Raw genomic sequence first — 111,693 nt, forward strand, 5'->3', positions numbered from 1 at the left:
GTTTTGCCAGCTGGAGGAGCTGTATTCGGCTGTGTATGATCCGACCGGGTCAACGGGGATGCTGATCCGGAGGCCGGTGGCGGAGGTGTTTGGGGCGTTTGTGGATCCGGCGGTTACGACTAAATTTTGGTTTACGAAGAGTACGGGGAGGCTGGAAGCGGGTAAGGAGGTGGTGTGGACATGGGGAGATGTATGGGGTGAGTTCGGTTGTGCGGGTGAGGGAGCTGGTGACCGACTCGGTGATCGCGATCGACTGGGGTGCGGAGGGTGGTGAGCGGACGCAGGTGCGGTGGAATTTCACGCCGATGGGTGAGCGGGGGTGTTTGTGAGTATTGTCGTGGGTGGGTTTAGGGGCGACGAGGTTGCGGTGAGGAGGGGGATTGCGGATTCGGTGGGTGGGTTTTGCTTGGTGTTGGCGGGGTTGAAGGCGTGGCTGGAGTTTGGGGTGGAGCTGAATCTGGTGCGGGACCGGTTCCCCGAGGGAAAGTGATAATTGTCGTATCTTCCTTGTCTTAATTTTTTTATATGCGGATGAGCCCTGCCGTTGTTTTGATGACTTTCTTTTGTTTGTATCGGGCGCCGGATGGGCCCAGTGACAGTATTGTATTAAAGGATATTGTTTGGGACCGGGGCTCACCGGCGGGCATGACGGAGTTGTTGATTCCGTCGAATGGGTCTTTGATGCCGGGGTTTATTTATCGCGCCAATGGGGCGGGGAAGCATCCGACGCTGGTGTTGCTGCATGGGTTTCCGGGGAATGAGCGGAATCTGGATCTGGCGCAGGTGGTGAGGGCGCATGGGTGGAATGTCATTTATTTCGACTATCGGGGTTCGTGGGGGAGCCAGGGTAAGTTTAGCTTCTTACACTGTGTGGAGGACGTCGTTAATGTCGTCGCGTTTTGTAAGCAATATCGGGACTCGCTGCGGATCGATACTTCGAATATTGTCCTGTTCGGGCATAGTATGGGGGGCTGGGTTTGTCTGAAGGCGCTGCAGCGGTTGCCGGGGGTGAAGAAGGGGTTTGCGCTTTCTACCTGGGATATTTATAAGGATCATGCGGAGTTGGGCAAGGGTCCGGGCTATTTTGTGCTGAACAGTCCGCCGAGTCATGCTGCTGGCGGATGTCAATGCCAATGCTAGTGCGATCCGGCTGGACCGGGATGGGGTGAGGCTGGCGGGGAAGCGGGTGGTGATGCTGGACGAGCATCATGCGAATGCGGCGCTGGCGGAGGCGTTGAAGTCGGCGAATAAGGCTGGGTTCGAATATTCGGTGTGGCCGACGGATCATCCTTTTACTAACCGGAGGGTGGCGTTGATGAAGAAGGTGTTGGAGTTTCTTGATAAGTAGGGTTAGCGGGGTGGTCCGCGAAATGGCGTATTTTAGGGGCTGACAGTTATGTTATGATAAAGGCCAATCGATCCGAATGGACCGGAATCTGCCGTGGTATGGTAAATATGGGTTTGAAGTATACCGGGAGCTGGATTTTGGGTACCGGCTTTTTTGTATGCGGCGTTTGTTGTGAGGGGTTTAGGGTTCCTTGAAGATGAGTCCTGGGTTGTTGGCGATAAAGTTGATTCCCTGCTGGAAATCCGCCCTGACGTTCTTGCATAGGTGTTCGGCCCATGCGGGTTCGTCTTCGTCCCGGATATAGGCGAAGAGGGCGAGGGCGTAGCCCCATTCCATCTGGGTGAGGTAGCCGGACTCGGACCAGCCGAAGCGTTTGTTGTCGGCGAACCACTGGAAGGCGGCGTTGGCGTTGAAGATGCCGAGGCCGAAGAAGATGGTGGTGAGGTCGGTGATCTGTTCGTTGTTCTCCTCCATTCTGCCGTCGCCGAGCAGTTTGATGTGTGCGATCTCGTGGGCGAGTACGGCGACCATGTTCTCGGGCTCGTCGAGCCATTTGCGGCCGAGTGAGATCTCGAATTTGTCGTTCTCGCCTTTGCCCCAGTACAGGCCGCCGGGGTTGCCTTCCGTGATATGTCTGAGGTTTTCGTCGTAGAAGTCGAGTTTGATGTTTTCGAGCGGGGTCTCCATTTGGCGGGCGACGATGGCGAGTGTTTCGAAGGCGCACCGTTCGCTGCCGTCGTATTTTACGGGGAAGTGTCTGCTTTCGGGTGTGAGGATCTTTCTTTTTAGTGTCTCATCTTTTCCGAAGATGTCGAGGAGGAGGAGGATGGCGTTCTCGAGCCAGACCCTTGTGTCTTCCCCGACGGGGCAGGCGTCGGGGTCGAAGGCCTTGCCGAGGTATTCTTCCTCTTCCTGTGCGGCGATACCGGAGATGTCTACGTCCAGGTTGCGTCTTGTGATTTCTTCTCTGACGACTTCCTGTGCCTCGGGGGTAAGGCCGGTCAGGTCCCGCAGGATGGTGATCATTTCCTTGTCGGACATTCTTTGGTAGTATTCGCGGACGAATTGTTTGTCTATTCCTGAGCTCATGGGTTATTGTTTTGTGTAGCGGGGCGCGACGGTTCCCGATCTGAAGGGGGTCGATTCTGCGAGTTTTAGTCTTTCCTGGAGGCTGAACCCTTGCAGCAGGCGTCTCCCTCTCCTACCAGCAGCCGCTGGACGACGAAGCTGGAATTCGTCGATGAGTCCGAGCTCCATGAGTTGGGAAGGGAGGTCTACGCCGCGGAGAAGTGCGGCGAAGTAGTCGAGGACCTCTTTTTCGCCGGCGAGTTTTGTGTGGTGGCAGCAGCCGTTGAGGGTGGTGTTGATTCCGAAGATGAGTTTCCGCATTCTTTTGTCGTTAATTGGGTGGCCCTGACCAAATTTACCGATTGCGGGCAAATCCGCAACAAGCCGACTTTGAAACATCTGGAGGAGAGGTTTGCCACAAATTTAGTCCAACGGGAGGAGCACAGGAAGAGAATAACTTTGGCGATCGACTGGACTTTTTACGAGCAATGCCTCAGTTATGAGGAGTTTCGAGATCAATTGAGGAGCGAAAATGTCCGAATGATCGATACCCGGGATGACTCACGGAAGGTGCAGCGGATCTGGTATGTCGACTTGTTGAATAAGGTTGTCTGGGACGCAGAAAGCCTTGGGCAGAAGTATGGGGCGAATGGAATACAGGAACGATGCATAACTGATGAGGAGTACAGGCAGCGGCAGAAAGAGGAGCAGGCCCTGACCTACCGGCAGCGGCAGAGGCATTATTAGGCTTATACTATTTGGATCCGCGAACCACCCGGCTTGCGATCTGCCCAAAAAGCAAAAGAAAGAAATGAAGAAATAATGCGTTGACCAATTTTTGAACATGCACGTGCATACGAACAAAGCCGCAACTAACCATCGCGGTTTCTGAAGCATCTCTGCATTCCGCGCTGGGCCTGCGTTCTCGTCCTTTAGTAAACCCGATTGTTTATTTAATCGTTAAGAAAAATTTGCTTTTGGGTGACAATGGTTCGTAAATTGGTAGTCCTATTAGAAATTATTTCCTGGTAAAGGCCCAAGAGTAGTAGTGCAAAACCTTATCACTATGCCGCGCAAAAACTAGTTGTGGGGTACGAATCCCCTATTGAGCGTACAAAACTTTACGACGTACCCGCAATTGAACTAGCAAAATCCATTATCGAGAAAGACCCTACTGCACATATCCATATTCCAATGTTGGCTGACAAAGCAGGAATTAATGAATTTAAATTGAAAGTAGGCTTTAGAGAGCTTTTCCAGTGTCAGCCCATATCAGTATCGACTGCAATTGTGCCTAAAAAAGCTAAAGGACTATTGGAGGACACCGACGATACAATTGACCAAATTGCGTCCAGGGCTGGATTTGAGACTTACAGCGGATTCAGTACGGCTTTTAAGAAAGCTTTTCAAATCTCACCAACAGAATACCGAAATAAGCACAACCAGACAAACAGTGCGGCCTAAATTATGGCCATATTATTGCCAGGTAGGCAAACCTTGCTTCATCTTGACAATATTTGCTTTTATCTCCTTGTCACCTGAATCGAGAGCAAATGCCTTTTGCTCATATTGAATTGCACTCTCCTTATCCCCCAGCTTGTAAACGATATTTGCATATGTGTCCAGATACCCCCATCCTCGGGATGGGCATCACAAATAATTTTCATCCATCTAGCGCATTTTTTAAGCGTAGTTCTGTCATCCGTGTGAACAAAGATCGTATTGTATATCGTATTGTTCGTATACAATGCACCATTGCCCGCCGTATCCAGGCCGAACTCCTCGATCAGCCTTACGTTATATTGCACAACATCCTGCCATTGTGCGTTAGCCTTACACCACGCAATTTGTTGTTTGAGAACCGTACGGTCAGCATATGCACGCCCATATTTGTCCTGCACTACCTGGTTTATCCGGGCCCACTCCTGCCTTTTAACCTTTACTGTGCCTGTTTGTTTCCATCTTTCTACAGCAGGCATTATATTTTCTCTGACGATCATGTGCTCGACAACGTCCCGGGAAAAACCGGCGTATGTCACCGAATCTGCTTCAAAGCTATTCTTAATGAAAATGGCAAAAGCCGGGCTATTTGAAGTTCGGACGTTCGATCCAATGAACCCTATGTTGGCTTCTTTATAAAGCTCATCTTTGTCCAACTTCAAAAGATATTTTTCTATATAAACATTTGCAACTTCGTATGCCTTTTGTCTTTCACCAATATCTTTCAGGGATTTCACCAACTCCGGCATCAAAGACAAATCTAATTTGCCTTCGTCGAATGTCCCAAGCAGGGTGTATATCTGATGCTCCGCGTCCCTGGCCCTATTCAGAGTTGCAAGGAACATGTCTTCCTGTTGAAAACCTACAGCACGATGTACTAGTTTTCCCTCGGGGTTAAAGAAAAGATAGGTAGGATATACTTCGACCTGGTATTTACTTGTAATAGCATTGGCCTCTGAATACCAACCTGTTGTATATTCGTCGTCCGATTTTGTGGTATCTAATTGTACCTTGATAGCAACGAAGTCATTGCGCATATGGTCACCCACCGCCTGTAGCGGATATACTTCCTTTTCCATTTTCTTACATGGAGCACACCAGGAAGTAAAGCAGTCGACCATCAGGAATTTCCCTTCTTTTTTGCCAACCGTTTTGCGTCCTCCAGTGATCTGACATTCCGATCAAACGTCACGCCCTGGGCCTTAATACATTGTAAACTCACAAAAAACAGCGTGAGAAAAACTAATCTCTGTCCCATAGTTAAGATTGTGTTGAGCCTGCGAAAACTTTTAATTACAACACTAAATCCAACTGCTTTAACCATGCAGGCAAAAACATATATTTACCCGCTAACAATAATCACTTGATTCTTAACACAATATAAAAATTAACGTTCCCTGACTCTGCAGGTTCCATTCAGTCCCATCTGCTAACTTTCCTGATCGATCCAAGAACGTGCGGAGACATCATGCTATAAAACCTTATCAACTACAGCGTAGGCTGACTCTTTGCTGCCTGGGCGTTGTATTTTTTTAATGGGCTACGGACAAACCCGGACCATAACAGGCAGGATAAAATGCAGCGAACAGGAAAAATATGTCTCTCTTGTCGCCGTCACACTTTTGAATTCAGATTCTTCTCTGGTTCTCTTTACAAGAACCGACAACCTGGGAAAGTTTAGGCTATCAGGCGAGGTCCCTGCCGGGCATTTTCTCCTTTTTTTGTCACACCCCTCATATTCAATTCTTTATCAATCTATTGCTATCAACTCAGACTCGCCGACCGATCTTGGAGAGTTACTTCTAAAACCAAGGATTGACAGCCTTCCCCCTGTAATCGTTAGCGGACCTTCAGGCAGGCCCCGGGTTAAACGGGACACGATAGAATTCAATACAGAAAATGTACACGTGCGCGCTAATGCAGTTGTCGACGAACTCCTGGGCAGACTCCCAGGCCTGCATGTCGATTTAAATGGAAACATCACTTACAACGGCCAAAGAATAGAAAAACTACTCGTTGACGGTGAAGATCTTTTTGGATCGGATCCATCGATAGTCACCCGCAACTTCGACGCGGACAGGATTGCCCGGGTCCAAATACTTGATCGCAAAAGTGATCGAACCACATTCACCGGCGTCGATGACGGAAGCAGAACAAAAACACTCAATTTAGTTCTAAAAGAAAACTCAAGAGATACCTATTTCGGAAATGCAGATGCAGGAAGAAATCTGCAGGGCATTTATGATGCCAACGATCTGATTGCATCCCTGCACAATAAGGAACAATTCACGGCGCTGGCAATGGCCACCAATACCGGGACGGTTGGATTCAGCAGTGACGTTGCGGGCACATCAGCCCGTGCCGGTATATTAAGCTGGAAGGGGGATGACCTGGGTACATCAGCCGGAAAAGGGATACCGCATTTTATTGCTACGGGCCTTCATTACGCAAATACCTGGGATAGAAGTGAGGGCCACATCAATGGTAACTATCAGTATGGACACCTATATACGAACCCAAATGCAACAAACATAATCACGCAGATTTTGCCAGACACATTGTATGTTCAAAATCAATCGAACCGGTCGTTCAACGCCCAAAACCAACACTATTTTGACCTTCTTTATGATTTTGACCCGGACACGCTCTCGTCCTTCAAGCTATCGGCCAACGGCAACACAGTTACCGGAAATAATATCTTCAATTCAAGTACAAATAGTAGTTTCAATAACAAAACCGTCAACGGCAATTTACGCAGCATCAATTCCTCCGTTAATCACGATAACTATTCCGGCACTGTATACTGGAGGTTACGAAGCAAAGTGAACCCGTCCCGCGTTTTCTCGATAATTTCAAGTCTCAGGAAAACAGAAAACCTCACCGATGCCAAACTGTACACATTAGACTACTATTACACTCCTACCGGTTCTATCCTGAGACAGGACACTGTTGACCAACAAAAACACCTATCGAATAATCAAACCGACGCTTCCGGCATAGTCAATTTTACTACACCCATATTTAAGAATGTCGTTGCCGCAATGAGCTATATACTCACTTATGAAAAAGCAGGAAATTCCCAAATAACCTTTGCCAAGAGCAACGGAAAATATATCATTCCCGTCGATAGCCTCAATAGTCGCTTTAAAGAGGAGACCTACGATCACCAATTGACCACTAATATTCAGGGAAAGACGAGGCGCCTCGAATACATCGCGGGGGCGGATCTGTTATCTCACTCCTATCACCGAGGAGGACCTTCTGGCCGGAACATCTCCGCATTACCATTATCTTTCATTTTCTCCGCATATGACAGCAAGGTTTAATCTGGATCCAAATACACAATTTAATCTGGAGTATAATTCCAATCCGGAATTGCCATCACCTGAAGATCTACGACCAACAAAGAACAATGCCGATCCAATCCATATTACCCTTGGCAACGCCGATCTTCGACCCGGATTCAGTCAGGCATTGACCCTAAACTATTCAAAACAAAAAAATGGATCGCTAATGCGTCTCTCCATTTGGGATTAAGCACTAACAGCATCAGCACCATGTCCTTCACTGATTCCCTTGGTCGCCAGGTGAGTCAACCACAAAATGTGAACGGAGGAAAGAACGCCTCCATAAACCTGTCTTTAAGCCGCAAGATATTAGGATATGATATTTCGTTAGGATCGGGCCTGGGGTACACACAATCAAGCAATTACGTTAATACATTTCTAAGCAGCAACAATAATTATCTGATGAGCGCCGGCCTCGGAATCAGCAGGTATATAGCCGAAAGTTATGCGTTCAGTCTTTTCTCCCAGTGTACGTATACGAGCCTTGTCAGTTCAGTCAACCGGCACGAACCTATTCATTACTGGACTCAAAACCAGGTTGCAACGTTGAGTATTTTCGCAATAAGGAAAATGGTGTTAAGCACGAATATCAATTATTCCTGGCAGGAAAAGGCAGGGGTGTCAGGAGGCAGCACCTCTGTTGCCTTACTTAATTCGTCGATCAGCAGAATGTACCTAAACAACCGGTTAACAGTCCGACTTTCTGCCTTGAATATCCTGAATCAGGCAAACGGAATTACCCAAAATATCTCTGGTAATGTTAACACTCAAAATTCGACAAATATTCTTGGAAGATACTGGCTACTCTCCCTGGCCTACCGCTTTGCGAAGGCATCTCATTAATAAATACCTAATGTTCAAGTAGTTATTTTGCAAAAAAATGCGTTACGGCTATCAAGACAACTCACCATCATGCCCAGGTATATAATAATATTAGCAGCCCTGAGTCTTTCAGAACTTCTGTCCGCCCAAAAACCCGCAATAACTCCTGCAACTTATGGCAAATGGGCAGAAATAGTGGGGTGCTCGATTTCCAACAATGGAAAATTCTTTTCGTATATCATAAACAACAGCCGTCCCGGGAAGCTACAATAATTCTTAAGTCTTTGGAAGGCCCACAATGGGAAAAGCAGCTGCGAGGAGTGGATTGTTCACTTTCCCAGGACAACAAAACCTATATCTTTTCCTCTGGCGACACCATTGGAATAGGAATCCTCGGGACTGATAAAATAGAATATTTGACGGGTATCGAAAATTACAGTGTTCGTAAATACGGGGCGGCGAAGGACTGGCTTGTTTACCGAAAAAACGCCTCGACCACGGATTTGTTCATTAAAGACCTTCAAACAGGAAAAGGACAATGCCATCCGCTGGTTAAAGACTATTGGTTCAGCAAGAATGGGGAGCGTTTGTTTTTGTACAAACAGCAGCCGTCGGACAGCACCACCAAACAGACCGTCGAATGCGTTGATTTAAGGAGCGGCAACAGCAGGAAAATCTGGCAGGGTCAGATGCTGAGGCGACCTCCTGCCGGACACAGAAGGAAACCTCGCAATTTTCGCTGGAAAGACAGGATCTTCAATTACCCCTCGATCATCGCCTACCGGTATGACCAAAATACAATTCAGTCTGTACAAATCAAATCGCCCGACACCCAAAACAGCAAATTCAATCTTTCCGGTGTAGAATCCATCAGTGACGATGGCGCCATCGTCTATTTTCGTTGGCAGCCAATAGGTGACACCACAAAACCGGATGGAGTTCCGGTAGATATATGGTCATATAAAGATGCCAAGCTCCAATCCCAACAATTACAGGAATCCAAAGAAACGCTCAATTACCTCGCCGCGATAAATCTTAGGGAAAGCATTACAATACCGATCGAAGATCGACTCCACAGGATCCAGTCATCTCAATCATCCAATTCGAAATACGCTATTATTCAGACCGTTGCCAACGAAAGTGCCGAAGGGGAATGGAATTGGAATGACAATGGGAAAACAACATTAAGTCTTCTGTCCCTCAAAGACGGATCCTGTCAAACTATAGATCCCCGGTTGACCAACTTAAAGATCGCTCCGCCGATCTGTCGTTTCTCGCCCGGCAATCGCTATATAGTCTATTACGACCCGTTGGATAAAAATTATTTCAGCTACAATATAGGTACGCGAAAATTATGCAACCTGACAAAAGCGATAACAACCACCTGGACAACCTATGAAAACAATGACATTCCTGCGGCAGCGTACCTGCCAATAGGGATCGCAGGCTTTCTTCGAGACGATAGTGCGGTTTTGCTATACGATCAACATGATATCTATTCCATTTCACTCGACGGGTCTCATACAGTTCAAAACCTGACAAATGGTTATGGCAAAAAACAAAATCTGGTTTTTAGGGTTTCCTTTGGCCACGGGAGTATAATGGATCCCAGCAAGCAAGTAATCCTCAGCTCGTTCAATATAAACAATAAAGATGACGGATTTTTCAAATTGCAGCCGGGAAGCCATAAAGACCCGAAGCAATTGAGTATGCAGCCTTTCATCCTCACAGGGACAGAAACCGGGGTTTATCAGGAGCCTATACGGGCCAGAGATACATCACTTTATTTGGTCCGTCGGATGAGTGCCTCAGAGCCAGCCAACTGGTTGCTGACTTCGGATTTCACGCATTACACGGCTCTGACAAACGTGCATCCGGAAAAAGCATATAACTGGCTATCAACGGAGCTGATAACCTTTAGGACTCTTGCAGGAGTGCAGTCCCAGGGCATCCTGTACAAACCGGAAAATTTTGACCCCACCAAAAAATATCCCCTGCTCATCACTTATTATGAAAGAGCCTCCCAGTCACTCCATGCTTTTATTTACCCCGAACCAACTGCAGGGCCGCTCGAAATCCCGTTTTACGTAAGCAACGGTTATCTGGTATTTGTTCCGGATATTCATTTTCAGATAGGTTCGCCAGGTAAAAGCTCCTACAATACAGTCGTCGCAGCCGCCAGCCTGCTGTGCAAACGTCCCTACATCAACAAATCCAAAATGGGCATTCAGGGCCATAGTTTCGGTGGCTTCCAAACTAACTACATTGTAACTCATAGCCATATATTTGCCGCCGCCATGTCCAGTTCGGGAATGTCGGATTTTGTCAGTATATATGGAAGTATTGTCAGGGGAGGCCACAGCAGACAGCTTCAATATGAATTATATAGAGACCGAATGGGTGCAACACTCTGGGATATACCGCAAAAATATATCGAAAACAGTCCGGTCATGAGGGCTGATAAGGTGACAACTCCCATCCTCCTGATGGCGAATAAAGAAGACGGAGACGTACCCTATACTCAAGGTGTAGAGTTCTTTACCGCATTGAGGCGTCTGGGAAAAAAGCGTGGATGCTTCAATATGACGGCTCCGGCCATTTTGCAAACGGCAGGAGCGCTGACGATCTCAGTTGTCGTGCATTTCAATTCTTCAACTACTACTTAAAAGATTCTCTTCCACCCGTCTGGATGACATCCGGGGTCCCGGCCAGGCTAAAAGGCATAAGAAGCGGTCTGGACCTGGACTCTACTGGTCAAACGCCATAATGTGTCTTACCGATCCAGGATACATATCCTTTTTTAATACAAATTCATCCTTTTTGGAAACGCGTGCTATCTTACCTTAGATAAATAATCGACGCGACTCTACATAAACATTGATTAAACCTTATTTTATGCATGATCCCCTTCTTCCAGTCGGGAAGTATCGATCATTTGTTGATACCTGCAAATCCCGCATAGCTATCCACCGAATTCCTTAATCGTTTACGCTCCTAAGGACAGTTCCGGTCCCAGTCAGCTCCCTAAGCGCTCAAATTTCCTTAGATAAACCTGCCATGAATACATCTCAGCCATTCATTCAATATACTAAAAAGGACAGTCATGCCAGAAAATATGTCCTTTTTGCGCTTGCACTGAGCGCGCTGCAATTTATAGTTTTTAAATTCATGTATCCTTATGCTGATTTCTTTTCAGATTCATATAGCTACCTATTTGCAGCCTCTGCAAACCTCGACATCAGCATTTGGCCGATTGGCTATTCGAAGTTCCTGCAACTGATACACTGGATTACACCTTCCGATACATTCCTCGTATCCGTCCAGTATTTCTTAATGCAGTTTGCCGCAATCTATTTTTTTCTGACGATCATATACAACTATTCCCTGAGCAAGCTGAACCAAAGAATACTCTTCGCCTTCCTCTTTCTAAATCCTCTCTCTTTATACCTATGCAACACTGTCAACAGCGATGCAATTTTCGGTTCCCTAAGCCTGCTTTGGTTCACGCAACTAATATGGATCCTTAGAATACCGTCTTTAACAAACCTTTTCCTGCATTCCGTTTTGCTTTTTCTTTGCTTTACTATAAGAAACAACGCTTATTATTATCCAATAGCCTCCCTGTGTGCAATTTTACTATCCCACCAGAGTATGAAATTAAAGGTCCTCAGTTTTCTACTACCGTTCGTGTTGATAGTTCCCTTCATATTGTATTCGAGAGCCGCCTCATACAAAATGACGGGCATACGACAATTCTCATTCTTCACCGGCTGGCAGCTTGCCAATAATGCAATGTATATTTACGACCAGATCAATGTCGACAGCAATAGTTTGCCTACGGCTGAAGCAAGGCACCTCAACCGCTATATGATAAGGTTCCTAAAACGATTCAATCAGGACGGGTATCGGGACTATCTCGAAGCATTCCAGGGGAAACTTCTTTATCAGATATGCAGAATCACCGTTAAAGGCGTACTTTTCAATAAACTATCCTTCAACGGGGAGATCAATACCGTTAAGAATTGGGGCCGGGCGTCAGCTGATTTCGAGCCCTTCGGGAAATACCTCATCGTCCATCATCCAGTCGCATACGCGAGGTATTTCATGCTCCCGAATACGCGTCATTACTTCGTACCTCCGCTTCTTCACCTGGAGCAATACAATTATTATGGAGTAGATTCTATCGAACCCATTGCCAAAGACTGGTTTCACTACCCGTCGCTCAAAGTGCACTGTGTATCCCGCGGCCTTCAGGGTTTCCTTATTGCCTATGTGGCCTTTTTCCTGCTGTTCAACGTTTATATCGTTTGGCAATTAATACGACACCTGGCCCGTGCGGGTTTCAGATCGTTCCTGCACCACTTGCCCAAGAGCATATCTGGTAGCGCTATTATTTCTTTTATGCAATTTTATCTTTAGTGTTTTTGCTACTGTCAACATCTTACGCTATCAGTATATCCCTATGTTTATCCTGTTGACATTTGGATTGCTGTTTGACTCATTGGCATTGCCAAGGACTTTCACCGAAAAAACTCACCGGCAGCTAAAAAACAGGCCATAATTCTATGAAAATAGCTGACAATATGCAAACTACAAACATTGCCACACTCGACCCGCCAGTGCGTGCGGTCAATGACCATGCCGGTTCTGCGAATTGCCGGGATCTTTTGGAATCCAGATCCATCTCATTCACTCCAGCGAGCCCGTATTTGCAAAATAGGTAATATCGAGGAAAAACCATCATGGGTGTTATACGTATCCGTAATTAAGACCGAACTTATTCAACTTCTGCAAGATATCGTCCCGGCATTGTCTTCGGCTGGTGTTGCCTTTAAAATCCCCGAAAGCAAAGACGTCGCCAAGCGAATTTTAGATGGCGGTACGGGCAATGAAAAAGTCGGCAAGATCATATGCATATACCCGAAAGAAGACGAACTCGCCCGAATTGCAAAGTTATTGATACCGCTCACTATTGACACAAAGGGCCCCTCAGTTCCGAATGCCAGGCTCTTAGGCGGAAGCGTTTATGCAGCCTACGATCCGCTGCAATCGCCTCTACCGAACAGGATCGACTGGCCCTTTGATGATATCAGCCCTGAAACTCCACCCAGGGAAAACTGCTCCTAAATTACAGGTATCGACCGATTTCAATAATTAAACCGGATATCAAGGGAAGAGTAATACAGGCAAATTACTTCAAAAACCTCCTAAACATTAAAATGTGCATCATAAAAGAAGGGGTGAAAAATATGTGGTCTGACGATTTTGGGCGCGATATCGTCGACCGGTTAAAATGGCAATACGAGTTGTATCAGGATCTTGACGGCTACCTGCCCACGCCAAAAATATTCGACATATACGAGGAGGAGGGCAATACCTATTTGGCTATGGAGTATATAAAAGGGGTGTCTCTAAGTGAAAAGCTCCAAAAAATATACAATGACTCAAGCTGGTTCACTCTTCAGCGTGAAACAAAACTGGAACTAATCGATCTCGCGGTAAAGATCCTGGACCTGACGGAGAAACTGCATAACAAAGAATATGTACATAGGGACATAACACCGGCAAATTTCATCATCGACAGGAAAGGCGATGTCTTTTTGATAGACATGGAACTAACCTATTCCCTGACTTCCGCAAAACCAAGCCCGCCCTTTGGGCAGGGGACACCGGGATACATGTCTCCGGAGCAAATGAACAGGAGTGTCCCAACCTTTAAGGAAGATATCTATGCACTTGGCGCCCTTCTAATTTCAATTCTCATGGGTTTGTCCCCGTCCAAGATCGATTCCTATGCTGGTAAAAATCGCTCCAGGTATTTAACCTATTTCACCGATAATGAGAACCTGGCAGACCTTATCAGCAAATGCTTATCCGGGATACCCCAAAACAGACCTACATTGAAAGAGCTGGCCAACACTGTTCGGGAATACCGGCAAAAGATCCAGGACGCCGATGCCCTGCCGATCCACGATCGGCATCTGCCTGCCAGCGCCTTCCAGAATTTTGAATTAATCCAATCAGGCCTGGAATCACTGGCGTCATATCTTGCCATCTCGCAAGATGGTATTTGGATCTCACGTAAGGATTCGGCTGAAATGGAGAGTGTGCTCCTGGATGAGAGAATACCTTTGCCTGGTTTCAGAAAAGGCATATCCGGCGTTATGTTCCTTTTGGCCTGGGCCAGGCGTGCGGGCTACTCAATCGAAAAACTGGCGTCATTATACGACACCAATTTCAGATACCTAAGGGAAAACTTTACTCTTAGTACGCCTGATATAGTCCCGGGATTATTCGACGGGCGTGCAGGAATGGCGATCGCGATCAACGAGGGAATTCAAGGTCACCTTCTAGATGCCGCCGGCGTTGGGCATCTCAGCGATTATTTCCTGAATCCTGACCTTACAGACCTAACCATCGCAAATGGTATCTCCGGACAGGGTTTATCCTTACTGAACTGCCGGTTTAATCTCGAACAGGCCTTTTTGGACTCCCAGCTTTCCCGGATCGTTTCGACTCTACTGGCCCGTCAGCAAAAAGACGGATCCTGGAATATACCACGAGAAACAGGAAGAAAAAATGACTATTACGTCGGCGTCTCACACGGAGTTGCAGGTATTCTTTGCTTTCTTATCGCGTACTCGGAATATAAGAATGACGAACAGGTATCCAAATCGATCAGGCAGGGCTTAGGCTGGCTGATCAAACACGCGAAGAAAACTAACCGGCATTTCGAATGGCCTATTAGCACAAAGGGCAATAATATCGAAAACACGAGTGCTGCGGTTGGTACACCGGGTGTCGCACTAACTTTTATACGCGCATATCGTCTGTTGAGAGATCCCTTATATAGGTCCATTGCGGAAAACGCACTGCTTGGTCTGCCGGCACAGCCTATATCGGCTGACTACTCGCAACTCCATGGTCTTGCGGGCCTGGGGGCGTATATGTCGAAGCCACCAGAGCTTTCGAATCCGAAGAATGGGAAAAGAGGGTACAATGGATCACGGGAGTGTTCACCCATACCCCCTTGCTAACAAATAAGAATTCTCCTTTTTATTGGTCAATGAACAACTTTCTTGAATTCGAAGTGGATCTATTGAGCGGAATATCCGGAGTACTATATTTTCTAATTCAGGCATCATCACACGAAATAACCATACCCCATGCATTAGTTATGTACAGGTAACAAACCGAATTGAAATAATTTTCTCTTTCTGCAGGTAGAGAAAACAGGAGAAGCCGAAAACCTGAGACAGAGTAGGCTATACATTAAACCTAAGTTTTTATCACTTTTTGATTTACAAAAGTGAACATGTCATGAAAAAATCAAATATCATCATCGCCTCTTCGGCTTTGGTTCTTGCATTTGCCGCAGCTTTCACAACTCGCGGAGCCAAACACCTCAAAGCCTTTACGAAGGTTGGAGCCTGTCATTTTATCCAGATCGTTACCGCGACCGCGGTTAAGGTAGGAACTCCTAAAACCATCAAATTTAACAACGTAACGGCCTTCACTGGTAAGACAACGGCTGGTGTTCCAACATGTGGAACCAGAAAATTGTGGACTATTGCCGACTAACAGCGTGATAAAACAAATATGGGTTAACTCCTTCCGAGTTAACCCATATTAAATACTTACAACCGTGGGGTGTAGTTCCAAACTGAAACTGCTAGTACCCGGGGTTTTGAACTAAATTAACGGCCGTTTGGATGTCTGATAACGGCAGCGGATATAACTGCTGGTGCGTCCCCCACGGATTCCCTTTCTGAAGTGAAACTTTACTCATGACGGAGTCTATGGCGCCAGTTCGTTTTAGGTCCAGCCACCTTTGACCTTCAGCAAACAATTCAACCTGTCTTTCGTGCGCCACGGCACTGATAACCTGGGTTTGGTTTAATGCAGGATCCAGGTCCGACAAGCCCGCCCGCTCACGAATAGCATTTATGTCGGCAATAGCAAGGTCCAATTTATTCTGCCTTGCCCGTGCCTCCGCCCGATTCAGATATTGCTCACCAATCCTAAGCACCATCGAATACTCCTTCAGCGAGCTAGACGTCGACGAGTTGTCTTTATATTTATTGGGAAAGCTCCATGTGGAAGTACCATCTGTATAGCTACCTATCCAATTTACCATTCTCTGATCACCTGAATCAAATGCGTTTAGGAGTTGGGGACTAATCGAACAACAATTTTCCAGAGCCGACGTGGTTCCTGGCCGTTTTATCAAAATAAACCCATCCCCATCAGGTGTCGACACAGACGATGTATTAGGCATTAGCTGCCAGATAGCTTCCTTGCTGTTCTTTAAGAATACAGACGAAAGATCTACAAGGGAGAAAAGGGACGTATTATTTATTACCGTTGACGCTTCCAATTCGGCACTGTCATATTTTGACGACAGCAGGTATACGCGCGATAACAAAGCAGATGCTGCCCACGTAGTAGGCCTAACCCGATCTTCCGTTTCTGTGGTATCCGTCGCATCCAGATATTTTTGGCTCAGGCTAGTTTTTGATGCCCGCAAGTCTGAAACAATTTGTTGCAGTACTTGCGCACGCGGCGTTCTCGCAAGCAACGTGTTAGTCTTATAATCGGTTGACGTGATTAACGGAACATCGCCATACAAACTTGTTAGGTTAAAATACCAATATGCACGACCAAAATATCCTTCCCCAAGTAGTAAATTCCTGACAACAGGAGAGATTAACTTTGCATTCCTGGTATTTTCAATGATCGCGTTCTCCTGATATATATAGTTAAAGGCTGTTCCCCATATGAGTCCATTTCCGTCGGCTTGTGCTTTAAGCGCATTTCGGTAAAGATCAATATAGGTTAGTCCCGACGAAAAATTAGTAAACTCGTCTGCCGACAAGCCGGTAGACGCATTTAAGGTGTAAGGAACACTAAGCATTTGCGCATATATGGATAGCTGCGCCGCAATCGCCGTGTTATCATTATTAAACACACTGGCAGTCGTTACCTGATTACTAGGTACGTCGACTTCAACCAACTTCTTACATCCAATCACTATTGACAATGGCACTGTAAGTAACAAAAGGATAATATATTTTAATCTCATATTTTATACGTTTTTATGTTTCACACTTCCTATAAACCCAATTGAATGCCTGCCGTCACCATCCTCAATGGAGGCAATGAGAGACCATTCACTTCCGGATCAAGTCCTTTATATCCCGTTATAGTAAGCAGATTTTGACACTGGATGTATACTTTCGCATTTTGAAGATTTACTTTATGCTGCCATTGCGCAGGCAAAGTATACGAAAATGTCAGGTTCTTAAGGCGAATAAATGAGGCGTCACCAATTATGTAGTCGCTGGACCTGGCGTTGTTAAATGCATCCGATGCCGAACCGGCACCTGGTATACTTTTCAAATTTTGCCTGCTGTCCATTAGTTTGCCAATGATCGAGCACAAAATCTGGCTGATTCGAATTAACGGTGCCTGGAGCCTGAAAGATCGTCACGAAATCATACGAAGTCTGTTTGACAAATTGAAAAAGAAAATCTAAATGAAAATTATTGAGCGTAAATGAATTGGAAATCCCTCCAAAATACTTCTGAGTCACTTCCTTAAGGAACTGCTGATCATTGATATCAAGTTGACCGTCCTTATTGACGTCCTCGAAACTGTAAATTCCCTTTATTGGCATCGACGCCGGTGTAGTGATATAAGAACGGTACAAACAATGATTTTCCTATAACAAATAAATTTTTATATGAAGACGTTGACAGTCCGGGAAAAGACACCAGTTTATTCCTCGGGAGCACTGATATTAGCAGACGTGCTCCAGGAAAAATTCTTTGTCCTTATATTTATTGTGTTTAGCACAAATTCCAACCCTGAATTTTGCACGGTGGCTGGTAGGTTCGCCTCAATAGAAGTAAACCCATCAATATGAGGTAGTGTATAGTTTAGGAGTTGATTATTGCTTCTGTTTCTGTAGTAGTTGGCACTCACTATAATACGATCCTTAACAAATCCCAGTTCAATACCTCCCTCCAGCTTTTTAACCAAGCTCCCAGCCAAAATAGGGATTCGCAATTTGCGTCGGATAGAAACCGATAACCCCCTGATAGGGAGAGGCCGTATATGGGAAATAGGTGCTTAAATACTTGTAATCTGAAATTTGGTCGTTACCCGATGATCCATAGCTCGCCCTTAATTTGCCGAAACTCAAAAGAGGGATATTGTCTTGTATAAACTTTTCCTTTGAGAATATCCATGCCGCTCCGATTGCACCAAAATTCCCAAATTGTTTGCCGGGTCCGAATCGGCTGCTGCCATCTCTACGGGCTGTCACATTAATGATATACTTATCCAACCAATTATAATTCAGACGGCCGAAGAGCGCATTGTATCGGTATACAGAGCTGGAACTTCCAAATACAACTACTAATGAAGCGGCGCTTACGTTGGGGATTAAGGCATCGGAGGTAAACCCTGTGGCGTACTGACCAAGGCTATTTTGGACATTCTTCTGGATAGTTGAACCAACGAGGAAGTCCAATTTTCCTTGTCCAATCTTATGAACGTAGTTAATCTGAGGCTCTACGATCCATGTATTCAGGTTACTGGTGGCAAATGTATTAATTCTATTGTAGGGTGACGGTGGTCCATATATCGCAGTAGAAGGTTCCTGATTCGTCTGATCCATTCGAATATGCGTATACCCAAAGCTGCTCTTTATTGTCAGCCCGGAAAAAGCTTATACTCCAGGTTTAAATTCCCCAACAGATTTTCAGCTTTTGCATTTGCCGTTTGAAGGTTTATACTAATGGGGTTCACCTAGCGTCCCCTGCTGCCAGTTGATGTTTCCGTTCGCGTCATACAAAGACGGAGCATCCGGAGCCAGGGTTATATATTGCGTATAGTCTACCTGCGGCAATAAATTGTTATCATTAACATATTGAGCGCTAAATAAAGCACGAAATTTCTGGTTTACAGAAACGTGGTTAATGTTGACGTGCGCCGAAGCCTTCTGATCAGAGAAAGTCCCGGGAAAAACAGTTGTCTGGCGTATGTATCCTCCGCCCAGCACGAATTGCGTGTTGGCTGTACCACCTGACAGCGATGCCTGGGCATTGGTAAAGCGGGCCGTACCTCCGATCATCGCCTTTTGCCAATCTGTATAGCGTGTAGAATCCCAGAGTCCATTGATGTCATAGTCGCTTGACCCAGGGGACAATATTGGCCGCCGGATTTTCGACTGAGTCGTTGTAGAAGGCCTCGTGCCTCATGGCCAAATACTGTTTGGTATTGAGCATTTTAAGCTTTCTCGCGACATTACCAATTCCACTATAAACATTTACGTCTATTCTACTTTGTCCGGCCTTACCTTTTCTGGTTGTGATGAGAATGACCCCATTGGCTCCGCGCGAACCGTAGATAGCGGTAGCATCCGCGTCTTTCAGAACCTCGATGCTCTCAATATCCGACGGATTAAGGCTGTTGAATGGACTTAGCCCCTGATTCCCTCCGTTACTCGGGTTTCCGAGCGCTCCGCCCCCAATATCCTGGCTGGTGAGGCTCGTCGATGAAAAAGGCACTCCATCGACGATATACAAAGGGTTATTCCCATTTTGAATGCTGTTCTGGCCCCGTAACAAGATCGTATATGCCGATCCGGGCATGCCTGAGGCCTGCGCAATATAAAGGCTCCGGAACACGGCCCTCAAGCGCCATGATGGGATCCGATACAGGTTGTTTCTGAATATCCTCTCCCTTTACCTTTGTTACAGATCCGGTATTTAGCCTGTCAGTGGTTGTATAGTACCCCTTCACTACCGTCTCGTCAAGTATGCTATGCATTTGTTTGAGATCCGCCACGACCCTTCCTTCATGGTTATCGACCAGGAGAACCGCCGTTCTCGTTTCATATCCTACAAACGATATTTCAACTTCGTATTCACCATTTGGCACATCACGGATTACAAATTCCCCATTCTCGTTCGTCATTCCTGATTTCTTCAGTTTTTTTATTGTGACTGACGCTCCTGCCAGTGGTGTTCCGTTTTCCGACTTGACGAGACCGGTTACAGACGGGGATTTCCGACCTCATGACCACCTGATCCATCCAATGCCGATTTGGCTCCACGCTTTATAAAAATGGTACGATCATGTATCGAGTATTCGAGAGACTGCCCTTTCAACGAAGCCTCGAAGGATTTCCTCAACGGAAGCTTCTGTCATTTCAACTGTCACCGGATGGGTTCCTTTTAATACGGCGACATCATAGAAAAAGACATACGGGGTCTTTTTCTCGATCACGGAAAATAACTTCTCAAGCGAACCATTGCGAAATGAAATGCTCAGCTTTTGGGCGTCGGCGGATTTTGCGCCGACTTGAAAGCAGGTAATCAATACTAATAGAGCTGTTAGTTTCACACCAAGTAACAGGGTTTTTATATTCTGTGGCAATGATAACATCAGTCGGTTTGCGAATGGCATGGCTTCGCCAAACGCTCCCCGTTCGACGGGAGCATTGTAAAAAAATTTCATACATTTGTTTTGTGTGGGTTATTGTCTTTGTTAGTCTCTGAAGCGGCTTGCAGAGTTAGCCCGCCAAGTTGTAAAGAAGGACGGTTGCCGCCGTCTTTCTTTTTGGGCATGACTCGAATACAATTTGACTAGTCATCGTATATCGGGGATAGAGGTCCCGTCTGTTGCATATAATCGGTTTTTTTGTGGTTCCCGCGCCCAATGGGACCAGCGGTTAGCAAAATAGCCTCAACCTAATAAAATATTAAAAAAATAAATCTGTTAAGTTAATAGAGTAAGGCTTACCCTCGCCAGACATCGCCTGGACCAGATAACTATAAGGTTTAATGGAAGAAATATCCTTCAATATGGCAGCAGAAAGGATATTGGAATGGATGTTCTAATTGGAATTACGTAGGCAGAGTATTCTCAACTACCACTTTCAGGTAATTTATTTTGTCACATGGCAGACATTTCTTGAAAAATCACAATAAAATCAAGCAAAAAGACGAATAAAGTCATATAAATCACCAGGGGTGTTATGATTTCATTACCCTTTTCGGTGTTCTAACACATATTGAACATATATAACAGGTATGGCCAGCCTACACCGCAGTTGAAATGCAGCAGCGACAAGGCATCCAGCGATTTTAGAGCATCATATATACCGTCCGATAAATGTTAACTCCTACTCAAATCTAATACATTTCCACCGTACCTACAATTCAGTCCGCGCATCTACATTTATCCCGCCGTACAGAGATCCAGCACCCGCACACCGGCATTTCCATTTATTAAACCTTAAAGTTTTTCCGCCGCTTTTCTTCCAAAAAGCTGGCAACGACTATGCACCGCCTATTCCGTGGAGCCCTGCTCCTCACCGCCCCTGCTGTCCCTCGGGACCGCTACCACCTCCCTCTCCCCTCACCCCAAACCCATCCCGACACCCACCAACACCCGGCTGGCAGCCTACTACTGGTTCCTGGTGCCGGGGGACGTTTTCAATGACTACGCCAGCCTCGCCGACGAAATCAACGAATGGTGGTGGTTTTACGACGGCGTCCTCATCAACACCAGCCCCATGGGAGGTACCCTTATCGCCCGCGGCTATATCAACGGAAATATCCCCCACACCGGATTTCCGCTGGTAAACCTCTACGCACATTTTACCTACTGATCTAATAGCCATTATTTTGGGTGAGGTTTGGATTGGCCAGTAGCTCGGAGGCGGGTATGGGATACAACGCGTCAGTTGCCTTCCATCCCGCCTTTCCACCCAAGACCCCATCCGCCATCCCGGTACGCTTCAGGTCCATCCAACGGTGACCCCACTCGGAGAAAAACTCCACCCGCCGCTCATGCATCACGGCATCGATGATCCCGATGTTTGGGTCCACCGGCCCAAGCCCCGCCCGTTGCCTCACCAAATTCAGGTCCGCCGCCGCGCCAGCCGCGTCCCCCACCCTCGCCCGGGCCTCCGCACGAATCAAATACATCTCCGCCATCCTCATCACCGTCTCATACTCCGGATTCGCATTCGTCCACACCGTCTGCCGGTACTTCCACGGATATATATATGTCTTCCCCCTCAACACCAGCCTCTTTGTCCAGGCCGCAACCCGGGTGTCCCCCGGCTCAAAACTCCTAAACAGACTGTCCTGTATTGCATACACCGGCGCCGTCGAATCCCTCTTCGGCTGAAACAGGGCACCCTCCGCGGTGGCCAGCCGAACCGCCGCCCCATCCGGCTGCGGCTGCGAATGCTGTCGATCCCGAGATCGGTTCCGTGAATACTCACGCGCTGCGCCGCGCAGGGGGCGTTCAGGCATAAGAGTACGGTGCAGTATAGCAGGTTGCGTCTGCCCGGTCGGGGCAGGAAACTAAGAGCCTTAAACCACATATATTTCGGTTTTGTGATTACAGAAAAGGGATAAGGCGGATAAAGTCCCCTCTGCGGCCTTAGCTATTGGTCTATTTGATGCCCGAGATAATCAGGCTGTCTTTGTTGATCCTTACGTGTGCATAGTTTTTAAGAACGTTGCTAAATTTTTCCTGGTTGATCATTATTCCGTCGCCGGTGTTGATCGTTATAGTGAGTCTTCCCACGTTGCCCAGGTTGCCGGTCTGATAGATGGTCAGTCCATAATAAGATGCAAAGGACTGCGCAACCCGATGGAGGCTCGCGCCTTTGAAGGGGAATACCATTGGCCTATGCGCCCATCCCCATAGTGCCGTGTCGATGGACGGGCGTTCATTGACGGGTGATCCGTTTCGTATGGTAACGTTTTGATCCGGCGCCATGTCGAGTGATCCGGCAGTTCCTTTGACCCTGATGCTGCCTTCCGCGAGATGGACCTTTGGCTCCGTGGCATTGGTGGCGTCGATCTCAAAGCTGGTTCCGATATCGCTGATGAGTGTTCGCTCGGGTAGTTGGACCGTGAATGGCTGGTCGGGGTTGTGGGTGACGTCAAATCTGGCCTTGCCCTTCTTAAGCTGGTTGCTGTCCCTGAGCCCTGACCAGGCGAGCTTCCGAGGCGGGGGATAATTGGATGCGGGTGTTGTCGGGGAATAAGATATTCAGCGGTTTATGATGGACGCCTACGGACAGTGTCTGCGCAAGCCCCGGCCGGCCCGAGGGGCTGCCTATGACCCGGAGTGAATCGTCGGTGGTCTTTAACAGTGCGGCTCCGCCCGACAGTGGTATGGATGTTCGGTTTGCTACGGTGTCGAGGGCTATCTGACGCCCGTCTAAAATTTGCAGTATACTAAGATCTTCAGCTATTTGCGCTGGGGTGAGGGTTTTTTTGGCGAATTCGTTGGAGGGGGCTGCCGGTTTTTCAACTAGCCGGAATATGGTGTAGGCCGCGCCCGCAAGCACGAGCAGGAGCACCGGCCCAATGAGCCAACGATAGTTGTGTGGACCCTTTTTCGGCGGATTGGCTTCGCGCATATGCTTCTTCACCGCTCTCCAGGCAGCCATTTTCGGCACGTCGCCCTGAGCCTGCTTGTCCTCGTCCAGCCAGGGCTGGTCGACTAGCAGGTCGGCCAGGTTCCGGTGATCCTCCGAAAGGGAATATAATTTTCTGACAATGGCCATTTGCTCGTCGCTCAGTTTCTCTCCTTTTGCGTAGCGGGCAATCAGGCCCATGATCTCCTTGTTGGTTTCAGCCATTATACATTAGTTTGTAGCGGTAAGCTCTTTTTCAGGTCATCCAGGCCCCGGCTCATATGGTTGTATACCGTCCTTTCGCTGAGCTGCTGCTCGTCCGCGATCTGTCTGGCGGTCTTGCCGTTGAGATAGTGTTCGCGGATGGCCATCTTACGCTGGCGGGGAAGCTTGTCCACGGCGGCTATGATCCGCCTGATCAAAACAGACCTGTCTTCTTCCGACTGTGCGTCGACGGCGAAAGCCGCGGTCAGCTGGATATACCGGCGCTCTGCCCGCCGTCTCAGTTGGGTCATTTTCGCGGCTGCGACGAAATAGAGGAAGAAAACCAGTTGGTCTTCGTCTTCAAAGAAGCTGCGGTAGTCCCAGGCTTCCTTAAAGGCAAAGGCAAGTATGTTCGTGGCTGATTTTTCTCCCCGCAATGGCGCATAATGTGCTGATAAAGCCGCGAGTGGTGTCGTTTGTACAGCTGGTAGAATGCGCGGGAGAATCCGTCTTTAAAAGCCGGAAATTGCTTACTAATAAGGCCTTCCATTCTTTATCTAATTTTAACTTTAAAAATTAGAATAAGGTTCACATGGTTCACCTATTATACCTAAACGCGGTCAGAAAATCTCTAACCATAGATTTAGTGTAAAATCGTGGTTTTTTGTTCTAAAATAATTACGGGGATTTTGGCTGAAGCTGGACTTCAGGGATGCAATCCTTGACTATTCTGTATTTTTTTGTACTACCACTGGAAGTTTGGAAAAATTTCATGAGAGGGGGCTGCTTGCATCATTGCTGCATTAATGAAAGATGGAGTTTTTCCAGTTAACCAGTGCAGTTTGGAATTGGTGAATGGAGAAGGGGTCACTGCATGGAAACGCGGGTTCTTTAATTTATCGGATGTGGATGCGCGGATGGCGATGTGGCAGATTGCCCGCTGGTATGACCTCAGGGTCCCGTCGGCAACTTTGACTTTAAAGGGATAGTCAGGAATGAAGACGGGATCTCTCTTGCAGGAGTTAAAACAAAGAAAGGAAAGACAGGGACTGTTAAAGTGGATTTGAATATGCAGCGTAGTTGGGGGCAAGTAACTAGTAATTCAGTGATTGTGAATACACGACAATAGCTGCGCATGCGGCCATGAAGCCTTTGATAATGATGGTTTAAAGGTGATATCTGCGAAAAGTTATCAAAGAGTTGTAAAAAAATATGAGTTTTTAATAGTAGAAAACGGGGGCTTGGAGAGTGTAAAATAAACTGTGTCAAGAGTTAAATTCTTAACTTTAAACACAGCAAAATGAAAAAGAAAGTACCACCGGCCTCAGAGCCATTTGATTATGAGTTAGCCAAACAAAAAGTCAAGGAGCAATTCCGCACTGGTAAATCCTTGTATGGCAAAGACGGTGCCTTTGCCCCAGCTTCTGCAAGATATGCTCAATTCTATCCTCGGAGGGTGAGATGGAAAGCCACCTGGACGAAGAAGAGCGGGACGGCGGGAACCGCAAAAATGGCAAGAGCAAAAAACAACTAAAAACGTCCTCCGGTAACATTGAAGTCAGTACGCCAAGAGATCGGCTGAGCAGTTTTGAGCCGGAGATCGTCAAGAAGCGGGAGACCATTATGGCTCACACGCTCGAGGACAAGATCATCGGTCTTTATAGCCTGGGTACAAGCTTAAGGGATATTAGCGCTCATATCAAGGAGACCTACGATACGGACATTTCAGCTGCCACATTAAGTGCCATTACCGATAAGGTGATCCCTCTGGTCAAGGAATGGCAGCAGCGGCCTTTAGAGGAGCTATATTGTATCGTATGGCTGGATGCCATGTATTATAAGGTCAAAGAAGATGGCCGCGTGCAGACCCGCTGTGTGTACAATATCCTTGGCATTAACAAAGAGGGACAAAAGGATGTGCTGGGCATGTACGTCTCTCAGAGCGAGGGAGCCAATTTTTGGTTGGGTGTGATCAATGACCTGAAGCAAAGAGGTGTCGGCGATATATTGATCGCCTGCATTGACGGCTTGAAGGGATTTGAGGAGGCCATCCGGACGATCTTTCCCGAAACTGAAGTACAGACCTGCATAGTTCACCAGATCCGCAACAGCCTGAAGTATGTGGCCAGCAAAGATCAAAAGGTATTTATGGCTGAGCTAAAACCGGTTTACCGGGCAGACAACGAGGCGCAGGCCCTGGATGAGTTAGCTAAGCTCAGGGAAAGCTGGGGGAAGAAATATCCGATGGTAATCAACTCCTGGGAAACAAACTGGCCCAAATTATCGACCTATTTTAAGTACCCTGCTGGCATCCGTAAACTGATCTACACGACCAATACGATTGAGGGCTACCACCGGCAGATCAGGAAGGTGACCAAGAATAAAGGCGCCTTTACCAGCGATATGGCCCTGTTGAAACTGATCTACCTGGCCACCGACCGCATCGCCAAAAAATGGACCATGCCTTTACAGGGGTGGGCTGTCTCCGCCTCGCAGCTGAAGATTATATTTGGCAACAGAATGATAACGGACTTATGATATCCTTCCGTAAAAAAGAGGCGGCGCCTTGCTCTTTAAATGGAGCCGTCGCCGCCTCAATTAAACTAGATCGAAATTATATCCTGATTTAGTTCATTCTACAGACCCGCCATAGTTCATTATGCAGATCTTTGCCAACAAAAATAATATTATTGCTTTCCGCTGATGCCCTTAATATTTTAACGATAACTTAAACCCCAATGGAAGAATACAAAAATTTCTTGAACCTCGATGTTGTCTGGAAGGACGAATATATGCTTGAATTGGAAATTACTGTGTCAAACAATGGTTACAGCGGTGTCTCTCGAGGCTATGATACCGGGGAACATCTACAAATTCTAGCCGAAAAATTGCAAGGGTTTCCTAAAGATGATCAGTCTATATTTTATGAGATTGGACAATCATTAGGGCAAGGTATTCTTTCAATTTCTTTTTGCCCAATCACCCCTTCTGGACTTGTTGGAGTCAAGGTTCATTTAGAAAAGGAAGGGCCAATCAATTGTCAAAATTCAAAAGTATTTACTGAATTGTTGGTAGAGCCCAATTCTATTGATACATTTCAAAAATATTTGGGTACTTTAGCCGCTAACCAGCAGGGGATCGCTAAATTGATTGCGAGATGAATTCATACTTTAAAAAACAAACTTCCGCTGACACAGTTCATTTTACAGACCCCTTGATTGCGAGATGAATTCATACTTTAAAAAACAAACTTCCGCTGACACAGTTCATTTTACAGACCCGGGGCTTGACGTAGAATATAGTGAACTACGTCCTCAAGTTCCATCGATTGCTTTAAACCTTGTGTCTTTTATTCCAACCAAACTTTTCCTTTACCAGGTCCTTTTTTCAAGCTGAGCAAGAACTGTGTCACGCAAATTCAATTTAACACTATTCACGTCAGTCCTATATAATTAAAAACACTCGTATTATGTTTAAGAAATACTGGTTTGCTCTGATCTCAATTATAATTGGCGCAGCGTTCTCCGTGTGAAGGCTTCCCCCAAAACTGTAGCGATGTAATTTGAAAATTAATCGCTAAAATTGGGAAGCAAAATGAAAAAGACAAAGTTTACGGAGAGCCAGATAATTGGCATTTTAAAGGAACAAGAATCGGGCAAGTCGGTGGCTGATATCTGCCGGAGCCATGGGATCAGCCAGGGCAGCTTTTATGGATGGAAGACCAAGTATTCGGGCCTGGAGATCAACCAGGTTAAGCGGATGAAGGAGCTTGAGTCCGAACTGGCTCAATACAAGAAGATCGTTGCCGAGCAGACATTGCATATTACGGTACTCAAAGATGTGATCGAAAAAAGCTCTAGGGCCTGCTGAAAAGCGAGAACTGATCACTTATGTCCACGAGGAACACAAGATCAGCATTCGGCAGGCCTGTAAGCTCTTTGGCACGCACTGTTCAATGTATTATTATAAGGCACATTTCCGTGATGACGAACCGATCCGGCAAGCGCTGTCGACGATGGCTATCCAGCACAACCGTTGGGGCTTTTGGATGATGTTCGAGCGCCTGCGGTTGCTGGAGTATAAAGACAATCACAAACGTGTCTATCGGATCTATACCCATATGAAGCTGAACTTGCGTCGGAAGCACAAAAAACGGCTGCCGGCGAGGATTTTAGAGCCACTCGCCCAACCGATCCGGCCTAACCTCCATTGGTCAATGGATTTTATGCACGACGGATTGATTGGCGGAAGGCCATTCCGGTCCTTCAACGTGATCGACGAATTTAACCGGGAGGCCTTGAACATTACTCTGGATACCAGTCTGCCGGGTCCCCGGATCATCCGTGAGCTGGACAACGTGATCGAATGGAGAGGTAAACCCAAATGGATCAGGTGTGATAACGGCCCGGAATATGTATCGCAGGCATTACATGATTGGGCGAATGCCAACGGTATCGGGCTGATCTTTATACAGAAGGGAAAGCCGCATCAAAATGGCTACGTAGAAAGGTTCAACCGAACTTACCGGGAAGAAGTACTTGATAACTATGCTTTTGATACTCTGGCCCAGGCAAGACTAATAACGCAAGCCTGGATCTGGATATATAACAACGAACGACCTCATAGCTCTCTCGGATATAAAACACCCAGGGGGTTCCTGTTGAAATATGGTAAATGCCCAAACGCACAAGACCCGGACGTCGCATTTCCCACATTCCAACAGGACGAAGAAAATACATGGGAATCTATGTTTAAAACCGCTACATACTAAGGGAAGCTTTCACGTGCTCGCGGAATTCTCACAGGAACATAGTTTTATCTTCTTCATGATCTTAATTAACGTATTAATGTCAGTACCGGGTATCCATGATCCATTTCTACAACGCAAAGTGGGACAGTTCGCTGACGCAGGACTTCACCATCGTGGGCAATAGTATCGTATTTGAGTGGTACAGGGCGCTCGGCAGCGATAACCAATACGCGGACGGGAAATGTTTCACCGACGTCGCGACGGTAAAAGCCTATATCGCCAAATTCGAAGACCTGAAAAACCATTCCAGGGACTTTCACCTGCCCTGAAAAATGGCTGCACGCCGCAGCGATTCTGCGCTATCATAAAATGAACCATGTAATAATGTTTAATATTTTCCCGCATTTAGCGATCCTTCGTTAAACGATATTACATTTACTTCCCCCTACTGGGCTTCCGCAGCTGCTCTACACATTTTCGCTTACCACGATTCTGCCAATACCTCCTCCACTCTAAGGAAACGGTACCGGTCCGCCGCTCTATGGCGAGTCTTTATTATTATTAAACCTTAAAATTTTTCAGCAGCTTTTTGATTCACAAAAGCGGCAACCATCATGAACCTTCCTATGCGTCTTCTGCTGTCCGCAGCAAGTGGTCACCCTCATCACTACAGCCTTCACGGCCTTCCCCAAAAAAACACTCCCCAAAGAAGCCCCGCGCGCGAAAGAAGAAGCCAAACAAATCATGCTCTACTGGTACACCTACCCTTACGACTTCTACAACGACTATAAGAACATCGCCGACGAAGAATACGAGCTCTGGGCCATGTACGGCTTCCCCGTCAATCAAACGATCGGAGGAGGGACACTTCTTATGAGGGGGTATATCAACAATGCCAATCCCCATAATCAACTGCCGTATGTTTTTCTGTATGGGCATTTTCCATTCATGGTCGATGGACCGGGAAGGCCGACTGAACAGAACGGCAAACCGGATGAACAGGTGGGAAAGCCGGTTGAGCAGGCCGGGAGACAGCCCCAATAATCGCATGCGTTAATAATTAATAGCAAGAAATCCTACCCCCAAACCCAGGCGCTTCATCGCTGACCGATGCAGGCGCCTGGGTTCTAGTATCCCGTATTCTGCGTAAGATTGGGATTCTTGGTCGAGCTCGCCGGCAGGAATCGGATATAGCACCGCTTTCGGCGCCCAGAGGCCTGGCTTTTCGGCGCCGAGGACGGCGTCGGCCTGGCCGCTGCGCTTGAGATCGAGCCAGCGCTGGCCCCATTCGGTGGAGAGCTCGACCTGACGCTCGCGCCAGATGGCGGGGAGGAGGTCGGTGGCTTCGGTAGCCGTCGTGGGCGGAAGGCCTGCGCGGGAACGGATGAGGTTCAGATCGGATGCGGCGTCGGAGTAATTGCCCAGTGAACACGCGCCTCGGCGCGGATCAGGTAGACTTCGCCGAGACGCAGGACCATGTTGTATTCGATACGGGCGCTGTCGAACAGAGCGCGTTTGTACTTGTACGAATAGGTCTTCCCGTTGAGGGCCCTGCGGGTCCATCTCAGCCGCCGCTGGTCGCCTGACTCGTAAGTGTTCAGCAGGAAATCCGTGAGGTAATAAAAAGGAGGAGCGTAGACTGAAGAGGGGATAAAATTCAGCCCTTCGGCGGTCGCCATGGTCTCGTGTACGGGCTGCAGCTGCCAGATGGCTTCGCGGCTGCCGGAAAGGAAAACGCTGTCCAGACTGGGTTCCAACAGGTACTGGGGATTGCCGATGACGGCGCTCGCCGCGCTGTCGGCCTGTGACCAGGCACCCTGATACAAATAGACCCGCGCCAGCAGCGCCGTGGCAGCCGCCCTGTTCGGCCTGGTGCGGTCGTGGGCATAGGCGGCCGTGGTGATATAGCTGTCGGTCAGCAGGTGCTGGGCGTCGGCCAGATCGGACATAATCTGCGCATATACGATAGCGGGGTCGCTACGCGCCAGCAGGGCGGTGGTGGAATAGTCGCTGGTCGTCACCAGGGGCACGGCCCCGTACAGATTCACCAGGTAAAAATAGGCCAGCGCTCTCACGAACTCGGCCTCACCCTTCAGTCCGGCACGGGTAGTCGAAGAGAGATGTGTCGCGCCGTCGAGACTGGCCAGGATCGTGTTGGCCGTATGGATAAAGGTATAGGCCTGAGTATACAGAACGGTGTTCTGCAGATTGTCGGCGGTTAAGGAATTGGTCCGGAAAGGATCTTCGAAAATATTCGGGAAGCTGTTCACAAGCTCGTCCGCGCTGAGGCCGCAGTAGATGGTCAGCCCGCCGTTGAAAAGACCGCGGGTATTGTCCATCATCTGGATATACATACCCGAAAGGGTACTCAGCGCATTGGAGTCGCTCGCAAATACAGTCGCCGTGCTCACCTGATCCTGCGGCGGCGGCACGTCCAGCAACTTGTGGCATCCGGTGGAGGTAATTACACAGGCCGAAAAAACAAGAAACTTATAAAGATGGTCCAGCGCGACATAGTCGTAAGTTTAGAGTGTTATATGAAAGCCCAGCGTGATCATTCTCATAGGTGGCAATACCGAAGGGTCCTGCGTTTCCGGATCGGTCACCGGAAACTTTGTCCAGGTCAGGAGGTTCTGTCCCTGCAGATACAACTGCGCGTTGCTCATCCCGGCCCGCGACACCCATTTGTCCGGCAATCGCCAGCGCAGCGCCAGGCTCTTCAGCCGCAGAAAGGACGCGTCGGTCAGCAGAGCGTCGGAATAAGGATAGTAGCCGGCCTGTTGCGAGGCGGCTGAGCTCTGGTCTGCGGACAGCCGCTGCAGCACTGCCTTGTCACCGGGCGCCCGCCAATGGTCCTGCCATTCGACGGGCCCATTGTTGAGCATGGAAAGACCCAGCTGCCCCGGCGGGGGCTTCAGCTGGTAGAGCATCACCAGCGGATTAATGCCTTTGCCTACGCGGTATTCGAAGAAGATGTTCAGCTGCCAGCGCCGCCACTGAAAGCTCTGGTCGAGACCGCCGTAGTAGTGCAGGTCGGGATTCCCGCCGGGCTTGCGGTCGCCGGGGTCCAGCACGCCATTCTTGTTATAGTCCGTGAATCCAAAGAGGCCCGTCGACCGGTCGACGCCGGTATAGTGATAGCCCGTGATCTCGGACAGCGATTTGCCCTCGTACAGACTCCCCGCATAGGTCGAGCTCGCGAGGTTGGGAAATTTCTTCAGCTGATTGCGTGGCACCGTCAGCACCAAAGTCGACACCCAGCGAAACTCCTTCCCTGGCCCATCGATATTGTGCGTCGTCAGAGTGAACTCCAGCCCATTGTTGACGACATCAGCCGGGAAATTGCTGAACACGCCTGGCAGCCCTGCCTGCGAAGGCAGCGAAGTATAGACCAGCTCGGTTGTTGGTCCAGTCCCGGTAGGCCAGGGCCGTGAGCCCGATCTTGTTATTGAGAAAATACAGATCCAGTTGGACGTCGCTGCTATAATTGACTTCCACGCCAGCCGGTCGTTGGCAAAGGTCTGTGGTATCACGCCCTGCCGGCCCTGATAGCCGCGGGTGGAATTTGTATTGGAGTATGCCTGCGCGAACTGGTTGTCGCCGATCTGGTCGTTACCCGTGGTCCCGATACTGGCCCTTAGCTTGCCAAAGCTCAGCCAGCCCAGTTTGCGCATAAAAAGACTCGTCGGTAAAAACCCAACCGGCTCCGACCTCCCAGAAATTGCCAAATTGTCTCCCCGGCCCAAATCTGCTGCTGCCGTCCCTCCTGCCGGAAACATTCACCAGATAGCGGTCGCGCCAGCTGTAGTTGAGCCTCCCGAAGGCCGCCTCGTAGCGGTAGACGATGGCGTTCTCGTCCGTAGTCGTGGTGATGGGACCCGTGCCGCTGGCCAGCTGCATATCGGTGGTGAAGCCGTTCTGGAAGATATCGGAGTGGGTGGAACGCTGTTGCTGCCAGTTGAGACCGAACAGGGCTTCCAGCCGGTGGCCGCCTTTTTTCAATACGTAGTCCGCATAGCCTTCCGCGAGCTCGCTGTGCCGGTGTATTGCCCGTATAGTATTTGTGTCCCACGGGCTGGATCGCCGGGTCCTGCCCTGCCAGCGGCAGACGGCTGTTCTCGTCCGAAGAGACGCGGTTATATCCCAGATTGGCCTTCAGGTTAAGACCGGGCAACAATTTATAGCTGACCTGCAGACGGCTGAACTGATTCGTCGAGACTGGCCTCGTACCGGTTTCGAATACAGCGCGTCGACATTCGTATAGGCCAGTCCGTTGTACGCCCATTGGTATTGACCTGCCGCATTCCGGGAGGGGGAGTATCCGGTGTCGAGTATTGGAACACGGAAAAGTCCTGTGTCGGCAGTTCCGTATTCACCCAGCTGTAAATGGCGGAGAGGTCGACGTGGAACTTCCGGTCGGTGGTCTGGTGTGTCAGGTGACCATACAGGGATTTCCAGTCCTGCCCCTGTACCTCTTCCGAATGCGGCGCCCTCGCCGTGATAGTTGCCGGAGACGAGGAAGACGGTATTTGAATCCCCTCCAGAGATTTCCGCGCGAGCGTCTTTTACAAGCCCGGTATGTCCCATGACCATTTTCTTATAGTTGGTGTAGCGCGTGCTGTCCCAGAGGAAGAGGTCGGGCGCCGTGGTTGAATCGACGGTCATCCCGTCGTTGGTGATGGCCTCTTCCCTGAGAGCCCGGTATTGCATCGTGTTCAGCGGCCTGCTCGTCTTCACCGCGTGCGAACCTCCGCCCGAGACGTCGAAACACCATTTGGTGCGACCGGCCAGCCCCTGTTTGAGGGTAATGAGGATCACTCCGTTGGCGCCGCGGCTGCCGTAAATCGCGGTGGCGGAGGCGCCTCTCAGCACTTCGATGCCGGCGACGGAGGACAGCGGAATGCTGTTGAGCGAGGCCGCGCCCATCAGTCCCTGCGCCGATCCGCTGCCAATGGTACTCAATGAACCGTTGTTGCCGGCAATGGGCATCCCGTCGATGATGATCAGCGGCTCGGTACCCTGTGCGATGCTGTGGAGGCCGCGGATGAGAAAGCCGTAGGCCGAACCCGGCACGCCGTTGTACTGCTTCACCTCGAGACCCGGGATCCGGCCTTCCAGCGCCCCGGGGATATTGCCGATGGGCTGTCCGCCGAGGTCTTTTAGTTTGAATGTGCCCGGAGGGTTCATACTTAGCCGCGTCGTAGTCTTGCCATAAGGCAGTACCACGATATTGTCCAGTGTATTGGTCGTGGGTTGCAGAACAATGGTATGCTGGTCGGTATTGTTCAGGGTTAGGGTCGGGAGAATAGCCTGTGTAAGAGAACGTAGCCCTGGTCGCGCGGGCTTTCGCCTTTATCCGAAATTTGCCTTCCTCATTCGTCGTGGCCACCGCCGGGCTGTCGACCAGAATAGAGGCGCCCACCAGCGGCTGTCCATCGGCGCTGATCACCTGACCCTGAAACGGGATAAAGATCGGGACGTTAGCGGGTACTTTGCGGTAGATGGAAATGGTCTTGTTCTCGATGAGATAGCCCAGCTGAAGTCCGGCAAAGATGGTATGCAGGGTCTCCTGTATATCGGCATTCTTCAGGTCGACGTCGACGGTCGGGGCGTCCTCGAAATTGAGGGAGGTGTAGGCGAAATCATATCCGAGTTGTTTTTTGATCTGGCTGAACACGTAGGGGAATGAGAGGTCTTTCCCTTTCAGGGTCAGGCGTTGGAGTGTTTTGGGCGCTGACACAGACCGGCAGCGCTAATAACAGAAGGGTCACAGTCTTGAAGGACATGTATACAGTTTTGGTTGGAAGCCGAGGTTTAAAGAAGATGCAAGGACAGGAAAGTGCCGGCTCTCACACTGCAGTGATGACCGGCACATGAGTCTGGTCTAAAACGGGAAGGCAAGGTTTAATGGCTGACATTTGATCAGCGGGCGGCCACAGCTGCCGATACCTGGATCGTGTCGCCTTTCCTTTGCAGGAAGGCGTACCCGCGTTCGATGCGGTCGATCTGTCCCAGTATGGCCTCCAGCGACTCTTTCTGCCGGAACCCACCGGTGATGGGCGCTCCCACCACGTTGTCCGGATTATATATTTTTACCTGGTGCCAGCGGGCGATCCGCCGGACTACCGTATTCAGGTCTGCGTTCTCAAAATTAAATTCGGGGTCGGGATTAGCCCACGAGAGGACTTTTGAGGAATCTTCTATGCGCCGGATCTGCAGTCTTCCGTTCGTTATCAGCGCCTGCTGCGATGGCTTCAGCAATTTGGTCTCTGTTCCCTGGATGACGTTCACCGCACCGCTGAACAAGGAGACGGTATTGATTGTCTCGTCATCATAGCCGGAGATATTGAATCCGGTGCCCAGCACTTCGACCCGGATCTTTTGGGTACGAACGGTAAACGGCTTGCCAGCGTCTTTCGAAGCCTCGAAGTATGCCTCTCCGGCGAGTTCCAGCTGCCGCTGTCCTTCGTGGAAGGAGGTGGAAAGGCTGGACCCATAGGACAGCATAGCGCTGCTGCCATCCGGGAAGACCAGGTGGAACGGGCGGGTGCGCCCCGTCGTTATGCGGCTGTCGATCGCCGTCTCCTTTACTCCCGGTCTCAGGGTATATACGAGCCGATCGCTGTCGGTCTTGGTAAGGATAAATTCCGCGGTCTCTGCGATCTTTCCGTTGGGTGTGTTGTCCAGGGGTATCGTTCTTCCATCGGCCAGTGTCAGCAGGACCTGGTGGTTGCCTTTTAGTTGGCCCGCTGACGCGGCGAGTTCCGGTACGGCTAGGTCGCTGCCCGCCGACCGACGGTGTAAATAGCATTTAAAAGCCTGCCCAGCCTGCCACCAGCAGAACGCCTGCAGCGACTATGGGAACCCATTGCTTTACCCGGCGCAGGTGTCCGGGCGTGCGCAGCGGCTCGTTCTGAATATCGAGGGCTATCCGGTCGCGGATAAAATCCCACATCCTGTCAGTAGGAACGTTCTCGAGGCGCTGAAGGTTTTCCCGGAGCCAGTCCAGGTCGCGAAATTTTTCCGGCAGGTCGCCATGGTCCTGTGAGCGGGCCTGCCAGTCCCTGAGCTCGGCCATTTCCTGTCTGCTAAGACGCCGGCCGCGAGCATATTTGATGATCAGCTCTTCGATCTGGATGGGTTGCTTAGGCATAAGATCAGGGTTTGTGGGGGCGTGCATAGGATAAGAAATGCCGTCCTCTGTTATTAGTAATAGTAAAACCGCTATTTTTTCCACCTCGTCTGTAGAATATTTTCGAAATTTTTTTGGGTCTATTGCCAAGCCGACATCAGGAGAATGAGAACCAGGTGGTTGCGGGGGAAGACGGTGGTAAAGTAGTCATAGGCGCGGGAGAGATGTTTGTAGACGTTCTTCTCGCTGGTGCCGAGTTTTTTCGCGATCGAACGTACGTCCATCCGCTGGGTAAAGCTGAGGAGGAACACTTCTTTTTGTCGCGGCGGCAGGTTGCCGATATGCTGAAAGATCAGGGAGAGTATTTTATCCTTGGCGATTTCGACTTCGTCAAACTGTGTGGCCCATTCGTACTGGTAAATGGCCCATGCTGCTTCGGATTCGACCTGTTTCTTGAGGCTGACGAGGTGGGCGATCGCCATGCGGCGGGACACCAGGTAGAGGAAGTTGACGAGGTGGTTGGCGTCTTTTATCCGGTCGCGGTTGTCCCAGAGGAGGACGAAGACGTCGTCGATGATCTCTTCGGCCACGGCGTTGTTGTGTATCAGATTCAGGACATAATTATAGGCCGGCCGGTGGTAGAAGTCGTAGAAGTATTTGAAAGCGCGTCCGTTGCCTTTTTTGAACAGGTCGAACTGCTCATGGATTTCAGCAGGGACTTGGTTATGGTTTTTGTGCGGCATGGTATACAGTGGTTAATTCTTTTCACATACCGTTGCGTGGTGGAAAACTCTCTCCACTATTATTAAATACGTACAATGAAAAGGTTTTTGTCAGCGGCGATCACGCTTTTTCTTTTTCTTAGTGTTCATGCGCAGTCTACCGTCCGGCATGTGGTCCTTATTACGATCGAGTGGTATGCGTCCGGAATTTTATGAAGATCCATCGTGGCCGGCTCCTAATCTCCAGTATATGATGAAGGAAGGTGCATACGCGGTGCATGTGCGGCCTGTTTTCCCTACTGTGACGCTGCCTAATCATACGGCCATGATAACCGGCGCTCTTCCGGCGCGCAGCGGGTATATCTCAATAGTCCGTTCATCCCGCTGAGCACGGCGCCGTCATGGAACTTTAACGCCGATATCATCAAATTACCCACTTTGTTCGACGCCGTTCACGCAACTGGCAGAGTTACAGCGGCTGTGGACTGGCCCGTTACCGTTGGAGCGGCGTCGATCGACTTCAATTTTCCGGATTACTGGGGCTTTGATGCCAGGACCGACAATATTGCGCTGATGCGGAGCGCGGTTCGTCCTTCCGGCCTCTGGGATGAACTGGAAGCCAATGTATTGGGGAAGGTGTTCAGCGAGGAGATCAATAGCGACGACCTGTTGCGCACGGACGAGAATGCCGGGCGCATTGCGGCCTATATTATCATGAAGTACAAGCCGGCTTTTACGACCTTTCATATCACGGAGACGGATCATGCGCAGCATGACCATGGGCGGGAGGGTTATGAGGTGAGGACGGCGGTTGCGGCGGCGGACCGGGCGGTGGGATCGGTGCTGGAGGCTGTGCGCCGGGCGGGTATTAAAGACAGTACGGCGATATTGATCTGTGGCGATCACGGATTTACAGACATCCATGCGGCGCTGGAGCCGAATGTCTGGCTGGCACAGGCCGGGTTGTTTCAGAAGGGGCAGCACTGGCGCTCCCGATTCATGTCAGCCAGCGGGGCGGCCTTGTTCTATCTGGAGGACAAGAAGGATTTGAAGACGCTTGGGGAGGTGTTGAAGGTGATGCGTTCGGTGCCCGAGAAGTACCGGCATTTGTTCCGGATACTTGAGCGTCCGGAGCTGGACAGGCTGGGTGTGGATTCATCGGCGGCTCTGGCGCTGGCTCCGGCGCTTGGTGTGGCGGTCGGCAATGCTTCGGAGGGGAGGTGCTGAGGGCGGCGCATGGCGGGACGCACGGATTCATGAACGACGAGCCGCAGATGTTCACGGGCTTTATAGCCTATGGGGCGGGAATATATAAGGGCGCTGTTATTCCGGAGATGGGAACGCAGGACGTGGCGCCACTGGTGGCCAGGCTATTAGGCCTCGAGTTTCCCTGTCCCGACGGCATCCTCTATCCGGGCTTAATAAAAAAGTAACCGAAATACAAAAGATCCCGCTGGCAAATTCGCGGGATTTTTTATAACTTGTAGTGGCCATTCGACTATTCCTTTTTTCCTTATTCTTATTTTAGCATCTTCTTTAAATCCTACGCTATCTCCTATGAGAAGGTGGAGGTGTTTGCGTTTATACGGAACTGTTATTTTTTTCCGCTGAGGTTGTGATATTCGCCGGGTGAGAGGGAAGCCCGTACGATTTTATAAAGATTGTAGTTTTTTCGACTATAAAACATTAGTTTTAGTCCGTAGAAATTAAATGAAACGAAAAATATGTTGCGTATAATCACGGAAATTGAATTTATTTGCAGCGCGAAGGGCTGAGGCCCATCCTGCATGAAAAATTCCGTGTACCAACCATCGATTGCTCGTCACCTTCCCGCCTATCATGAAGGCCTTTAAACTTATATCCTTTTAGATTCCCGGACGGGGTGGAATGTTCCGCCGAAGTTCCTGGGAGAACGTGGTGCGTCATTGTGAAATGAAATAAGAATCCGTATACATCAATTTACAGTTTTAGGCATGCAGGCAAGTACAAGAGCTGATAACGCGGTCTTAGATAATGAAGAGGCCATCATGGTTTCCTTCCGCGAAGGAGACAAGGAGGCATTCCGATGGGTATATGACCGGATGGCCCGGCCGCTGACCTTCTTTGTGGAGAATATCATCCATTCGCTGGTCGATTCGGAAGACATTGTCGCCAATGCCTTCTACAAGTTGTTTCATGCGCGTGCGGGCATGAAGTCTTACGAGCACGTGAAGCGGTGGCTCTATGTCATCGTGCGCAATGAGGCGATCGACCACCTGCGCCTGAAGAACAAACAACGCGAAAGCAAACACGATCTCGCCTACCTGGAGACCGGCATCGACGAGCAGCTGGAGACGGAGCGTGTCAAGGCCGTCCTTTTCCAGAGCATCCTGCAGGAGATCGAGAAGTTGCCCCGTCAGCGCAAGACTATATTGCGGCTGTATTTCTTCGAGCAGAAGACGACGCACGAGATCGCGGAAATGATGCAATTGAACAGTCAAACCGTCCTAAACCATAAGGCTAAGGCCCTGGAAACCTTAAGAAAGAGTGGACTCAAACTGAAATGGCTCCTTGCTGGTGCGCCCGGCTTCCTGCTGGCCACCGCCTTTCACCTATTGAAATAAAGGCCGGACTGTGTGTTCGGTTGAAGACTGAACATTGCGTTCGGTTACACACGAGGCCTTTGGCCGAAGTGTACAGACATTATTGTTTGGGACAAAAAATTTACCTTTTGTTTAAATTTTTTGTCCCACATATTATTTAACGAATTCTTAATCCGGCTGGATTGGTTAAAATGTTAGCCGTCACGTGGCCCGGAGAGGAGAAGTGTAAATATTTTATGGAGCATTCTTTTGATATAGATCGGATTGTAATCAAGTACGTGAGGGAAGAGGATCTCTCTCCGGAGGAGACCGCATTTTTACAGCAGTGGCTGGAGGCGGACCCTAGCCGTGAGGCGATGATCAATGATATCAGGAACCAGACGGACTGGATGAAAGATAGTCTCAAACAGATGCAACAGACTTCTCATTCCCGGATATGGGACCAGTTGAGTAGCAGGCTGGAAGAAGAAGGAAGCTGGAGGAGTGAGGGTGCGGTGGCCGAGGCGCCGGTAGTGCCTCTCGGTGCGGGTACCCGCTGGTGGCGCAGGATTGCGGCGGCGGTGGCGGTTGCGGCGATTGCGGGAGGTGGGTATTGGGTGGTGAAGCACGGTTCACGTGGGGCGGTGGTTCCCGAAGTTCAGCCGCAGGTGGCTTCTGCGCCGGCTGATGCGCAGCCTGGTGGGAACAGGGCGACGCTGACGCTGTCGAATGGTCAGCAGATCAATCTGGACAACAGTGGGAATGGAGTCGTTGCGAGCCAGGGCAATATGAACGTCACGAAATTAGGCGACGGCCAGCTGGCTTATAAGAAAGCGTCGGAGACTCTGACGGCCGCTGCCCTGTTCAATACGCTAAGCACGCCGCGGGCGGGTCAGTTTACGCTGACGCTTCCCGACGGATCGCGGGTTTGGCTGAATAATGCTTCTTCGATCCGCTATCCCGTTGCTTTCAGCGGCGGTTCGCGCGAAGTCGAGCTGACCGGCGAAGCTTATTTCGAGGTCGCGAAAGACGCGGCGCATCCTTTCAAAGTGGCTGTGAAGAAGGGCGAGCGGATTAGTACTATCGAAGTACTCGGTACTTCCTTCAATATTATGGCGTATGAAGACGAAGGCGCGGAACGTACGACGCTGGTTGAAGGCAGCGTACGATTCGTAAACGGCAGTGCCAGCACCCTCCTAAAACCTGAAGAGCAGTCTGTCCTTGACGAAAAAGGCAGCCTCAAAACCCTTGACCATGTAAATGTTGCGGAGATCACCGCGTGGAAGAACGGTTTCTTCCATTTTGATCATGCCTCACTCCAGACGACGATGCGTCAGCTTGCCCGCTGGTATGATGTCGATGTTCGGTATGAAGAGAAGATCGAAGACCAGCAATTCAACGGAATGGGTAAGATCCAGCGGAACCTGCCGCTGTCGGTGGTGCTGAAGGGATTGGAGAATGAACATATTCATTTTCAGTTGAACGGAAGAGAATTGGTGGTGAAGCCGTAGGATTAAGCATTCTTTTTTCGATGCCCGCCAGCAGCATTCCTTTAACATCCACTCCGGTCTCGCCGAGACCTTTTAGTTCCGCGAATTTGTCCAGTGGGATATGGTCGTATTTGACACCAAAGTTGGCGAAAACCTACCCTTCCTACAATTCGGCGATCTCATAGTTCTGGTAAAGGTGTTTGAGCCATTTCGACTGGATACGAAACTGACTTCGCCTCTTCGTTTTCGAACGGACTCCGTCACCCTCCTGCTTAATGGCCGGGTCATAGTAGATACGGCCCTTCGCCATCAGTTGCAGGAACAGCTCGAAATCCGCTCCCGTACCCAGTATCAGCTGGCTGCCATATCTGTATTTTGTGCCTCCGGACTTTGAGCACACTGAAGGCACATAACAGGCCCGGTTATGTTTTTTGGCCCAGTGGCCGAGGAGACTGGCAAAGCTCCAGCTGGCCGCTACTTCTCCATCTCTGTTGAACAGTGCGACCATTCCGTAGGGATCGAGGATCTTCCCGGTCGGCACGTCGAAGCCGATAAGCCTCATCTCGAGTGAGGTCGTCCTGTGCACTTCTCCGTGCCGGTGTATGCCCCCGAAATTGATCCGATTCTCCCGTCCGCGCTTGTCAGGGTAGCCATATTTCTGAAGAAATACACCCACTCCTTCGTCCCTGTACTGGCCTCCGGTTGGTTCGGGGGTCATCAGCGTTATAACGGCGCTGCCGGGCTTTGACAACTGTTTTACGCTGTACTGCTTGACTTCCCAGCCCATATAGTCGGGATCCGAATTGCCGTTGGGCAGTATACCCAGCTCTGCCTCCAGGGTATAGCCACCTCCATTGGGTGATTCGTAGGGGATGACCTCACCCTGGCATTCATCCGCTGCGAGTTGATCCAACCAAGGCGGTGGATCCTGCGGAGTTCCGCGAACAGCGACTGTCTGTTGTCTCCCCTACCCGCAAGGGTTACGATATAGAAGAATCCACGGCCGTCCGGCGTGCACTGGCTGGGCGGCGTATTCGTCTGCAATCTCCGAGTCCGCCGCGGCGACATAGCCCAATACCTTTTTGTCACTGGTTATGGAGAGAAAAGCAGGCGCCCTTCCAGCCTCGATGCCATCAATGCCGAGGGCGGGTTTTTACATCCTTTTAGAAAGCCCGACCATCGTACTTCCGGGTACTGAGGATAAAGGATCAGCTTTGAGTCGGGGGCGGTGTAGAGCTGGCCGTCTTCGCCGACCCAGCTAAAACTCATATCGGCGCGGAAAATGGTCACCTTCCGGTGGTCATCTTCCATCGACTTTACCTCGGAAACAGGGAAAATATTCAGCAGGTCCAGGCTGCCGCCCAGATAGACCTGATTTTTGGAATTGTCGTTTGGGGATAGCTTCTTGACAAATACCTCACGGCAACCATTGGCCGAGAAAACAGATTTTAACTCCTCAAAATTCATTTATTGGCGAGAATCTCTTTTACTACCTTCTTCGCGACGGCGTGCATTAGCGGGACGGTCACCGAATTCCCGAACTGCTTGTAGGCCTGGGTATCGCTGACGGGGATCACGAAGTCGTCCGGGAAGCCCTGTAGCCTCGCGCATTCTCTCGGCGTCAACCTCCTTGGGTTCTTCCCTTTTTGCGGGATCAGGATCTCGGAGCCGTCTTTATAGTATCTCGCGGAGATGGTCCGGGTAATGCCGTCCAGATCCACCAGCCCAAATCCAAAGCCGTTGCCTTTTTCTTTGTGTTTGGCCGCATAGTTCTGAAGGTATTCCCACAGCTTGTCCGTGAGGGTATATTTCGCGTCGACCTTTGGTTCGAGGATGTCTTTTATTTTATTGGAGGGTTCCGGTAATTTGGGAAACTCAAAGCCTTCTTTTCCGTCGAAGACCTTCAGGTCAAATCCGACGATGATGATACGCTCTCTGTGCTGAGGGACAAAATGTTTCCCGTCGAGTACTTTGAAGTGAACGGAATAGCCCAGTTCCTTCAGCGTATTGGAGATCACCCGAAACGTATTGCCCTTGTCGTGAGACACCAGGTTCTTTACGTTCTCGAGCATGAAGGCTTTTGGTCTCTTGTGTTTGATGATCCTGGCTACGTCGAAGAACAATGTACCCTGGGTCTCGTCGAGAAAGCCGTGCGCCCTTCCAAGCGCATTCTTCTTCGATACTCCGGCGATCGAAAACGGCTGACAAGGAAATCCGGCGAGCAGGACCTCGTGATCCGGAATATCGGACTCTTTGAACTGGGTGATATCGCCGAACGGCACCTTGCCGAAATTGGCGTGATAGGTCTTCTTGGCGTAGTTGTTCCATTCGCTGGTGAAGACGCATTTTCCGCCCAGATGCTGGTAAGCAAGGCGGATGCCGCCGATGCCGGCGAACAGGTCGATGAACTTGAACTTCGGCTGGTCGGGAAAGGGGAATGGCACGTCCCATTTTTCGGGTAGATAGTCCTCGAATCCCCTGGTTTTGCCGAGGCTTTTCTTTTCGATGATCTCGTTGAGGTATTCCTCCGCGCCGGGTTTGAAGAACTGCGAAACGCCGTTCTTATGGTTCTGCAGGTAGTGGGTCAGGTAGGCGGGACGGTTATCCGTCTTGTTGTCCACCTCGATCCCCAGCGTGGTTTTTATATCGGAATATTTCTTACTCATTGGTCACCAATTAAATACGTAGAGCGTTGGACTCCCGTACGATCGTAAAATTTGATAATTTGCTCCGTATGACGATTTTTTAATTTCCACATTAATTTCCAGGGCTGTGCATAACGGGGGTGGCGCAAAAATACTAAATTTCCTGGGTAATGGTGCTAATTTTTTGAACTCGCCGCAGCTCGCCTACCAACCAATCGGCGGTTTTTTCCAGCTCGCTCTTTTTTAGGTGGCACTCGAAGATTTCGATGACGCGCCAGCCCATTGATTTCAGTTTGGCTGTATTTATTTGGTCCAGTTCTTTGTTGCGGTTTATTTTATTCAGCCACCATTCAGTCCTGGATTTTGGCACGACGAAGTATTTGCAGCCGTCGTGACCGTGCCAGAAGCAGCCGTGAACAAATATTACGGTTTTATATTTGGCGAGGACGATGTCCGGTTTGCCGGGGAGGTCGGCGCGGTGGAGCCTGAAGCGGAAGCCGTTGGCAAAAAGGATCTTGCGGATGATCAGCTCCGGCTTGGTATCCTTTGACCTGATCCGGCTCATGTTGTAGCTGCGGACTTCTGCGGAATGTACGTCTGACATTGTGGTTAGTAGCCGGTGGTTGCGTGAACCGCGGACACCTGGACTCCGGGGACGTGAGTTGATCCCCGGCGGGTGTTGCGTGAACCGTGTGAACCGGTACCTGTAAAATTACGGCAAACTGCGCCCCGGCGGGCATCCAGAGAAAAAATACATCTTGGAATACGCCTTACACCAGGATCAGCCCATTCTTTACCGCATAGAGCACCAGCCCGACGCGGCTCGTGACCTGTAATTTTTTGAAGAGGGCGTCGCGGTAGCCGTCGACCGTGCGTTCGCTTACGAACATCTCTTTGGCGATCTCGTAGTAGGTCTTTTCGCTGCAGGCCAGTTTGAGGAAGGTTTGTTCCCGGTCGGTCAGGCGGTCGGCAGGGACTTCGGCGCCGGAGGACAGCAGGAGCTTGCGGGAGACGAGGTCGTTGTAGTAGTAGCCCGGGCTCATGACGTCGTCGAACGCCCGGCGGAGCTCGGAAGGCTCGGCGTCTTTGAGGAGGTAGCCGCGCGCGCCGGCTTTTATCATCCGGATGATGGCGATGTCGGAATCCATCGTGCTCAGGGCGAGGACCTTTACGGAGGGATGGTTATTCTTCAGCCAGGTGGCCAGCGCGAATCCGTCCATCTCGGGCATGGCGATGTCGAGAAGGAGGATGTCGGGCAGCATGTCCGGATTCAGCTGGCGGATAAAATCGTTGCCGTTGGCGGCGTCGAGGACGACGGTATAGCCGGGAAAAAGATTGATCAGCGAGCAAAGGCCGCGCCTAAACATGGTGTGGTCGTCGACGATGGCTATTTTTCTTATGTCATTCATACGGGATACTGATAATTATGGTTGTTCCTTTATCGGGTTTGCTTTCAATGCGACTGTCACCTCCGGCCAGCCAGGCCCTTCGCTGTATGTTGAGGAGCCCCAGACCGTCCTGGTCTTTCGGAGCACCGTCGCTGTCGAAGCCCCTGCCGTCATCGGCCACCGTCACCTGCAGCGCCCCGTCCAGATACAGCAGGGTGACGCGCAGACAGGAGGCCTGTGCGTGTTTCAGACAATTCTGGATGCATTCCTGGATGATACGGAAGAGGATCAGCTTCTTCCTGCCTTCCAGCGACCGCTCCTGGCCTTCGACACAAAGGGCGGTGGTCAGGATGCCGGTGTGGTTGATCCTGTCCAGCTCGTCCTTTACGATATGATAGAGACTCACCAGCTGGATACGTTCGGGGCTTAGTCCTTTGGCGATATCGCGCAGATCGGTCATGGCCTTGCCGATATTTTCCTTTATGACGCCGAGCATTTCCTTGTTCAGGTCGTTGCTTTCGTTCATGATATTGATCTGCACCTTGGCCAGGCTGAGGACCTGCCCGACATTGTCGTGCAGCTCGCTGCTGATCACGCTGAACGTCTGTTCCTGTATTTCCAGTTGGGCCTGCAGGATGGCCTTGTCGTAAGCTGTTTTCATGATCTCTTTTTCTTTCTGGTTCAACTGGCTTTTTTTCTGGAATATGGTCAGCAGGGATATGATGGCAATGCCAAATAACAGGATAATAGTGGTCCCCAGTAGTATCGTCAGTCTGGCCTCTTCACCGGCAATGGCGGGCATAGCAGTCCTTTAATATATATAGAATACAGCAGCAGGTTCAGCACTTGTACGATATAGCTGAGTTCGATATAGAGGGTCCTGTTGAGTTTCATCAGCGTAAACGCGAATCCCATGAAGAAGGAGGCTCCGGAATAGAACAATAGGTTGCCGACCACGATCCAGAAATGCGAATGCCGAAGGAAGGGCAGCTGCTCCTCGGTACGATAGAGCCCTATCAGGTAGTACAGTGAGAACAGGGTGAGAAAAACTCCCATCATCACAAAGTCTATGGGATCGAAACCGAAAAAATTTGCCGGGTATCGGATGAAATACGCCGTAAAGAACCCAAAATACAGCAGATATGCGCTCCAGATGTATTTGCGCAGCGGATCGCCTTCAAACAGCAGGTAATAGTACAGACAAAGCAGACCGCAGTCGATGGCCTGGTTGATATGGTAAAGGAAATAGGTATGGGTCATGTCGGAGACGAACTCCGTCAGGAGAATCGAAATATACAGCGGCGCGAACAAATGCAGGCTCCTGCCGAGATGTCTCCAGCGTATCAGGACGATCGCCAGTCCCGACAGGAGCAGTGCATAGTAGATATATTTCATTTAATGCGTTGCCTCCCTTCACCGTCCACATTAAAATAGGTGTCGAGGGTTCCTGCGTCCGTGGTTAGCGTGAACTGGTTCTCGGGTGTAGACTCCTGCCCCGCGCCTTCCTCTGCCGCACCTGGAGGAGGGGAGGGAGGCCGTGTGTCTTCTCCGTCGATGACTTGTACGACATTAGACCCGACGGGGATCTTCGGGAAATGGCAGCCGAGGATATTGTTGTATTTGTCAAGTCCGAGGAAACAGGCGGTCGGCCGGCCGAAGGAAGCGGTGGGGTCGTGCGGAGGTTTTTGGGTCTCCGGGTCTTCCAGACCGAAGAATACGCCATACTGGGCAAAATCGTCCTGCATCGAGATATTGATAAGCCGGGTGATTGCGGCCTTGTCGATATAGTATTGCAGGAATACCTCTTCCGGGTTGATCCGGATCTCGGGAGGTGCGCCGTTCTTTTCGAGGTAATCGGCGACCTTTTTCATTTTAGCATACCATGCGAAAACTTTTCCGCGGATGTCCTGAATCGAGGTCGCTATTGGCACGCCATCAAGAATGAGGCGGCCATTAACATCAAAAGTTCTGTCCATACTTAAATAGGAATTTAGAGTGAAGAATGTCAATTACAGTATCAAAAGTACGGACGGGATGGCAGGACGGATACCGTGAAAAACACCCTAATATACTACAATACCGGGGGTTTTAATCGATCAGCAGGAATGCCGATCTTTCTGCCGGGTTTCAAACCGTCAACCTTTGCCTGAATGTCAGCGTATCTGGAAGTTACCTCGGCTATTTTCATGCGGGATCCGGATTTATTGCGTTCAGGATACGATCCGGCGGAAGTTACAGTTCCTACCATTATGGCTGGATAAAGTTATCGGTCAGCGATTACGCGCTAAGCGTCTATGAGGTCGCCATCAACCTCAACGTCAATCAGCCGATAGCAATGGGCCAGATACAATAAGGCCTTTGTGCCTGTATAAAACCGTTTTTTCACCCTTGTTCTCACGGGTTCCATCCCCTATATTAGCCCATCACTAACCATCTAAATTGTTCGTTCATGAAATCGACCATCTTTGCGTGTAGTCTCCTGTTAATGGCTTTTGTTTATGGCGCCTGGAGGAATGGCGGCGCTTCTGCCCCGACCCGGGCCGAAAAGGACCTCCGGCTCGAGATCATCGAGAATGTTTTTGGGGGGCATGGGGGATCCGGCGCCCGCGCGGCGGGTTCGAATTATGGCAACGGCCAGGTCGTTCCCCGGTCGGAATACCAGCCCTGTCTCGACTCTTTTGTCGCCGTGATGAACCTCTACGGCATCCAGGCCGGTGCGCCGCAGCCGATCAAAAATTTCCCTTCTATGACCTATCCGATCACCACCGCCGAGAGCCTTCAGGGCAGCGGGCTTATCGCCTGGATGCAGGACGTGGTCGCGAAGTATGACCCGGACGGGAAGGGAGCGAATCTGGATTTTCAGCTGCGGTTTGGCGTTTGTACCGCTACCTTTGTCAAGGACATGGCGCAGGACGCCTCGCTGACGGGACGGATCACGACCTTTATCGTGCCGGCTTACCGTCTTACGGACGCCGCGAAAAAGGCCAAGGCCAAAGCTGCGGCGGCTATGCCCAACACAGATCCCGGATCGGGCGGCTATGAGCTCGGAGGACTGGAGCCTTAGGGCTTACGCGGTTTTTGCGGCTTCTGTGGGTTCCGCGGCCCTGACCAATAGCCGCAGCCACTACAACATGAGAATACACTGGTACACATATTTCCAGTGTCTTCAGCCTCCTGTGCGCGATCTTTTGCCGCAGGGGGCTGAGGCTATATTCGCTGGGGATCATGATCCCCATCCTGGTGCTGGACCTCTTCACGGAGCTGATCGGCACCAACTGGCGGATCTTTCACTGGAAGAACAATTACCTTATTTACAATCTCTACCTGGTACTGTCCACGCCGCTGTTCCTCTACCTGTTCTCGATCCTGCTCGCTTTTACCCGCCGGCAGAAGCAATACTATTTCGGCGCCGCCATACTTCTGGAGGTTCTCGTCCTCTATAATTTCTTCTTTGACCAGGGGCCGCAGGAGTTCAACACCTATTCCAACCTGCTGATCCAGGGGCCAATATCATGCTTTCCTGCCTGGCCATCGCAAGGCTGGCTATCGGCGGCAGGGATGAAGAGGCCTTTATCCTGCAGGACCCCAGGTTTTGTCTCAATGCCATGATCCTACTTTTCAGCCTGGTCACTCTTATCCTGCTGGGACTGCAGAAATATATTGTCGTACATGATATAGAAATACGTCATAAAGTGTTATATTTTGCTATCATGCCAATTGCCAACGCCGTGTTATATACGGGGTACAGTTGCGCATTTCTTCTATGCCGGATGCAAACCAGCAAATAACGTCCACCATTATAGCGGGTACCCTGATCCTGCTGTTCTTCGGCGTGCTCTTTTTGGCAATGATAGTGTATTACAACTACCGCCGCCGCCAGACCGCCCAGGAGAAGAAGGCAATGAAGGCCCAGTTCGACCAGCAGCATGATGCAAGCCCGTCTCGAAGTACAGGAGCAGGCCTTTACGCATATCAGCGAAGAGATACACGACAATGTCGGCCAGTTGCTCAGCCTCGCCAAAATGCAGCTTAGCAGTGTCGAAGACTCTGCCCTTGTCGACCGAGGAAACGCTCAGCTCTGCCCGCGAGAATGTCGCCCGCGCGATCCGGGAGCTCCGCAATCTTTCCCGCAGTCTTCACACCGGTCATATCAGCGCGCTGGGCATCCGCCAGGCGGCGGAAGAAGAGGGCCAGCGCATCACGCGCGCCGGTCTGTTGCTGGTGTCGGTGACCTCCGAGGGCTCCGAGCGGGACATCACGGAGGACAAACAGCTGATCCTGTTCCGCATTATCCAGGAATGTCTGCAGAATTGCGTCAAGCACGCGGGCGCCACCTCGGTCAATATCGGATTTACCTGGTATCCCGACCAGCTGCGGGTAAGAGTTCGGGATGATGGAAAGGGGTTTGATCCTGAAGTGACGCTGAGGGGGGCCGCCAGGGGATTGGGACTACAGAATATCCGCAATCGCGCGAGGCTGACGGGAGGATCCGGGATTATTTCGAGTAAGCCCGGGGAGGGGACGACGGTCACGGTGATGATGCCGTATGAATAGGTTCAGTTACCCTCATGGGGGGATACCGATATGGGAATAGACCTCCAACCATCGTACGGTGCTTCTTTTATGGAATCAGGTATGTCGTGGGGAACTTGTGTTCTAATTTTTCCGTCTGCACAGCAAGACCAGCAGACCGCAAAGGATCGATACGACGGATAAAGTAATTTTCATCTCACGCAAGTATACGAATTACCACCGACCAGCCGGCCATGATCACGGTGAAAAAACTTAGGACCATACTATAGATCAGGGAATAGCGGAAGCCCTTTTGGAGTTCGGTCGCTCCCGCGCAGGCTGCGATCGTCATCGCGCCCCAGGTGACAAGGTCGAGAAAGAGAAACCAGGCGGCGACTACTATGGGGAAAGCCTTTATGACGGAAGTTATGCCGACGAGGAGATTGCCGATGGAGGCATCGCGGCTCTGAGTGGCGGGAACGGGATCGGAAGGAAAGAACAGCCAACCCATTGCGGACATCCACAGTCCGAACGACAGGAAGGATAAGACGACAAAAGCGAAGAAGATGACTTGCCGCATAGACTCTAAATATAATAAAACAGCGCGGACCGCGCAATTCATCCCGCAAGAATTAACGCTTCATTCAGCATTGACCTTCGCCGCCACGGCGACCGCCCTTTCTTTGCAAAAAAATTAAATTAACCATTATGAAAAAGACACTGTTACTAGCAATCGGGATCACACTCGCTACTCTCTCTCAGGCACAAGTTAGTTTTGGCGTCAAGGGCGGCCTCAACCTCTCCGGCGTACAAGGCAAGGACGCGCCCGGCACGAGCGCCATGGTCGGCTTCCATGCCGGCGTTCAGGCTGGGATACCGCTGAAGGCGAAGCTGCCCAATGGCGACCTCAGCCTGCAGCCGGAGCTATTCTTCAGCACCGAAGGCGCAAAGATGAAAGTGGAAGGTCAGGGAGACGGCGACCAGATCATCGAGACTACCGCCAAAGCGCACCTCAACTATATCGACCTGCCGGTACTGCTGCAGTATCAGCACCCCAGCGGATTCTTTGTACAGTCGGGGCCGCAGCTTGGTTATCTGCTCTCGGCAAAGCTCAGGGCTGCGGGCGAATCGACCGATATCAAAGACGAGTTCAAAAAGACCAATCTCTCGTGGGTGATCGGAGTGGGATATGCCATCGCGGAAGGGAAGATCGGGTTTAACCTCCGCTATAATTTTGGGTTTAGCAAGCTCGGCAAAGCCGTCGACGGCGAGCCCGCGGGTAAGGCCTATGGACGGACTCTGCAAGCAGGGGCTTTTTATAGATTGTAATTCCGTCTGATCAAGCAGCCTGTAAGGATGGAATGGGGCGGCCTTGTGGTCGCCCTTATTTTTCCTGCCCAGCGCGCTTCTACCTATGCATAGGCGCGCCGCTCCTCCGGCGTTTTTGGCTGGGCGGGGGCGAGGTAGCGACCGACTTCCCTTTCTTCGCCCACAGGCCTCTCATGATCCTCCACCAGGCCTATTTTAGCGGCTGAAGGACGATCAGCCGCCTGGCATAGTCCATTTCGGTGGACACGCTGTCGCCGAGCAACAAGAGGTAGTGAAGCGCCGTTGTATTGTTGGAGTCGATGGTCAGCATGCGGCGATAGCAGTCTCCGGATTCGTGGGTACGATCACTCATGTAGTACGCGTAGCCGGACCAGGCCAACAGCGTCATATTCGTGGAGTCGGCTTCCACAGCGGGTTTGAGATAGTCGATGGCTTCGGAGAATTCCTGTTCCTGAAAATATTTCATTACGGTCTCCTTGTCGGCGAAGCGAGTCTTAGCGAAACTGCTGACTACTGAAAAAAGAAGTATGGAGGTAGATAAGATGTGTTTCATATGATCCGGAGGAGATGCGGAAACAAAAAAAACCACAGATTCTTTTATACATTAACGAATTTGTTTGTATATACATTTTTATTCCACTATTTTTGCGTATGCATTTATGCATATTTACTAACTATTAAATTCAAACAAAATGGCAAAAGCAAAGAAAGCTGCTAAGAAAGCAGCTCCCAAAAGGCCGCCAAGAAAGCCGCCCCCAAGAAAGCAGCAAAAAAGCAGTAAAGAAAGCCGCTAAGAAAGCAGCTCCGAAGAAAGCCGCAAAGAAAGCAGCTCCCAAGAAGAAAGCCGCTAAGAAGGCTGCTCCTGCTAAGAAGAGCCCGTCAATGCCGTAGTCAATACCACTACAATAAAAAAGGCCTCCATACAATGGAGGCTTTTTTGTTTTATAGAATTTATAGGTGATTGGATCAGCGAACGAGTACAACGGTTCCGCGCCGTGAGAATACGCCGCCCGCGGGGCATTCCATCTCCACAAAGTATACATAAGAGCCGACAGGGGCCGGCTGCCCGTGAATCGTACCATCCCAGCAGGAGATCGCGTCCGCCGGATAGAAATTGCTCCGCTCCCAGACCTTTACCCCCCAGCGGTCAAAGATCACGATATGTCTCACCAGGCCGATACCCAATATGACAAAACGGTCGTTCGCACCATCCCCGTTCGGCGAAAACGCGTCCGGGATTCTTACCCTCGCCTCCTCACAGATGATCTTCGCCACTACGGTGTCCCTCGCCGAGCACCCGACGTCATTGGTCACTTTCAAAATATAGTCTTCCGGCTTCTTCGGCGAGGCGACGGGTTGCGCGCAGCCGGTACAACTGAGATAGTCCGTAGGGCTCCATGCCCATTGCGCGATATCCGCGCTCCCGGTTGCTGCCAGGGTCACCGGATCACCCGCCAGCACCTCCACGTCGGGACCGGCATTCACGGTTGGCACGGGGCGAACGGTCACCGGTATTCTCACCGTATCAGCAAAACAGGCGTGAAAGTCCGTACCTATAACCAAAAAGACAGTCGACTCCATCGGCTTAGCCAAAATCACACCCGAACCACCCGTACCTTCGATATCCCCGATCCAGCGGTAGACGTCGGCGCCCTTCTCGACCAACCGGAGCTCGTCACCCTGACAGATGCTCGCCGTATCCGGAGTCACCATCACCGACTGCGGCGCGGTCACCTTCACCAGGACCGCAGCCGTACTCTGACAACCTACGTCGTCAGTCGTCAGCACCTGATAGGTCGTATTCACCGTTGGCGAAGCCACCGGCGCCGGGACGTCCGCCCGGTCGAGCCCCGTAGCAGGACTCCAGAGATAGGTGTTGCCGCCCGACGCGGTCAGCGTCGTGGAGCTATTCAGACAGACATAGGGCGAATCCGGCGAAATGACCAGCCGGGGCAGGTCGTGTACCTTCATGTCGACCGTCGTGGCCGACGCCGCCTGGCATCCGAGGCTATCGGTGACGACCAGCCTGACCGTATACTCGCCGCTGAAAGCATAAATATGCGACGCGACAGAATCCGGAGAGACACCTCTTCCCACACTCCCGTCGCCAAAGTCCAGGTATAGGTTTTTATATCGCTGCCTGTGCCCTGATAAACCGACGGCTGACCCAGACATACCAGTGGCCGGACGGCGCTGAGACCGGCGGAAGGCAGCCGCACAAAAACGCTGTCGACATACTGTGAAGTGAGGCCATTATACCCTTTAACAAACAACGTCACGATGTATTTACCCGGCTGCTGATAGACGTGCCCCGGCGTATTGACATTCCCCGCAGTCCAGCCGTCGCCGAAGTCCCAGCTCACGCTCATATAGTTGAGGGACGTATTGACGAATTGCGCCAGTACCGGCGGACAACCCAATGTCCCCACATAGGAGGCCACGGTCGAGAAATGGCTGTTGAAATTGCGGACGTTGATGGTCAGCTTCGTGGTCGACGCGCAGGTCGCGGGATTCGACGCGTCCCTCGCCGTCAGCGTCACCACATACACCCCCGGCACGGTATAGGTATGGGCCGGGTAGTAGTCCGAAGAACTGGCGCCGTCGCCGAAATCCCAGCTCCAGATGGTGTTCGACGATCCGAAGTAATTCGAATTGTTATAGAAATAGACGGTAGAATTGAGATTCACGTCCGTGCCCGAAGCCGAGAACGCCGCTTTCGGTCCGTTCGCCACCACATAGCTCTGTCCAGTCGCGCTGCTGGTGGAGGTACATCCCGCCGCATCCTTTACCGTCAGCTGAACCATATACCCTCCGGGATCACTGTAGGTATGCGAAACGGTACCGCCGAGCTGGTTAGAGCTCTGCCCGTCCCCAAAGGACCATGTCTCCGAGACGATGGAATTGTTAATGCCGGGAGAAGTCATGTCCTGCAGCACTACCGGCGACGTATAGCACTGGTGGTCGGTGACGATATTGAATGCCGCCGTCGCCGAGCCCCGGATAGTCAGCGGTATAGTATTGCTCGCGTCGGTGCAGCCGAAGCCAAAGGATTTAACCGCGACCTGCAGTCCGCTCTTTCCCGGCGTAAAGCCCGACAGAGTCCAGTGAAAAAGGCCGCCCGACCAGTTCGCATAGCTGACGGTGCCCGTAAAAGGAGTCCCGTCCGAATAGAGGAACTGCGGCGTATAGTCGTCGTAGTATCCGCTGTTGACCTCGATCGGATTGCGCTCCGCGGCCATATATACGTCCAGCGTCCCGCCCGAACAGGCGATGGTGCTGCCAGCCGACAGCACGGGCTGCTGTTTCTTCAGCACCCGCACGACGTCCGAATTGGAGGTGCTGCACTGGCTGTTGCTGGCGACTATCTGCGGATAGTAGGTACCGGTGGAAGGATAGGTGTGTTGAATGGTAGTGGTGGTGGCACCTGTCGTTGCGGTGGCTCCGTCGCCGAAATTCCAGACGACCTTGTCGGCCGAGCCCGGCGTATAGCTGAAGGTCACGAGGGCCCTGTCGCCGTCGCAGGTATTGGCATAAGAGCCATAGACGCCAGGAGAGGCGATCACGGTGATATAGGCGGTCTTTGTCGCGGAGGCCGTACAGCCGCCCGCATTCCTTGCCGACAGCGTCACGTCATAGGTGCCTGGCTGCCGGTATACCCAATAGTTGGACGAGCTGCTGCCACCGTCCCCGAATGTCCACTGTACGGAGTTAACGCCAGCGCCGTTGGAATAGCTGGGCGTAAAATTGACGGTCGAACTAACACAAACCGTCGTAGGAGCGGCGGTGAAGTCCACTGTGAACGGATTGCTGATCGTGACGACGCTGTAGGAGACGCTGCCGCTGCAGCCCGTGTTGTCGGTGTAATAGAGTACCGGCACGAAGCTGCCTGGCGCCGTATAGATATGCGTGGGCACGGCATCGGTAGACGTCGTTCCATCGCCAAAATCCCAGTGCCAGGACTGCAGCACGGACTGGTACTGGATGGCGTAGGTCTTGGTCAGCGGCGCTCCGCAGCTGGTGTTCGGATTCGGGTTGGGTTCATAGATGAATGCCAGGGACTTCGTCTGATAGGGGGAAGCATATGAACTTGCGGTGCAGCCGTTGGCGTCGGTTACGGTAAGCCGGAGATAGTATACGCTGTTATAGGAAAAGTCTTGGGTCAGCGTCGGCACGGTGGTGAAGATATCGGTTCCGGTGTAGTTCCAGGCCCATTTGACGGCCCCCGGCGTATGGTCGGTAAGTACTTCGGTATAGTGGTCGCAGGCCAGACTGGTTGCGATGTCTATCGGCGTCACCGCGGGCGCGGGGTTGACCGTGATGGTGTGCGAGGCCGACTGCGGGCAGGTTCCGAACCGGTTGGTCAGCGTCACCGTATGCGTCCCCGGAGAACTGAACGTATAGTACATGGGGCTATAGTTGCTGCCGAATCCGCCGTCTACTGTCCAGATCCTGCTGTCGGCAACAGGCGAGCTGCGGTCGTTGAAGGTGAACGAGGTATTCTGACAGACTGCCGTGGAAGGGAAATCGAAATCCGTGGAATAGTTGGCGACGTTCATATAGTTGACCTGTGCGCTGGTGGCCGAACAGCCATTGGCTGCGGTCGTCATCAACGTCACTGTATAATTGCCTTTTTGCGCATACGAATGGGCGGGATTGGGCAGGGTCGAGCTGTTCCCGTCTCCAAAGTCCCAGCTATAGGTCAGCGGCGCCGGTCCGGGGCTGCTGCTATAGAACTGTACGGGATCCGTGGCCAGACAGAGCACGCGTTTGTCCGACGAAAATGACGAGGTGGCCGGTGTTAGAACTTTTACTACAACGGGCAGTACAACGGTATCTGTACAACCGTGGACGTTGGTCACCGTGAGGCTGGCCATGCCGTTGAAGCTGGAGAGATAACTATGCTGTGCCGCGGGCTGTCCGCCCCTCGAAGTCCCTCCGTCCCCGAAGTCCCATAGCCAGCCGCTGATGGCCGGTCCCTGTGCGGTCCCTGTAAATGTGATCGGCTGCGGTCCGCAGACCTGGCCGGGAGAAAACGAAAAGGATGGGGTGGAGTGTTCGTAAACGGCAACGGCATGAGTGGCAGTCTGTACACTGGCTCCGTCCCGGACCGTAAGGGTCACGGTGTAGGCGCCCACCGCGGTATAAACGGCCGACGCATCGCGGACTGTGGATGTATTTCCGTTGCCCAGGTCCCATTGGTACGTTGCCGTGGACGAAAGACCTGTACTGGTATTTGCGAAGGTTACGACGAGGGGAGAACAACCGCCGGAGGTGCTGGCTGTGAAGTCCACTCTCAGCTGTGCGGAAACTGGCGGGCAAAAAAGACAGATAGGATCAGGTATATGGCTGAGGGGCGGGACATTGGTAGCGTGAAAATAGTAAAGGTTCGGGACAACCGCAAGATTGGCCTTTAATTTGAGGCCCAGATAAGTATGACCAGCAAACAGAGCGCCGGTATCCTTTTATATCGCCGTAAGTCTGATCTTCTCGAAGTGTTTTTGGTTCATCCGGGCGGCCCGTTCTGGAAGAACAAGGACGCGGGCAGCTGGACCATCCCCAAGGGCGAATTTACCAACGACGAGCCCGCGCTGGATGCCGCAGTCCGCGAGTTCCGCGAAGAGACAGGTTTCCTGCTGAAGGGACCGTTCCAGCCCCTCAGCCCCATTCGCCAGAAGGGTGGCAAACGGGTCTATGCCTGGGCCTCCCGGGGTGACATAGACGCCGCTGCCATCGTCAGCAACACGGTGGAAATAGAATGGCCCCGCAAGTCGGGTAAACATCAATCAATTCCGGAAGTGGATAAGGCGGCCTGGTTTACGATCGGCCAGGCCCGGGAGTATATCAATCCCGCTCAGATAGCTTTTTTGGAAGAATTGGAAGAGACGGTTAAAGACTAAGCCTGGGGCATAGCGTGTACGGCTTCGCAGAGTTTGCCATAGTCCTTCCTGTTGGCATGTTCCACCACTACATTTAACATACCTTTCAGCATTCTGAATGCGTGGGGCTTGGTAATGAAACACAGGGCGCCGAGTTCCTGTGCTGTCCTTTTATCCTTTGCATTCGAGGAGGTTGAATACATGATCACGGGGATATGCTTAAGTGCCGATGCTTTCAGACGGGACAGCAATTGCCAGCCATTCAATATGGGCATATTGATATCCAGGAATATCAGGTCGGGCTCTTCCTTGTTCTGCTGCAGCAGGGCAAGGCCTTCTTCACCGTCTGTTGCCTGGTCACAAATGATCGCAGGCTCAACCATCGACAAGGCTTCGGAAAACAATTCCCTGTCGTCGCTGTCATCGTCGATCAATAAAAAACGCTTCACCATAATTCTGTTTAGTGATTAAATAGTTTTTCGGTCCTGAGTTCGTGGAAGCCGAATGGTGAAGGTTGCGCCCTTGTCCTTTTCGCCGGTGGCCGTTATGCTGCCGTGATGACGTTCAACAATCTTCCTGCACAGCGCGAGTCCAAGGCCCGTCCCTTCATACTTGTCCCTGGCGTGCAGCCGGGCAAAGGTATTGAAGATCCGGTCGGTGTGTTCCTGGTCAAATCCGATACCGTTATCCCTAATGACCAGTTCAACTACTTCCCCATCCTGTTCCACAGTAGGCCCATGCAAAAGGTTTGCCACTACTGTGATGACTGGCGGGGTGTCCGATCTCGCAAATTTTAACGAATTATTGATCAAATTATAGAACAATTGATAAATCAGCAACGGCGCGCCTTCCAGCTGTGGGAGTGCGCCGTGGACGATGCTTGCTTTCTTTTCGGCGATGGGTAGTTCGAGGTCTGTGGTGACGTATTCGATGATCTGACTAAGGTCGATCGATTCGATCGTTTGTTCGCTGCCGTTGATGGTGGAATATTCCAGTACGCCTTCGATCATCATCACCATGCGCTGGGTGGCCTGTTCGATCTTGGTCAGGAACTGTCTGGCCTGCGGGGGAAGCATCGTTCCGTATTCTTCCTGCAGGCGGTTGCTGAAGGTCCTGATCTTTCTCACGGGCTCTTTCAGGTCGTGGCTGGCGACGTGGGCGAACTGCTGGAGGTCTTCGTTGGACTGGAGCAGGGCGGTGTTGAGTTCTCTCAGCACCATTGTTTGTCTTCTCACTTCCTGTTCGAGCAGGCTGGCGTGCTGGCTGCGGCTGCGGGCGATCCGGATATTGGCGTCTACGCGCGCCAGCAGCTCGCGGGCGGTGAAGGGTTTGACCAGATAGTCGTCGGCGCCGGCGTCCAGCCCTTCGACTTTTGCCTCCTCCCCTGCCCTTGCCGAGAGGATGATCACCGGTGTGTAGCGTAGTTTCGGGTGGCTGCGTATCTTCTCCAGCAGGCCGAAGCCGTCGAGCCTCGGCATCATCACGTCGGTCAGGACCAGATCGGGCCTGTACTGGAGTGCTTTATTATAGGCGTCTTCGCCGTCCATTGCCGTTATGACGACGAACTGCCTTGACAAGAGGCGCTGTACATACTCGCGCATGTCGGCGTTGTCGTCGGCTAGCAGGACCGAGGCTCCTTCCGACACGTTGTTTATTTCGAGTTCGTCGGCGATGAGGTGGTTGGAGGGATGGGGGTGGTGGTTGACGGGGGAAGGGCCGTCGTCGCCGTCGGGGAGCCATTTCATCGCTTCTGTCACGAAGGACTCGGCGTATTTGAGGCCGACGATCGAGGGTTCGACGATCTTGTCGGCGGGGAGGTGTTTTCGTCCAATGGGGATGGAGATGGTGAACGTCGATCCTCGTCCCAGCTGGCTGGTAACCGATATCGTTCCGTGGTGCATGCGCACCAGCTCTTTCACCATGGCCAGGCCGATGCCGGTGCCTTCCTGGCTGCGGCCTTCGACGTTCTCGACGCGGTGGAACCGTTCGAAGATCCGGCTCAGCTGGTCTTCGGGTATGCCTACCCCTGTGTCCGAGACGCGGACCATCAGTTGGTCGCCGGACTGTTCGAGGTGTACACGGATCGAGCCATCCTGCGTATACTTGAGTGCGTTGGAGACAAGGTTCAGTATGATCTGCTCCCACTGGTCGACGTCGACGTAGACTTCGCCGCTGATCGGACCGCTGGACAGCTGCAACTGCATGCGGGCCTTTTCGATGGCGCTGCGGAACGAGCTGGCCGAGCTTCGCGGGTATAGGCAACGATATCTACCCTGCTATATTTTGCATCCATCCGGCCTGCCTCGATCTTCGAAAAGTCGAGCAGTGTGTTTACCAGTTTTTGCATGCGGAGGACGTTGCGGTAGGCGACGCCCATCCGGTAGCGGTTGACCTCTTTTGCTTCGGGGTCGTTGAGCAGATCCTGTATGGGTCCTAGCAGGAGGGTCAGCGGGGTACGGAATTCGTGGCTGATATTGGAGAAGAAGGTCGTTTTGGCGCGGTCGATCTCCATCAGCGCTTCTGACTTTTCGCGTTCGGCCTCGAGTGCGTGGAGGTCGGCGAGGCTACCCGCGATCTGGTCTGCCACCAGCGTGAAGAAGCCGATATATTTTTCGTCGGGAAGACGATAGGGGTTGATGCCGACTATCAGGTATCCGTATGGTTCGCGGGTTGCCGGGTGGAAGATGGGGAGGATCGCGCCGGTATGCGGAGGATGCTCCCATGCGCCTTTTGTCAGATTCGCCAGGCGGCCGTCCAGGCTTTCTATTATCTGGGGCTTCCGTTGTGTCACGGCCAGCTGACAGTCGGGGAACAGTTCGGCCTCTTCGCCCACCATCCTGAACTGGACAAATGGAATGTCCTGGGGGTTGTCCCTGAGTACCCTCATCGTGCGGTTGAGGACGTCCTGTTTGGACCTCGCGTCGGTCAGGCGGCTGCCGAGCTGCATGAGGGTGCGCATCTGGCGTTCGCCCTGTATGCGTTCGGTGTCGTCGCTGTTGAAGCAGATCATCCCGGCTGTCCCGCCTTCGTCGTCGGTGATGGGAGTATAAGAAAAAGTATAGTAGGTTTCTTCGGGGTAGCCGTTGCGTTCCATGATCAGCAGCTGTGACTCGACGTAGGTGCCTTCGTCCTTCTCCATCACGGTCCGGAGCATGGGGCTGATCTCCTGCCAAATATCTTTCCATACTACGCTGGCCGGTTTGCCCAGCGCCCAGGGTGCTTGCCGCCGATGATGGCGAGGTAGGGGTCATTGTATAGTTTGATCAGCTCTTTCCCCCAGCCGATCCATATCGGCTGGCGCGAGGTGAGCATAATACGAATACAGGTGCGCAGGCTCTGGGGCCAATTGGCCACCGGGCCAAGTGGGGTTGCGGACCAGTCAAATTCGCGGATGCGTTGTCCCATTTCGCCTCCGCCCGACAGGAATTCTGGAGTATACATTTACCCGCTAAAAATAGGATAAAAACGCAGTAAAGTGGTGGCATGGGTATTGCATAGGTGACGGATTTATTAAAAAAGACGGCCTTTCGGCTGTCGTGGGTCCGGACGCGGCGTGCGCGTCCGGACATGGGGAATCGGGGTAGGGGTTATCGAATATTATTGTTTGTGTTTGTCCTTCGGATAGTTCATCAGGATCATCTCGGTCCTTCTGTTCTGGGCCATGCCTTCGGGTGTGTCGTTGCTGGCGATGGGGCGTTTGCTACCATATCCGATATAGTCCATTCTGTCGGCGTCTATGCCCTGCAGGTGGAGGTAGTGGAATACGGCCCTGGCCCTGCGGTCGGAGAGTTTCTGGTTGCGCTCGTCCGTACCCTCGCTGTCGGTATAGCCTTCGATCCTTAGTCGCAGGGTAGTATCGGTCTGGAGGATAGCTACGACCCTGTTGAGTTCGTTCAGTGAGATCTTCTCTATGGTCGCCTTGGCCCGCACGAAGAATACTCTGTCGGCTGCGTGGTTGACGGTACTGATATATTCCGGTTTGATCGGCGGGCAGCCAAAGTTGGACGCAACGCCTTTGACCAGCGGACATTTGTCGTCGTCGTCGTTGACGCTGTCGCCGTCGGTGTCGGGTGCGGGGCAGCCCCGGAAATTGGGCGAGCCTTTTACGCCGGGGCATTTATCTTTCTTGTTGGGTACGCCGTCGCCGTCGCTGTCGGGGCAGCCGATGAGTGCGATCGGACCCGCGCTGTCGGGGCATTCGTCTTTTTCGTCGACGACGCCGTCGCCGTCGCGGTCGTGGGTAAGATTCTTATCCCGGTAGACGGTGTCTGCGAGTGTCGGGGTCTTTTTCTTATTCTGCTGGAAGATCGGGATCGTCAGACCCATATGTGCGTCGGCGGACGTGATACGCTGTTTGATCAGGCTGGAAAGTACCGAGCCGCTGCCCACGAAGAGCGGACCAAATCTGAATCCCGCACCCCAGTTGAGCTGTCCGTTGGCCGAATATGACACGGGCGAGTAGATGCTCACCCATTTCTTTTCCAGGCGCGGTGTCACCGTGAAGGTGGTCACGTAGTTGGGGTTGGTCGGGCTGTTGGTGGCGACCATATTCAGCAGGACGTCGGCGTTGATATAAAGACGTTTGTAGACCTCGTAGTCGCCGTTGACGTGGAGGGCTGTTGGTAGCTTGACGGTCGAGTTCGCCGCGGCGCTTTTTGCTACGACGAGGCCGGAGGTCTTTAGTCTGTTGAAATAGTCGTCGTAGGTCTCACCGTTCTGTTTTTGAAACTCGGCGGTATTGCGGCCGTCGGCGGTGATGGTATATTGCTGGCTGTTGGGCGAGTTCTTATAGGTGACCTGGCCGATATCGGTAACGGACATGCCGAGCCGAAGTTTCGTTTCGCCGGTCTGGGGGTTCTTTGTTTCGTATACGAATCCGAGGTCGAGGCCGAGGCCATGGCCGGGCATGTGTTTGAGATAGTCGCTGACGTTGCTGCCGGCGCCCAGGTTGTCGAAGTTAGAGGAGTACTGGGCTGTTACGTCACCGTTGAGTTTTGCGATCTGGTGTGCGGGGTCGATATTCATCAGCAGGGGGCCGGAATAGACGGACCCGTAGCCGAGGCCGGCAATGTACTTACCTGTTACTCCTATCTTGAGTTCGCTGCGGCTGTTCTTCATCAGCACTCTGCCGTAGGAGACGCCTGCTTCTGCAAAGGCGTGTACTTTTGTCTGGAGGCTGGGGTTGATGATGTCGAGATTATAGTAATTGGCGTCTGCGTCGCCGAGAAGATGAAAGAGGGAGTTGCCCAGATTCGATACGTTGCCGAGTACGCGCATCCGGGTGATGAGGCCGAGGGCGTCTTTGGAGGTAAGGTTGATCGTGGCGGAGGGGCCGAGGATATCCGTATTGAGGTACAGGTATTTTACGGCGGTGTTGTTGGCTTTATAGTAGCCGTTGCTGTCGGAGAGGTGGTTGAATTTGAAGCTGAACAGCTTGCTGCGTTCGAGCTCGTAGGCGTTATTGCCGGCGAGTCCGCTGATAGCGAAGAGGTTGACGTTCACCTTGTATTTACCGTCGGCTAGTGTGCCGGGGTTGAGGATCAAGCCGTTTACGCCTGAGTAGTTGTCATAACCATATCCGATGAAAGATTGGGATGAAGCAGTCAGGTATAGGCAAGTCAGTAATAAGAATAAAGTAGACCTTTTATTCATAACGACTGTCATTGGTTTTTAACAGGAAACAGGATGCTGGGAACACGGAGTTCTCCGTTGCTAAAACGGGGATATGGCGGGAATATTGTACTGGTGCGTATTGGGAAAAATACGAGGTATTTTTCCCTGGGGGAGTGGGGTGTGGTTCACGCCGTGGCGGCGGGTGGTTGTGTGTCGGCGGTGGTTATGCGGCTTTGCGCGGTTTGCCGAGGGTGTCGAGGTCTACGTTGTGGTTGACCTCAATTTTTTCGACGTTGATCTTTTCGCCTGCTCCGCCGGTTAGGATAGTGAAGGGGAAAACATATCCTTCGGGCGTGGTCTTGTAGTCGCTGAAATCGACGGATATACTTCCGCCTTTTCGGCTTTCGCGGAGGATATAATAAGTCTTGATATCGATGGAATAGACAACGGACTGGCCCATGGGGCATGATAATTTAATCCGGTAGCAGGGAGCGCCATTGATGGTATCCTTCCCGTCGAGGTCTACCTTGCAGCCCTTGGCGTCATAGTCGGCGAGGGGACCTGCAGGGTCTATCTCGGGCTGGAGTGCTCTCAGCTGGTCGGAGGGGAGCGATTTAAACCCACCCCCTTGTGCCTCGGAGATCCAACCGCGGTTGGGTGTGACGATAGTTATGGTGGATGCCGAGCCCGAGGAGATCTCCTGGCGGTAGAGGCGGTCGTAGACCTTCCAGAGTTTGGTATCCATAGCAGCGCCGTTTGACATGGTGGCAATGCCTTCGATGAACACCGAATTGATGGATTGCAGTTTCGCTTTGCCTCCGAGGGCCTCGATATGTTTTGCGACGATCTCCTTTGCGGTCTGTGCGTGGGCGGTAAAGAATAAGGTAAGGGCCAGGGCAGTGGAGGATGTCAGTCTGATACGGAATGGATTCATGATGGCTAGTGTTTCTCTGTGACGGGCGAACCGGATTCTCATCGGGTTCATGCCCGGGTTGTAAGTTATTTAAATTTAACGTTATTTCGTGGTTTAAACAAGGTTTAATTCGATATTATGGAAATCATTGGAAAGCTCGTAAATATCACCGATGAAAAGATTATGCCAGCGCGGATCATTATTGACAAAGACCGTATCCAGGCAATAGTTCCCCTTTCGGAGGAAGAGGCGTCGGCCTTTCCTCTACCCTATATACTACCCGGTTTCGTGGACGCCCATGTCCATATCGAGAGCAGCCTGCTGATCCCCTCGGAATTTGCGCGGCTGGCGGTGGTTCATGGCACCGTGGCGACGGTCAGCGACCCGCACGAGATCGCCAATGTCTGCGGCCTGCCCGGGGTGGAATTCATGATCCGCAACGGCCAGTCGGTGCCTTTTTACTTCAATTTTGGAGCGCCCAGCTGTGTGCCTGCTACGCGATTCGAGACCGCTGGTGCTTCTTTGGACGCCGCCGCTGTCGAACAACTTCTCCAATCGGTCGAAATCAAATATCTCAGTGAGATGATGGATTTTCCAGGGGTTCTTGCAAAAGCGCCTGAGGTCATGGCCAAGATCGCCGCGGCGCAGCGTCTCGGCAAGCCCGTCGACGGACACGCTCCCGGTCTTCGGGGCGACCAGGCGCGCGATTATATCGCCGCCGGGATCAGCACCGACCACGAGTGTTTTACCGCCGAAGAGGCGTTGGACAAGCTGCGCTATGGAATGAAGATCCTCATCCGCGAAGGCAGCGCCGCCCGTAATTTCGACGCCCTCATCCCCCTGCTGAACGACCATCCCGACCAGATGATGTTCTGCAGCGACGACAAACATCCCGACAGCCTTGTGGCGGGACATATCAACCAGCTTTGCGCCCGCGCCGTGGCTAAAGGTATAAACGTCTTTAAAGTGCTAAAGGCTGCCTGTATCAATCCCGTCCTTCACTACGGGCTGGACCATGGGCAACTGCGGGTCGGCGATCCTGCCGACGTCGTGCTTGTCGAAGACCTCGAGCATTTCCAGGTGAAGCAGACCTGGATAAAAGGGCAGCTGGTGGCCGACAACGGCCGCTCGCATATCGTCACCGTGCATATGGCCGGCGCCGATCCCATCAACAGTTTCCGGGCAAGGCCCCGTGTCATCGCGGACTTCTCCTACCCTCTCGACAAATGGGGCGAGCAGGAGAACGTCGAGCAGGTCTACGTCATCGAAGCTCTCGACGGCCAGCTCATCACCAACAAGCTCGTCGTCCCCGTGGCGGATACCCTGCCCAGCAACGGGCAGTTGAACGCCAATCCCGATAAGGATGTTTTGAAGATCGTCGTTGTCAACCGGTACCAGCATGCTCCGGTCGCGAAGTCATTTATCCGAAATTTTGGCCTTCGGCGCGGGGCGCTCGCCTCTTCGGTTGCCCATGACAGTCATAATATCGTGGCCGTCGGCGTGGACGACGAGAGCATCTGCCGCGCGATCAATCTGGTCATCGAACACAAGGGCGGGCTGAGTCTGGTCGATCCTGAGCGCGGCCCCGGCACACATGCAGAACTGATCCTTCCGCTGCCGGTCGCGGGTCTGATGAGTCTCAACGACGGCTACCAGGTGGCGGAGCACTATACGGCGTTGGACCACAAGGCGAAAGCGATGGGATCGAAGTTGGGCGCCCCCTTCATGACGCTTTCCTTTATGGCGTTATTGGTCATCCCGCATTTGAAGCTCGGGGATCTGGGATTATTCGACGGCGATAAGTTCGCGCTGCTTTAGACCTTTTGCTCCGGCTATTTTATCTCCAGACTATTTTTCAGTTGGGAAAGATAGCCTGCTTCTGTCGTCACGCTTCCGGAGCTGGGGTCCTTCACCGCGCAGCCCATCCTTATATAGTCTTTTATGTCGGCGACCTGCCAGAGCGCGGCTCCCGACATGGCGGGATAGTCCTTTTTGAATGCCGCGAGCCGGGTCTGTATCTCGGCGGGGGTCTGGCTGCCGTGCGAACTGCCGCAGGTGCCAAAAGCGCCGCGGCAGCTGAAGATCGGATCGATCGGTATGTTGCCGGGAAGTTTTCCTACCCATTGTCCGGGCGCGTTGCGGGAACCACCGTCATAGCACTGGAGGTAAACGGCGTCGATCAGGCCGGGATTGGAGCTGGTCATGATGGCCTTCCAGTAGTCTGCTTTTGTATAGGGGCAGAGGGTCATATGCAGACCCATTCCGCCGAGTAGTCGTCCGAGGCCCACGATCGAGGAATCGTTATAGACCGACTCGTCGTCGATACATACCGCGTCGACGCCCAAGTCATTCTTAAATACTTTGGCGATGGCATATAATGTGCTGTTTTGACCGGTACCCGTGGTTACGCCGGGGTAGGGTTTGGCGGGGCTCATGACCCAGTCCTGGATAAAATCGTAGGTGTTGGGGGTCTGGTTGAACCAGCGACCTTCCAGGAGAATCTCGATTCGCCTGACGCCGCCTTTTTCAGCGACGCGATCCTTTCGAGCCACTGTCTGTTACCCGAATATTTCCCTTCGTGGATGATGGGGTGTTGGCCGTCATCGCCGGAAACTACGTCGCCGTTGGAGCGGATATAAAAACTGGATAGTATGATCGTGCCGAATCCCGAGGACTTTAGCTTATCGTATGTAGAGTCGTCACCGGGGTACATGCCGCGGCCGAAAAGGGTGAGATTTGGGGTCTTTCGCTCCTGTTGGGCTTGCGACGGGTTGCCTGCGAGAATAAAGCCAACTGCTAAAATAAATGCAAATAAAGCCTTCATAAGGCGTAAATTAAGGAATAACTCACCATGAAAAAAACGATTCCCGCCTTTGTCAATATCATCGGATTGCTCGTCACCGTAGCGGTCAGCTATCTATCGGTCACCGGGTTTTTCAACCACAATACGATGTCGCTGCAGTCGGCGCGCCATCCGTCGTTGTTCACGCCTGCCCCATGGGCTTTCTCCATCTGGGGGCTGATCTACCTGGCGCTTGCGGGTTTTGTGGTCTTTCAGGCACGGGGTAACGACGAGGCTCTTCAGCTGCGCTCGCGTGTCGGGGGCTGGTTCCTCCTCTCCTGCCTCGCGAACAGCTGCTGGGTGATCGCGTGGATGTATGACCTGGCGGGGATCTCGGTGTTGTTGATGGTGGTTCTGCTCCTTTCTTTGTTCATGATCGTGGTGCGGACGGATATGGAGCTGACTGATCCGCCGCTGCGGACTATTGCCTTTGTCTGGTGGCCTTTTTGCCTTTATTCCGGATGGATTACGGTGGCGTTGCTGGCGAATGTTTCGGCGGTTATAGGTTCGCCGGTTACCGGGGGTGGTTCCGGTATTGCCATCGTCATGGCTCTGGTGGCTGGGGTTGCTTATTTGACCATGACCTGGCGCCGCAATATGCGCGAATATGCGCTGGTGGGCGCCTTTGCGCTGGTCGCGGTTGGGGTTGCCGACTGGCATCGTGCGCCGGTAGTGAGTTGGGTGACGTTTGTTGTGGCGGGGATATTGTTTATAAGTAGTGGCTGGCACGCGTGGAAGAACAGGGCGTACTCGCCGTTCAGGAGACGGGACTGATTGGACGGGAGGGAGGTATGCTGAGGACGAGTGGCCGGGAGGGTGTGGCGGCCGGGGGGTCGCGGCGGCCGGGGGTGGTGGAGAAGCCGCGGGTGGCGGAGAAGCCGCGGGTGGCGGATCGCCCTGAAAATAAACAAATTATAAAAATATCGAATATCTCTTTGATTTAAGGGGATGCTGTTGTAACTTCATAGGAGTGCTTATTAAACCACAGTCCTAACGAAACTTACCAAAACTATGCAGCGTTCAAATGCTAAAAACCCGCCTGGGCAGCTATACCGTGAATGCCCAACTCGTCGAGAAGCTCACCGACTTTTTTAACCACACGGTGCCAGGAATGCTCTCCTCCGACATGACCGTGATGCGCGCTTCCGACAACACCTCCCTTACGCTGAGGTATCCCGACCACGCCGTCAGGTATCTGAATGCGAGCGAGTATCGTGACAAACCGTTCAACGGTGAGATTGAGGGTATCGAGCTGGAGTTGAAACACGTGATGAAATTTTCCGATTCCAGTGGGTGGAACGAAGAGGGAGAATCGTATGTCGACGGCGACGGTATGGTACTCAAAGCCATCGTGGTCGACCTTTCGTTTGATAAGGACAGGGATAACAACTATCTATATATGGCGCTGCAGGACGACGGCGCGGACAGAGAGCTGATGGCGATCCAGAACCGGCTGCTGGCGATGCTGGAACAGTATCGCAACAATCATCGTCTTATCTATCGGAGCGAATGGTTTCCACCGATAGTGTTTTTGGGCGCCGGTCTGTTCGGCAGCCTCACCTTCCTCATTCACGAGCAGCCACTGCGCGCGCTGTTTGCCATCCTGTTCGGATTTTGTGCGTACCTGTTCATCTTCCTGCATATAAAAGGTTATAGCGAGTTCGAGTCCAGCTGGCAGCGGCGGTGGAACGCCTTTCTGGGATGGCTCGGCTTCGGAATCGCAGGCGCGGTGTTATCTATCCTTTTCTTTTTTTGACGGGTGCTGCCGCCGGTGGTGCGGTGATTTTCGTTAGAATCGCCTTGCCCATATAGGGGATGGATTTGTCCCATGTCGTCGCGGGTGTCTCTGCGGCGCCCTTGCCTTCTCCCACAAGGACCACGCGGAAGACGCGTTTCTTTAGCTGGCCGGGGAAACTGCCCTTTGTATCTCCGATGGTCAGCAGTTTTTCTTTATCCTTCCAGCTGAAGGGGATCGTGGCGAACTGCCCCTTTTCGTAGTCATAGTTGTCGTTCTCGTCCTCATAGAGAGTGAACTGTCCGTCTGCTCCCGGATAGATGCGTAGCTCGACGGTATCTGCCGGCTTCTCTGTCGCGTATTCCATCCGCGGGCCCATCGGGACGATCGAACCTGCCCGGACATAGAGCGGCATGATGTCGATCGGTGCCTCGGCCTGGAGGGTTTGGCCTCCGGGGAGTTGTTTTCCGGTCCAGAAATCGTACCAGGTGGTCGTGGGCCCGGGGGTTCCGGTGGCGCCGGCGGTTCCGGCTGACCCGGCCCCGGCGGCCTTTGGCAGATAGACCTGACGGGTAGTTGCACCCGGCCCGGTCACCGGATTGACCAGAAAGGCGGGACCAAACATATACTGGTCCTGTATGCTATATACCGCAGGGTCCTCGCGGAAATCAAATGCCAGCGAGCGCATCATCGTATAGTGCTCCTGTGTTACCTTGCCGGCAAGTGAGTAGATGTATGGAAGGAGGCGGTAGCGCAGATTGTCGTAGTTCAGCAGTGTCTTACGGGTAGGCTCATCCCAGTTGGAAGAATACAGTGCGCGCTCGCCCTTGCCATGTATGCGAAAGATCGGACAGAACGTTCCGAACTGAAACCAGCGGGTGAACAGCTGCCTGAAATCCGGCTGCGACCAGTCCGGCGCCTGCCAGTGATAGTGATATCCTCCGATATCCGAGGTCCAGTAGGGAATGCCCGAGGCGCAGGCATTGATGCCCTGCGGCACCTGGTCGCGGAAGTCGTGCCAGCTGCAGGATATATCGGATGACCAGAGGGTTGCCCCGTTGCGCTGTTGTCCCGCAAAAGCCTGTCGCGCCAGGAAGAAGGCGCGTTTGCCGGGAATGTCCTTACGCCATCCCTTATAGATGCCGTCGGTGTGCATGAGGGAATAGGTATTGAAATAGTCAATGCCCTTGCCGGTATAGAAGGTCGCCAGCCTGCGCTGGTCCAGCAGGGCGCCGTTGTCGGGCTCGCACTGGTCGATCCACCACGCGTCCCAGCCATAGCGGGCTACGAGACTGTCCCTCGCCTGCTGCCAGTATAGGTCGCTAGCCCTCGGGTTGTGTGCGTCATAGTAAGTATCGAAGGTATGCGTGACGACGTTGTCCCACGTGATGCTCGTCAGTCCGTCCATCGCCTTCAGCGCGTCGAAGTTGGCCGTCCCTTTGCCAAAAACGGGCCATATGGATATCATCGCGTGCAGATTCTCCTTGTGCAGCTCGTCGACCATCGCCTTTGGATCGGGATAGGCCGTCGGGTTCATTACGTGTGAGCCTATGGGTAAGGGATCCCAGTAGTACCAGTCCTGGACGATGACGTCGACGGGGATGTGGGCGTCGCGGTATTTGCTGCCGGCGGCGAGGACTTCAGCCTGAGTCTTGTAGCGGTCCTGGGACTGAAACAGGCCGTACGCCCACTTGCCGAACATCGGCGCGCGTCCCGTTGCGTCGCGGTAGAGGGAGACGATCCTGTCGAAGGATGGGCCGTAGAAGAAATAATAGTCGATGAGCTTCCCGTCTTCCGACGTGTAGCGGTATTTTGTGTTACCCGCCATTCCTCCGTAGAATTTTGATGGGCTGTAGTTGTCCCACATCAGGCCGTATCCTTTTGTGGAGAGCAGGACCGGTATTGCGCCGGTCATGTATTTGATCAGCATGTCCTGGTCGCGGCCTTTATAGTTGATGGAGAGTGAATCCAGGGGATGACATCCCAGGCCGAACAGCCCTTCGTCCGATGGTGACTTAAAAACTGTTTCCAGACCATAGGTTGCTATGCCTGCTATTTGCCCGCGCTGCATCGATTTGCCGTTGGCGCCGTCTTCTTCGAGGATCGGTTTGCCGCTGAGGTCGGTGTAGCTGATGGCGTTGGTAGCTTTGTCGGCGATGATGCGCAGTTTTTTGGTGGTGATCACGATGTTGTTGTTCAGCTCCGCGACCGTGAACTCCGTCGACGGGGCCCAGTTGTTATTGGTGACTACCACCGAAGAGCGCCTGGGTAGTTGGGGGAGCATGGTATAGCGGACTTCGACGACGTCCGGCTGCCAGACGCGGATGGTCATCGAGCCGATGTCGAGGACGAAGTTTACGCCGTCTGCGTCTTTTGTGTATGATTTTATAGTGGAGTGGGATGTGGCCGCGACGGCTAGCAGGACAAGAGTCAGGACTATTGAACGCATGGTCATAGTTTGATTGAGGGTACCGAAGATAGCCAAAAAATAAATCGGTTGCAAAATCCGGTGGGGTTGGCGGGTTCCGGTGGGGTTGGCGTCGGGTAGAAAAAAATATTTTGATAAAATGCGTAACCATATGGTTACTTTTCCTAGTTTTGTAACCGAACGGTTACCAATTATGAGAAGAGACGTATTCCAGTGCCATTGCCGATCCCACCCGCCGAGAGATCATTCATCTCATCGCGCGGAAGCCCTTGCCGCTGAATTCCATCGCGGAAAATTTCGAGGTGAGCCGCCCCGCCATCTCCAGGCACATCAAGATACTGACCGAGTGCGGCATTGTGACGATCCATACCCGCGGCCGCGAGCGGTACTGTGAGGCCAGGCTGCAGAAGTTGTCAGAGGTTTCGCAGTGGGTCGACCATTTCCGCGTCTACTGGAATCAGAAGCTGGACGCCCTCGGTGAGTTTTTGGAGAGGAGGAGGCTGCGGCGCCGCCTAAAAGGGGTGGCTCTGGTGCGGGGAAGAGCGGCCCGGGATCAGGTTCGGCGAAGAGCGCCCCGGGACCTGGGGCGGCGAAGGCGTCCTCAAAAAAGAAAAAAAATAACAAATATGGAAAAAGCCCAGGTTATCGTCGAACGCACGTACGATGCGTCACCGGCACGCGTCTGGCGTGCTATCACAGATCCCGCGCAGATGAAACAAGCGGTATCTTCCGGTTACGGATTTTCGGCCCGAAAAAGGTTTCGAAACCAGTTTTGAACAGCGAGAAGAGAACAAGGTCTTCCAGCATGTCTGGAAGGTGACGGATGTCGTGCCCGGCGAAAGGATCAGCTATGAGTGGCACCTGACGGGTTTCCCGGCAACTCGCGGGTCACCTTCGAACTATCGCCCGATGGTGAGGGAACGCGCCTCAGGGTCAGCCATGTGGGGCTGGAGACCTTCCGCGGCGATATCCACCCCGACCTGGACCCGAAGAAAATCGAAGAAGGCTGGGGCTATTTTATGAACGAGAGCCTAATGAATTTCCTCGAGAAGGGTCCGGTCCAGGTGATCATGGAGCGCACCTATAACGCTTCGCCGGAAACGGTCTGGCGCGCCATCACCAATGCGGAGCAGATGAAGCAGTGGTATATGCCGCTTAGTGATTTCCGGCCCGAGGTGGGGTTCGGGACCGAATTTGACATCACCGCGAAAGGGTATGACTGGCGGCATATCTGGAAGGTCACCGAGGTCATTCCCAACAAAAAGATCAGCTATGAATGGCGTTATGGCGGTTTCCCCGGCAATTCCCTCGTCACTTTCGAGCTGACGCCGCAGGGCAGGGGACGCGCCTTACATTGCGGCATGTAGGCATCGAGACGTTTGAAGGCTATAAGAACCCCGGGCTCAGGCCGGAGAATTTCGAGAAGGGCTGGGGCAGCCTGCTTGGTACGATGCTGACGGAATTTTTGGAGAAGGAGCACGCGGCGGTCGGATAGTTTCCGATCTTTGCGTATGCGACTCTCTGAAGCTATTGAAATTTTTGACCGGCCCGTATTGCGTGACGTTGTGGGAGACGCCCCAGTCCGTTGGGCCGACCTCGGTTGCGGGTCGGGGTTATTCACCGAAGCGCTCGCCCGATTTTTGCCTGCGGGCAGTACCATCTATGGTCTCGATTTGCGCCCAATGCTGCAGTCGGATCTGGTGTGTGGCGTCCATCTGGTGCCGGTAAAAACCGATTTTATTACTATTCCTTTATCTGTCACGGGGCTTGACGGCATTCTCATGGCCAATTCCCTGCATTATGTCGAGGACAAGGCTGCGTTTTTGTCGACGCTGACCAGGCCGATGCATCCGGGTCATCCGGAAAGCGCGCCGCTGCGTCCAGGTATGCCGCTGCTGGTCGTAGAGTACGATACCGACACGCCGGTGCCTACCTGGGTGCCCTGGCCCGTTAGTCTGGCAAAGCTCCGCCCCTGATGGCGGCCGCGGGCTGGCCGAAGGTGGACAAACTCGGCGAGCGGCCCTCGGCGTTCGGCAGAAGCAATATTTATTCCGCGCTGGCGAAAATTCGATAATTTCATTCTCATGAAAAACACCCTTCGGCCTGCCGTTGCCGCGGACCGCGACGGCATCATTGCCTTGTATAAAAAAGTAGCCCGTTTTTCCGGCGGCCTCGCCCGGGCAGAGGACGAGATCACCATCGACTATGTCGCCGGGTTTATGGCGGAGGCCGCCCACGACGGCGTTCATTTTGTTATGGAGAACGAAGCCACCGGCGCCATCATCGGGGATATCCACTGCAGTAAGCCGGGACTCAAGTGTTTTGACCATATGCTCAGCGACCTGACTATCGCCGTCGATCCTGACTATCAGGGCCAGGGTATCGGGAAGACATTGTTCGTGGGTGTTTTAGACGAGGTTAGGGAGAACCGGAAGGATATACTACGGGTCGAGCTGCTGACCGGGGAGACCAATAAGAGGGCGCTTGCCTTTTATGAGGGGATTGGGTTTGCCATCGAGGGACGAATGCCTGGGAGGTATCGTAAACCAAATGGGGTGCTGGATGCGGATATTCCGATGGCGTGGATGAATCCGAATTTTCAGGCGTGAGGACGGGGACGCCGGGGGTGGCCGGGGACAAAAAAAGGGTACTCCATTTGGAACACCCTTTTGATAAATCACAGGAATAACTAATTCGTGTGATCCTTTCGGTTATCATCCTCGGACGCGGACCTGACGTTTGGCCTTTGTCACGGGATGGTCGACGCCCTGTTTCCTCAAGTGCCTTGCGTCATTACTGATGTCCTTATTTTCTTTGGCTACCGCCTTATGGTCGTGAACTGCCTTCTTCACCCTTACATGAGACAGGTCTTTATTGACCTTGTGAGAGGCGGCTTTTTCTCGCGCACGTCAGTACGGAGGTCCTTCATTTCCTGTTTCTTTTGTGGGTCTGTTTGGGCCATCGCACTGGCTGTCAGCTGAGATACCCAGTATTAACACTAGTAGCTTTCTCATAGTTAAGACTTTTAGGGATGTAACTGCGATTGCCGTGCCACGCAGCGATTTTTTCAATCAGTTAGGCCGCATATAGAGGGGCGGCTAATTTTCTTAACTTTAGCGCAAGACAACTGTTAACATGCAACAAACACGTAATTACAACACTATCTGCAGTCCTTCGGCGCGGGCTCTTCCTGCTGATGAAGGCCCATACTACAATACCGTATGCACGCGAGGCGGCAAAGCTGATCCAGGATCCGGAACCGTTTGAGCCGGATTTTTCGAATCGTCAGCCCGGATTTTGGATCCGTGTGATGCATTTCGAAGCGCGGTACTGGAGTATCAACCAGGCTGCTGCCCGACGACGCCGCCAACATACTGGAACTCTCATCCGGATTTTCCTTCCGCGGCCTGGCCCTGCGCCACCGACCGGCCGGTCTACTATATCGATACGGAGACCTGCCGGACCTGATTGCGACGAAGCAGCCGATTGTCGACGCGCTTGCCGGGGCGCTGCGCGGGCATTATGAGCTGAGAGCATTGAATGCGCTGGACGCATCGGCGTTTAATGGTATTGTTAGTGGTTTCCCGGCTGGTCCGATTGTTATTGTGAACGAAGGGCTGCTGATGTATTTAGGCATGGAGGAGAAAAGGCAGCTTTGCCGGCAGATCCGCGGTGTGCTGGCGGAGCGGGGCGGCTACTGGATCACGGCCGATGTTTATCTCAGAAGGGACCTACCCGAAGATGAGGAGCTTTCGCGGGGGGATACATTGAGGGAGTTTTTAGAACAACATAAGGTGAAGGATAATATGTTCGGGTCCTTTGAAGAGGCCGAGGCTTTCTTTGCGTCGGAGGGATTGGTTATCGACAAGGAGTTCGAGCCGGACTATATGAGTCTGGGGTCGTTGCCGCATTTTTTAGGTTCGTGTTCTCCGGAGTTGCTGCAGAGGCTTCGCGCAAATATGAGCGGGAAGATGCATACGACTTGGAGGTTGAAGGCCGGAGGGAAATAAAATTTCTATTTACAAATACTTCTCTCCTCCCGCAACTGGCGTTCCGCCCAGTTGTAAAAATCTGTTGTAGTCGGCGCAGGCGCCGGCTTTGTCGCCAAGACCTATTTTTGCGGAAGCTCTGAAGCCAAGTGCGGACTGGTCGTCGGGTGTAAACTTCAATACATAGTTTAAGTCATCCAGCGCCCCTTTGTAGTCTTTCAGGGGTATTCTTGCCTGCCCGCGAAGCAGATACGCTTCCAGGTCCGTAGAATCCAACGCAATTGCCTTGTTCACGTCCGACAATCCACCGATAAAATGATTCGTCAGAATTTTGTTGAGTCCGCGAATGCAATAGGCCCTTTCATTATTAGGGTCCAGTTGCAAAGGCTTTATTTAGATCAACAGCCCCATCCTGGAAATAAGCTGAGCTTTGTTTTCATTGCTCCCCTGCCCACCCAGTATTTGACATTATCGGGGTTTAGGAGAATGGCTGTGTCATAGTCTGCCACGGCACCCTGGAAGTTGGCAAGCCTGGTCTTCGCCATAGCCCGGTTGTTGTAGTTGTCGGACTCTTTTGGATATAATTTTGCCTGTTCGTCAAAGTCTTCCAATGCTCCTTTGAAATCCTGGAGAATGAATTTTACCTGACCGCGATATTCGTATGTAACGGGACGTGTATAGTGTAGCTCAACGCATTTGTCAAAGTCAGTAATAGCCTGTTTCAACTGTTGCGTCCGGTAGCAGGTGACACCGTGCATGAAATATGCGTCGGCGCTATCGGGGTTTGCTTTTATAGCTTTTTCGAAGCAAAGTAATGCGCCGGGAAAGTCGTTGTTTTTAAAACTCTTTACGCCCTCTTTGTACTGTGGGTCATTGATTTGGGGATAGGCTGCCGAACACAGAAATGTTAACGCGTAAAGAAAAATTGCATTTTTCATGGGATGGGGTTATTAGCAAAACAACGCCCGTAAATGGCATTTATTTCATCGGAGTATGTAAAAGATGATTTTTTGAAGACAGGCTTTCTCTCAGCCGCTCCCTCGTCGCTCGTCTTCCAGCAAACTTGAGGCATCCTTCTAAAAGCAAAAGCCTCCGCTATCGCGGAGGCTTTCTGATCTTGTTTTGTCGACCTGGCTGTACATTTTTCGAACCATCTTTGCCCGGATTTGAGGCGATTAACACCTCAGACAGCATGACTTCTACTTCTCCAACCCCATGAACATTAACGCATATGCTGTTCAAGGCCGCTACCCGGATTCTAACCTGACACCGACAATAGGTGAAGCAAAACGTTCACCCAAACTTTGAAAAACCCGGTAAATTTTTAGTAAATTTGACTTCCATGTACACTACAAGCCAAATTTTAAGCATTTTAAAAGAGAAAAAGGAGTACCTGCAAAAAAGGTATCCGATCTCTGAGTTGGGCATTTTTGGCTCTTATGCAAGGGGAGACTTTAATGAAAAAAGTGACATCGATATTCTCGTCGATTTCAATGGTAGCATTGACGGCTTTGAATATATCAGGCTCGCCCACGAGTTGGAGGATACCTTTAACCAAAAGATCGATGTTGTTTCCCGCAAAGGCATAAAACCTCAGTATTTACCCTATGTAGAGAAAAGCCTCATTCATGTCTGAGCGTAATCTATCCTTATTGCTATTGGATATTAAAGTTGCGATCGGCAAAATCTTGGAGTATACGGCAGGGATGAATTTTGATTCCTATGAGGTTGATTCCAAGACCAAGGATGCGGTAGAACGAAACTTTGAGATCATCGGCGAGGCCGCCTCACGAATACCGGACGATTTCAAAAAACTGCATCCCAGCGTCGAATGGCGCATCATTTAAGACTTCCGGAATTTCATCATTCACGAATACTTAGGAATCAATAATCAGATTGTTTGGGATACCATTCAATTTCGGTTGCCGGATTTGCTGCAAGAGATTTCCGATCTGATTTCGGCAAGCGAATAAGTCCCTTGAACCTTTTTGTATTCGAACCCTCAATTCGCTGAAATAGAGAATCTTTTATTTTGGCGCCTCGAAGAGAAAAAATAAAACCCGCCGTGCTGGCGGGTTTTGAATTATAGTCGACCTGCCTGTACAATTTTCGAAACATTTCGTCCCTGATCTAAGACGTTTGGCCGATATATCAGTCTCAAAACGATAGTTCCAGGCCGTTTCTCATTTCAACAGCAATCGACTACCCAATTTGGAACAATCTCGTAATATGAGCTATATATTCCGACAAGGGTACGGGTTTTCAAGAGTAGAGTTTCTGATGCAACTATTACTCACTCGTTCCAGTGCAACTTCCAAGCTAAACCCTTCTCCCAATCTATTCGCCAAGGAGTCTGGAGTATCCCATTCGCTTTTTCTGCTCGAATTTTACCATTAGTCTCAACCCCTAAGAAATAAGCAACCCTGTTATCGATGTCTTCATTGTCTGAGCCTATTACATAAATCGAGGGACTCTCTTCGCTTTGTTCGACTTCAAAAAACTCATTAGCCAATTCTCTGCTACCCATTTGAAGCCATGTCCAAATTCTACTGGCGGGGTTATAGCTATCACCGTCCGAATCGAAACTGTGGTCTTGCCCCAAAGGAAAACTGCTATGAGCCGAAAGTCAGGAAGCTCGTTATGGATATTCACTTCCGTGTTGAACATCATAATGAAAATTTTTTAAAATGAGCCTACCATGTACCGCCAGGAGAAAATAGCAAATCAACCGGGCAATCTATTTCATAAAGCCATTGACAACCCTCTGCTCCATTGCAAAATGGTTCAATCAAGTAGGTCATATTTTTGTATACGGCATCCGTCAAATAACATTCAAAATGTCTGTTTTCAGCTGTCGTTATGCCTCGGTCAATACTTGATAATTTAAGAGTGAGGTTGCAATTCAAAGCCTCGAGGAAATCAAGTGAGGAAAGGCTGATTTCATTTTGACGACCCAAAAGTTCATTTTCAATAACGTCCTTTACTCGTAATGCCTGATGCTTATCGAAATCAGGAAACGAGTACGGAAAGATTTATTTAAAAAATGTGTTAAAGTGCAACCTTTGTTACTAAAGTTGACCACTTGGCAAGCGTCACTGAACCATATTTGGCAGATCTGCGGAAGTGTGCTAATTTTTGATCGTGGACGTTTATAGCAACAACATAAAACTAAACATCAACGATGAAGAAGTTTGGGTTAATCTCAAATGGTATCGAGGGACAGCTCGTTATAACAATGGCTGTACACGTTACGGGAAAAAATATCATTTACGGTGGATTATCGGGCGGGCGAAAGCGCTCTCTGCAAAAGGTGATGAGAAACCGGATAGTCGATGACTTCGAATATAATTTTTGGGTATAAAAGCCACAATCACAAAGATGAAAGTATTGTATACAGCGAGGGCAAAGTTTGGCAAATCTAGCGATTCAGACACAATGGCTTGGGAAAAGTATTTGGAATGGAGTAGACTCCCGCAACTGATCGAGTTGATCTCTGTTGATGGGATGCTAAATGAAAGGTTAATTGAACCTGACAGAGATGATGAAAAAGAATGGGATTACATAGTTATTGATAATATGTACGAAACGGGCTTTTTTACGACACTAGACTACGTTCTAAAGAAGATCGTGGAAAAAGAAAAATATAATTTACTGGCGGTTATCATTAACCCAGATACGGATTGCAGATTTATTGAGATTGAGAACTTTGAATTTATAGGATACGATCTTTTGGACAAATATTACGACATTAGCGCACTGTCGAATTGCGGCGGTTTCGATGAAACGTTTCGGCCTGAAGAATTGAACCAGTTCGGCCTAGTTGAAGATTTCAACCGAGCTATGGAGATAAAGGGAAATCTTTTTGTTAAACAACCCTGAAGAGGTACACGCTGATACGAATGCTATTGCAATCTGGCGACATAAATATTTGGGACGCTAATACGGTTATATGTCAGTTAGCAAAAAGAAACGACAGAAAATTGTTACAAGAATACATTGACAGGTTCGATAAATTGGACACTGAAACCCTTGTTCAGCGTCTTAGCATTATAATAAATAACAATTTTGCCAGGCAAGCAATTAACATAATTCTGAAGAAAAAGGGTGTGAAGTAACTCCCATTTCTAGTTTAAACAATCTGGGGGTCGTCGGGCGGCGGCCAAAAAAATAGATGATACAAAATTTCCCAACTTTAAATGATACCCAAGTTGTAATGCTCCGAAATGACTTATACACCGGTCATGTCGTCGATGCTAATATTGTATTGGCGACCAACGAGAAACAGGAAATTTGGACGATTTACGACTCCATCGATATGGCAATAGCCGACGCAACTGCTATTGTAGAAAAATATGACCGCATTGAATGTTCAATTTTCGACAAAGACCGTAACCGGCTTCGTCTTATTCAGCCTACTTAATAATGTTACCCATTAGAAGGGAATAAAAACGCCCAAACCCACTGGCTTGGGCGCTACTATATTTCACCGCCTTTAAGGCTGGGGCGGGTCGATTAGTGTTCAACCGCTCCTGTAACATATTCATATCCATCCCGATCTTAGTCTGAGTCACCTTAGCATATTGCATGGTCGTGCTAATTTTCGTGTGGCCCAGCATTTTGCTTATGGTCTCGATGCGGACGCCGTTCATCAAAGTAACGGTAGTAGCGAAAGTATGGCGGGCAAGGTGGAAGGTCAGGTATTTTTGAATTCCGCAGATTTCGGCAATTATCTTCAAACTTCTGTTTACTTCTTGATTGCTCACGTAGGGGAAAACCGTTTCCCGCTTAGCAGTCTCATCCCCGGAAAAATTTTCCAGCAGGAGCTGGGCGGGCTTAAGAAGAGGAACATTTACGGGAGTGTCGGTTTTGGCTCGCGTGGTCTTGATCCACTGATTTTGTCGATTCCGGTCAAAACTTCCTCCGGCCGCAATTCCATAAGATCTACGTAACACAGGCCTGCATAACAACTAAACAAGAAAAGGTCCTTTACCCGATCCAGCATAAAATTTCCGAAATCCTGATTTTCCAGCGTTGCCATTCCAGATCGGAAAGGAATTCTCGCTCGGTATGTTTGAATTTCAATCGAAAATTCAAAAATGGGTTTTTATCGATCCACTCGTTCTTTAGCGCCCAGGTCACCATTTTCTTTAAACGCTCCAAATGCTTCATGGCCCCGTTGGTGGTACAAGGATCATTTTGCTTCAAAGAGTTGTTCCGGACGAAAAACTCAAAGCCGGATATAAATTCATAATTCAACTCTTTCAGCGGCATATCAGGATTTTTGTAACGGGCGACTAAAAATCGCCTCAAATAACTTTCGGTAGCATGATAGTTTTTCATGGTCCCCGGCTTCAAGACTTTTTGCATCATGGCTTCGTGCTGGCTGACCAACCACAGTAGGGAGTATGAAACAGCCTTTTCTTTCTCGATGCCGAGAAAAGCGGCTTTCACTGCTGCCGCTGTCAGGGGTTCGTCTTCCAATAGGAGGTCGCGGTAATGCCGATGGAGCTTTCCCTGCATTTCCTGCAAATAACTGTTGAAGGCCCTGAGTTCGGGATTTTTCGGTTTGGCTTCTCTTTTGCCAAAATTCCAATCGGCTTTGGAAATGGAGTTCTTCATGGAAAACTCGGTTCTGGTTCCATTTACGACGATCCGGGGATAAACGGGGAATTTGTTGTCGTCGCTGATCCTGCTGGTCCGCAGGACGAAATGAACACCGAAGGTGTTGTTACTTTTCATACCATTCGTTTTTTGCGGTATCAATGGCTCCTCGCATGATCGCAAAACCTAAGAAATGACGTCAGATGCTCGTCGGATAAGGGTTTAAGGCGGTCAGGTGAACATAAAAGTACATCGGGCTTCGTGTTCACCTGTTTGCTCACAAACCACTTGATACCTTTCGCTGCAAAATGATATGGAATAAAAAGAAAAAGCCCGTAAAATCAGCGTTTTACGGGCTCCCGTCTAATTGTAGCTTTAGACTCATTGTCGGGAAGACAGGATTCGAACCTGCGACCCCCTGGTCCCAAACCAGGTGCGCTACCGGCCTGCGCTACTTCCCGAAAACCAACGTCGCCGAGGGGGATAACCAATTGGGATGAGCAATTGGAACCGCCCGGTGGCAACGAGCCGCGAAGATAGGGATTTTGGGGCGAGTAGTCAAAGATTCCACCAATAATTGAATTTCAGGACGAAGGCGCGGGAGCGGACGCCGAGGGGGTGGTGAGGTAGTTGTCGGTATAGACCAGGAAGAGGTCGGAGGCCGGCTTGTAGCGCCACTGCAGGCGGGTGTTCAGGTTCATGTTTTTGGTCTGCTGGTTGTACTGGATATAGGTGGTAAGGAAGAGGGTGTTGGTCATTGTAATGTCAAGCCGGGGCCCCACCAGCCAAAAACTTACCCTGCCCCAGGGCGCGGGAAGCCAGAGACCAGTATAGGTCGCGCTCACGGTAAGGTTGACGTAGGGTTGCCAGCGGTATCCGGCGTCGCCGGTGACCGTCAGCTTGTTGCCGTCGGCATAGTAGCCGCCATACCGGGTTGACAGATCCCAGGTGAAGAAGGCCTGCGGCTTGCTGACGTAGTCCACGCCGATGGTGTTCCAGCGGTGCTGCGTGCCCACGGCGAGGGAATGGATCCCTGTGTTCGTAGGGTCGAATGGGGCCAACAACTGCACGTAGTCGTTCATCGCCACCCCGGCCAGAGTGCTCTTGTCTCGGAAGGTGGTAAGCCAGGTGAAGATGGTCTCATTATCGGTCCGGTGGAAGGACTCGTTGTAAAAATAGGTGGAGGTCAGCTGGGGCCCATGACTCAGGACCGCGCCGCCGCGGGGAAGGAAGAAATAGGACACCTGCGGATTCAGTTTGATATAGCCCTGCCTCGGGACATAGCCTACCTCGGCATTGTAGTTGGCCCCGGTGTATTCGTAGCCCGCCCCTACCAGCCAGTGGCGGTCGGCATACTGGAGGTTCCCGGCATGGACATAGTCGTCGCCGCGGCGGCCGGGACTAAACGACTTCAACAGCAGGGCCTTGCCCGTCCAGAAATTGTTGGACGAAGCCAGGTTGAACTCCATGCCCATATTCCGGTTGTACAGCGAATACGCTGGATGGGTCGTGTCCTTCCCCGGCTGGTAGTGGATCGCCTGCTTGTTAATGAAGATAAACCCGATATTGGACCGCGCGAAGATCTTGCGCTGGATCGCCACCATCGAGAAGTTCTGCTCGGGCAGGCCGATCGAATCCACCCTACCCGTCTGCATATCCATCAGACCCACGCGCCAGTTGGCGTCGAGCTTGCCGCTGAGCCGCGCACCAAACTCGATCGGCGCTCCCAGCCCGATACGACGGGAAAAGAAGGGGCGGATATCGGCATAACCCAGGTTGTTGAAGTGGTCGGCATTCTCGAGAAAGAACTGCCGCTTCTCGGGATAGAACAGCTCGTACCTGCTGAGGTCGATGACCTGACGATCCACGTCGACCTGGGAAAAATCGGGGTTGACGGTCAGATCCAGATTGAGGGACGAGGTGACGGCAATCTTGGCGTCGCCGCCGATCTCCTTCTTATAAACATTGGGCCCCTTCGCCCCATAGTCCTTTTGCACGCCGCCGAGTACATATGGTATCACCGAGATATTCGGCCCTGGCGAAGGCGGCGGTACGTCCCAGACCAGCACGCCGGTATAAGCCAGCGACGCCGTCGGAAACTGCCGCGGCACGGGAGCCCAGGCCGACTTCTCGGTCGTCTTCAGATCGTTCCGGCTAAAGTTGATGCCCCAGTGCGTGAGCCCATTGCGGTACCGGAGCGTCTTGAACGGTATCGCGATCTCGAGCACCCAGCGGTCACTGTAGCGCCGCACCACCGAACTCCATTTATTGTCCCAGCTGAGGTCGACCTTGCCGCCCTCATACATTAACCCATCCCACTGTCCCCCCGCTGCATTGGTGCCGAAGGAAAAACCGCTGGTCTGGTCCTCGAAGGGATCGATAAAGAAAATGAAATTGTCGTTCTTTACGAAGCTGAAATCCCGATGGAGAGACTCTACCATGTCCGGTCCCGGTCCCGCGTCAAAACACTCGGCGACCAGATAGAGATTTTTGTCGTCGTAGGTCATCCGCACCTCCGTCCGGAGGCTGGCGTGACTGGTGTCCATCGGAAGCACCATATAAAAATTGGCGGCTTTCTCGGCCTGCTGCCAGGCTGGTTCGTTGATGACCCCGTCGATCCTGACTGGGCTGGTCGCCCGGTGGATATGGAGTTCAAATCCGGCATTCTTCTTTTGGGCGACAAGCGACAGCGGGATAAGAATGAGGACCGCGAAAGACCAGAACAACAAAAAGACTGTTAATCCTCTGGAAATCATAAATACAAGCAACAGAAAAACCAGGACGCCCACCTGAATCCTCCAGTGAGCATATCCTGGTTCTTGGAATGAATTTCAATTATTGAGCCGACCTAGTCGGGCATTTTAAAAATAGCTCTTGACCGAGCTGTAATCCTTCGAGTTGACAGACGCAGGCTTGGTACCAGGAATGATAACATACCGGTATTGTGCTTGTTTTGCTGCTCCGGAACCGTACGTGCTCGCATTGACGTTTGCCGTCAGATAGATGGAATCCACCGCATAATCTACCTGGATATTCCACCCGGTAAAAATAAGATCCGCAAATGGCAGCGGCACGACATCTGGGCTGCCTACAGTCCCAAAATTGAGATAGGTCGAAATCTGACCTTTTGAAATAACATCAGCAGTCAGTTTGGGCGCTACTATGGCTCCTACAAAATATAAAGTATCCTTTTTGGCGGGGTTGACAGTGTCGGGAACCGTAACGGGTGAGAAAGCCACATCTGTCCACGCAGAGTAGGTAACATTCGCCGTTGCTGAATCGCCCTTGGGTCCCGGAGCGCCCGCGGCGCCATTAGCGCCCGCAGGTCCGGCAGGACCGGCAGGACCCGTATCCCCTTTCTTACAGGAAAAGACAAGTACGGCGGAAGCAAGTACTATTGCTGCATAAGAGTAAAGTCTTGGTTTCATAATTTATTATTTGAAGTGTAATTGGTGCAGGGATAACAATTTAAGCATATTATGCAAGATTTCCCGCCCGTTCAAATACTTTTTTTACAAAGTAAGCGCGGATTTCGCCGATCGGTCAGTCTGGTGCAATTCCCGGCAGGGATTTGGTAGATTTAAAATAAAAACCATGAAACGCCTTGTCTACCTTAACGCGGTCCTTACCGTTATCGCCTGCTGCCTCGTCATGATCACCCTTGCTATCACCGGACTCCTGCCCTCTGCCAGCGCAAACGACAACGGGCGGAGCGCACCCATTGCAGTAGATATCACCCGCATCGGCGGAAGCGAGTTGTCCAGAAACGAACTACCGGTGAACCTAAGCCGCATTGCCGGAGAAGACGTATCATACAAGCCCCTGCCTGTGAATATAAAAGAAGCTGACGGTCGTCCGATCCGCAGTTACCCGGTACCGGTGGCGGTGACAAAATAATAGCCTGGACACCGGTCTTTCAGCGCTCAGGTGACTGGAAGTCAGTTATTTATCTGATGGTGTTTTTTTTGTTCAAAATCCTGATCGTTTTGCCAGGCTGCTTCGTCCATAGATAAATACATACAATGCAAAATCTAAAAGACAAGGTAGCCGTCGTATTCGCGGCCACCGGCGAGATCGCGGGAGCGGTTGCAAGATCGCTGGCTCAGCACGGGGCAAAGGTTTATGTTATTGCCCGGAATCCAGACAAGTTAAAAGTAGTTGCTCAGGAGATCAGGGCCGCCGGCGGCGGTATCGTGGAAGCTGCAGGCAAGGTGGACGCGCTGAATGAAACGGAGATAGACGATTTTTTGGGGAAGGTCGTGGAGGAGAGTGGAAGGCTGGATATAGTCTTTAATGGCATCGCGGTGGAGTATGGTGAGATGGGTGGGAGGCCACTGACGACGGTGGTGAGTCTGCAGCAATTCATGGCTCCGATGGAAAAGATTTGCGGATCACAGTTCCTTACAGCCCGTGTGGCGGCGAAATACATGATGCAGTGTGGATCCGAAGGGACGATCTTGTTGCTAACGGCCGCACTATCCCGAAGCAAGCTTCCTAATGTGGCTGGCATCACGGCCGCCTCCGCCGCGATCGAAGGGATGACCCGCGTGATGGCCGCTGAATGGGGACCGAACGGAATAAAGGTGATCTGTATATGCCCCGGGGCCCTGATGGAGACAAAGAGGATCTCGGCATGGATCGAGGCCGCCGCAAAAAATTACGGAATACCCGCGGAGCAGCTGGTTGCGCAGTACAAAGCCTTCGACATTTTGAAGACGAGCCCAACGCTGAAGCAGGTGGGCGAGACAGCGGTTTTCCTTTCTTCAGATGCTGGGGTGGTTTTCAATAGTCATATCGTAGACGTGGACTGTGGTAAACTGAATATACTGTAGTAATTTAGGGATGCGGCCTTTTTGTTTCGGGGGCCGCATCTTAATTGAATTTTTTCACGAATGGAAAAAGAAGAGGTCCTCAATTCCGCCATAGCCGGAGATATCAACGCATTCCAGACCCTGTTTGCCGAGTTTCAAAAGCAGCTGAGGTCTTACTTATATCGCTTGCTCGCGGATCGCAACGACGTGGAGGACCTGACGCATGATGTCTTTATCAAGGCGTTTACCAAAATATCGACGTTCAACCAGGAATCGTCACTGAAAACGTGGGTATTTAAGATAGCCACGAATTTAGCTTATGATCATTTGAGGAGGTCGAAGAGGTGGCAGGTGGACGCGCAGGATCGGGGAGCGGATCTCGCTATTAGCTCGGAATCGGTGAGACGCGCGTTCTGGATAGTCCATGATAACTCGCCGGCGGGGACGTATGAGATGCGGGAGCATATCGATTATTGTTTTACATGCATCTCGAAAACGTTGCCGATAGAGAACCAGGTGGCGTTGATCCTGAAAGACATATACGATTTTCAGATTAGGGAAATCTGTTTGGTTTTGGCGAAGACGGAAGGTGTGGTGAAGCATTTGTTGAATGACGCGCGGACAACGATGACCACTGTTTTTGAGCATAGGTGTGCGCTGATCAACAAGCAGGGTGTTTGTCATCAGTGCAGTCATATCAATGAGATCTTCAATCCGAGACAGAATCAGCAGGAGGAGTTGATGAAGCTGGAATTGGTGAAGGGGTCGAAGAAATATAATCGGGAGGAGTTGTTTGAGTTGAGGACGGTGTTGGTGAAGGCGATTGATCCGCTGGAGGCGGCGGGGACGGATTTGCATGAGGAGATTATGAAGTGTGTGAGGACGGCGATTGGGGAAATTTCGGGAGTTTTGGGGGAGGATTCCGCGGCGGGCTCCGGGGATCCCGCCCGGGGGGACGTAGTGAACCGCCGCCAACTCGGGAGAATGGACGCCCCGATCTCGAAAATCACGTTAACGGCATAGTGCCTTGAACGAATTAGTCAAAAGGATAAAAATTACTAGCCTTTGAAGGAGACCACGAGCATGAACTAAGGCTGCTGACAAAAGATATAGGGTTTGATAAAACAATCGACGCGAACATCTCTCCGCCTAAGGTATTTCGCTTGGTATTCATGAAGACTGGCATAAAATCGAGGAGAAAATTTACAATGCATTCTGTCAAATAGATCATCCGAAATCAAGACCGATCTGGCTTTGGGAGTACTTCAAATTGGATACATATTCTTTGTCCCATCGGTCTTTTTTCTTCCCGACAAGGACTTGGGTTTTGCAATAAAAAAAGCCTTCAGTTCGAACGAAACCGAAGGCTTTTTCTTTTCTTCCGCTGCCCAGGATTGCTTTAGATTGCAATTCATTGCGGATAATTGATGATGCGGAGAGGGAGGGATTCGAACCCTCGATACAAGTTTAAGCTCGTATAACGGTTTAGCAAACCGGCCCTTTCGGCCACTCAGGCACCTCTCCGAATTTTGAATGAGGGGATGGGGTCCTCATTCGCCACCGCGCCGCTGTGGGGGTAGCCCCTTTCGTCTTAAATTTCGAAGGGGATGCAAAAATAAAGATTAATTGGTTTAAAGCCAAATAAAAAACCCATTCCGGGGGGCGAAATGGGCAATGAGTTTGTGGTAGTTGGAGGTTGATGGAGGCGGGGTTTGGCCCGCTGGACAGGTGTTACATGGCGGCGAGCTGGACTTTTTGTTGGAGTTCCATTACGTTTTCGCGGAAGAGGCTATCGGTGTCCATGAGGTCCTTGACGGTTTGACAGGAGTGGATGACGGTGGTGTGGTCGCGACCGCCGAAGTGTTCGCCGATGGTTTTGAGGGAATTTTTGGTGAAGGCCTTTGCGAGGTACATGGTGATTTGGCGGGCCTGAACGATCTCACGCTTGCGGGTTTTTTGCAGTAGTTTGTCGTAAGAGACGTCGAAATATTCGCATACCATACGTTGTATGGTTTCGATGGTGATCTCTTTACTGCTAGTTTTCACGAAATTACGGAGTACCTTTTTAGCCAATTCAAGGTCGATTTCCCTCTTATTGAGCGAAGATTGTGCCAAAAAGTGATATCAGGGCGCCCTCCAGCTCACGTATGTTGCTGTTGATATTATAGGCCAGATATTTTACCACTTCTTTTGGCATCTCGAGGCCGTCATTCTTCATCTTCCTCTCGAGAATATCGATGCGGACTTCGTAGTCGGGCATCTGGAGGTCGGCGCTGAGGCCCCAGCGAAAACGGCTGAGCAGTCGCTCCTGCAGGCCGTCGAGATCCTTGGGCGGCTTGTCGGAGGAAAGGATCAGCTGCTTGCCGGACTGGTGCAGGTGGTTGAAGATGGCAAAGAAGGCGTCCTGGGATTTTTCGGCGCGGTTGAAGAACTGGACGTCGTCGATGATGAGAACGTCCACCAACTGGTAGAAATGTATGAAGTCGTTGATCGCGTTGTTGCGGCTGTGGTCGACGAATTGATTGATGAATTTCTCGGAGCTGACGTACAGAACGACCTTGTTCTGGTGAAGCCGCTTGACCTCGTTGCCGATGGCACTGGGCGAGGTGGGTCTTGCCCAGCCCTACCCCACCATATATAACCAGGGGATTAAAGGAGTTGGCTCCGGGTTTCTCGGCAACAGTCTTACCTGCACGACGAGCTACGCGGTTGCAATCGCCCTCAACGAAAGAATCGAAAGTGTATACCGGATTCAGCTGAGCATCGATCTGCATCTTCTTGAGCCCGGGTATTACAAATGGGTTCTTTACTGGGTTATTTATGATAAGAGGAAAATCCATTTCGTTATTGGAAAAAGTTTTATAGCCATGAGCGGGTACGTCCATTGTAAGCGGCTTGTTCTGGTGGTTACCACTGTCAACCATGATCCGGTATTCAAGCATTGCGTCCTTTCCCAAAATTCGTCTGAGGGTCTTGGCTAACAAGTTAACATAGTGCTCTTCCAGGTATTCATAAAAGAACTGGCTGGGTACTTGTATCACGAGGACGTTATTCTTCAACTCAACAGGCTTGATCGGCTCGAACCACGTTTTATAATGCTGCCACTCTACGATATCCTTGATTATTTCCAAGCAATTACTCCATACTCTGTCAAACGTTTTTGCCATTATTGAATAACCAATTTTTATGCCGATTTATGAATTGTATTTTCTAAAAAGTTTCTCGGAACTGGATTCTAAAAAAGTTGCGCAGGGCGGCGAATATCAAAACTTTTACTGAAATAAAAAAAATTTTATTCACTTGTTTTTTTTGCTTCGTATACAGTTGTTGACCCACCGTAATAACATTCGTACATTTTCTACAAAACTCTTGTCCAGCCTGACTATTTTAAGACCGCGCGAAAAAAATTCCTGGCGTTAGTTGGTATTTCCAGTCTCTTTCAGCCTCTGTTCTTTTGGACTTATTAACATCGATGCTGGGGGGCGGCGATTGCGGGACAACCGCCTCCGCGAGGCATTGAGCGACAGTAGTGGATCCAGGCGAATTGGAGCAGATAGACCTTCCGATAGATTTTAAACTTACGTAGTATGAAGAAGGAGAACATAAGCTTCGATGTGAACGAACCTTTCTTCATATATGTAGAGTTTGAATTGTTGTGAAGTAGTTGAAGATACAAATAATTTGATTGCATTTTTCAATCCGGGATTTTTTTTAAAAATTTGCCCGCAACCATTTTGAGGAATTTTTTTTGCGACAAAATTTTCTTACGTACTCGTACTGTCGAAATTTTCTATCTTAAACAGACAGAAGTAATTATAGTAATTTTGTCTGCCAGGACAGGCCGTTGGGCGAACGGACACCGTCTTTTGGTGTACTCTCCCGCCCACCGGACAAAGCAACTGACAACATGCGACAAACAATTCAGTTAAAACTTCTACCGGCAGAGGCTGCCAGCGACAAGGCGATCCGGGAATACATCGCACGTTCCACGGGACGAGAGGAGGTGCAGATTACAGGTTTTAATCTTTTAAAGCGGTCGATCGACGCAAGAGGACGACAACCGCATATCCTCCTTTCGGTGGAAGTTTTTATCGATGAAGCATTTACACAAACCGTCCCGGCTATCCTGTCTTTCCCGGATGTGTCAAAAGCTGACAAACAGGTCGTCGTCATCGGCGCGGGACCCGCGGGACTGTTCGCCGCCCTCCGCCTTATCGAAAAAGGGATCCGCCCCGTGCTGCTCGAAAGAGGTAAGGATGTCCGTTCGCGCCGCAGAGATCTGGCAGCTCTTAATAAAGAGGGCATTATCAACCCTGAGAGCAATTATTGCTTTGGCGAAGGCGGCGCCGGTACGTACAGCGACGGCAAACTCTATACCCGCAGCACGAAACGAGGCGATATACGCCGCATACTAAACCTGCTGGTACAGTTCGGTGCGGATCCGTCAATACTTGCCGACGCTCATCCGCATATCGGCACCAACAAGCTACCGCAGATAATCCAGGCTATACGACAGCAAATAGAAGACTGCGGGGGTCTTTTCCTATTCGAGAAAAAGGTTGTAGACTTTGTTCTACAGGACGGAATGGTCCAACAAGTGAAGACCGCAGACGGTGACCGTTATGACGGCAGCGCGGTTATTCTCTCGACGGGTCATTCGGCGCGTGATATCTTCCATCTCCTGCACCGGTTGGGCATTTTGATCGAGGCCAAGCCTTTCGCGCTTGGGGTTCGTGTGGAACACCCCCAAAGCCTGATCGATCATATTCAGTATAAGACGCAGTCGCCGTATTTGCCACCAGCAGCGTATAGTCTTGTGGAACAGGTGGACAATAAAGGGGTTTTTTCTTTTTGTATGTGTCCGGGTGGAATCATCGCTCCGGCCTCTACGGCCGACGGAGAGCTGGTCGTCAATGGCTGGTCTCCCTCGCGCCGCAATAATCCCTACGCGAACTCGGGCATCGTGGTTAGCGTCGAGGAAAAAGATATGGCGCCCTTCCTTGCGGAAGGTCCGCTGGCGGGCCTGGCTTTTCAGCAAAGCGTGGAACGGAAGGCCTTCGATCATGGCGGAGGGAAATTTGTTGCGCCGGCGCAGCGGCTCGCGGACTTTGTCAGCGGCAAACGCTCGTCCAGCCTGCCGGACTGTTCCTACCTGCCTGGACTACAATCTGCATTGCTGAAAGAAGTGTTGCCTCCTTTTGTCTACGCCGACCTCAGAGAAGGATTCAAGGCGTTTGGAGAAAAGATGAAAGGTTATTTTTCCAATGAAGCCGTAGTAGTGGCTACAGAGTCGCGTACTTCTTCCCCGTCCGGATACCGAGGCATCCGGAAACCCTGCAGCATCCGCAGATAGTGAATCTTTTTCCCTGCGGTGAAGGCGCGGGGTATGCCGGAGGTATTGTTAGCGCGGCCATGGATGGGGAACGGGTTGCGAGCAGGATTGCGGGGGAGCCTGCGTGAACCGCAAGACTCGCGGTCTCGGGTGGAATGAAGGCTCGCGTGAACCGCATACCTCGCGTGAAACGGAGGGTGCGTGGAACACTAATCGGCTGTCGTTGTTTGCTGGCGAGCCATCAGCAGGTGATCCTGGATAAGATGATTCTTTCGCGCTGACTTAAACTCCGACTTGCGGGCCCGTCTGGCACTCTTGTCGGGTGCAGCGGTCAGCAGGCTATCCAGATCGGGCTTGCCGCCATCTACCCAAGAAGTATACCAGAAATCAGCAATGAGGTCGGCGGAATTTACCAGCTGCTCATTGACGGTCGCGCCGAGCCGGTCCCCATAATCTTTGATAAATGTCTTAGAATAGCCCCTGTACTCCCTGCCATTGCGCGTCTCTTTGTGATACTTCAAGCTGTCGGGTATTTCCTTCGAAGCCGCGAGCTCTGCCGACAGCATGTCCTTTACCAACCCGTTCGCCCTGCGGATAGCCGACCAGATGGCGGAGGCGGGATCGTCAAGATATTTTGCCTTGTGGCCGTCGCGCAGGGACCAGCCGTCCATCGCCACGTCGGGGACCGCGCTTTCCCAAAGGGAATGCAGCCCGCGCTGGCCTGTGAGTTGTCCATCATAGTTGATCGTAGTGTGCAGGGGAACGTTGGCGTCTCCCACATAGTGCCCGAGGTCCGCGGAATAGAACAGGATGCTGTCTTTGTCCCGGCGGCGGAAAGCCTCTGTCAGCAGCCCCTTGACGCGCTGCACTTCATAGGGCACGTAGCCGTATTTCCTGAGGGTATCCATCGTATACTGACGGACGGCATCGTCCCAGCGAAGCGGCATCTTCCACGCGGCAGAATCACCGTAGGCCTCGAGATCGATAAAATGCCGGGGCGCTTCCTGGGCGTCGGTATTGCGGCGAACGTCGGGCCGCGGCGCCTGCTGGACGAGATAGGCCCTGTTCTTCCAGAAAAAATCCTGCATGCGACGCGGCAACCGGTACACCGCCAACTGATTGATCGTCCGGTGAACAAGAAAACCCCAGCTGCTGCAGGTCACCAAAATAAACACCATCGATATGGAAAAAAATGGTAGCTTGACCCGGTGGAGATATCGCCGCATACAATAAAATTTGCGCGAAAGTAACAAATAGCGGTGACAAGCGACTAATACGAAAACCTCCTTTATATGAACGGGCCGACGACCAACAAACAGAATATACTGGAACTAACCGGTCTGGTAAAGCGCTTTACCTCGCAGATTGCCGTGGACAAGGTAAGTTTCCGGCTGCAGGAGGGGTCGATCTTTGGCTTGCTGGGACCCAACGGGGCGGGGAAAACGACGCTGATCCGAATGATCACCGGCATCTTCTACCCCGACGAAGGCTCGATCCTGTTCGAAGGCCGGCCGTTTCAAGCAGAGAGTGATATTCTACGAATAGGTTATATGCCCGAAGAAAGGGGCCTATATAAGAAGATGAAAATAGGCGAGCAGGCCATCTATCTGGCGCAGCTGAAAGGTCTTGGCAGGGAAGAGGCCACCCGGAAGGTCAAAGACTGGTTCGTCAAATTCGAAATGCAGAGCTGGTGGAATAAGAAAGTCGAAGACCTCAGCAAGGGCATGGGCCAAAAACTGCAATTTGTAACCACGGTGCTGCACGAACCCAAACTCATTATTCTGGACGAACCCTTCAGCGGTCTCGATCCTGTAAACGCCAACCTGATCAAAGACGAGATCTACGCGCTCGCAGCCAAGGGATCGACGATCATCTTCAGTACACACCGCATGGAGCAGGTGGAGGAGATCTGCGACCATATCATCCTGATGAATAAAGGCCAGAAGATCCTCGATGGGTCGGTGGCGGAAGTGAAACAAAAATTTAAGGAAAATCTTTTCAGGATAGGGGTAGATGGTGTTCCGGCAGAGGATGGCGGGGGCCCTGCGAGTGGTGCGGGCCCTGCGAGTGGTGCGGGTCCTGCGAGTGGTGGGGCCCCGGTGGATGGTAGGGGTCCGGCGGCGTTCGAGCTCGTCGAGCGCGACGGGAACAACTGGATCGTCAAAATAAAAGAGGGATACGGATCCAATGACGTACTGGAATATTTTATCCGCAGGGGCCAGTCCGTGCTATCCTTCACCGAGATACTGCCCTCGCTCAACGATATCTTCATCCGGCTTGTCGAAGGGACTCCCCAGGCCCGGCAATTTCACGCACTACAATAATCTATTATGAACAAGATATGGCTCATCACTCGCAGAGAGTACCTCACCAGGGTACGCAACAAGACGTTTCTGCTCTCGACTTTCTGCTGCCGCTGGTGATCATTCTGTTCATGGCCGGGTCGGTACTGATCTCGCAGCAGACTAAATCGCGTCACCGCATAGCCGTCATGGATGCCAACGGGTATTTTAAGGACTATCTCAAAAGCGATTCGACGATCGCCTTTGTCTTTTCTCCCGCGGTGGACAGTCTCAACTACGAGCAGAAGGGTTGTACGGCGGTGCTGATCATTCCCGTGCTGCATGAGGACCCGACGCAAAAAACAGTCTACAGGCTGAAATATAAAAAGCAGCTGAGTCTCGAGGCCGGTATCGAACTGGAGAACCGTGTGAGCAATGCCATCACGGACCATCTCATCTTCGAACAGACGCGCATAGGCCGTGGAACGCTGGACTCTATCCGTAAACGTTCCGACTTCGCGGAAATGCGCAGCTTCGAAGACCAGTGGCAAGACGGTCAGGGAGTCCAGCCAGGGCACGTCTCTGGCCATCGGCTATACCAGCGGGATACTGATCTATCTCCTGACGTTCATCTACGGCGCGATGGTGATGCGCGGAGTGATGGAAGAGAAGACGAGCCGGATAGCGGAGGTCATCGTCAGCTCGGTGAAACCCTTTCAGCTGATGATGGGCAAGATCACGGGCATCGGCGCCGTAGGTCTGACCCAATTCCTGCTGTGGATCGTCCTGCTGGCGGTCCTCGGAACGATCGGCCAGAGTCTAATTTCTGCAGAGACCTGGACCGAGGTGCAGCATCTGCAGCAGAGCGGCCCGATGGGCGGAGGCGCCGCCGGCATCAGCGAGAATGCGGCAAAGCTGTCCGAGGGTGGTCACGGCCCTGCACAACATCAATTTCCCCTTTATCATTTTTTGCTTCCTCTTCTATTTTATCGGCGGTTATATTTTCTATTCCGCGCTGTTTGCCGCCGTCGGCAGCGCCGTCAACGAAGACCCGCAGGAGGCGCAGTCGCTGATGATGCCCATCACGCTGCCGGTGATCTTTTCCTTCTTTATCATGTCCGTGGCCGTACAGGACCCAGCGGGCCCGCTGGCTGTCTGGGCCAGTATCATTCCTTTCAGTTCGCCGATCGTCATGATGGCGCGTATTCCTTTCGGGGTGCCCTGGTGGCAGCTGAGCCTTTCGATGCTTTTCCTCGTGCTGGGATTTTTGGGGACGACCTGGCTGGCGGGGAAGATCTACCGGACGGGGATCCTGATGTATGGGAAGAAGCCGACGTGGAAGACCATGTGGAAGTGGGCGTTTCATAAGTAAGGGGCGGGTGACCGGCGTGAGGGGTGACCGGCGTGAGGGGTGACCGTTGTGATGGGTGACTGGTGTGATGGGTGACTGGTGTGATGGGTGAACGGTGTGACGCGCGACTCATTGGTGTGCGGGATGACCTACCGGCTGCGAGTGTTTTCCCATAGGTGAAAATCGCCTTCCCGACGGTTGGGATGAATGGTAAAAAAGGTGGAATGACGGTGCAACATTCCCGGCATTCGTGCGTATTTTTATACGAAGACTGTCGTCGATCGTGTGCCGCGGATCAGCGGATCATTAATTTTGGCAGGCATAACAATCAATGATAGATTTTAAGCCTCATGTGTAGTAGAAAAAACGGGACTGTTCTCAGTCCCGTTTGTTATTTTGTTATGTCTGTTGTGTTAGCTGGCCTCGAGGAGACGGAGGATGGGATAGTCGGAATGATCGGAGCTTGAGCTCACGTCTTCCGGGAGGAATTCTACATTTAGCCGGACGGAGGTCTTCTCGCGTATCGATACGTTCGGGCGTTTGGCGGACTGGTAGCCTTTCTTATCGAACTGCACGGTCACCTGCGTTGCGGGCAGCTGAGCGATGCGGAAATAGCCTTCGGAATCGGTCGTCACTTCTTTGGTGCTGTTTGTACCGGGCACGAAGGCCAGCACTGTCACGCCGCAGAGTGGTTTTTTGGTTACGGCATCGGTCACATAGCCGTGCAGCACACCTTCCAGCTTGCCGGTGCCGGCTTTTGCGTGCAGCGCGAAGGGCGCGAGCAGCAGGAAGAACAGCAATTTTTTTGGTTACCCATACAATGGTTTTGAGATTAGCCAGGAGTTATGAAATTACAGCGGCAGGCATTCACCTACTAATTTAGCTAAATTTTTGCGACCGCGCAAATGGGAATTCAACGCATGGCGGGGGATATTCAATGTTTCCTGAGGTGTCGGGGTAAGTGGGTAGGTGGTGAACCGGGTTGGTGGAGACCGTGGTCGGTGGGGGGCTGTGGGGTTGGAGGGACCGGGAGCATCACGACTCGCCGAGGTCGATCTCGGTATTGTCCCCGATGTTGAGGCTGCGGGACTCGCCCTTGACCTCGGTGTCGCTGCCGATAAGGGAATGGGTGAGTACTATATCATACAGGTCGGCGAAGGAGCCGATGATGGAGTCCTTTATAATGGAGTAGTTGACGCGTGTCTTTTCGCCGATGGCGACGTTGGGGCCAACGATGGAGTTGCGGATGTCGCAGCCGGGGGCAATGCTAACAGGCTGGATGATAATCGTATTCTCGAACTGGTGCTCGGGGGCGATATTGCCGCCGAATTTTTTCAGGAGTTTCGCGTTGGACTCGAGGAGCGTCTCCTTTTTGCCGCAGTCGAACCAGTTCTGCACCTTGAACGCCCGGAAACTAACCCCGCTGCGGATCATACACTCGATAGCATCGGTAAGGTTGTATTCGCCATAGCTGGTGACGTGATTGCGAAGGTTGTTCTCCAGACAGGTGAAAAGGGTGGCCGTTTCGCGAATGCGATAGATGCCGACAAGGGCCATATTGGACTTGGGGATCTGCGGCTTCTCCACCACCCTGCCGATGCTGCCGTCGTCCTCGAGCTCGGCGACGCCGAAATTGCGGGGGTCATCAACCCTTTTGACGCCGAGGAGGGAGTGGGGCTGACTGAGGACGTCCCTGACGTCATACTCGCAGATGGTATCGCCGAGAACGATAAAGATCTCGTCCTCGCCGACAATACTCCGGGTCAGCAGGACGGCGTGGCCGATGCCCTGGCGCTCGTTCTGATAGACAAAATGGGCTGTCGAGCTGGGGATATTTCTGCTTGACGAAGTCCTGTATCTTCTCGCCGAGATAGCCTACAATGAAGATGAACTCGGTTATTCCTGCTTCCATCAGCTGGTCTACAATAATCGAAAGTATAGTCTTACCCGCTAAAGGAATCAAAGCCTTGGGTTGCGTATAAGTATGTGGACGTAACTTTGTTCCAGCTCCTGCTACGGGAATGATCGCTTTCATGTAAAAAACGTTGTCGTTGTCTCGTCCCCGGTTTCCATCCGGTAACGCGTGTAAAATAGTGAATTTTATTCTTTTTGACCTAAATTTGCGCCATGCAAAAAGACAGTTTGGTTTTCGACCTCATTAATAAGGAGCTGGAACGTCAGCGCCATGGCATCGAATTGATAGCATCAGAAAACTTCACCTCCCTGCAGGTCATGCAGGCGATGGGGACCGTTCTGACCAATAAATATGCAGAGGGCTACCCCGGCAGAAGGTATTACGGTGGATGCGAGATCGTTGACCAGGTCGAGCAACTGGCGATCGACAGACTGAAACAGATCTTTTCCTGCGACTACGCCAACGTACAGCCACACAGCGGCGCGCAGGCCAATGCAGCGCTGATGCTGGCGATACTCCAACCCGGCGATACCATCCTCGGACTGGACCTCAGCATGGGCGGACACCTGACGCACGGCTCACCCGTCAATTTCTCGGGCAAGCTTTACCGCCCTGTTTCCTACGGGGTCGGCAAAGAAGACGGCCGTGTCGACTATGAAATGATGGAATCGGTAGCCAAAAAGGAGAAACCAAAGCTGATCATCTGCGGCGCGAGCGCCTACAGTCGTGACTGGGACTATGCCCGCATCCGGGCTATCGCCGACAGCATCGGCGCCTTTGTGATGTGTGATATGGCGCACCCGGCCGGCCTTATCGCCAAGGGACTGCTGAACAGCCCCTTCGAACACTGCCATTTCGTGACTTCCACCACACACAAGACACTCCGCGGCCCCAGGGGCGGTATCATACTAATGAAAAAGGATTTTGACAATCCTTTCGGCCTGAAAGACGTAAAGGGCAATATCCGTCCGATGAGCAATCTCATCGACATGGCCGTATTCCCCGGCACGCAGGGCGGCCCTTTAGAGCACGTGATCGCGGCAAAAGCGGTATCGTTCGGCGAGATCCTATCCGACGGTTTCTCCTCCTATGCCAGCCAGGTCATCGCCAACGCGCAGTCGATGGCTAAGACCTTTCTCGACAAGGGTTACCATATCGTTAGCGGCGGCACCGACAACCACCTCCTGCTGATCGACCTTCGAAACAAAGACATCAGCGGAAAGAAGGCGGAGATCGCGCTAGGCAAGGCAGAAATTACGGTCAACAAGAATATGGTCCCCTTCGACGACAAGAGCGCTTTGTCACCTCCGGTATTCGCGTAGGCGTCCCCGCTATCACGACCCGCGGTATGAAGGAATCACATATGGCGACGGTAGTGGAAATGATCGACAAGGCACTGGTCAACGCGGACAACGAAGACGTACTGAAGGCGCTTCGCGGAGACGTCAATGCCTTTATGAAACAATTTCCGCTGTACCCCGAACTGGGTTAGTCGCTGGAAGACCAACGATAAAAAACTTTAACTATGCTGCAAAGGAAACAGACCTTATGGATGCTGCTTGCGCTGATCTGCGAGGCACTGACCTTCAAATTCGCCTTTTATTTCGGGAATATGAAGGTTGGTCTGAACGGGATAGCTCCGCTGGAAGTGAAGGCCGTACCGACGCTCGGCGCCGGCTCTGTCAGCGCCAGTGCGGGTAGTGTTCTGATCCTTATCGTTACGGTGATCATCATCGCCGGCATCCTCGTCAATATCTTCAACTTCAAATCGAGGGGCAAGCAGCTCCTGATCACCATCGGACTTCTTGTATTGTCCCTGCTCAATATCTTTCTTTACTGGTGGAAGAGCGGGGTTCCCCCTTTTGAATCCGGCAGCTATAGTGTTGGGATGTTGTTTTCGCTGGCGATACCTGTACTTTTGGTTATGGCGGCCCCGGGGATCAGGAGAGACCAGAGACTGGTGAAGAGTGCGGACCGGCTCCGGTAGGACCGCTGCGGCAACAAGGCGTACACACGGTGTATCGAAATCGGACACCCCTACCCGATATTCCTATCTAGATTATTGATCCCCAGGCTTTCATAATAAGGCACCGGCTTTGTGGGGAAGATGGCTCAACCGCAGCCATGATCAAAAACTATCTTCGCTCAGCCTTTCGCAATCTCTGGAAACACCGTGTCTACTCTTCGCTGAATATTTTGGGACTGACGATCGGTATGTCGGCCTGCTTCCTGATCTTTTTGTATGTGCGGTTCGAGCTGAGCTATGACGAGTTCCACAGCAAGATCGACCGGATCTACCAGCTGAACTGCGATATCAAGACACCCACTGAAACGATGAATATCGCTGTCTGCTCCGCTCCCATGGCCATCAACGCCAAAGACGAGTTCCCCGAGATAGAAAAAGCGGTACGTTTCGACCCTCGCCCCATCCTGCTGAGAAAGGGAGAGATCAAGTTTCAGGAAAGTAAGGCGGTCCTCGCCGACTCCACTTTTTTCGAGGTGTTCGATTTCCCCTGGTACAGGGCGATCCCCGCACGGTCCTCACCGAGCCGTATAGCATCGTCCTCTCCCAGTCGACCGCCAAAAATACTCTCGCGGACGCCAACCCGATGGGCCAGACGCTGCTGATGAACGACGACGGCAAGCCGGTAAAGGTGACGGGCGTGATGAAGGATATGCCCGAGAATAGCCTGCTGAAGGCCGATCTCTTCCTGTCCAAGTCCACGTCCAGACGCCAGGACTCGGCCGAAGACCTACGCTGGAGTAGTTTTGGCATGTACTCTTACCTCCTCCTGAAGCCCAATACCGACCCAAAAGCGCTGGAAAGAAAATTTCCCGCGTTTCTGGATAAAAGGGACGGAAAGGAAATGAAACAGATCCAGATGTTCTTTACCCTTACCCTCCAGCCGCTGAAAGACGTCTATCTCCGGTCGGGCAACAGAAGAGGGGCGCAGGACAACGGGAATATGGCCAATATCTACATCTTTTCGGTCGTGGGCGCCTTTATCCTGCTGATCGCGTGCATCAATTTCGTCAATCTCACCACCGCGAGGTCGACTGAAAGGGCAAAAGAAGTGGGCATCCGTAAGGTGGTGGGCGCGGAGCGGGGACAGCTGACCAACCAATTCCTCGGGGAGTCCATCCTCCAGTGCCGTCATTGCATTCGTCCTTGCCGTAGGGGTCACCGCGCTATTGATACCGCTTTTCAATTTTCTTGCCGGCAAGACGATCAGCACGGGGCTGTTCCACCACCCGGACTATATCCTGGCGCTATTCGGGATCGCCGTGGGCATCGGTCTGCTGGCCGGCATTTATCCGGCGCTGGTGCTGTCCGCCTTCCAGCCCATAACCGTGCTGAAAGGCCGCTTCGCGACCGGCAACCGGGGTATGCTCCTCCGGAGGGGTCTGGTAGTATTTCAGTTCACGATCTCCATCGCGTTCATCGCCGCCACCCTGATCGTCTACTCGCAGCTGACCTATATGCGCAGTCAGGACCTCGGGTTCAACAACCAGCAGATGATCGTGGTGAACACGGAAGGCAACGCCCATAAAATAGCACTCAACAATGAAATAAGCCGGGTCCCGGGTGTCCTCTCGACGGCCATGTCTTCCAGTGTACCGGGCAGCGGTAACCCCACGGCCTATTCTCAGGTGGAAAACGTCAAGGGAGACATGCAGATCGCCAACCTGGAACTCTATTTCGTCGACTTCGACTATCTCAAACAATTTAAGATGAAGATCATCGCCGGCCGCGGCTTCTCCAGGGACTTCGGCACCGACACCACGCGGGCCATGATCCTCAACGAAAGCGCGGTTAGGCTATTCGGTTACCATAGCCCGCAGGATGCCGTCGGGCGAAAATTCGATCAAGTGGGGCCGGAAAGGGCAGATCATCGGCGTGGTAAAGGACTTTCACTTCCGGTCGCTGCAGTCGGAGATCAAGCCGCTGAGCTTCCGTATCGAACCGGACGGCTGCGACCTGATCTCGGCCAATGTCAAAACGGCCGATCTGAAGAACACCGTTTCCGCGATCGAGGCCAAATGGAAGGCCATCATCCCCAACAGGCCGTTCAGCTATTATTTTGCGGACGAGTTCTTCAACCGGCAATATATGGGCGAAGAAAGATTTGGGAAGCTGTTCCTGAATTTCGCGGTCCTGGCGATCCTCATCTCGTGTCTCGGTCTTCTGGGCCTCGCCTCCTACAGCACGCTGCAGCGAACAAAGGAGATTGGGGTCAGGAAGGTCCTGGGCGCGAGTGTAACGGGGATCATCAACCTCCTTTCGAAGGAGTTCATGCAGCTCGTGATCATCGCCTTTCTCATTGCGACGCCTATAACGTGGTACTTTATGGCCAGCTGGCTGAAGGACTTTTACTACCGCATCAGCGTGCAGTGGTGGATATTTGTTCTGGCGGGAGGAGCCGCGTTCCTCATCGCGTGGCTGACCATCAGCGTGCAGGCTATCAGGGCGGCGATGACGAACCCCGTGAAGAGTCTCCGGACGGAATAGGCGGACCTGCGGAGGAATTCGGAGGGGCCCGGCTACACGCGGGGGACCCTTGGGGAAATCAGGTGAAAAAACAAATTAACGCATTGAAAATCCGTGGAATATTGGTGTGGTTGTGGATGGCCGGGGCGGGTGTTTTTCGCGGTTTGGAAAAAAATTTTCTTTGCGGAATTAAAAATAGTTCTACTTTTGTCTAACAGTGTTAAATTATTTAAGGCACTAAAAGGAGTTGTCTCACATGGGGAGTAAGGAACGAATTCATCGATTAAAAGAGCAGACCAGGGTAAATATCCTGGATGCGGCACACGAAATTGTGAAAGATGAAGGCTGGCAGGCATTGAGCATGCGGAAGATCGCGGACAAGATTGAATACACGGCGCCCATTATCTATGAATACTACGCCAACAAGGAGGCAATCCTGCTGGAGTTGACGAAAAAGGGATTCATGCTGCTGGGCGCAAGGATGAATGAAGCAAAGACTAAGCATAAGGAATTGGGCGATCAGATCGAGGCTATGTGGCTGGCCTATTGGAATTTTGCCTTTGAGCAAAAGGAATATTACCAGCTGATGTTTGGCGTAGAAGTTAACTGTTGTATTATGGACGAACTACTTCCTGCGGGAAGCACTCCCTATGATATCGCTGCAAGTACCATCGCTGAAATGATGGGCATCAGCGATCCCGACGACGACCGCGTCTGTACCAAGTACTACACGTACTGGTCGATCGTACACGGGCTGATCTCTATCAATATCGTCCGGAAAGGAACGTCGGACGAGATCAACCGTCAGATCCTGAAAGATGCCATAACCGGCATCACCCGTAGCCTGAGAAACCAACCGCAGGCGGAGTAATAATCTCCGGCGGAATATAACTCTCCGAGGGAACAAAAGATTCTCCCGCGGATAGATAGACTCTCCGGCGGAAAAATAATCCGGAGCCTAAAAACCAAAATGCCCTACCACCCGGGCCGCGTATACCAACGCCGATGGCGATGGCTTGTTTGTCTCTCTAAACAGGAGCAGCTGCTTGTCTCCCCCTATATGGTGTTTGCCAATTGAAAAAAAACTGAAGTTTTTTTTTACCATGCGATTTAACAGTGATAAATATTATGAACAATTAGAATTTTTGCCGATCGATTTAACACCATTAAACAATTAAATAATGTTATGAGAAGGTATCTATTATTTTCAGCAATCATCGTAGCCGCTGCAGTATATTTCAGCGGCTGTTCACAGGCGCAGGGCACACAAGCCGCGCCGCCGCCGCCAAGTCTTCCGGTCCTCCCGATCACCAGCAACGTAGCAACCACTTACCCGGAGTATTCCGCCAACATCGAGGGCAAGACCAATGTCGAGGTCCGTCCTCAGGTGAGCGGTTACCTGGATAAGATCTATGTGGAAGAAGGCGCCTATGTCACCGCGGGCCAGCCTCTTTTCAAGATCAACGACCGGCCCTATGGCGAGCAGGTCAACAACGCCCAGGCCAACGTATTAGCCGCAAAGGCCAATATGGAAAAGGCCGCCATCGAAGTCAACCGTCTGACACCGCTGGTAGAGAACAAGGTAGTCTCCGACGTACAGCTGAAGGCAGCACAGGCCGCCTATGACGCAGCAAAGGCACAGGTAGCACAGGCTCAGGCCGAAGGCGCCAATGCCGGCATCAACCTCGGTTACACGCTGGTGAAGGCCCCCGTCAACGGATACATCGGCCGCATCCCCTTCAAGACGGGTGCGCTGGTAGGTAAAGGTGAAGCACAGCCGCTGACGGTCGTTTCCGACGTCAAGGAAGTCTACGCCTATTTCGGGATGAGCGAAAGCGATTTCCTGAAGTTCACCGCCGAGTTCCCCGGCAAGACGATCAGCGAAAAGATCAAGTCCCTGCCCCCGATCGAACTCCAGCTGGCCGACAGAAGCATCTACGGCAGCAAGGGTAAGGTCGAGCTCATGGAAGGTCAGTTCGACCGCAATATCGGAGCGATCGTCTTCCGTGCCACTTTCCCGAACAACGAAGGGCTGCTCCGCAGCGGTATCACGGGACGGGTTCGGATCCCCAGGGCAACAGCGGTCTGCTGCCTGTACCTCAGACTGCCACCTACGAGATCCAGGACAAGATATTTGTCTTTGCCGTAGGGGACAGCAACAAGGTAGTCGGCAAACAGATACATATCGTGAGCAAGACCACCAACTATTACCTGGTCGACAAGGGCGTTCAGGCCGGAGACAAGATCGTCTTCGCCGGTATGGACCGCCTGACGGACGGTGCGGTGATCAACCCGCAACCCCTGTCTGCCGACAGTGTGCTGAAGGTTATGCCGCTGTAGTCCCTTATCCGGGAAGAAGAGCCAAGGACCCGCAGGCAGGATTAAAACACTAACAAAGAGATCAATTTATGTTAAAGAGATTTATTGAAAGGCCGGTGTTGTCAACGGTCGTGTCTATCATCTTATTCATACTTGGTGGGCTGTCCATCTTTACGCTGCCCATCTCGTTGTTCCCGGATATTGCGCCGCCCAGCGTTCTGGTGCAGGCCAACTATCCCGGCGCCAATGCGGAAGTTGTCGCGCGAAGCGTGGCGACCCCGCTGGAAGAATCCATCAATGGTGTGGAGAACATGACCTACATGACCTCCAACTCCAGTAATGACGGCAGCATGTCGCTGACGGTATATTTCAAACAGGGGACCAACCCCGATATCGCGGCGGTGAACGTGCAGAACCGTGTCAGCAAGGCAACGAGCCAGATACCTGCGGAAGTTATCCAGGCAGGGATCTCGACGCAAAAGCAGCAGAACAGCATCATCATGTTCGTCAGTCTTTATTCGACCGATTCCGCTTATGATGAGACCTTCCTGCAGAACTACGCCAAGATCAACCTGATCCCCAAGATCCAGCGTATCCCGGGCGTGGCCGACGCCAGCCCCTTCGGATCCAAAGACTACTCCATGCGGATCTGGCTGAAGCCCGACCGTCTGGTAGCCAATAACCTTTCTCCTGTCGAGGTCACCAACGCGATCCGCGACCAGTCGCTGGAAGCCGCTCCCGGCCGTCTAGGCCAGAGCAGCAAGGAAGTTTATGAGTACGTATTGAAGTATAAGGGCAAGCTGAACAAGGACGAGGACTATGAGAACATCATCGTCAAATCCAACGCCGATGGTTCCGTCGTCCGGCTGAAAGACGTAGCGAGGGTAGAATTCGGCTCCTATACCTATTCTTCCAACAGTACGCTCAACGGCCACCCGACAACGGGTGTGGCCATCCAGCAGGTCGCCGGCTCCAATGCCAACGACATCCTTACGCAGGCCGAACAGCTGGTCGACAAGTTCTCGGCGAGCCTGCCCAAGGGCCTCCACACGACGATCATGTATAACTCCAAGGAGTTCCTCGACGCGTCCATCGAACAGGTAAAACATACCCTGATAGAAGCCTTCGTCCTGGTGTTCATCGTGGTGTTCATCTTCCTTCAGGACTTCAGGAGCACGCTGATCCCTGCGATCGCTGTGCCCGTGGCCATCGTAGGCACCTTCTTCTTCCTTTCGGTATTCGGATTCACCATCAACCTGCTGACGCTGTTCGCACTGGTACTGGCTATCGGTATCGTGGTGGACGACGCCATCGTGGTGGTGGAAGCGGTACACGCCAAGATGGAGAACTCGAAGTTGCCCGTCCGTGAAGCAACACTTAAATCAATGAGTGAGATATCCGGCGCCATCATATCGATCACGCTGGTGATGATGGCCGTGTTCATTCCGGTAGGCTTCCTGAAAGGTCCGACCGGTGTGTTCTACAGACAGTTCGGCTATACGCTGGCTATCGCCATCTTTATCTCCGCCGTCAACGCACTTACACTGAGCCCCGCACTTTGCGCCATTTTCCTCAAAGACCTTCATTCCGATGAACACGGAAAGAAGAGAGGACTGGGCGCCCGGTTCTTCGCCGCCTTTAATGTCGGCTTCAAGAACATGACGGACAAGTACCTCGGCAGCCTGCGCTTCCTCTTCCGCCACAAATGGATCACTATCGCCGGGCTGATCGCCCTGGCCGCGGGATCGTACATGCTGATGCAAAAGACTCCCAGCGGGTTTATTCCGACGGAAGATCAGGGCTTTATCCTGTATGCCGTAAACACGCCTCCCGGAAGCAGCCTTGACAAGACGCACAAGGCGATCGCCGAGATCGACAGCATCATCAAGGCCGATCCCATCGCCGACAGAAGGTATAATGTGGAAGGGCTCAACTTCATCTCGAATGCGAACGCCTCTCCCTACGGCGCAGGTTTCGTACGTATGAAGCCCGTCGACGAACGTGGTCAGCTGAAGGACATCAATGCCATCAGCGGCAACCTGACCATGAAGGTCGCCATGCAGGTGAAGGACGCACACGCCTTCTTCTTTACCTTCCCGACCATACAGGGTTTTGGTAACGTTGCCGGTTTCGAGTTCGCCCTTCAGGACCAGACCAATGGATCGATGGAAAGGCTGAGCAATATGACCAACACCTTCCTCGGTGCGCTGTTCCAGCGCAAGGAAATCGCCTACGCCTTCACGACGTTCGCCTCGGGTAACCCCCAGTATATGATCGACGTGGACAACAACAAGGCCAAGCAGATGGGCGTCTCCGTAGCCGACCTGATGCAGACGATGCAGATCTATTATGGTAGTAGCTTTGTGAGCGACTTCAACCGGTTTGGCAAGTACTACCGCGTAATGGCGCAGGCCGATATTCCCTACCGGAATAACGAAGAGTCACTGAGAGGCATATATGTCAAGAACAACCAGGGACAGCTGATCCCGGTGAACCAGCTGCTGACGCTGAGAAAGGTATATGGACCTGAAACAGTGAGCCACAACAACCTGTACAATTCGGCAACGATCAACGGGGTTCCGAAGCCCGGCTATAGCACGGGGGATGCCATCAAGGCTATCGAAGAAACGGCCGCCCAGGTGTTGCCTAAGGGCTGGGGATACGAGTTCACGGGTATCACCAGGGAAGAAAAGCTGGCGGGTTCGCAGATGATCTTTATCTTTATCCTGAGCCTTGTATTCATCTACTTCCTGTTGGCTGCCCAGTATGAAAGCTATATCCTGCCCTTCGCGATAGTTCTTTCGATCCCTGCTGGTATATTCGGCGTATTCGGCTTCCTCCAGCTATTCGGCGTGGACAATAATATCTATGTCCAGGTGAGTCTGATCATGCTGGTCGGTCTGCTGGCGAAGAACGCCATCCTGATCACGGAGTACGCCGTACAAAGAAGGCACGCCGGAATGAGTCTGTGGGACGCCGCAATAGATGCCGCCAAGCTGCGTCTTCGCCCGATCCTGATGACCTCCTTTGCCTTTATCGTCGGTCTGCTGCCCCTGATGAGGGCCAAAGGCGCGGCGGCCCTGGGCAACCGGAGCATCGGTACCGGGGCGGTCGGCGGGATGCTGACTGGTGTTCTCCTCGGCGTCTTTATCGTACCGGTGTTGTTCATCATCTTCCAGTACCTGCAGGAAAGGTTTATCGGCATGAAAAAAGTTAAGTCACCATCATTAGCAGAATAAGCAGGTAAAATTCATCACTATATGACATCAACAATCATAAGAACAGCCAGCCTTGCCCTTCTCCTGGGGCTGGGCGCCTGTAAGGTTTCAAAAGACACTGCTACGCCGCAGCCCGATTTGCCGGTGGAATTCCGAAACACGGCAGCAAAGGGAGACACCACGAGCGTGGCCAATTTGCCCTGGAAAAGTTTCTTCGGAGACGCGACCCTGCAGACGCTGATCGACAGCGCTATCGCACACAACTATGATATGCAGGTCGCCCTGAAGAATATCGAGTCGGCGCAGCTGATCCTTGGACAGTCGAAGCTGGGATATTGGCCTGACGTCAATTTCAATGCGACGTACAGCCGTACACGGCCCGCCGACAACAGTCTGAACGGGCAGTTCGCCCCCCAGATAGTGGGCCACAAATACATCGAGGACTACAACGCCAATCTTGGCCTTAGCTGGGAAGTACCTATCTGGGGAAAGATCCGCAGCCAGCAGGACAAGGCGCTGGCAGGCTACCTGCAGACGCAGGAAGCCCGCAAGGCCCTGCAGACCAATCTGGTCGCCGGCGTAGCCGAAGGATACTACAACCTTCTCATGCTCGACGAACAGCTGGCTATCGCTAAGAAAAACCTGGCCCTCAACGACAGCACGCTGCAGATCATTCGACTGCAGTTCACGGCTGGAGACGTGACGGCGCTGGGTGTACAGCAGGCGGAAGCGCAGCGGCTGGTTGCCGCCGAACTGGTGCCGCAGATCGAACAGAGCCTCCTCGTTCAGGAGAATGCGCTGAGCATTCTGACGGGCAGGCTCCCGGCGAGTATCGCGAGAACGGCTATGCTGGAACAGGTTCCGCTGAAAGACACGCTTTCGGCAGGGGTACCCGCTCAGCTGGTGAGCCGCCGTCCGGACGTTCGCAGCAGCGAGCTGGCGCTGAATATCGCCAATGCCAATGTGGGCATCACGAAGGCAAGTCTTTATCCTTCGCTGACGATAACGGCGCAGGGTGGCCTGAATAGTTTTAAGAGCAGCAACTGGTTCAATATTCCGGGTAGCCTGTTCGGGATCGTGGGCGGAGGTCTGACCCAGCCCCTTTTCCAGCGCAAGCAGCTGAAAACGCAGTATGAGCTGGCGAAGGTGGACAGAGAGAAGAGTGTGATATTGTTCAGACAGTCGGTGCTGACCGCAGTAGGCGAAGTTTCGGATGCGCTCGGCAAGATCGAGAAGCTGAAGGAGCAGAAAGTAGTGGTCGCCACCCGGGTCAATACGCTGCAGCAGGCAATTGTCAACGCCAACAGCCTGTTCCGCAACGGTCTGGCTACCTACCTCGAAGTGATCACCGCGCAGGGAAATGTATTGCAAAGCGAACTGGAATTAGCGTCTATAAAGAAAGGACAACTTAGCGCAGAAGCTGGAATTGTATCGCAGCCTCGGAGGAGGATGGAATTGATTCGCGCAGACAGGCAGTTGAAACCGATAGGAGTTAGAGTAACAGAAAGCCGGACAATGTCCGGCTTTCTGGCTATATGAACTTTCCGGTATAACCGGTGTTTTTCGGCATTTTGGACGGCACACCGGCATAGACCAGGCTCCCGCCTCCGTCGCCGGCTTCGGGGCCGAGGTCGATCACCCAGTCGGCGGAGCGGATGACGTCGGTATTGTGCTCGATGACCAGGATGGAATGGCCCTGATCGATGAGCGCATTGAAGGAAGCCAGCAGCTTGCGGATATCGTGAAAATGCAGGCCGGTGGTCGGCTCGTCGAAAACGAACAGGATATGTCCCTGACTACGGCCCTTGCCCAGGAAAGAGGCCAGCTTCACACGCTGGGCTTCCCCACCCGAAAGGGTATCCGAAGACTGACCCAGCTTCACATAGCCCAGACCGACGTCGCTGAGGGGCCTGATCTTCTGGAGTATATCTTTCTCGTCTTTGAAAAAGTCCAGTGCTTCGTCGACGCTCATCTCCAGCACCTGGAAGATGTTCTTTTCCCTATAGGTAACCTCGAGGATCTCGTCCTTGAACCGCCTGCCGTGGCAGACCTCGCAGGTCAGGTGGACGTCTGCCAGGAACTGCATTTCGACGACCTGTTCGCCCTCGCCCTTGCAGGTATCGCAGCGGCCGCCGTCGACGTTGAAGGAGAAGTGCTTGGGCTGGAAACCCCGCATCTTGCTCAGGGGCTGTTTGGAATAGAGCTCCCGAATCTCGTCATAGGCCTTGATATAGGTGACGGGATTGCTACGGGAAGACTTGCCAATAGGATTCTGGTCGACCATTTCGACCTGAGAGATATATTCGATATCCCCTGTGATCGCCTTGTGTATGCCGACCTTTTCGGCAGGCTCACCCTTGATCTTCTGGAGGGCGGGATAGAGGATCTGCCTGACCAGGGGTCGTCTTGCCGCTGCCGCTGACGCCGCTGACGACGCAGAGGACGTCCAGCGGAAATTCGACGGTCAGGTCTCTAAGGTTGTTCTGCCGCGCGCCTTCGACGCTGATGGACCGTTTCCATTTTCTCGGAAAAGCGGGCGGAGCAATGGTCAGCTCGCCTTTAAGGTATTTCCCCGTCAGGCTATCCTCGTTGGCGATCAGCTGGTCGTAGTCCCCTGCCGCGACGACCTCGCCGCCCAGATGGCTGGCCAGAGGGCCCATATCTATAATATAGTCCGCCTCCCGCATCATCATCTCGTCGTGTTCTACTACGACTACCGTATTTCCAAGATCGCGCAGTTCTTTCAGTACGCGTATCAGCCTTTCGGTATCCCCTGGAGTGAAGCCCGATAGAGGGTTCGTCCAGGATATATAAGAGTTGGTCAGGTTGCTGCCGAGGCTGCGTGTCAGCTGGATACGCTGGCTTTCGCCGCCACTTGAGGGAATTCGCCAGACGGGCGAGCGTCAGATAGCCAAGCCCCACGTCCATCAGCGTGGACAGGCGGTGACGGATCTCGATGAGGATGCGCTTTGCAATTTGCTGTTCGTGGGGCTCCAGCACCAGGTGATCGAACCAGGCGGAGAGGTCCTTCACCGGGATCTCGCAGAGCTCGCCGATATGTTTGTCACCGATCCTGACATAGAGAGCCTCCTTCCGGAGCCGGTAGCCCTTGCAGTCCGGGCATTCTGTGCGGCCGCGGTAGCGGGAGAGCAGAACGCGGTACTGTACTTTATACAGGTTGCGTTCGACTTCCGCGAAGAAATCGTTGATCCCCTGGACGTGCTCGTTACCTTCCCACAGCGCCTTGTATTGCTGTTTCGTGAGGTCGATCACCGGCTTGTGGATCGGGAAGTCGAATTTTTTGGCGGCTTTGACGAACTGGTCCTTCCACCAGACCAGTTTTTCCCCTTTCCATGGGGCCACGGCTCCTTCGTAGACGCTGAGGCGGCGGTCGGGAATGACGAGGTCGGCGTCGATGCCGAGTACACGGGAAAAACCTTCACAGGTGGGGCAGGCGCCGAAGGGATTGTTGAACGAAAACAGATTGGGAACGGGCTCCTCGAAGTTGATGCCGTCGAGTTCGAAGCGGTTCGAGAATGGGAGGCGCCGGGTGCCGTTGACTTCGAGCTGCATTTCGCCTTCGCCTTCATAGAAGGCGGTGCCGACGGAGTCGGCGATGCGGTGGCGGTCGTCTTCGTCGAAGGCCTTTACTACGAGGCGGTCGACGAGGATGGATGCGCCGGGGGCGGGCAGTTTCTTTTTGAGCTCTTTGTCGTCCATTTCAAGAAGGTCCTCGATGCGGAGGGTCTCTCCGACCTCTCCGGACGCGGGCAGATATATACGGGAAAAGCCTTTTTGGAGCAGGATGTTCAGCTCCTCTTTTGTGTCCCGGTTCCTGTGTTGTTTGAAGGGAGTAAGCAAGAGGACGCGGTCATTGGCGTTCAGGCCCGCAATGGCGCTTACGACGTCGCCGACGTCGTCTTTTTTACGATCCGGCCGGTGACCGGGGAATACGTCTTTCCGACTCTGGCGTAGAGCAGGCGGAGGTAGTCATAGATCTCGGTCATACTGCCGACGGTCGACCGCGGGGTCCGTGTGATGACCTTTTGTTCGATGGCGATGGCGGGACAGAGACCTTTTATATAGTCTACGTCCGGCTTGTCCATGCGCGCCATGAACTGGCGGGCGTAGGCGCTAAGGCTTTCTGCGTAGCGACGCTGGCCTTCCGCAAAGAGGGTGTCGATGGTCAGGGAAGATTTCCCGGAACCGGACACGCCTGTCACCACTACCAACTTATTGCGGGGAATGGATACATCAATATTTTTTAAGTTATGAACCCTTGCTCCTTTTATGAATATCGCATCGGCGTCAGGAGTCGGGGCGGAGGGGATGATCTTTTCTTTTTTCTGTTTTTTTACTTTACCCGTTGTGGCCATATATTATTGTGTGATTGCGCCTGTGGCCTCCCTATATTTATTGTGTGCTCGTGCCAGTAGCGTTCCCTATATTAACAAACCTACACCAAAATGATGAATTGCCGGGAACTGGCGGCTGGTTTTTGCTAATAATTTTAACAAATTTCAGTGAACAAATGTTGCAGGACTAACCGTGATCCAAAAGGCCAAAAAATATACATTTCTCAAAACTGGAAACCGAGGAAAGACAAAAATAAGTACTTACCTTATTGTTTTTCTGGGAGTTTGGAGAATATAAAAACAAAAAAAATTCCCAAAATGTGGTTTATTCCAAAAAATGTATATCTTTAAATCCTAATCGTGCAAGAGTTATTTGTGCACAATTGGAAAAGGAATGTGAATATTGAATTTTAACAAAAGGGTCTAACGGCCCGATAAACGCTGCCGCCTATCGACTATAGCTTCTACACAGAAAAACCGAGCCATCTTTAAAATCCAAAATATATCCTATCACCTTCAAAAACCCGTAGAAGTTTATGACATTGCTACGCAAAAAGACTGACCACGAACTTATTCACCAATTTAGGGACGGTGACCTCCATGCGTTGGAAGCACTGATTGTTCGTCACAAAGACAAGTTGTACACTTCCATTCTCTTCCCGGTAAAAGACAAATATCTCGCCGAAGATATTTTCCAGGACGTTCTCATCAAAATTATTGACACCATTCGTGGTGGCCGCTACACGGAAGAGGGTAAATTCCTTCCCTGGGCGATGCGGATTGCGCACAACCTGTGTGTCGACCATTTCCGGAAGGTAAAGAGGACTCCCGCCATCAAGACAAGCGATGACAGGGATATCTTCGAAGTGATCCAGCTTCACGGAAGAGGGAGCAGACACCAAGATGATGAAACGCCAGAGCCATGATCGTGTAAGACAGATGCTCGACCTGCTGCCGGAAGATCAGCGCGAAGTGATCATCCTCCGTCACTATGCAGACCTCTCCTTCAAGGAGATCGCTGCCCTGACGAATTGCAGCATCAACACGGCCCTTGGCCGGATGCGCTATGGTCTGATCAACCTGCGTAAAATGATGACAGAAAAAAAGATTGCCTTGTAATGATTGAATTTTACTAACAAGGATTTAAAGAAGATGGTAGTTCATCGCAAGTACGAAAAATACGATGAGCGTTTTTTTAAAAATCTTTAACTAACTTTAAGTATCGGGGAACGGATAGAACCGCTAACTTCAATGTGTGAAAAGATCCATTAAAAAAAATATTAAGAGTTCCTGCTCGAAGAGAGCAGGGACTTTTTTCTTTGGTACGATCGTTATCGCGGGGATAGGCGCCGATGCCGGCTTGCCCGTTAGTAGCGAAAAGATATTGTCATTCTGGCCCCCCCATCTGGTAACAAGACTTGCCCTTAGTTTGGCTGGAAGGCCGGGACAGAATGACGCCTAATTGAAAGCCCCTCTTGCGAGGGGCTTTTTATTTTTTAGTGTGGGGTGAGGCCTATTTCTTCGACACGCCCTTTTTCTGTTGGTAGGCGTCCAATCCGCACTGGAGCCAGCTGGCGTATTCTTTGGCGTCGGGGGTATAGCCTACGGGCCGGTTCAGTAATCTTTCGTCCGGACTGATGACGACGTAGAAAGGCTGGGACGCATTTTTAAAATTTTCGGACTGCAGTGTTGCAAACTTGTCCCCTACCGTCCGGATGGCTTTTCTTGCTGCCATCGCCCGTCGTGAACAAAAACTGCTGGTCGTCCGGCAGGGCCTTACGGTCATCGACATACAGGGAGACCAGGATAAAGTCCTGTTTGATCTTGTCCTTCACGACTTCCTGGGGCCAGACGTTCTCCTCCATCTTGCGGCAGTTGACGCAGGCCCAGCCGGTAAAATCGATCAGCAGCGGTTTGTGCTGTTCTCTGGCCAGCGCCAGCGCCTTGTCGTAGTCGTTGATCACGTTGGCTTCGACCCGTCTGGAATCATCCGCGGACTTATACAGACTATAGCTCAATGGCGGAGGGAAGCCGCTGACAAGGGAGATATTCGCGTATTTCGTATTGCTGAGACCCGGCGCCAGATAGCCGGCGAAGACCAGAAAGAATACCGAAGGCTATCCGGGTCTTGCTGAGCTGTTTCGGCGGAGGATCGTGATGGAATTTGATGACCCCGAAGAGGTAGAGCGCGAGCGCCACACTCACGAGGATCCAGAGTGCAAAGAAGGTCTCTCTTTTCAGGATGCCCCAGTGCGTGACCAGGTCAGCATTTGAAAAGTATTTAATGAACAGCGCCAGCTCGAGGAAGCCAAAAACGATCTTCACCGTGTTCATCCACGCACCGCTACGGGGCAG

Annotated in this window: 117 protein-coding genes, 2 tRNA genes and 12 pseudogenes (2 of these 131 cut by a window edge); 64 read left to right on the plus strand and 67 right to left on the minus strand. The window is 51.8% G+C overall.

The genetic code is table 11. The features are described 5' to 3' along the window. The 4 genes from ACQ86N_RS38965 to ACQ86N_RS38980 all read left to right on the plus strand — a co-directional run. Nucleotides 1–274: the final stretch of an SRPBCC domain-containing protein gene (locus ACQ86N_RS38965; RefSeq protein WP_431211735.1), read on the plus strand. The gene continues 350 nt to the left of window position 1, outside the view; 274 of the gene's 624 nt are visible here — the last part of the coding sequence; its start codon lies off the left edge, out of view; the stop codon is at nt 272–274. Between the two features lie 51 nt (nt 275–325). After that, nucleotides 326–490, plus strand: coding sequence for a hypothetical protein (locus tag ACQ86N_RS38970; protein ID WP_431211736.1), 165 nt, complete (start codon nt 326–328; stop codon nt 488–490). A gap of 155 nt (nt 491–645) precedes the next feature. Next, the gene (locus ACQ86N_RS38975; RefSeq protein ID WP_431211737.1) at nt 646–1,140 is read left to right on the plus strand and encodes an alpha/beta hydrolase family protein; all 495 of its coding nucleotides are present in this window, start codon (nt 646–648) and stop codon (nt 1,138–1,140) included. Continuing rightward, nucleotides 1,109–1,348 (plus strand): hypothetical protein, encoded by a 240-nt coding sequence (locus tag ACQ86N_RS38980; RefSeq protein WP_431211738.1) that lies wholly within the window; start codon nt 1,109–1,111, stop codon nt 1,346–1,348. The genes ACQ86N_RS38975 and ACQ86N_RS38980 overlap by 32 nt, the downstream gene beginning before the upstream one ends. Before the next feature lie 180 nt (nt 1,349–1,528). On the opposite strand, the gene ACQ86N_RS38985 is transcribed toward ACQ86N_RS38980, so the two are convergent. Further along, nucleotides 1,529–2,437: a hypothetical protein gene (locus ACQ86N_RS38985; protein ID WP_431211739.1), complete on the minus strand. Its 909-nt coding sequence runs from the start codon at nt 2,435–2,437 to the stop codon at nt 1,529–1,531. 3 nt (nt 2,438–2,440) lie between these two features. After that, nucleotides 2,441–2,737 carry a hypothetical protein gene (locus ACQ86N_RS38990; RefSeq protein WP_431211740.1) on the minus strand — a complete coding sequence of 99 codons (297 nt, stop codon included), beginning with the start codon at nt 2,735–2,737 and terminating at the stop codon, nt 2,441–2,443. A gap of 219 nt (nt 2,738–2,956) precedes the next feature. Here ACQ86N_RS38990 and ACQ86N_RS38995 point away from each other — a divergent pair, with 219 nt between their 5' ends. Further along, a complete protein-coding gene (locus ACQ86N_RS38995; protein WP_431211741.1) occupies nt 2,957–3,163 on the plus strand; it encodes a hypothetical protein in 207 nt (68 codons plus the stop codon). 339 nt (nt 3,164–3,502) lie between these two features. Beyond that, nucleotides 3,503–3,880 carry a helix-turn-helix transcriptional regulator gene (locus tag ACQ86N_RS39000; protein ID WP_431211742.1) on the plus strand — a complete coding sequence of 126 codons (378 nt, stop codon included), beginning with the start codon at nt 3,503–3,505 and terminating at the stop codon, nt 3,878–3,880. Nucleotides 3,881–3,939: 59 nt separating this feature from the next. Here ACQ86N_RS39000 and ACQ86N_RS39005 read toward each other — a convergent pair whose 3' ends face one another. Beyond that, entirely contained in the window at nt 3,940–5,085 is a 1,146-nt protein-coding gene (locus tag ACQ86N_RS39005; protein WP_431217774.1) for a thioredoxin family protein, read from the minus strand. Nucleotides 5,086–5,451: 366 nt separating this feature from the next. Between ACQ86N_RS39005 and ACQ86N_RS39010 the strand changes: the two genes are divergently transcribed. The 7 genes from ACQ86N_RS39010 to ACQ86N_RS39040 all read left to right on the plus strand — a co-directional run bounded on the left by ACQ86N_RS39010 (nt 5,452) and on the right by ACQ86N_RS39040 (nt 15,666). Further along, the gene (locus tag ACQ86N_RS39010) at nt 5,452–7,242 is read left to right on the plus strand and encodes a carboxypeptidase-like regulatory domain-containing protein (RefSeq protein WP_431211743.1); all 1,791 of its coding nucleotides are present in this window, start codon (nt 5,452–5,454) and stop codon (nt 7,240–7,242) included. Further along, nucleotides 7,226–7,453: an outer membrane beta-barrel protein gene (locus ACQ86N_RS39015; protein ID WP_431211744.1), complete on the plus strand. Its 228-nt coding sequence runs from the start codon at nt 7,226–7,228 to the stop codon at nt 7,451–7,453. The genes ACQ86N_RS39010 and ACQ86N_RS39015 overlap by 17 nt, the downstream gene beginning before the upstream one ends. Before the next feature lie 814 nt (nt 7,454–8,267). Continuing rightward, nucleotides 8,268–10,751 carry an alpha/beta hydrolase family protein gene (locus ACQ86N_RS39020; protein ID WP_431211745.1) on the plus strand — a complete coding sequence of 828 codons (2,484 nt, stop codon included), beginning with the start codon at nt 8,268–8,270 and terminating at the stop codon, nt 10,749–10,751. A gap of 985 nt (nt 10,752–11,736) precedes the next feature. Further along, nucleotides 11,737–12,504, plus strand: coding sequence for a hypothetical protein (locus tag ACQ86N_RS39025; protein ID WP_431211746.1), 768 nt, complete (start codon nt 11,737–11,739; stop codon nt 12,502–12,504). A 180-nt stretch (nt 12,505–12,684) separates the two neighbouring features. Beyond that, nucleotides 12,685–13,212 (plus strand): hypothetical protein, encoded by a 528-nt coding sequence (locus ACQ86N_RS39030; RefSeq protein ID WP_431211747.1) that lies wholly within the window; start codon nt 12,685–12,687, stop codon nt 13,210–13,212. Nucleotides 13,213–13,304: 92 nt separating this feature from the next. Then, nucleotides 13,305–15,122, plus strand: a complete 1,818-nt coding sequence (locus tag ACQ86N_RS39035) for a protein kinase domain-containing protein (protein WP_431211748.1) — start codon at nt 13,305–13,307, stop codon at nt 15,120–15,122. Nucleotides 15,123–15,405: 283 nt separating this feature from the next. Continuing rightward, nucleotides 15,406–15,666: a hypothetical protein gene (locus tag ACQ86N_RS39040; RefSeq protein WP_431211749.1), complete on the plus strand. Its 261-nt coding sequence runs from the start codon at nt 15,406–15,408 to the stop codon at nt 15,664–15,666. 91 nt (nt 15,667–15,757) lie between these two features. Here ACQ86N_RS39040 and ACQ86N_RS39045 read toward each other — a convergent pair whose 3' ends face one another. The 6 genes and pseudogenes from ACQ86N_RS39045 to ACQ86N_RS39070 all read right to left on the minus strand — a co-directional run bounded on the left by ACQ86N_RS39045 (nt 15,758) and on the right by ACQ86N_RS39070 (nt 20,610). Further along, on the minus strand, nt 15,758–17,167 hold the full coding sequence (locus ACQ86N_RS39045) for a RagB/SusD family nutrient uptake outer membrane protein (protein ID WP_431211750.1): 1,410 nt from the start codon (nt 17,165–17,167) through the stop codon (nt 15,758–15,760). A 951-nt stretch (nt 17,168–18,118) separates the two neighbouring features. Further along, complete coding sequence (locus ACQ86N_RS39050) at nt 18,119–18,619, minus strand: hypothetical protein (protein ID WP_431211751.1); 501 nt, start codon at nt 18,617–18,619, stop codon at nt 18,119–18,121. Nucleotides 18,620–18,883: 264 nt separating this feature from the next. After that, entirely contained in the window at nt 18,884–19,222 is a 339-nt protein-coding gene (locus ACQ86N_RS39055; protein WP_431211752.1) for a hypothetical protein, read from the minus strand. A gap of 49 nt (nt 19,223–19,271) precedes the next feature. Next, a complete protein-coding gene (locus tag ACQ86N_RS39060) occupies nt 19,272–19,742 on the minus strand; it encodes a TonB-dependent receptor plug domain-containing protein (RefSeq protein ID WP_431211753.1) in 471 nt (156 codons plus the stop codon). Continuing rightward, a pseudogene (locus ACQ86N_RS39065) lies at nt 19,681–20,139 on the minus strand (carboxypeptidase-like regulatory domain-containing protein); the annotation flags it as partial. The pseudogene ACQ86N_RS39065 and the gene ACQ86N_RS39060, both read right to left, overlap by 62 nt. 87 nt (nt 20,140–20,226) lie before the next feature. Further along, the gene (locus ACQ86N_RS39070) at nt 20,227–20,610 is read right to left on the minus strand and encodes a hypothetical protein (protein WP_431211754.1); all 384 of its coding nucleotides are present in this window, start codon (nt 20,608–20,610) and stop codon (nt 20,227–20,229) included. Between the two features lie 841 nt (nt 20,611–21,451). Between ACQ86N_RS39070 and ACQ86N_RS39075 the strand changes: the two genes are divergently transcribed. Next, the gene (locus ACQ86N_RS39075; protein WP_431211755.1) at nt 21,452–21,766 is read left to right on the plus strand and encodes a hypothetical protein; all 315 of its coding nucleotides are present in this window, start codon (nt 21,452–21,454) and stop codon (nt 21,764–21,766) included. 1 nt (nt 21,767) lies between these two features. Here the strand turns inward: ACQ86N_RS39075 and ACQ86N_RS39080 are convergent, their stop codons facing one another. The 5 genes and pseudogenes from ACQ86N_RS39080 to ACQ86N_RS39100 form a co-directional block, all read right to left on the minus strand. Continuing rightward, nucleotides 21,768–22,418 carry a RagB/SusD family nutrient uptake outer membrane protein gene (locus ACQ86N_RS39080; RefSeq protein ID WP_431211756.1) on the minus strand — a complete coding sequence of 217 codons (651 nt, stop codon included), beginning with the start codon at nt 22,416–22,418 and terminating at the stop codon, nt 21,768–21,770. Between the two features lie 142 nt (nt 22,419–22,560). Next, nucleotides 22,561–22,890 (minus strand): hypothetical protein, encoded by a 330-nt coding sequence (locus ACQ86N_RS39085; protein WP_431211757.1) that lies wholly within the window; start codon nt 22,888–22,890, stop codon nt 22,561–22,563. Nucleotides 22,891–22,980: 90 nt separating this feature from the next. Beyond that, a pseudogene (locus tag ACQ86N_RS39090) lies at nt 22,981–23,166 on the minus strand (hypothetical protein); the annotation flags it as partial. After that, on the minus strand, nt 23,078–23,761 hold the full coding sequence (locus tag ACQ86N_RS39095; protein WP_431211758.1) for a hypothetical protein: 684 nt from the start codon (nt 23,759–23,761) through the stop codon (nt 23,078–23,080). The gene ACQ86N_RS39095 and the pseudogene ACQ86N_RS39090, both read right to left, overlap by 89 nt. Next, complete coding sequence (locus ACQ86N_RS39100) at nt 23,761–24,177, minus strand: sigma-70 family RNA polymerase sigma factor (protein ID WP_431211759.1); 417 nt, start codon at nt 24,175–24,177, stop codon at nt 23,761–23,763. Before ACQ86N_RS39100 ends, ACQ86N_RS39095 begins: the two co-directional genes overlap by 1 nt. An 863-nt stretch (nt 24,178–25,040) precedes the next feature. Here ACQ86N_RS39100 and ACQ86N_RS39105 point away from each other — a divergent pair. From ACQ86N_RS39105 to ACQ86N_RS39125, 5 genes and pseudogenes are all read left to right on the plus strand, one after another. Continuing rightward, nucleotides 25,041–26,278 (plus strand): annotated as a pseudogene (locus ACQ86N_RS39105) (IS256 family transposase). Nucleotides 26,279–26,478: 200 nt separating this feature from the next. Next, on the plus strand, nt 26,479–26,901 hold the full coding sequence (locus tag ACQ86N_RS39110) for a hypothetical protein (protein WP_431211760.1): 423 nt from the start codon (nt 26,479–26,481) through the stop codon (nt 26,899–26,901). Between the two features lie 433 nt (nt 26,902–27,334). Continuing rightward, a pseudogene (locus ACQ86N_RS39115) lies at nt 27,335–28,406 on the plus strand (IS3 family transposase); the annotation flags it as partial. A 200-nt stretch (nt 28,407–28,606) separates the two neighbouring features. Next, the gene (locus tag ACQ86N_RS39120) at nt 28,607–28,819 is read left to right on the plus strand and encodes a hypothetical protein (RefSeq protein ID WP_431211761.1); all 213 of its coding nucleotides are present in this window, start codon (nt 28,607–28,609) and stop codon (nt 28,817–28,819) included. Nucleotides 28,820–29,141: 322 nt separating this feature from the next. Beyond that, a complete protein-coding gene (locus ACQ86N_RS39125) occupies nt 29,142–29,534 on the plus strand; it encodes a hypothetical protein (RefSeq protein WP_431211762.1) in 393 nt (130 codons plus the stop codon). A gap of 9 nt (nt 29,535–29,543) precedes the next feature. On the opposite strand, the gene ACQ86N_RS39130 is transcribed toward ACQ86N_RS39125, so the two are convergent. The 7 genes and pseudogenes from ACQ86N_RS39130 to ACQ86N_RS39160 all read right to left on the minus strand — a co-directional run bounded on the left by ACQ86N_RS39130 (nt 29,544) and on the right by ACQ86N_RS39160 (nt 34,997). Continuing rightward, nucleotides 29,544–29,975: a RagB/SusD family nutrient uptake outer membrane protein gene (locus tag ACQ86N_RS39130; protein ID WP_431217775.1), complete on the minus strand. Its 432-nt coding sequence runs from the start codon at nt 29,973–29,975 to the stop codon at nt 29,544–29,546. After that, nucleotides 29,882–30,922: a RagB/SusD family nutrient uptake outer membrane protein gene (locus ACQ86N_RS39135; RefSeq protein WP_431217776.1), complete on the minus strand. Its 1,041-nt coding sequence runs from the start codon at nt 30,920–30,922 to the stop codon at nt 29,882–29,884. The genes ACQ86N_RS39130 and ACQ86N_RS39135 overlap by 94 nt, the downstream gene beginning before the upstream one ends. A gap of 93 nt (nt 30,923–31,015) precedes the next feature. Next, complete coding sequence (locus ACQ86N_RS39140; protein ID WP_431211763.1) at nt 31,016–32,164, minus strand: hypothetical protein; 1,149 nt, start codon at nt 32,162–32,164, stop codon at nt 31,016–31,018. Continuing rightward, nucleotides 32,103–32,492 (minus strand): hypothetical protein, encoded by a 390-nt coding sequence (locus ACQ86N_RS39145; RefSeq protein ID WP_431211764.1) that lies wholly within the window; start codon nt 32,490–32,492, stop codon nt 32,103–32,105. Before ACQ86N_RS39145 ends, ACQ86N_RS39140 begins: the two co-directional genes overlap by 62 nt. 153 nt (nt 32,493–32,645) lie before the next feature. Beyond that, a complete protein-coding gene (locus ACQ86N_RS39150) occupies nt 32,646–33,716 on the minus strand; it encodes a TonB-dependent receptor plug domain-containing protein (RefSeq protein WP_431211765.1) in 1,071 nt (356 codons plus the stop codon). A 325-nt stretch (nt 33,717–34,041) separates the two neighbouring features. Then, a pseudogene (locus tag ACQ86N_RS39155) lies at nt 34,042–34,230 on the minus strand (hypothetical protein); the annotation flags it as partial. Nucleotides 34,231–34,412: 182 nt separating this feature from the next. Beyond that, complete coding sequence (locus tag ACQ86N_RS39160; protein ID WP_431211766.1) at nt 34,413–34,997, minus strand: FecR family protein; 585 nt, start codon at nt 34,995–34,997, stop codon at nt 34,413–34,415. A 27-nt stretch (nt 34,998–35,024) separates the two neighbouring features. Between ACQ86N_RS39160 and ACQ86N_RS39165 the strand changes: the two genes are divergently transcribed. Continuing rightward, entirely contained in the window at nt 35,025–35,231 is a 207-nt protein-coding gene (locus ACQ86N_RS39165) for a hypothetical protein (protein WP_431211767.1), read from the plus strand. Nucleotides 35,232–35,301: 70 nt separating this feature from the next. Here ACQ86N_RS39165 and ACQ86N_RS39170 read toward each other — a convergent pair whose 3' ends face one another. Together ACQ86N_RS39170 and ACQ86N_RS39175 are read right to left on the minus strand one after the other, a co-directional pair. Beyond that, entirely contained in the window at nt 35,302–35,643 is a 342-nt protein-coding gene (locus ACQ86N_RS39170; protein ID WP_431211768.1) for a hypothetical protein, read from the minus strand. Nucleotides 35,644–35,762: 119 nt separating this feature from the next. After that, the gene (locus tag ACQ86N_RS39175) at nt 35,763–36,365 is read right to left on the minus strand and encodes an RNA polymerase sigma factor (RefSeq protein ID WP_431211769.1); all 603 of its coding nucleotides are present in this window, start codon (nt 36,363–36,365) and stop codon (nt 35,763–35,765) included. A gap of 175 nt (nt 36,366–36,540) precedes the next feature. On the opposite strand from ACQ86N_RS39175, the gene ACQ86N_RS39180 reads away from it, so the two are divergent. From ACQ86N_RS39180 to ACQ86N_RS39200, 5 genes are all read left to right on the plus strand, one after another. After that, complete coding sequence (locus ACQ86N_RS39180) at nt 36,541–36,732, plus strand: alkaline phosphatase family protein (RefSeq protein WP_431211770.1); 192 nt, start codon at nt 36,541–36,543, stop codon at nt 36,730–36,732. 50 nt (nt 36,733–36,782) lie between these two features. Next, nucleotides 36,783–37,571: an alkaline phosphatase family protein gene (locus ACQ86N_RS39185; protein WP_431211771.1), complete on the plus strand. Its 789-nt coding sequence runs from the start codon at nt 36,783–36,785 to the stop codon at nt 37,569–37,571. Continuing rightward, nucleotides 37,565–37,777 carry a hypothetical protein gene (locus ACQ86N_RS39190; protein ID WP_431211772.1) on the plus strand — a complete coding sequence of 71 codons (213 nt, stop codon included), beginning with the start codon at nt 37,565–37,567 and terminating at the stop codon, nt 37,775–37,777. The genes ACQ86N_RS39185 and ACQ86N_RS39190 overlap by 7 nt, the downstream gene beginning before the upstream one ends. A gap of 594 nt (nt 37,778–38,371) precedes the next feature. Beyond that, entirely contained in the window at nt 38,372–38,947 is a 576-nt protein-coding gene (locus tag ACQ86N_RS39195) for an RNA polymerase sigma factor (RefSeq protein WP_431211773.1), read from the plus strand. Between the two features lie 215 nt (nt 38,948–39,162). After that, on the plus strand, nt 39,163–40,416 hold the full coding sequence (locus tag ACQ86N_RS39200) for a FecR domain-containing protein (RefSeq protein WP_431211774.1): 1,254 nt from the start codon (nt 39,163–39,165) through the stop codon (nt 40,414–40,416). 142 nt (nt 40,417–40,558) lie between these two features. Here the strand turns inward: ACQ86N_RS39200 and ACQ86N_RS39205 are convergent, their stop codons facing one another. The 8 genes from ACQ86N_RS39205 to ACQ86N_RS39240 form a co-directional block, all read right to left on the minus strand. Continuing rightward, complete coding sequence (locus ACQ86N_RS39205) at nt 40,559–41,308, minus strand: MvaI/BcnI family restriction endonuclease (protein WP_431211775.1); 750 nt, start codon at nt 41,306–41,308, stop codon at nt 40,559–40,561. Nucleotides 41,309–41,487: 179 nt separating this feature from the next. Then, nucleotides 41,488–41,862, minus strand: a complete 375-nt coding sequence (locus ACQ86N_RS39210) for a hypothetical protein (RefSeq protein ID WP_431211776.1) — start codon at nt 41,860–41,862, stop codon at nt 41,488–41,490. Next, nucleotides 41,859–43,061 (minus strand): DNA (cytosine-5-)-methyltransferase, encoded by a 1,203-nt coding sequence (gene dcm, locus ACQ86N_RS39215; protein WP_431211777.1) that lies wholly within the window; start codon nt 43,059–43,061, stop codon nt 41,859–41,861. The genes ACQ86N_RS39210 and dcm overlap by 4 nt, the downstream gene beginning before the upstream one ends. A 133-nt stretch (nt 43,062–43,194) precedes the next feature. After that, nucleotides 43,195–43,644 carry a very short patch repair endonuclease gene (locus ACQ86N_RS39220; RefSeq protein ID WP_431211778.1) on the minus strand — a complete coding sequence of 150 codons (450 nt, stop codon included), beginning with the start codon at nt 43,642–43,644 and terminating at the stop codon, nt 43,195–43,197. 166 nt (nt 43,645–43,810) lie between these two features. Next, nucleotides 43,811–44,449: a response regulator gene (locus tag ACQ86N_RS39225; RefSeq protein ID WP_431211779.1), complete on the minus strand. Its 639-nt coding sequence runs from the start codon at nt 44,447–44,449 to the stop codon at nt 43,811–43,813. After that, a complete protein-coding gene (locus ACQ86N_RS39230) occupies nt 44,442–45,230 on the minus strand; it encodes a sensor histidine kinase (protein WP_431211780.1) in 789 nt (262 codons plus the stop codon). The genes ACQ86N_RS39225 and ACQ86N_RS39230 overlap by 8 nt, the downstream gene beginning before the upstream one ends. Next, nucleotides 45,197–45,823 (minus strand): hypothetical protein, encoded by a 627-nt coding sequence (locus ACQ86N_RS39235; protein ID WP_431211781.1) that lies wholly within the window; start codon nt 45,821–45,823, stop codon nt 45,197–45,199. The genes ACQ86N_RS39230 and ACQ86N_RS39235 overlap by 34 nt, the downstream gene beginning before the upstream one ends. Continuing rightward, the gene (locus ACQ86N_RS39240; RefSeq protein ID WP_431211782.1) at nt 45,820–46,299 is read right to left on the minus strand and encodes a hypothetical protein; all 480 of its coding nucleotides are present in this window, start codon (nt 46,297–46,299) and stop codon (nt 45,820–45,822) included. The genes ACQ86N_RS39235 and ACQ86N_RS39240 overlap by 4 nt, the downstream gene beginning before the upstream one ends. 578 nt (nt 46,300–46,877) lie before the next feature. On the opposite strand from ACQ86N_RS39240, the gene ACQ86N_RS39245 reads away from it, so the two are divergent. Together ACQ86N_RS39245 and ACQ86N_RS39250 are read left to right on the plus strand one after the other, a co-directional pair. After that, on the plus strand, nt 46,878–47,492 hold the full coding sequence (locus ACQ86N_RS39245; protein WP_431211783.1) for a hypothetical protein: 615 nt from the start codon (nt 46,878–46,880) through the stop codon (nt 47,490–47,492). A gap of 161 nt (nt 47,493–47,653) precedes the next feature. Continuing rightward, on the plus strand, nt 47,654–48,037 hold the full coding sequence (locus ACQ86N_RS39250) for a hypothetical protein (RefSeq protein WP_431211784.1): 384 nt from the start codon (nt 47,654–47,656) through the stop codon (nt 48,035–48,037). A 76-nt stretch (nt 48,038–48,113) separates the two neighbouring features. On the opposite strand, the gene ACQ86N_RS39255 is transcribed toward ACQ86N_RS39250, so the two are convergent. Then, nucleotides 48,114–48,356: a hypothetical protein gene (locus tag ACQ86N_RS39255; protein ID WP_431211785.1), complete on the minus strand. Its 243-nt coding sequence runs from the start codon at nt 48,354–48,356 to the stop codon at nt 48,114–48,116. A gap of 1 nt (nt 48,357) precedes the next feature. On the opposite strand from ACQ86N_RS39255, the pseudogene ACQ86N_RS39260 reads away from it, so the two are divergent. Beyond that, a pseudogene (locus ACQ86N_RS39260) lies at nt 48,358–48,441 on the plus strand (hypothetical protein); the annotation flags it as partial. Between the two features lie 22 nt (nt 48,442–48,463). Continuing rightward, nucleotides 48,464–48,982, plus strand: a complete 519-nt coding sequence (locus ACQ86N_RS39265; protein WP_431211786.1) for a sensor histidine kinase — start codon at nt 48,464–48,466, stop codon at nt 48,980–48,982. A 175-nt stretch (nt 48,983–49,157) separates the two neighbouring features. Here ACQ86N_RS39265 and ACQ86N_RS39270 read toward each other — a convergent pair whose 3' ends face one another. Continuing rightward, nucleotides 49,158–49,520 carry a hypothetical protein gene (locus ACQ86N_RS39270; RefSeq protein WP_431211787.1) on the minus strand — a complete coding sequence of 121 codons (363 nt, stop codon included), beginning with the start codon at nt 49,518–49,520 and terminating at the stop codon, nt 49,158–49,160. A 128-nt stretch (nt 49,521–49,648) separates the two neighbouring features. On the opposite strand from ACQ86N_RS39270, the gene ACQ86N_RS39275 reads away from it, so the two are divergent. Continuing rightward, nucleotides 49,649–50,269 (plus strand): porin family protein, encoded by a 621-nt coding sequence (locus tag ACQ86N_RS39275; protein WP_431211788.1) that lies wholly within the window; start codon nt 49,649–49,651, stop codon nt 50,267–50,269. A gap of 190 nt (nt 50,270–50,459) precedes the next feature. Here the strand turns inward: ACQ86N_RS39275 and ACQ86N_RS39280 are convergent, their stop codons facing one another. The 3 genes and pseudogenes from ACQ86N_RS39280 to ACQ86N_RS39290 all read right to left on the minus strand — a co-directional run. After that, the gene (locus tag ACQ86N_RS39280; protein ID WP_431211789.1) at nt 50,460–50,822 is read right to left on the minus strand and encodes a tetratricopeptide repeat protein; all 363 of its coding nucleotides are present in this window, start codon (nt 50,820–50,822) and stop codon (nt 50,460–50,462) included. Nucleotides 50,823–51,235: 413 nt separating this feature from the next. Further along, nucleotides 51,236–52,366, minus strand: coding sequence for a gliding motility-associated C-terminal domain-containing protein (locus tag ACQ86N_RS39285; protein ID WP_431211790.1), 1,131 nt, complete (start codon nt 52,364–52,366; stop codon nt 51,236–51,238). Between the two features lie 152 nt (nt 52,367–52,518). Beyond that, nucleotides 52,519–55,560, minus strand: a pseudogene (locus tag ACQ86N_RS39290) (PKD domain-containing protein); the annotation flags it as partial. 141 nt (nt 55,561–55,701) lie between these two features. Here ACQ86N_RS39290 and ACQ86N_RS39295 point away from each other — a divergent pair. Continuing rightward, a complete protein-coding gene (locus ACQ86N_RS39295; RefSeq protein ID WP_431211791.1) occupies nt 55,702–56,166 on the plus strand; it encodes an NUDIX domain-containing protein in 465 nt (154 codons plus the stop codon). Here ACQ86N_RS39295 and ACQ86N_RS39300 read toward each other — a convergent pair. The 6 genes from ACQ86N_RS39300 to ACQ86N_RS39325 all read right to left on the minus strand — a co-directional run bounded on the left by ACQ86N_RS39300 (nt 56,163) and on the right by ACQ86N_RS39325 (nt 62,692). Further along, complete coding sequence (locus ACQ86N_RS39300; RefSeq protein WP_431211792.1) at nt 56,163–56,597, minus strand: response regulator; 435 nt, start codon at nt 56,595–56,597, stop codon at nt 56,163–56,165. The genes ACQ86N_RS39295 and ACQ86N_RS39300 overlap by 4 nt on opposite strands. A gap of 15 nt (nt 56,598–56,612) precedes the next feature. Further along, nucleotides 56,613–58,349, minus strand: coding sequence for an ATP-binding protein (locus tag ACQ86N_RS39305; protein WP_431211793.1), 1,737 nt, complete (start codon nt 58,347–58,349; stop codon nt 56,613–56,615). Beyond that, nucleotides 58,271–59,299, minus strand: a complete 1,029-nt coding sequence (locus ACQ86N_RS39310) for a GAF domain-containing sensor histidine kinase (protein WP_431211794.1) — start codon at nt 59,297–59,299, stop codon at nt 58,271–58,273. The genes ACQ86N_RS39305 and ACQ86N_RS39310 overlap by 79 nt, the downstream gene beginning before the upstream one ends. Nucleotides 59,300–59,331: 32 nt before the next feature. Then, nucleotides 59,332–59,586, minus strand: coding sequence for a hypothetical protein (locus tag ACQ86N_RS39315; protein WP_431211795.1), 255 nt, complete (start codon nt 59,584–59,586; stop codon nt 59,332–59,334). Between the two features lie 156 nt (nt 59,587–59,742). Next, nucleotides 59,743–61,797 carry a DUF5723 family protein gene (locus ACQ86N_RS39320; RefSeq protein ID WP_431211796.1) on the minus strand — a complete coding sequence of 685 codons (2,055 nt, stop codon included), beginning with the start codon at nt 61,795–61,797 and terminating at the stop codon, nt 59,743–59,745. A gap of 184 nt (nt 61,798–61,981) precedes the next feature. Continuing rightward, on the minus strand, nt 61,982–62,692 hold the full coding sequence (locus ACQ86N_RS39325; protein ID WP_431211797.1) for a hypothetical protein: 711 nt from the start codon (nt 62,690–62,692) through the stop codon (nt 61,982–61,984). A gap of 117 nt (nt 62,693–62,809) precedes the next feature. Here ACQ86N_RS39325 and ade point away from each other — a divergent pair, with 117 nt between their 5' ends. Continuing rightward, entirely contained in the window at nt 62,810–64,489 is a 1,680-nt protein-coding gene (ade, locus tag ACQ86N_RS39330; protein WP_431211798.1) for an adenine deaminase, read from the plus strand. 14 nt (nt 64,490–64,503) lie between these two features. Here ade and ACQ86N_RS39335 read toward each other — a convergent pair whose 3' ends face one another. Next, nucleotides 64,504–65,223: a hypothetical protein gene (locus ACQ86N_RS39335; protein ID WP_431211799.1), complete on the minus strand. Its 720-nt coding sequence runs from the start codon at nt 65,221–65,223 to the stop codon at nt 64,504–64,506. Nucleotides 65,224–65,522: 299 nt separating this feature from the next. Here ACQ86N_RS39335 and ACQ86N_RS39340 point away from each other — a divergent pair, with 299 nt between their 5' ends. Continuing rightward, the gene (locus ACQ86N_RS39340; protein WP_431211800.1) at nt 65,523–66,287 is read left to right on the plus strand and encodes a hypothetical protein; all 765 of its coding nucleotides are present in this window, start codon (nt 65,523–65,525) and stop codon (nt 66,285–66,287) included. A 250-nt stretch (nt 66,288–66,537) separates the two neighbouring features. After that, nucleotides 66,538–67,269: a hypothetical protein gene (locus tag ACQ86N_RS39345; RefSeq protein ID WP_431211801.1), complete on the plus strand. Its 732-nt coding sequence runs from the start codon at nt 66,538–66,540 to the stop codon at nt 67,267–67,269. Here the strand turns inward: ACQ86N_RS39345 and ACQ86N_RS39350 are convergent. Then, a complete protein-coding gene (locus tag ACQ86N_RS39350) occupies nt 67,250–69,697 on the minus strand; it encodes a TIM-barrel domain-containing protein (RefSeq protein WP_431211802.1) in 2,448 nt (815 codons plus the stop codon). The genes ACQ86N_RS39345 and ACQ86N_RS39350 overlap by 20 nt on opposite strands. Before the next feature lie 248 nt (nt 69,698–69,945). Here ACQ86N_RS39350 and ACQ86N_RS39355 point away from each other — a divergent pair, with 248 nt between their 5' ends. The 7 genes from ACQ86N_RS39355 to ACQ86N_RS39385 all read left to right on the plus strand — a co-directional run bounded on the left by ACQ86N_RS39355 (nt 69,946) and on the right by ACQ86N_RS39385 (nt 73,686). Continuing rightward, a complete protein-coding gene (locus tag ACQ86N_RS39355) occupies nt 69,946–70,452 on the plus strand; it encodes an ArsR family transcriptional regulator (RefSeq protein WP_431211803.1) in 507 nt (168 codons plus the stop codon). 78 nt (nt 70,453–70,530) lie between these two features. After that, nucleotides 70,531–71,043, plus strand: coding sequence for an SRPBCC family protein (locus ACQ86N_RS39360; protein WP_431211804.1), 513 nt, complete (start codon nt 70,531–70,533; stop codon nt 71,041–71,043). Then, nucleotides 71,031–71,171 (plus strand): hypothetical protein, encoded by a 141-nt coding sequence (locus tag ACQ86N_RS39365; protein WP_431211805.1) that lies wholly within the window; start codon nt 71,031–71,033, stop codon nt 71,169–71,171. Before ACQ86N_RS39360 ends, ACQ86N_RS39365 begins: the two co-directional genes overlap by 13 nt. A gap of 16 nt (nt 71,172–71,187) precedes the next feature. Continuing rightward, nucleotides 71,188–71,652 (plus strand): class I SAM-dependent methyltransferase, encoded by a 465-nt coding sequence (locus ACQ86N_RS39370; protein WP_431211806.1) that lies wholly within the window; start codon nt 71,188–71,190, stop codon nt 71,650–71,652. A gap of 108 nt (nt 71,653–71,760) precedes the next feature. Beyond that, nucleotides 71,761–72,285, plus strand: coding sequence for a GNAT family N-acetyltransferase (locus tag ACQ86N_RS39375; RefSeq protein WP_431211807.1), 525 nt, complete (start codon nt 71,761–71,763; stop codon nt 72,283–72,285). Between the two features lie 688 nt (nt 72,286–72,973). After that, nucleotides 72,974–73,144: a hypothetical protein gene (locus ACQ86N_RS39380; RefSeq protein WP_431211808.1), complete on the plus strand. Its 171-nt coding sequence runs from the start codon at nt 72,974–72,976 to the stop codon at nt 73,142–73,144. A gap of 155 nt (nt 73,145–73,299) precedes the next feature. Then, nucleotides 73,300–73,686, plus strand: a complete 387-nt coding sequence (locus ACQ86N_RS39385) for a hypothetical protein (RefSeq protein ID WP_431211809.1) — start codon at nt 73,300–73,302, stop codon at nt 73,684–73,686. A 9-nt stretch (nt 73,687–73,695) separates the two neighbouring features. Here ACQ86N_RS39385 and ACQ86N_RS39390 read toward each other — a convergent pair whose 3' ends face one another. Together ACQ86N_RS39390 and ACQ86N_RS39395 are read right to left on the minus strand one after the other, a co-directional pair. Beyond that, the gene (locus tag ACQ86N_RS39390) at nt 73,696–74,049 is read right to left on the minus strand and encodes a tetratricopeptide repeat protein (RefSeq protein WP_431211810.1); all 354 of its coding nucleotides are present in this window, start codon (nt 74,047–74,049) and stop codon (nt 73,696–73,698) included. 14 nt (nt 74,050–74,063) lie between these two features. Beyond that, nucleotides 74,064–74,603 carry a tetratricopeptide repeat protein gene (locus tag ACQ86N_RS39395; RefSeq protein WP_431211811.1) on the minus strand — a complete coding sequence of 180 codons (540 nt, stop codon included), beginning with the start codon at nt 74,601–74,603 and terminating at the stop codon, nt 74,064–74,066. Between the two features lie 341 nt (nt 74,604–74,944). Between ACQ86N_RS39395 and ACQ86N_RS39400 the strand changes: the two genes are divergently transcribed. The 3 genes and pseudogenes from ACQ86N_RS39400 to ACQ86N_RS39410 all read left to right on the plus strand — a co-directional run bounded on the left by ACQ86N_RS39400 (nt 74,945) and on the right by ACQ86N_RS39410 (nt 77,544). Then, nucleotides 74,945–75,301 carry a nucleotidyltransferase family protein gene (locus ACQ86N_RS39400; RefSeq protein WP_431211812.1) on the plus strand — a complete coding sequence of 119 codons (357 nt, stop codon included), beginning with the start codon at nt 74,945–74,947 and terminating at the stop codon, nt 75,299–75,301. Continuing rightward, nucleotides 75,294–75,638, plus strand: a pseudogene (locus ACQ86N_RS39405) (HepT-like ribonuclease domain-containing protein). Before ACQ86N_RS39400 ends, ACQ86N_RS39405 begins: the two are co-directional and overlap by 8 nt. Nucleotides 75,639–77,043: 1,405 nt before the next feature. Next, nucleotides 77,044–77,544: a hypothetical protein gene (locus ACQ86N_RS39410; RefSeq protein WP_431211813.1), complete on the plus strand. Its 501-nt coding sequence runs from the start codon at nt 77,044–77,046 to the stop codon at nt 77,542–77,544. A gap of 533 nt (nt 77,545–78,077) precedes the next feature. Here ACQ86N_RS39410 and ACQ86N_RS39415 read toward each other — a convergent pair. The 5 genes from ACQ86N_RS39415 to ACQ86N_RS39435 all read right to left on the minus strand — a co-directional run bounded on the left by ACQ86N_RS39415 (nt 78,078) and on the right by ACQ86N_RS39435 (nt 82,694). After that, nucleotides 78,078–78,617 carry a site-specific integrase gene (locus tag ACQ86N_RS39415; protein WP_431211814.1) on the minus strand — a complete coding sequence of 180 codons (540 nt, stop codon included), beginning with the start codon at nt 78,615–78,617 and terminating at the stop codon, nt 78,078–78,080. Between the two features lie 34 nt (nt 78,618–78,651). Continuing rightward, a complete protein-coding gene (locus ACQ86N_RS39420) occupies nt 78,652–79,404 on the minus strand; it encodes a phage integrase SAM-like domain and Arm DNA-binding domain-containing protein (RefSeq protein WP_431211815.1) in 753 nt (250 codons plus the stop codon). A 249-nt stretch (nt 79,405–79,653) separates the two neighbouring features. Continuing rightward, nucleotides 79,654–79,727: transfer RNA gene (locus ACQ86N_RS39425), tRNA-Pro, on the minus strand. Nucleotides 79,728–79,850: 123 nt separating this feature from the next. Beyond that, nucleotides 79,851–81,992 (minus strand): DUF5916 domain-containing protein, encoded by a 2,142-nt coding sequence (locus tag ACQ86N_RS39430; protein WP_431211816.1) that lies wholly within the window; start codon nt 81,990–81,992, stop codon nt 79,851–79,853. Nucleotides 81,993–82,127: 135 nt separating this feature from the next. After that, on the minus strand, nt 82,128–82,694 hold the full coding sequence (locus ACQ86N_RS39435) for a hypothetical protein (protein WP_431211817.1): 567 nt from the start codon (nt 82,692–82,694) through the stop codon (nt 82,128–82,130). Between the two features lie 166 nt (nt 82,695–82,860). On the opposite strand from ACQ86N_RS39435, the gene ACQ86N_RS39440 reads away from it, so the two are divergent. The 4 genes from ACQ86N_RS39440 to ACQ86N_RS39455 all read left to right on the plus strand — a co-directional run bounded on the left by ACQ86N_RS39440 (nt 82,861) and on the right by ACQ86N_RS39455 (nt 85,413). After that, nucleotides 82,861–83,163, plus strand: a complete 303-nt coding sequence (locus tag ACQ86N_RS39440) for a hypothetical protein (RefSeq protein ID WP_431211818.1) — start codon at nt 82,861–82,863, stop codon at nt 83,161–83,163. Between the two features lie 125 nt (nt 83,164–83,288). After that, nucleotides 83,289–84,098, plus strand: a complete 810-nt coding sequence (locus ACQ86N_RS39445) for an SDR family NAD(P)-dependent oxidoreductase (RefSeq protein ID WP_431211819.1) — start codon at nt 83,289–83,291, stop codon at nt 84,096–84,098. 60 nt (nt 84,099–84,158) lie between these two features. Further along, nucleotides 84,159–85,100: an RNA polymerase sigma factor gene (locus ACQ86N_RS39450; RefSeq protein WP_431211820.1), complete on the plus strand. Its 942-nt coding sequence runs from the start codon at nt 84,159–84,161 to the stop codon at nt 85,098–85,100. Nucleotides 85,101–85,245: 145 nt separating this feature from the next. Further along, nucleotides 85,246–85,413: a DUF6756 family protein gene (locus tag ACQ86N_RS39455; RefSeq protein ID WP_431217777.1), complete on the plus strand. Its 168-nt coding sequence runs from the start codon at nt 85,246–85,248 to the stop codon at nt 85,411–85,413. Nucleotides 85,414–85,510: 97 nt separating this feature from the next. Here the strand turns inward: ACQ86N_RS39455 and ACQ86N_RS39460 are convergent. From ACQ86N_RS39460 to ACQ86N_RS39475, 4 genes and pseudogenes are all read right to left on the minus strand, one after another. After that, a tRNA-Ser gene (locus ACQ86N_RS39460) sits at nt 85,511–85,601 on the minus strand. Nucleotides 85,602–85,808: 207 nt separating this feature from the next. Further along, nucleotides 85,809–86,123 carry a helix-turn-helix domain-containing protein gene (locus ACQ86N_RS39465; RefSeq protein WP_431211821.1) on the minus strand — a complete coding sequence of 105 codons (315 nt, stop codon included), beginning with the start codon at nt 86,121–86,123 and terminating at the stop codon, nt 85,809–85,811. A gap of 46 nt (nt 86,124–86,169) precedes the next feature. Continuing rightward, nucleotides 86,170–86,670 carry a DnaA ATPase domain-containing protein gene (locus ACQ86N_RS39470; RefSeq protein WP_431217778.1) on the minus strand — a complete coding sequence of 167 codons (501 nt, stop codon included), beginning with the start codon at nt 86,668–86,670 and terminating at the stop codon, nt 86,170–86,172. Nucleotides 86,671–86,719: 49 nt separating this feature from the next. Further along, nucleotides 86,720–87,244 (minus strand): annotated as a pseudogene (locus tag ACQ86N_RS39475) (DnaA N-terminal domain-containing protein); the annotation flags it as partial. Between the two features lie 740 nt (nt 87,245–87,984). Here ACQ86N_RS39475 and ACQ86N_RS39480 point away from each other — a divergent pair. Beyond that, complete coding sequence (locus ACQ86N_RS39480; RefSeq protein WP_431211822.1) at nt 87,985–89,430, plus strand: NAD(P)/FAD-dependent oxidoreductase; 1,446 nt, start codon at nt 87,985–87,987, stop codon at nt 89,428–89,430. 188 nt (nt 89,431–89,618) lie between these two features. On the opposite strand, the gene ACQ86N_RS39485 is transcribed toward ACQ86N_RS39480, so the two are convergent. Beyond that, the gene (locus ACQ86N_RS39485; RefSeq protein ID WP_431211823.1) at nt 89,619–90,635 is read right to left on the minus strand and encodes a zinc dependent phospholipase C family protein; all 1,017 of its coding nucleotides are present in this window, start codon (nt 90,633–90,635) and stop codon (nt 89,619–89,621) included. Nucleotides 90,636–90,701: 66 nt separating this feature from the next. Between ACQ86N_RS39485 and ACQ86N_RS39490 the strand changes: the two genes are divergently transcribed. Then, on the plus strand, nt 90,702–91,733 hold the full coding sequence (locus ACQ86N_RS39490; protein WP_431211824.1) for an ABC transporter ATP-binding protein: 1,032 nt from the start codon (nt 90,702–90,704) through the stop codon (nt 91,731–91,733). Here the strand turns inward: ACQ86N_RS39490 and ACQ86N_RS39495 are convergent. Continuing rightward, nucleotides 91,718–92,281: a hypothetical protein gene (locus ACQ86N_RS39495; RefSeq protein ID WP_431211825.1), complete on the minus strand. Its 564-nt coding sequence runs from the start codon at nt 92,279–92,281 to the stop codon at nt 91,718–91,720. The genes ACQ86N_RS39490 and ACQ86N_RS39495 overlap by 16 nt on opposite strands. On the opposite strand from ACQ86N_RS39495, the pseudogene ACQ86N_RS39500 reads away from it, so the two are divergent. Both ACQ86N_RS39500 and ACQ86N_RS39505 read left to right on the plus strand, forming a co-directional pair. Beyond that, nucleotides 92,172–92,480: pseudogene (locus tag ACQ86N_RS39500) on the plus strand (ABC transporter permease); the annotation flags it as partial. The gene ACQ86N_RS39495 and the pseudogene ACQ86N_RS39500 sit on opposite strands and share 110 nt — an antisense overlap. Before the next feature lie 115 nt (nt 92,481–92,595). After that, nucleotides 92,596–93,063 (plus strand): ABC transporter permease, encoded by a 468-nt coding sequence (locus ACQ86N_RS39505; protein WP_431211826.1) that lies wholly within the window; start codon nt 92,596–92,598, stop codon nt 93,061–93,063. Between the two features lie 392 nt (nt 93,064–93,455). On the opposite strand, the gene ACQ86N_RS39510 is transcribed toward ACQ86N_RS39505, so the two are convergent. The 3 genes from ACQ86N_RS39510 to ACQ86N_RS39520 form a co-directional block, all read right to left on the minus strand. Next, on the minus strand, nt 93,456–93,842 hold the full coding sequence (locus ACQ86N_RS39510) for a carboxypeptidase-like regulatory domain-containing protein (RefSeq protein WP_431211827.1): 387 nt from the start codon (nt 93,840–93,842) through the stop codon (nt 93,456–93,458). 235 nt (nt 93,843–94,077) lie between these two features. After that, complete coding sequence (locus ACQ86N_RS39515; RefSeq protein WP_431217779.1) at nt 94,078–94,827, minus strand: sugar phosphate nucleotidyltransferase; 750 nt, start codon at nt 94,825–94,827, stop codon at nt 94,078–94,080. Further along, nucleotides 94,742–95,077, minus strand: coding sequence for a sugar phosphate nucleotidyltransferase (locus tag ACQ86N_RS39520; RefSeq protein ID WP_431211828.1), 336 nt, complete (start codon nt 95,075–95,077; stop codon nt 94,742–94,744). Before ACQ86N_RS39520 ends, ACQ86N_RS39515 begins: the two co-directional genes overlap by 86 nt. 92 nt (nt 95,078–95,169) lie before the next feature. Between ACQ86N_RS39520 and glyA the strand changes: the two genes are divergently transcribed. The 11 genes and pseudogenes from glyA to ACQ86N_RS39575 all read left to right on the plus strand — a co-directional run bounded on the left by glyA (nt 95,170) and on the right by ACQ86N_RS39575 (nt 106,522). Further along, nucleotides 95,170–96,279, plus strand: coding sequence for a serine hydroxymethyltransferase (gene glyA, locus ACQ86N_RS39525; protein WP_431211829.1), 1,110 nt, complete (start codon nt 95,170–95,172; stop codon nt 96,277–96,279). 26 nt (nt 96,280–96,305) lie between these two features. Further along, complete coding sequence (locus tag ACQ86N_RS39530; RefSeq protein WP_431211830.1) at nt 96,306–96,449, plus strand: hypothetical protein; 144 nt, start codon at nt 96,306–96,308, stop codon at nt 96,447–96,449. A gap of 33 nt (nt 96,450–96,482) precedes the next feature. Beyond that, a complete protein-coding gene (locus tag ACQ86N_RS39535) occupies nt 96,483–96,944 on the plus strand; it encodes a DUF4293 family protein (protein ID WP_431211831.1) in 462 nt (153 codons plus the stop codon). A 227-nt stretch (nt 96,945–97,171) separates the two neighbouring features. Next, nucleotides 97,172–97,731, plus strand: a pseudogene (locus ACQ86N_RS39540) (ABC transporter permease); the annotation flags it as partial. A 192-nt stretch (nt 97,732–97,923) separates the two neighbouring features. Next, nucleotides 97,924–98,508 (plus strand): ABC transporter permease, encoded by a 585-nt coding sequence (locus ACQ86N_RS39545; RefSeq protein ID WP_431217780.1) that lies wholly within the window; start codon nt 97,924–97,926, stop codon nt 98,506–98,508. Between the two features lie 293 nt (nt 98,509–98,801). Continuing rightward, the gene (locus tag ACQ86N_RS39550; RefSeq protein WP_431211832.1) at nt 98,802–99,467 is read left to right on the plus strand and encodes an ABC transporter permease; all 666 of its coding nucleotides are present in this window, start codon (nt 98,802–98,804) and stop codon (nt 99,465–99,467) included. A gap of 235 nt (nt 99,468–99,702) precedes the next feature. Further along, entirely contained in the window at nt 99,703–100,317 is a 615-nt protein-coding gene (locus ACQ86N_RS39555; protein ID WP_431211833.1) for a TetR/AcrR family transcriptional regulator, read from the plus strand. A gap of 315 nt (nt 100,318–100,632) precedes the next feature. Beyond that, entirely contained in the window at nt 100,633–101,595 is a 963-nt protein-coding gene (locus ACQ86N_RS39560; RefSeq protein ID WP_431211834.1) for an efflux RND transporter periplasmic adaptor subunit, read from the plus strand. A gap of 38 nt (nt 101,596–101,633) precedes the next feature. Then, entirely contained in the window at nt 101,634–101,786 is a 153-nt protein-coding gene (locus ACQ86N_RS39565) for a hypothetical protein (RefSeq protein ID WP_431211835.1), read from the plus strand. A gap of 68 nt (nt 101,787–101,854) precedes the next feature. Further along, nucleotides 101,855–105,004, plus strand: a complete 3,150-nt coding sequence (locus tag ACQ86N_RS39570) for an efflux RND transporter permease subunit (RefSeq protein WP_431211836.1) — start codon at nt 101,855–101,857, stop codon at nt 105,002–105,004. A gap of 21 nt (nt 105,005–105,025) precedes the next feature. After that, nucleotides 105,026–106,522, plus strand: a complete 1,497-nt coding sequence (locus ACQ86N_RS39575; protein WP_431211837.1) for a TolC family protein — start codon at nt 105,026–105,028, stop codon at nt 106,520–106,522. Here the strand turns inward: ACQ86N_RS39575 and ACQ86N_RS39580 are convergent. The 4 genes from ACQ86N_RS39580 to ACQ86N_RS39595 all read right to left on the minus strand — a co-directional run bounded on the left by ACQ86N_RS39580 (nt 106,515) and on the right by ACQ86N_RS39595 (nt 109,359). Beyond that, nucleotides 106,515–107,267 (minus strand): hypothetical protein, encoded by a 753-nt coding sequence (locus ACQ86N_RS39580; protein ID WP_431211838.1) that lies wholly within the window; start codon nt 107,265–107,267, stop codon nt 106,515–106,517. The genes ACQ86N_RS39575 and ACQ86N_RS39580 overlap by 8 nt on opposite strands. Before the next feature lie 67 nt (nt 107,268–107,334). Further along, the gene (locus ACQ86N_RS39585; RefSeq protein WP_431211839.1) at nt 107,335–107,643 is read right to left on the minus strand and encodes a hypothetical protein; all 309 of its coding nucleotides are present in this window, start codon (nt 107,641–107,643) and stop codon (nt 107,335–107,337) included. Further along, nucleotides 107,564–108,844, minus strand: coding sequence for a hypothetical protein (locus tag ACQ86N_RS39590; protein ID WP_431211840.1), 1,281 nt, complete (start codon nt 108,842–108,844; stop codon nt 107,564–107,566). Before ACQ86N_RS39590 ends, ACQ86N_RS39585 begins: the two co-directional genes overlap by 80 nt. Before the next feature lie 38 nt (nt 108,845–108,882). Then, nucleotides 108,883–109,359: a hypothetical protein gene (locus ACQ86N_RS39595; protein ID WP_431211841.1), complete on the minus strand. Its 477-nt coding sequence runs from the start codon at nt 109,357–109,359 to the stop codon at nt 108,883–108,885. A 515-nt stretch (nt 109,360–109,874) separates the two neighbouring features. On the opposite strand from ACQ86N_RS39595, the pseudogene ACQ86N_RS39600 reads away from it, so the two are divergent. Next, nucleotides 109,875–110,457 (plus strand): annotated as a pseudogene (locus tag ACQ86N_RS39600) (RNA polymerase sigma factor). 394 nt (nt 110,458–110,851) lie between these two features. On the opposite strand, the gene ACQ86N_RS39605 reads toward ACQ86N_RS39600, so the two are convergent. The 3 genes in view from ACQ86N_RS39605 to ACQ86N_RS39615 are tightly spaced (each overlapping or abutting the next) and all read right to left on the minus strand, a layout consistent with a single transcriptional unit that may run on beyond the window. Next, a complete protein-coding gene (locus ACQ86N_RS39605) occupies nt 110,852–111,073 on the minus strand; it encodes a hypothetical protein (protein WP_431218039.1) in 222 nt (73 codons plus the stop codon). Further along, nucleotides 111,006–111,356: a thioredoxin family protein gene (locus tag ACQ86N_RS39610; protein ID WP_431211842.1), complete on the minus strand. Its 351-nt coding sequence runs from the start codon at nt 111,354–111,356 to the stop codon at nt 111,006–111,008. The genes ACQ86N_RS39605 and ACQ86N_RS39610 overlap by 68 nt, the downstream gene beginning before the upstream one ends. Beyond that, nucleotides 111,346–111,693, minus strand: the 3' portion of a protein-coding gene (locus ACQ86N_RS39615; protein WP_431211843.1) for a hypothetical protein. It continues 309 nt past the right edge of the window; the window shows 348 of its 657 coding nt (coding positions 310–657); its start codon lies beyond the right edge, outside the window; the stop codon is at nt 111,346–111,348. Before ACQ86N_RS39615 ends, ACQ86N_RS39610 begins: the two co-directional genes overlap by 11 nt.

Source organism: Puia sp. P3 (genome assembly GCF_050632245.1).
Classification (GTDB): domain Bacteria; phylum Bacteroidota; class Bacteroidia; order Chitinophagales; family Chitinophagaceae; genus Puia.

What these genes read in the sequence shown, in the direction of transcription:
- ACQ86N_RS39585 (WP_431211839.1), bottom strand. Translation starts at nt 107,643, where the DNA reads ATGGGCCCTCTGGCCAGCCATCTGGGCGGCGAGGTCGTCGCGGCAGGG.
- ACQ86N_RS39140 (WP_431211763.1), bottom strand. Translation starts at nt 32,164, where the DNA reads ATGCGCAAACTGGGCTGGCTGAGCTTTGGCAAGCTAAGGGCCAGTATC.
- ACQ86N_RS39350 (WP_431211802.1), bottom strand. Translation starts at nt 69,697, where the DNA reads ATGCGTTCAATAGTCCTGACTCTTGTCCTGCTAGCCGTCGCGGCCACA.
- ACQ86N_RS39220 (WP_431211778.1), bottom strand. Translation starts at nt 43,644, where the DNA reads ATGTCAGACGTACATTCCGCAGAAGTCCGCAGCTACAACATGAGCCGG.
- ACQ86N_RS39020 (WP_431211745.1), top strand. Translation starts at nt 8,268, where the DNA reads ATGGGCAGAAATAGTGGGGTGCTCGATTTCCAACAATGGAAAATTCTT.
- ACQ86N_RS39300 (WP_431211792.1), bottom strand. Translation starts at nt 56,597, where the DNA reads ATGGTGAAGCGTTTTTTATTGATCGACGATGACAGCGACGACAGGGAA.
- ACQ86N_RS39570 (WP_431211836.1), top strand. Translation starts at nt 101,855, where the DNA reads ATGTTAAAGAGATTTATTGAAAGGCCGGTGTTGTCAACGGTCGTGTCT.
- ACQ86N_RS39530 (WP_431211830.1), top strand. Translation starts at nt 96,306, where the DNA reads ATGAAGGAATCACATATGGCGACGGTAGTGGAAATGATCGACAAGGCA.
- ACQ86N_RS39310 (WP_431211794.1), bottom strand. Translation starts at nt 59,299, where the DNA reads ATGCTCCGGACCGTGATGGAGAAGGACGAAGGCACCTACGTCGAGTCA.
- ACQ86N_RS39120 (WP_431211761.1), top strand. Translation starts at nt 28,607, where the DNA reads ATGATCCATTTCTACAACGCAAAGTGGGACAGTTCGCTGACGCAGGAC.
- ACQ86N_RS39320 (WP_431211796.1), bottom strand. Translation starts at nt 61,797, where the DNA reads ATGAATAAAAGGTCTACTTTATTCTTATTACTGACTTGCCTATACCTG.
- ACQ86N_RS39295 (WP_431211791.1), top strand. Translation starts at nt 55,702, where the DNA reads ATGACCAGCAAACAGAGCGCCGGTATCCTTTTATATCGCCGTAAGTCT.
- ACQ86N_RS39545 (WP_431217780.1), top strand. Translation starts at nt 97,924, where the DNA reads ATGGCCAATATCTACATCTTTTCGGTCGTGGGCGCCTTTATCCTGCTG.
- ACQ86N_RS39520 (WP_431211828.1), bottom strand. Translation starts at nt 95,077, where the DNA reads ATGAAAGCGATCATTCCCGTAGCAGGAGCTGGAACAAAGTTACGTCCA.
- ACQ86N_RS39560 (WP_431211834.1), top strand. Translation starts at nt 100,633, where the DNA reads ATGAGAAGGTATCTATTATTTTCAGCAATCATCGTAGCCGCTGCAGTA.
- dcm (WP_431211777.1), bottom strand. Translation starts at nt 43,061, where the DNA reads ATGAGTAAGAAATATTCCGATATAAAAACCACGCTGGGGATCGAGGTG.
- ACQ86N_RS39085 (WP_431211757.1), bottom strand. Translation starts at nt 22,890, where the DNA reads ATGGCGCCGGATCAAAACGTTACCATACGAAACGGATCACCCGTCAAT.
- ACQ86N_RS39175 (WP_431211769.1), bottom strand. Translation starts at nt 36,365, where the DNA reads ATGCCGCACAAAAACCATAACCAAGTCCCTGCTGAAATCCATGAGCAG.
- ACQ86N_RS39240 (WP_431211782.1), bottom strand. Translation starts at nt 46,299, where the DNA reads ATGAAAAAGGTCGCCGATTACCTCGAAAAGAACGGCGCACCTCCCGAG.
- ACQ86N_RS39575 (WP_431211837.1), top strand. Translation starts at nt 105,026, where the DNA reads ATGACATCAACAATCATAAGAACAGCCAGCCTTGCCCTTCTCCTGGGG.
- ACQ86N_RS39200 (WP_431211774.1), top strand. Translation starts at nt 39,163, where the DNA reads ATGGAGCATTCTTTTGATATAGATCGGATTGTAATCAAGTACGTGAGG.
- ACQ86N_RS39605 (WP_431218039.1), bottom strand. Translation starts at nt 111,073, where the DNA reads ATGGCAGCAAGAAAAGCCATCCGGACGGTAGGGGACAAGTTTGCAACA.
- ACQ86N_RS39595 (WP_431211841.1), bottom strand. Translation starts at nt 109,359, where the DNA reads ATGGCCACAACGGGTAAAGTAAAAAAACAGAAAAAAGAAAAGATCATC.
- ACQ86N_RS39305 (WP_431211793.1), bottom strand. Translation starts at nt 58,349, where the DNA reads ATGCAGTTGCAGCTGTCCAGCGGTCCGATCAGCGGCGAAGTCTACGTC.
- ACQ86N_RS39445 (WP_431211819.1), top strand. Translation starts at nt 83,289, where the DNA reads ATGCAAAATCTAAAAGACAAGGTAGCCGTCGTATTCGCGGCCACCGGC.
- glyA (WP_431211829.1), top strand. Translation starts at nt 95,170, where the DNA reads ATGCAAAAAGACAGTTTGGTTTTCGACCTCATTAATAAGGAGCTGGAA.
- ACQ86N_RS39410 (WP_431211813.1), top strand. Translation starts at nt 77,044, where the DNA reads ATGAAAGTATTGTATACAGCGAGGGCAAAGTTTGGCAAATCTAGCGAT.
- ACQ86N_RS39040 (WP_431211749.1), top strand. Translation starts at nt 15,406, where the DNA reads ATGAAAAAATCAAATATCATCATCGCCTCTTCGGCTTTGGTTCTTGCA.
- ACQ86N_RS39580 (WP_431211838.1), bottom strand. Translation starts at nt 107,267, where the DNA reads ATGGTCGACCAGAATCCTATTGGCAAGTCTTCCCGTAGCAATCCCGTC.
- ACQ86N_RS39450 (WP_431211820.1), top strand. Translation starts at nt 84,159, where the DNA reads ATGGAAAAAGAAGAGGTCCTCAATTCCGCCATAGCCGGAGATATCAAC.
- ACQ86N_RS39250 (WP_431211784.1), top strand. Translation starts at nt 47,654, where the DNA reads ATGATCCCCATCCTGGTGCTGGACCTCTTCACGGAGCTGATCGGCACC.
- ACQ86N_RS39485 (WP_431211823.1), bottom strand. Translation starts at nt 90,635, where the DNA reads ATGCGGCGATATCTCCACCGGGTCAAGCTACCATTTTTTTCCATATCG.
- ACQ86N_RS39180 (WP_431211770.1), top strand. Translation starts at nt 36,541, where the DNA reads ATGCGTCCGGAATTTTATGAAGATCCATCGTGGCCGGCTCCTAATCTC.
- ACQ86N_RS39035 (WP_431211748.1), top strand. Translation starts at nt 13,305, where the DNA reads ATGTGCATCATAAAAGAAGGGGTGAAAAATATGTGGTCTGACGATTTT.
- ade (WP_431211798.1), top strand. Translation starts at nt 62,810, where the DNA reads ATGGAAATCATTGGAAAGCTCGTAAATATCACCGATGAAAAGATTATG.
- ACQ86N_RS39235 (WP_431211781.1), bottom strand. Translation starts at nt 45,823, where the DNA reads ATGAAATATATCTACTATGCACTGCTCCTGTCGGGACTGGCGATCGTC.
- ACQ86N_RS39505 (WP_431211826.1), top strand. Translation starts at nt 92,596, where the DNA reads ATGCGGCAAAGCTGTCCGAGGGTGGTCACGGCCCTGCACAACATCAAT.
- ACQ86N_RS39370 (WP_431211806.1), top strand. Translation starts at nt 71,188, where the DNA reads ATGCGACTCTCTGAAGCTATTGAAATTTTTGACCGGCCCGTATTGCGT.
- ACQ86N_RS39080 (WP_431211756.1), bottom strand. Translation starts at nt 22,418, where the DNA reads ATGCCTGAACGCCCCCTGCGCGGCGCAGCGCGTGAGTATTCACGGAAC.
- ACQ86N_RS39070 (WP_431211754.1), bottom strand. Translation starts at nt 20,610, where the DNA reads ATGAAATTTTTTTACAATGCTCCCGTCGAACGGGGAGCGTTTGGCGAA.
- ACQ86N_RS39555 (WP_431211833.1), top strand. Translation starts at nt 99,703, where the DNA reads ATGGGGAGTAAGGAACGAATTCATCGATTAAAAGAGCAGACCAGGGTA.
- ACQ86N_RS39270 (WP_431211787.1), bottom strand. Translation starts at nt 49,520, where the DNA reads ATGCGGCAAGTCATCTTCTTCGCTTTTGTCGTCTTATCCTTCCTGTCG.
- ACQ86N_RS39325 (WP_431211797.1), bottom strand. Translation starts at nt 62,692, where the DNA reads ATGAATCCATTCCGTATCAGACTGACATCCTCCACTGCCCTGGCCCTT.
- ACQ86N_RS39495 (WP_431211825.1), bottom strand. Translation starts at nt 92,281, where the DNA reads ATGGCCAGAGACGTGCCCTGGCTGGACTCCCTGACCGTCTTGCCACTG.
- ACQ86N_RS39015 (WP_431211744.1), top strand. Translation starts at nt 7,226, where the DNA reads ATGACAGCAAGGTTTAATCTGGATCCAAATACACAATTTAATCTGGAG.
- ACQ86N_RS39340 (WP_431211800.1), top strand. Translation starts at nt 65,523, where the DNA reads ATGAAAAAAACGATTCCCGCCTTTGTCAATATCATCGGATTGCTCGTC.
- ACQ86N_RS38980 (WP_431211738.1), top strand. Translation starts at nt 1,109, where the DNA reads ATGCTGCTGGCGGATGTCAATGCCAATGCTAGTGCGATCCGGCTGGAC.
- ACQ86N_RS39480 (WP_431211822.1), top strand. Translation starts at nt 87,985, where the DNA reads ATGCGACAAACAATTCAGTTAAAACTTCTACCGGCAGAGGCTGCCAGC.
- ACQ86N_RS39195 (WP_431211773.1), top strand. Translation starts at nt 38,372, where the DNA reads ATGGTTTCCTTCCGCGAAGGAGACAAGGAGGCATTCCGATGGGTATAT.
- ACQ86N_RS39435 (WP_431211817.1), bottom strand. Translation starts at nt 82,694, where the DNA reads ATGAAACCAAGACTTTACTCTTATGCAGCAATAGTACTTGCTTCCGCC.
- ACQ86N_RS39045 (WP_431211750.1), bottom strand. Translation starts at nt 17,167, where the DNA reads ATGAGATTAAAATATATTATCCTTTTGTTACTTACAGTGCCATTGTCA.
- ACQ86N_RS39095 (WP_431211758.1), bottom strand. Translation starts at nt 23,761, where the DNA reads ATGGCTGAAACCAACAAGGAGATCATGGGCCTGATTGCCCGCTACGCA.
- ACQ86N_RS39055 (WP_431211752.1), bottom strand. Translation starts at nt 19,222, where the DNA reads ATGATCGGAGGTACGGCCCGCTTTACCAATGCCCAGGCATCGCTGTCA.
- ACQ86N_RS38975 (WP_431211737.1), top strand. Translation starts at nt 646, where the DNA reads ATGACGGAGTTGTTGATTCCGTCGAATGGGTCTTTGATGCCGGGGTTT.
- ACQ86N_RS39440 (WP_431211818.1), top strand. Translation starts at nt 82,861, where the DNA reads ATGAAACGCCTTGTCTACCTTAACGCGGTCCTTACCGTTATCGCCTGC.
- ACQ86N_RS39060 (WP_431211753.1), bottom strand. Translation starts at nt 19,742, where the DNA reads ATGCCCGGATCGGCATATACGATCTTGTTACGGGGCCAGAACAGCATT.
- ACQ86N_RS39420 (WP_431211815.1), bottom strand. Translation starts at nt 79,404, where the DNA reads ATGAAAAGTAACAACACCTTCGGTGTTCATTTCGTCCTGCGGACCAGC.
- ACQ86N_RS38995 (WP_431211741.1), top strand. Translation starts at nt 2,957, where the DNA reads ATGATCGATACCCGGGATGACTCACGGAAGGTGCAGCGGATCTGGTAT.
- ACQ86N_RS39280 (WP_431211789.1), bottom strand. Translation starts at nt 50,822, where the DNA reads ATGAAACACATCTTATCTACCTCCATACTTCTTTTTTCAGTAGTCAGC.
- ACQ86N_RS39535 (WP_431211831.1), top strand. Translation starts at nt 96,483, where the DNA reads ATGCTGCAAAGGAAACAGACCTTATGGATGCTGCTTGCGCTGATCTGC.
- ACQ86N_RS39010 (WP_431211743.1), top strand. Translation starts at nt 5,452, where the DNA reads ATGGGCTACGGACAAACCCGGACCATAACAGGCAGGATAAAATGCAGC.
- ACQ86N_RS39550 (WP_431211832.1), top strand. Translation starts at nt 98,802, where the DNA reads ATGCCGTCGGGCGAAAATTCGATCAAGTGGGGCCGGAAAGGGCAGATC.
- ACQ86N_RS39375 (WP_431211807.1), top strand. Translation starts at nt 71,761, where the DNA reads ATGAAAAACACCCTTCGGCCTGCCGTTGCCGCGGACCGCGACGGCATC.
- ACQ86N_RS39490 (WP_431211824.1), top strand. Translation starts at nt 90,702, where the DNA reads ATGAACGGGCCGACGACCAACAAACAGAATATACTGGAACTAACCGGT.
- ACQ86N_RS38985 (WP_431211739.1), bottom strand. Translation starts at nt 2,437, where the DNA reads ATGAGCTCAGGAATAGACAAACAATTCGTCCGCGAATACTACCAAAGA.
- ACQ86N_RS39385 (WP_431211809.1), top strand. Translation starts at nt 73,300, where the DNA reads ATGTATTTAGGCATGGAGGAGAAAAGGCAGCTTTGCCGGCAGATCCGC.
- ACQ86N_RS39210 (WP_431211776.1), bottom strand. Translation starts at nt 41,862, where the DNA reads ATGAATTTTGAGGAGTTAAAATCTGTTTTCTCGGCCAATGGTTGCCGT.
- ACQ86N_RS39170 (WP_431211768.1), bottom strand. Translation starts at nt 35,643, where the DNA reads ATGCCTAAGCAACCCATCCAGATCGAAGAGCTGATCATCAAATATGCT.
- ACQ86N_RS39225 (WP_431211779.1), bottom strand. Translation starts at nt 44,449, where the DNA reads ATGAATGACATAAGAAAAATAGCCATCGTCGACGACCACACCATGTTT.
- ACQ86N_RS39395 (WP_431211811.1), bottom strand. Translation starts at nt 74,603, where the DNA reads ATGAAAAATGCAATTTTTCTTTACGCGTTAACATTTCTGTGTTCGGCA.
- ACQ86N_RS39025 (WP_431211746.1), top strand. Translation starts at nt 11,737, where the DNA reads ATGAAATTAAAGGTCCTCAGTTTTCTACTACCGTTCGTGTTGATAGTT.
- ACQ86N_RS38990 (WP_431211740.1), bottom strand. Translation starts at nt 2,737, where the DNA reads ATGCGGAAACTCATCTTCGGAATCAACACCACCCTCAACGGCTGCTGC.
- ACQ86N_RS39345 (WP_431211801.1), top strand. Translation starts at nt 66,538, where the DNA reads ATGCTAAAAACCCGCCTGGGCAGCTATACCGTGAATGCCCAACTCGTC.
- ACQ86N_RS39255 (WP_431211785.1), bottom strand. Translation starts at nt 48,356, where the DNA reads ATGCTGCTGGTCGAACTGGGCCTTCATTGCCTTCTTCTCCTGGGCGGT.
- ACQ86N_RS39110 (WP_431211760.1), top strand. Translation starts at nt 26,479, where the DNA reads ATGGAAGAATACAAAAATTTCTTGAACCTCGATGTTGTCTGGAAGGAC.
- ACQ86N_RS39245 (WP_431211783.1), top strand. Translation starts at nt 46,878, where the DNA reads ATGAAATCGACCATCTTTGCGTGTAGTCTCCTGTTAATGGCTTTTGTT.
- ACQ86N_RS39230 (WP_431211780.1), bottom strand. Translation starts at nt 45,230, where the DNA reads ATGCCCGCCATTGCCGGTGAAGAGGCCAGACTGACGATACTACTGGGG.
- ACQ86N_RS39160 (WP_431211766.1), bottom strand. Translation starts at nt 34,997, where the DNA reads ATGCTGTCCTATGGGTCCAGCCTTTCCACCTCCTTCCACGAAGGACAG.
- ACQ86N_RS39315 (WP_431211795.1), bottom strand. Translation starts at nt 59,586, where the DNA reads ATGTATACTCCAGAATTCCTGTCGGGCGGAGGCGAAATGGGACAACGC.
- ACQ86N_RS39275 (WP_431211788.1), top strand. Translation starts at nt 49,649, where the DNA reads ATGAAAAAGACACTGTTACTAGCAATCGGGATCACACTCGCTACTCTC.